Source organism: Mycobacterium sp. IS-3022 (genome assembly GCF_001500065.1).
Taxonomy (GTDB): Bacteria; Actinomycetota; Actinomycetes; order Mycobacteriales; family Mycobacteriaceae; genus Mycobacterium.
Genome location: NZ_LQIN01000034.1, coordinates 222637 through 330692, shown reverse-complemented (window position 1 = coordinate 330692; position 108056 = coordinate 222637). Strand labels below are relative to the sequence as shown.

The window sequence follows — 108056 nt, the reverse complement described above, 5'->3', positions numbered from 1 at the left end:
CTGCTGACTGATGCCGACCGCCAATACCTGTTGTGTGATGCCAGCTGTGAGGTGTGGTTGGAACGCCGCGGGCAGCTGATCGGCGCCGGGCGCACCACGCGCCAGATCAGCCGCCGGCTACGCCGCGCGCTGGAGCACCGCGATTCGACGTGTGTGGTGCCCGGCTGCGAAGCGACCCGCGGTCTGCACGCGCATCACCTTCGGCATTGGGAAGACGGCGGGCCGACCGAGTTGGACAACCTGGTGCTGGTGTGTCCCTATCACCACCGGATGCATCACCGCGGCGAGATCACCATCACCGGACCCGCCCGCCAGCTGACCGTCACCGACAACGCCGGGCGGGAGCTGACCAACGCATCACTGGCCCGGCCCCCGACCCAACCCCCACCCACAGTCCCACCCTGGCGCGGACCCCTCGGCGAACGCGCCGACTGGTGGTGGTACAACCCCTTCGAACCCCAACCCCCACCACCGCCCAACTGAGTCGCCCAACGGCCGACACCGCGTCAACGCCAAACCAGTTGACGGCTTCCTGAACCCCTCGGCCATCACCGGCCGTCATGTCCTTTCTCGACGCGGTCCGCGAAGCTGAATTTTTAGGTGTGGCTATCCTCCGGGCGTTCGCTGGGTGTTATGTTCAGCCTCTCCGAACGCAGAGGTGCACATGAACCGCTATCTCGCCTGGGCAGTTCCGATAACCGCAGCCGGTCTGATCTTGTCCGGATGCGCCGGTGACGACTCCTCTGACAACGGGACGTCCGCCGGTGGAACGGCCACCACGACGACGAGCGCGGCCCCCGCGGTCGATCCGGCCGTGCTGGACAAGGCGGCGGCCGACTACAAGGCCTACGTGCAGAGCAACATCGACGAACTTCAGCGCGTGGTCAAGGTATTCACCGACGCGGTCCGGGCCGGAGACCTCCAGGCCGCCCAGGACGCGTATGCGCCGTCACGTCAACCGTGGGAACGCATCGAGCCGATCGCCGGACTGGTCGAAGAGATCGACCGCAAGATCGATGCTCGGGTGGATGACTTCGCCGGTGTCGACGACCCCCAGTTCACCGGCTGGCACCGCCTCGAGTACCTGCTGTTCGAAAAGAACACCACCGAGGGCGGCGCACCGTTCGCCGATCAACTCGACAAGGACGTCGCCGCACTGAAGGCGCAATTCCCGTCGGTTCAGGTCAAGCCGGTCGACGTCTCCAACGGCGCCGCGGAGCTGATCGAGGAGGTGTCCGAGGGCAAGATCACCGGCGAGGAGGACCGCTACTCCAAGACGGACCTGTGGGACTTCGACGCCAACCTGCAGGGGGCGCGCGACGCCGTCGGCAAGCTCAATCCCGCACTCGTACAAGCCGATCCGGCCTTGCTGGGCAAGATCGATGCCGGAATCAACTCGGTGTTCGAAACCTTGGCGCCACTGCGCCGTGGTGACGGCTGGGTGTTGTTCTGCACCGAGAACGATCCCTACCCGTCACCGCGCTGCCCCGAGGTCACTGTGACACCCGACGTGATCGACAAGCTGAAGGCAGAGCTCGCCGGGCTGTCGGAGAACCTGTCGCAGGTGTCTGGAGTGCTGAAGCTGCAGTGACCGAAGGTCGCTCGGGACTCTCGCGGCGAGGATTCATCTCCGGCGCGTTGGGCACCGGTGCCGTGGTGGGAGCGGGATCGGTCCTCGCCGGGTGTTCCTCGGACCCCGAGACGCCCACCGCGCCCGCAGCGGCCTTCGTCCCGTTCGACGGTCCGCACCAGACCGGTATCACCGCCTTGCCCATCCCGGAGCAGGGGCTGGTCGCATCGTTCAACGTGCAGTCGAAGGACCGCGACAGCCTGAAACGCGCCCTGCAGGACCTCACCGAAGAGATCCGCGCGCTCATGGCGGGCAAGCCGCCGGAGCCCCGCGATCCGGCCTACCCGCCCGTCGACTCCGGCATCCTGGGCGAGCAGCCGCCCGCGGACAACCTGGCGATAGTCGTCGGTGTCGGGGCGTCGCTGTTCGATGAGCGCTTCGGGCTGGCCGACCGCAAGCCCAAGGAATTGGTCACCATGCCGTTCATCGCCAACGACCGGCTGGATCCCAAACTGTCGCACGGTGATCTGTCGATCATCATCGAAGCGGGTCACAGCGACACCGTCATCTTCGCCCTGCGGCAGCTGATGCGTCGCACCCGCAGTGACCTGGTGTTGCGGTGGATGGTCGACGGCTACGCCAGGGGCATCGGCGCCGGCCAGGCATCCGAGGCCGCAACGCCGCGAAACCTTTTGGGTTTCAAGGACGGAACGGCCAACCTCGACGTTCACGACGACGCGATCATGGATCGCCACGTCTGGGTGGGCCCGCAGGACGGCGAACCGGAGTGGGCGGTCGGCGGCTCCTACCAGGCCATCCGCATCATCCGGATGTTCGTCGAATTCTGGGACCGCACGCAACTCGTCGAGCAGGAGGCGCTGATCGGGCGCAGCAAGGTCAGTGGCGCGCCGCTCGGACTGACCGGCGAGTTCACCGACCCTGACTATCCAGAAGATCCCGAAGGCAAGCGAATACCGCTCACCGCTCACATCCGGCTGGCGAACCCGCGCACCCCCGCGACGGACGAAAATCTCATTCTGCGGCGGGGTTTCAATTACTCACGCGGCTTCGACGGCGCCGGCCGACTCGACCAGGGGCTCGCATTCATCGCCTACCAGCGCAGCCTTGAGAAGGGCTTCCTCACGGTTGCCAAGCGGCTCAAGGGCGAACCGCTCGAGGAGTACATCATGCCGGTCGGCGGCGGGTTCTTCTTCATCCTGCCAGGCGTCACCGGCCCCGACCGGTTCCTCGGCGACCAGTTGCTCAGCTGAGCACCGACCACAGGAACTCGTAGATCAACGCCGAGCGAAACGCGGTCTGGGCGTTGTCCGCAGCGCCCGCATGCCCGCCCTCGATGTTCTCGTAGTAGTGGACCGGATGACCGGCATCCTCCAGCGCGGCGGTCATCTTGCGGGCGTGACCGGGGTGCACCCGGTCATCGCGCGTCGAGGTCGTGATCAACACCGGCGGGTACCGCCGGTCCACCGAAATATTCTGGTAGGGCGAGTACTTCGAGATGAACTCCCAGTCGTCGGGATCGTCCGGATCCCCGTACTCGGCCATCCAGGACGCGCCGGCAAGCAGAAGATGGAACCGTCGCATGTCCAGCAGCGGGACGCTGCACACCAGCGCGCCGAACAGCTCCGGGTACCGCGTCAGCATCACGCCCATCAGCAGCCCGCCGTTGCTGCCGCCCTGCGCGCCGAGTTGCTCGACGGTGGTGATGCCGCGCGCAACGAGATCCTCTGCGACAGCGGCGAAGTCCTCATAGACGAGGTGCCGGTTCTCCCGCATGGCCTGGGTGTGCCACGTCGGTCCGTATTCACCGCCGCCGCGGATGTTCGCCAGCACGAAGGTGCCGCCGCGGCTAAGCCACAGCCTGCCGAGTACGCCGCCATAGCTCGGCGTATTGGCCACCTCGAAGCCACCGTACCCGCTCAGCAGGGTCGGTCCAGGCGCCTGATTGTGCCGATGCCCCACAACGAAATAGGGGATCATGGTGCCGTCCGCGGAGGCGACGAAATGCTGGCTGATCTCGAGGTCTGCGGCGTCGAAGAACGACGGGGCGCGCTTGGCCTCGGTGACCGCATCGCCGGCGCGGCCCCACAGCAACCGCGACGGTGTGTCGAAACCGCTGGCGTCGAGGAACATTTCGTCGCCGTACTCGTCCACGTCGACCAGGACGGTGTTGGTGTTCGGCGGAATTCCGGGGATCTCGGCTCGCTCCCAGGTCCCTGGTGTCACGACCGTCACCTGGCTGATCACATCGACGAGCGTGACGAGCACGAGGCGGTCACGGGTCCACGCGTAGTTGTCCAGGCTGGAGTGCTCGTCGGGCTCGAACACCACATGCAGTTCGCCTGCGCCGTCGAGGTATTCGGCGTAGTTCGCGGCCAGTAGGGAACCCGCACGGTACGTCGTCGACCCGACCGTCCAATCGGTGCGGGGCCGAATCAGCAACCACTCGCGGTGCCAGGAAATGCCGGCATCTGTGGGGACGTCGATCTCGATCAGCGTGTCGCCGCGCAACTCGTAGCGGTGCCGGTTGAAGAAGTCGAACGACCGCGTGATCAGCAACCGCTCGAAGCCCGGTGTCGCGTCGTAACCGCATCCGACGCTGACGTCGGTCGCCTCGCCCTCGAACAGTGTCTGCGCGTCGGACAGCGGCTGGCCGCGTCGCCAGCGCTTGACGATCCGCGGATAACCGGAGTCGGTCAACGAGCCGGGCCCGAAGTCCGTTCCGACCAGCACGGTATCGCGGTCCTGCCACGTCACACTCGATTTGGCCTCCGGCAGTTCGAAACCGTCGGTGACGAACTGCCATGTGGTCATGTCGAATTCGCGAACCACGGTGGCGTCGGCGCCGCCGCGGGACAGTTCGACCAGCGCGAGCGAGAAGTCCGGCTCGAGCACTTCCGCGCCGGCCCACACCCAATTCTCGCCGTCCGCGGCCGCGATCTGATCGACGTCGATCAGGACGTCCCACTGCGGCTGCTCGGTGCGGTAGCTCTCCAGCGTCGTGCGCCGCCACAGGCCGCGCGGGTTGTCCGCGTCGCGCCAGAAGTTGTAGAGGTGGTCGCCACGCCTGCGGACGTACGGGATGCGTGCGTCGGTGTCGAGCACCTCCAAAGCCTCGGCGCGCATCTGCTCGAAGCGGTCACCGCCGAAGCGAGCGAGGGTCGGCGCGTTGTGCTTGCGGACCCAGTCGAGCGCTGCGTCGCCGGTGATCTCTTCGAGCCAGAGATACGGGTCGTGCGTCACGCGACGCTCGTGACGACGGCGTGCCAGGACAGCTCCAAACCACCGTCACGCTCGAAACCAGCCAGAGCCGGTCCGACAGCGTCGCGGACGGCGCGGACTTGCTCGTCGGTCAGCGAGCCGACCAACTCCGCGATCGGGCCCGCAAGCGACGTGTTGTAAGCCCAGTAGTCATCGGGGTTTTCGAATCGCATGATCCCGGTGAGCTCATCGACGATCACCTCCGTGAAGCCTCCGGAGGCCGCAAGCGCGGAGGCCGTCTCGGAGGTACTGAGCGAGAACATCCCGCCCGGGGCGAACGCGTCGCTCGGCGGCGCGTGGCCGTTCTGCAGCAGCGCCGTCACGATCAGCATGATCCACGGGTTGCGGTCTAGCGGGCCCCAGGTGGCGAACGCACACCGCCCGCCGGGGCGCAGCACCCGTCGGATCTCACGCATCGCCAGCTCCTGCTGGGGAATCAGCATGAGCCCGAACCGCGACAGGACGCCGTCGACGCTGTCGTCGGGCAGATCGATCTGCGTTGCATCGATGACGCGACAGTCGACGTTGTCCAGACCTCGCCGAGCCGCCCCGCGTTGGGCGGCCTCCACCATTGCGGGCACGAAGTCGCTCGAGATCAGGCGCCCACCAGAACCGAGCCGGGGCGCGGCAAGGAAGCCGGTTTCGCCCGGGCCCGCGGTCAGCTCCAACAGCGTCTGACCGGGCTGCGGGTCGACGTGCTCGATCAGCCAATTCGACACCGGCCGCACGCTTTCGAAGACGCGGTCACGGTATGCGTCCCAAGCTCGCGCCACCGCGCTCCAGTGACGCAGCGCCTCCCGGGCTGGGTCCACCTCAGACATCGTTTCCTCCTCGGGTCGAGGCCGTCCGACGCTGACTGTACGGCGGTAGTGTGAGCTGTATCTCGCCGACTTGGGAGTCACTGATGAGCGATTGCGCGAAGAGGAGAAGATTCTGATGACCGCTTACGCCCGCCCCGGCGCGGCAGATGCCCTGATGTCATACGAGTCTCGGTACGGCAATTTCATCGGCGGTGAATGGGTTCCACCGGCCTCGGGGGAGTACTTCGAGAACCCGACGCCGGTGACGGGACAGCCGTTCTGCGAGGTGCCGCGCTCCACCGAAGCCGACATCGACAAGGCCCTCGACGCCGCGCACGGCGCCGCGACCGCGTGGGGTAAGACGGCCCCCGCCGAGCGCGCCAACATCCTCAACAAGATCGCCGACCGCATCGAGGAGAACCTCGAGTCGCTGGCGCTGGCCGAGTCCTGGGACAACGGCAAGCCGATCCGCGAGACGCTCAATGCCGACATCCCACTGGCCGTCGATCACTTCCGGTATTTCGCCGGGGCCATCCGCGCGCAGGAGGGCTCGCTGAGCCAGATCGACGACGACACCGTCGCCTACCACTTCCACGAACCCCTCGGCGTCGTCGGCCAGATCATTCCGTGGAACTTCCCGATTCTAATGGCGACGTGGAAGCTCGCACCTGCGCTGGCGGCGGGCAACGCGGTCGTCCTCAAGCCCGCCGAGCAGACGCCGGCGTCGATGCTCTATCTGATGTCCTTGATCGGCGACCTGCTGCCCGCGGGTGTGGTCAACATCGTCAACGGCTTCGGGTTCGAGGCGGGCAAGCCGCTGGCGTCGAGCAACCGGATCGCCAAGATCGCGTTCACCGGCGAGACCACCACCGGCCGGCTGATCATGCAGTACGCGTCGCAGAACCTGATACCCGTCACGCTGGAGCTCGGCGGCAAGAGCCCGAACATCTTCTTCTCCGACGTGCTGGCGGCCGCCGACGACTATCAGGACAAGGCGTTGGAGGGTTTCACGATGTTCGCCCTCAACCAGGGCGAGGTGTGCACGTGCCCGTCGCGCAGCCTGATTCAAGCCGACATCTACGACGAGTTCCTCGAGCTCGCCGCGATCCGCACCAAGGCCGTCCGGCAGGGCGATCCGCTGGACACCGAGACGATGATCGGTTCGCAGGCGTCCAACGATCAGCTGGAAAAGGTGTTGTCCTACATCGAGATCGGCAAGTCCGAGGGCGCCACGATCGTCACCGGAGGCGAGCGCGCCGAACTCGGCGGTGATCTCAACGGCGGCTACTACATTCAGCCGACGATCTTCGCGGGCGACAACAAGATGCGGATCTTCCAGGAGGAGATCTTCGGGCCCGTCGTCGCCGTCACGTCGTTCACCGACTACGACGACGCGATCGCCATCGCGAACGACACCCTCTACGGGCTGGGCGCCGGTGTCTGGTCCCGCGACGGCAACACCGCCTACCGGGCCGGTCGCGACATCAAGGCGGGCCGCGTCTGGACGAACTGCTATCACGTGTATCCCGCGCACGCGGCGTTCGGCGGCTACAAGCAGTCCGGCATCGGCCGCGAGAACCACAGGATGATGCTCGACCACTATCAGCAGACGAAGAACCTGCTGGTGTCCTACAGCAACAAGGCGCAGGGCTTCTTCTGATGAACGATTTCGGTGTCGAAACAGTCGGTGAGCGACTGTTCGGACACCTGAATCGCGCGGGGGCACCGCCGCGGGCGCTGATCACCCGGGCCGCCGCCGACCTGCTGCGTCGCCTTCAGGACCGCCACGGCGCGCTGATGTTCCATCAGTCCGGCGGGTGTTGTGACGGCTCGTCGCCGATGTGCTACCCCGACGGCGAGTTCGTCGTCGGCGACCGCGACGTGCTTCTCGCGGTGCTCGACGTGGGCTTGCCCGTCCAACCAGAAGGCGTGCCGGTGTGGATCTCCGGACCGCAGTTCGACGCTTGGAAGCACACCCAGCTGGTGATCGACGTCGTACCCGGAAGGGGCGGCGGCTTCAGCGTCGAGGCGCCGGAGGGCGTGCGGTTCCTGTCCCGCGGCCGGGCGTTCACCGACGCCGAGAACCGATTGCTGGCCGAGCAACAGACGATCACGGGTGCGGCTTTCGCGCGCGGTGAGCGGCCGCCGCCGTCGGACACCCACATCGTGATTGACGTTGACGCAATTGATGCGTGTCCGATACCTGACGCGCCGAGCGGCTGACGGGCCGGCGGGGACTATCCGCGTAACCTCGTGTTCGTGATCCCGCTGCCTCGGGCGTGGTTGCTGACCAGTGCCCTCCTCGTCGGCACAGCGGTGGGGCTGATCCTCGGGATCGCCTCGACGCTGGTGGTCGACGCGGCCATCCGGCCCGACGTCGTCGTTGCGCTCGTCGTCGGCGTGCCAGTTGTGCTCGGCATGCTGGCCATTCTGTTGTCCGGTCGGCGCTGGGTGACGACGGTCGGCGCGTTCGTCCTCGCGATCGCGCCCGGCTGGTTCGGTGTGCTGGTGGCGATCCAGGCGGTGCACGGTGCCTGAACGAACCGACACACTGCCCGGCGATCCGACGCAGCCGTATACGCCGACGTTCCAGACAGACGAGTTCGAAGCGCTGAGCGCCGTCGTCGAACAGGTTCCCTCGGAGCCGTTACCCGTTCCGGCGCATCCGGTCGTGGTCCCGGGCAACTATCAGTACCTCAAGCGGTGGCAGTTCGTGCTCGTCGTGGCGGGCGTCTGGGCGCTCTCCGCAGCGGCCGGCTGGGGCCTCTACCACTGGTGGTACCACTCGATCGACAAGACGGCGCCGGTATTCGTCGTGCTGGTATTCGTCATCACGTCGACGGTGGGTGGCCTGCTCCTCGCCATGGCGCCGAACAGACCGGTTGTGACGGCACTGGCGATTGCGGTCATGTCGGCGCCGTTGGGGGCGGTGGCCGGCGCGGCGGTACTGCACGGTCTCTACTACTGCGAATGGGCCAGCCGCTGTTTCGTGGGGCTGATCCCTTACTGAGCCTCGCCCCGTAGTGCCCTAGCGGCCGGCGGGCTCCCATGTCCGCATCGCCGCGTCGAAGCCTTCGTCGTCCAGCGCCCTCACCGGCAGCGGCTCGTTCTCAGCGTGAGAACGCATGCCGTCCAACAGGATACCGACGTAGCGACGCCACAGATTGGTGTCGACGTGGCCGGCGAACTCACTGACCATTCCGGCCAACAGGCTGATGATCGGCATGTCCGTGGGGGAGATGTCCGAACGGAGGCGGCCGTCGATCTGCGCTCGCTCGACGAGTCTCGTGGCCACCGGGTGAAGGCGATCTTGTGCCGCTATCACTCGGTCGCCGCCATAGGTCTTGCTGAAGGCGATTTCGCGCAGACCTCGATCGGTCGCGGTCATCTCGCACATGTGCTCGACGAACCACACGAAGCCCTCCCACGCGTCCTCATGTCGCAGCCCGGCTTCGGCCAATGCAGTGAGCTGGTCCAAACCGTCGACGAACACCGCCTCGACGAGTTCGTCTTTGGTGGCGAACCGCCGGTACACCGTGCCCACACCCACGCCGGCGTGGTGCGCGACGTCATTGAGATTGGGCTCCAATCCCTTGGCCGCGAACAACTCCCGGGCGGCTTGCAGGACGCGATTGCGGTTGCGTTCGGCGTCCTTACGCAGCGGCCGGGGGCCCGGCCGCGACTCGGTCTCACCCGCGTTCATCCGGCCGAGTGTAATGCGCAGCACAGTAAAGCGGATTGACCTTGTCCGCTTCGTTCGTTAGCTTGTCTGACTAGCACCCCTTCAAGATCGGGGTCGTCACAATGCCGAAAGGCCAGCACTTTGACTGCCGTCGATCGATTCCGCGCCTTGCCCGTGCCGGCTGGTATGAAGCCGGGGGCACGTCGGTGTTGAAGGTGATCATGCGCTTTTGGCTCCCCGTCATGATCGTGGCTGCGGTGTCGGCGGGTTATCTCGCGGTGTCGCAGCTGCGGACGGTGTTCGGTGCCGAGCCCGTCCTGGTGACGCCGATCGGCGCGGACACCGCGGAGAAGTTCATTCCCAAGGTGGTGACCTATGAGGTCTTCGGTTCGGGAACCGCCGTGGTCAACTACCTGGATCTTGACGGCAAGCCGGTGCGCGCCGGAACCGTGAATCTGCCGTGGACCCTGACGTTGGAAACCACGGCGCCATCGGTGGCGCCGAACGTCATCGCCCAAACCGACGGCCAGTCGATTTCCTGCCGGATCACCGTGGACGACGAGGTCAAGGATGAAAAGACGGCTTCGGGCGTGAACGCCCAGACCTTCTGTTTGGTGAAGTCCGCGTGAGCGCCCCAGTCGACGACGCGCCGACGGACGCCAACCCGATCGCCCGGCCGAAGCGGCCATGGCTTCCGCGGTTGATCCGGCTCTTCGCGCTGCCGATCATCGTGGCCTGGGTAGTCATCATCGGCTTCCTCAACACCGCGGTGCCCCAGCTGGAAGTGGTGGGCAAGCAGCGCGCGGTCTCGATGAGTCCCCAGGACGCGCCGTCGATGATCGCGATGAAGCGCGTCGGCACCACGTTCGAGGAGTACGACACCAGCAGCTCGGTGATGGTCGTGCTCGAGGGCGAGGACAAGCTGGGCGCCGAAGCGCTCGAGTTCTACGAACAGATGGTCCGCGATCTGCGCGCTGACACCGACCACGTGCAGTACGTGCAGGACCTCTGGTCTGACTCGTTCACCGCAGCCGGCGCGCAGAGCGTCGACGGAAAGGCCGCCTACACCCAGGTGTACATCGCCGGGGACCAGGGCGAGACCTTGGCCAACGAGTCGGTGCGCGCCGTTCGCGACATCGTCGTGAGACACCCGACGCCGCCGGGTGTCGAGGTGTACGTGACCGGTGCGGCAGCCACGACGACGGATCAGAACGCCGTCGGCGACAAGAGCATGCGGACGATCGAATTGCTCACCTTCGGCGTCATCGTCGTCATGCTGTTGGTGATCTACCGGTCCATCGCCACGACGCTGGTGCTGCTCAGCATGCTCGCAATGGGATTGCTCGGCGCACGCGGGTTGATCTCTTTTTTGGGCTACCACAGCGTCTTCGGCCTGACGACCTTCGCGACCAACCTGGTGGTCACCTTGACCATCGCCACGGCCGTCGACTACGGAATCTTTCTGGTCGGCCGATACCAGGAGGCGCGCCGGTCCGGTGAGGACCGAGAATCGGCGTACTACACGATGTTTCACGGGACCGCCCACGTCGTGGCGGCGTCCGGGTTGACCATCGCGGGAGCTACCTTCTGCTTGAACTTCACCCGGTTGCCGTACTTCGAGAGCATGGGCTCCCCGATGGCCGTGGCGATGGTGTTCGGCATCGTGGTGGCCTTGACGTTCGGTCCGGCGCTGATCTCGGTGGTCAGTCGGTTCGGCAACGTGCTGGAGCCCAGGGCCAAGTCGTCAACCCGGGCGTGGCGTCGGATCGGCACCTCGACCGTTCGCTGGCCGGGTGCGTGCGTGGTGATCGCCCTCGCGGCATGTCTGGTCGGCCTGCTGGCTTTGCCCGGCTACCACACGACCTACAACGACCGGCTGTTTCTGCCCGACGACATCTCGGCCAATGTCGGTTACGCGGCCGCGACCCGGCATTTCTCCGAGGCCAGGATGAACCCCGATGTGCTGATGGTCGAAACCGACCGTGATCTGCGAAATCCCGCGGGGTTCCTGGTGATCGACAAAATCGCGAAGGCCTTGTCGAGGGTCGAGGGAATCGCCCAGGTGCAGGCGATCACTCGGCCCGACGGCAAGCCGATCGAACACACGACGATCCCGTACATGATCGGCCAGCAAGGCGTCGGCCAGCTCATGTCCAACGACTATCAACAGGGCGTCATCGACAACATCATGGCCCAGGCCGACGAGATGCAGCACACCATCGACTCGATGGAGAAGATGAACTCGATCACCCGGGAGTTGTCGGTGGTGTCGCGGAGTATGGCCGACAAGATGGGCGACACTTCCCTGACCCTGCAGGAAGTGCGCGACAACCTGGCCAACTTCGATGACTTCTTCCGGCCCATGCGGAACTACTTCTATTGGGAGCCACACTGTTTCAATATCCCGGTCTGCTGGTCGCTGCGTTCGATCTTCGACACCCTCGACGGCATGTCGACCATGTCCGACGATTTCCAGGACATGGTTCCTGACATCAACCGGATGGCTGATCTGACGCTGGAGATGACCGCGGTGATGCCGGGGATGATCCAGTCGATGAAGAACCAGCGCCAGATGATGCTGAACCAGTATCAGGTTCAGAAGGCGCAGCAGGACCAGACCATGGAACAGCAGGAAGACAGCGCGGCGATGGGCGAGGCGTTCGATGAAGCCCTCAACGATGACTCTTTCTACGTTCCGCCGGAAGCGTTCACCAACGCCGACTTCATCCGCGGCATGGACTTGATGATGTCGCCCGACGGGCATGCCGTCCGGTTCACCATCATTCACCAGGGTGATCCGCTGACCGAGGAGGGCATCTCCCGCATCGAACCACTGAAAAAGGCTGCGGCTGCGGCGATCAAGGGCACACCGCTGGAAGGTTCGTTGGTCTACGTCGGCGGCGCCGCGGCGATGTTCGACGATATGCAGCAGGGTGCCGATTACGACTTGCTCATCGCGGTCACAGCGGCGCTGCTGTTGATCCTCGTCATCATGATGGTCATCACCCGAGCGTTGGTCGCGGCCCTGGTCATCGTCGGAACCGTGGCGTTGAGCCTGGGCACCGCTTTCGGGATGTCGGTGGTGCTCTGGCAACACATCATCGGAATTCCGTTGCACTGGATGGTGCTTCCGATGGGGATCATCGTGCTGGTGGCAGTAGGCGCGGATTACAACCTGCTTCTGGTGTCGAGAATGAAAGAGGAAGTCCGCGCCGGACTGCGCACCGGCACCATCCGGGCCATGGCCGGTAGCGGCCCCGTGGTCACCGCCGCCGGCCTGGTGTTCGCCTTCACCATGGCGACGATGGCAGTCAGCGATCTGATCGTCATCGGGCAGGTAGGCACCACGATCGCGTTGGGCTTGATCTTCGACACCTTCGTGATCAGGGGACTGATGACACCGGCGGTGGCCACCCTGCTCGGACGATGGTTCTGGTGGCCCCTGCAGGTGCGTCAACGCCCGCGCCCGGCGCCGTGGCCCAAGCCGATCCAGCGCGATCCGCAGGACACTGCTGGGCTGATCGTCGACGCCCATTAGTGTGGGGGCGTGACCCACTATGACGTCGTCGTTCTCGGAGCAGGCCCCGGCGGATACGTCGCGGCCATTCGCGCCGCCCAGCTCGGACTGAACACCGCCATCGTCGAACCCAAGTACTGGGGCGGCGTCTGCCTAAACGTCGGCTGCATTCCGTCGAAGGCGCTGCTGCGCAACGCCGAACTCGCGCACATCTTCACCAAGGAGGCCAAGCAGTTCGGCATCAGCGGGGAGGCGACGTTCGACTATGGCGTGGCATTCGATCGCAGCCGCAAGGTCGCCGAGGGCCGGGTCGCAGGTGTGCACTACCTGATGAAGAAGAACAAGATCACCGAGATCCACGGGTACGGCAAGTTCAAGGACGACCACACGCTCGAAGTCGACCTGAACGAGGGCGACACCGAGATCGTCGAGTTCGACAACATCATCATCGCCACCGGCAGCAGCACCCGCCTGGTGCCCGGCACGTCGCTGTCGGAGAACGTGGTCACCTACGAAGAGCTCATCATGACGCGCGAGCTGCCGAAGTCGATCGTCATCGCCGGCGCCGGCGCGATCGGCATGGAGTTCGGCTACGTGCTGAAGAACTACGGCGTCGACGTGACGGTCGTCGAGTTCCTGCCCCGCGCGCTGCCCAACGAGGACGCCGAGGTTTCCAAGGAGATCGAGAAGCAGTTCAAGAAGCTCGGGGTCAAAGTCCTCACCGGCACCAAGGTGGAGTCGATCGACGACAGCGGCGGTGACGTCACCGTCACGGTCAGCAAGGACGGCGACTCGCAAGAGATCAAGGCCGAAAAGGTGCTGCAGGCAATCGGTTTCGCGCCGAACATCGAGGGCTACGGGTTGGACAACACCGGCGTCACCGTGACTGAGCGCAAGGCCATCGGTATCGACGACTACATGCGCACCAACGTGCCGCACATCTACGCGATCGGTGACGTCACCGGCAAACTGCAGCTGGCGCACGTCGCCGAGGCCCAGGGCGTCGTCGCCGCCGAAACCATCGCCGGGGCCGAAACCCTGCCGCTGGGGGACTACCGGATGCTGCCGCGTGCGACGTTCTGTCAACCGCAGGTCGCCAGCTTCGGCCTCACCGAGGAGCAGGCCCGCGACGAGGGATACGACGTCAAGGTCGCGAAGTTCCCGTTCACCGCGAACGCCAAGGCGCACGGCGCCGGCGACCCCAGCGGCTTCGTCAAGCTGATCGCGGACGGCAAGTACGGCGAGTTGATCGGCGGCCATCTGATCGGCCACGACGTCTCCGAACTGCTGCCGGAGCTGACCCTGGCGCAGAAGTGGGACCTGACCGCGACCGAGTTGGCCCGCAACGTGCACACGCACCCGACCATGTCCGAGGCCCTGCAGGAGTGCTTCCACGGGCTGCTCGGCCACATGATCAACTTTTGAGAGCGATTTGGGTCGCCGGCATCGGCGGACTGGTGGTCGGCCACGTCCTGTGGCTGGCCGGTATTTCGCTTGCCACCGCCACGTCGGACGTCAGCACGTGGGTGCTCGTCGTGGCCGCGGTGTCGTTCGTCGGCGGCGCGGTGGCCGCGTGGCTGGGGCGGCGATCCTATGAGCGCAAGAGCGAAGTGTGGGCTGCGTTCCTGTGGGGGCTGCCCGTCTCACCGGTGCTGCTGTCGCTGATCGTGCTCGGCATCACCTACCTCTAGCGGATTTTCCGCACGAGCGTGGATGCAGCGCGGCGGTCAGTCCGGAAAGTCCAGCGGCACTTTCAAAGTGGTGATGGTGGCGGCCAGCCCGTCGTACTGGGCGGCGAGCATGCAGAACTCGATCAGCTGTGCTCTGGTGAGGTGTCTGGCGAGCACCGCCCAAGTCTCTGCCGAGACGCCCCGGGTGACGACGAACTCGTCGGTGGCGGTGATCAACGCACGCTGACGGTCGGTCAGCCCCTCGGCGTCGGGCCCCTCGAAGATCTTCTTCTGCAGGTCCGGGCCGATGCCGCGGGTGCGGGCCAGCCGGCGATGCTGCTGCAGTTCGTATTCGCAGTCGCGCAGATGCCCGACGCGCAGGATCACGGTCTCGGCGTCGCGCACCGGCAGCTTGCTCAACAGGCCCAGCAGCATCCCGCTGTAGGGCAGCCACGCCAGGAACAGAAGCCGGTGCTGGCCAAGCACATTGAACAGGCTGAACCGGGGCGCACGAATGGCGCGCGCGCCGAGCTTGGCGATTGCCCAGTTGAGGGGGCCGAGTTCTTTGATACCACCGGGCGCGATGCGTGCCGACTCGAGTTCGCTCACCACAGCGAGTTTAGGGCTGCTTGACCAGATAGGGCGAGACCGTGCTGCGGTGCTCGTCGATGTCGAGTGCGCGCCCGAGTGCGGGGAAGGCGCGTTGCGGGCAGTTGTCTCGCTCGCAGACCCGGCAGCCCGCGCCGATCGGCGTCGCAACCTCGCCGGAGAGGTCGAGTCCCTCCGAATAGACCAGCCGGTGCGCATGCCGCAGCTCGCAGCCCAGCCCGATCGCGAACGTCTTACTCGGCTGACCGTAGCGCTGCGCGCGGCGTTCGACCGTGCGCGCCACCCACATGTAGTTGCGGCCGTCGGGCATCTGTGCCACCTGCACCAGGATCTTGCCGGGGTAGGCGAACGTCTCGTAGACGTTCCACAGCGGACAGGTGCCACCGCTGGACGAGAAGTGAAAACCGGTGGCGGACTGACGTTTCGACATGTTGCCCGCACGGTCGACGCGGACGAATGACAGCGGCACCCCGCGCATCGAAGGCCGCTGCAGCGTCGAAAGCCGATGCGCGATGGTCTCATAGCTGACCGAGTAGAACGCCGAGAGCCGCTCGACGTCGTAGCGGAAGTTCTCGGCGACGTCGTGAAACTGCGCGTAGGGCAACACCATTGCGGCTGCGAAGTAGTTGGCCAAGCCCAGTCGCGCCAACCGCGTCGACTCCTCGCTGGTGAACTTCCCTTCCTCGACGAGCTTGTCGATGAGGTCGCCGAATTCGAGATACCCCAACTCGGTGGCCATCTTGAACACCGTCTGCCCCGACGACAGGTGGTTGTTGATCTCCAGCGTCTTCGTCGCCGGGTCGTATCGGTGCAGGACCGTCTCGCCGAGGTCGGTGCGGCGCGAGATGCGGACGCCGTGCACCATCGTCAGCCGGTCCGACAGCTGGCGGGCCAGCTCGGAGCGCTGCATCCGCATCCGGATGGTGAGGTCCTCGGCGGCGGTGTCGAGCTCGTGCAGGTAGTTCTGCCGCTCGTAGAAGTAGTCGCGCACTTCCTCATGCGGCATCGTGATCGACCCCGACCCCGAGCTGAAACCGCTGCCGACGGAGAACCGGTCCTCGGTGGCCGCCGCCAACTGCGTGGTCGCCAACTGATAGCGGCGGTGCAGGGCGACGATCGCGCGGGCCACGTTGGGGTGTGCGGCCACCAAATCTGCGATCTCGCCCAGGTCGACGTCGATGTCGAGGTCCCGGTCCAGCGTGACCTCGCGCAACTCCGCGACCAGCCGGGTGTCGTCCTGTGAGGCGAAGAACGTGGCGTCGACGCCGAACACCTCGGTGATGCGCAGCAGCACCGCCACGGTCAGCGGCCGCACGTCGTGCTCGATCTGGTTGAGGTAGCTCGGCGAGATGTCCAGCATCTGCGCCAGGGCGGCCTGACTGAATCCGCGCTCGCTGCGAAGTTGTCGAACGCGGGCGCCGACGAACGTTTTCGCCACGTCAACCAGCGTAGCAACGGTGCAAAGGTGGTCTTCGCATTGTTGGCAGATCGGGTGCTGTGGCAGGATCGGCCTTCGTGAGCACCAAGCTTGGCCCCGGGGTTGGGCAGGGCCTGGCGAAGGCCATGATGCCCGTCCCTGACCCGCACCCCGATGTGTTCGACATCGAATGGCCGCTGCGGGTCGCCGACGTGGATCGGCAGGGCCGGCTCAAGTTCGACGCCGCCACGCGTCACATCCAGGACATCGGTTCGGACCAGTTGCGTGAGATGGGCTTTCAGGAGACCCACCCGTTGTGGATCGTGCGCCGCACGATGATCGACATGATCCGCCCGATCGAGTTCCAAGACATGCTCCGGCTGCGCCGCTGGTGTTCGGGCACGTCGAACCGGTGGTGCGAGATGAGGGTCCGCATCGATGGGCGCAAAGGCGGGCTCATCGAATCCGAGGCGTTCTGGATCAACATCAACCGAGAGACGCAGGGGCCGGCGCGCATCTCCGATGACTTCCTCGAGGGCCTGCGGCGCACGACGGACGTCGACCGGCTGCGGTGGAAGGCGTACCTGTCGGCGGGCAGCCGCGAGGACGCCGACGAGATCAGCGACTACCCGATCCGGGTCAGCGACATCGACATCTTCGACCACATGAACAACTCGGTCTACTGGTCGGTCGTCGAGGACTACCTTCACCATCACCCCGAGCGCACGGGTTATCCGCTGCGGGTGACGATCGAGCACGATGCGGCCGTCGCGCTGGGCGACAAGATGGAGATCCTCAGCCACGTCCACCCACCCGGGTCGACGGATCAATTCGGTCCGGAGCTGGCCGACCGCACTGTTACAACGCTCACATACGCGGTCGGCGAAGAGGCCAAAGCGGTTGCCTGCATCTTCACTCTCTGACAAGCAATGGGTTAACAGTACGGGCGTACTGACCTGCGGAAATCCACTACTCGCCGGTAACTTCTGAACCGGTTAAGGCAACGACTGCCTTTGCAAACTTTGCAAGATTGCGGCAGCCGTTGGCGAAACTTGGCAGGGGAATTGGCTGGACCTGCGCTAACAGCGTGAGGCATCCTCATAACAGCGGAACGGCAAGACCGTTTAGGCGTTAACAAGCCGGGTACTCCGGCGGCGCCGCAGCGAAGTGAACAGATTCGAAGGAGCACCATGTCAAGCGTTGGCAAGCCGAAGAGCGCCGAGGAGATCCAGAAGGATTGGGACACCAACCCGCGCTGGAAGAACGTCACCCGCGAGTACTCCGCTGCGGACGTCGTCGCGCTGCAGGGCAGCGTCGTCGAGGAGGCCACGCTGGCCCGCCGCGGTGCCGAGGTGCTGTGGAACCAGCTGCACGACATGGAGTTCGTCAACGCGCTCGGCGCGCTGACCGGCAACATGGCCGTCCAGCAGGTGCGTGCCGGCCTGAAGGCCATCTACCTGTCGGGTTGGCAGGTCGCCGGAGACGCGAACCTGTCCGGGCACACCTATCCGGACCAGAGCCTCTACCCGGCGAACTCGGTGCCGCAGGTGGTGCGTCGCATCAACAACGCGCTGCTGCGCGCCGACGAGATCGCCAAGGTCGAGGGCGACACCTCGGTCGAGAACTGGCTGGTGCCGATCGTCGCCGACGGCGAGGCCGGCTTCGGTGGTGCGCTCAACGTCTACGAGCTGCAGAAGGCGATGATCGCCGCCGGTGTCGCGGGCTCGCACTGGGAGGACCAGCTTGCGTCGGAGAAGAAGTGCGGTCACCTCGGTGGCAAGGTGCTGATCCCGACCCAGCAGCACATCCGCACCCTGACCTCGGCTCGCCTGGCCGCCGACGTGGCCGACGTGCCGACCGTCGTCATCGCGCGGACCGACGCCGAGGCGGCGACCTTGATCACCTCCGATGTCGACGAGCGCGACCAGCCGTTCATCACCGGTGAGCGCACCAAGGAAGGCTTCTACCGCGTGAAGAACGGCATCGAGCCGTGCATCGCGCGCGCCAAGGCCTACGCGCCGTACGCCGACCTGATCTGGATGGAGACCGGCACCCCGGATCTGGAGCTTGCCAAGAAGTTCGCCGAGGGCGTCCAGGCCGAGTTCCCCGACCAGATGCTGGCCTACAACTGCTCGCCGTCGTTCAACTGGAAGAAGCACCTCGACGACGCGACGATCGCGAAGTTCCAGAAGGAGCTCGGCGCGATGGGCTTCAAGTTCCAGTTCATCACGCTGGCCGGCTTCCACGCCCTGAACTACTCGATGTTCGATCTGGCCTACGGCTACGCCCGCAACCAGATGACCGCGTACGTCGAGCTGCAGGAGCGCGAATTCGCCGCCGAGGAGCGGGGTTACACCGCCACCAAGCACCAGCGTGAGGTCGGTGCCGGCTACTTCGACCGGATCGCCACGACCGTCGACCCGAACTCGTCGACGACCGCGCTGGCGGGTTCGACCGAAGAGGGTCAGTTCCACTAAGCCCATGGTTCGTGCCATCAGGCCCCGTCCTTATATTGGGCGGGGCCTGATGCTGTGAGGAGAAGTTGTGAGCATTGAACGAGTGGGCGTCGTCGGCGCCGGTCAGATGGGCGGCGGCATCGCCGAGGTGTGCGCGAAGGCGGGCGCCGACGTCGTCGTCTATGAGCCTTCCGAGGAACTGGTGGAGGCCGGCCGCAAGCGCATCACCGGATCGCTGGAGCGGGCGGCCAGCAAGGGCAAGCTGTCTGAAAGCGACCGGGACGCGGCGCTGGCGCGGTTGAAGTTCAGCACCTTGCTTGCCGACATGGCGGACCGTCAGCTGGTGATCGAGGCCGTCGTCGAGGACGAGGCGGTCAAGGGCAAGATCTTCGCTCAACTCGACGAGATCGTCACCGATCCGGACGCGGTGCTGGCGTCGAACACGTCGAGCATCCCGATCATGAAAATCGCTGCGGCGACGAAGAATCCGAGCCGCGTGCTGGGGCTGCACTTCTTCAACCCGGTGCCGGTGCTGCCGCTGGTCGAACTGGTCAACACCCTGGTCACCTCGGATGGTGCGCTGCAGCGGACGGCCGCGTTCGCGAGCGAGACGCTGGGCAAAAAGGTCGTGCGGTGTTCTGACCGTTCGGGTTTCGTGGTCAACGCGCTGCTGGTGCCTTACCTGCTGTCGGCGATCCGGATGGTCGAGGCGGGTGTCGCGACGGTCGAGGATGTCGACACCGCGATCGTGGCCGGCCTGTCGCACCCGATGGGCCCGCTGCGGCTGTCGGACCTCATCGGGCTCGACACGATGAAGCTGATCGCCGACTCGATGTACGACGAGTACAAGGATCCGCACTACGCGCCGCCGCCGCTGCTGCTGCGGATGGTCGAGGCGGGCCAACTCGGTAAGAAATCCGGCCGCGGCTTCTACACGTACTGAGCGCCGAGCGCACGGCCCAGGTACGTCTTTTGCGCCTTTCCGTACCTGGAGCGTGCACTAGGCGAGGGTTAGCCACAGCCGGCCCGCTCCCGTGCCCGTTTGACCCGTGCAACGATGCGGTCTTGCTCGTAGCGGAATTGTCGTGAGCTCACCCGCACGATCGACCAGCGCTGGCTCGCCAGGAATTCGAGGCGTCCGATATCGAATGCCCGACGAGTATGGCCCGTCGCCCCGACCAGAGCCACGCTGCGTAGGCCCGATCACGTGGGGTCAGCGTCAGGCCCGTGGGCGCGTACACGTCGCGGTGCAACCTCATGTATCGACGGGCAAGCCCGCGCCGCGTCACCGCACCCGACGCCAGCGCTTCTGAGCCGAGGAAGACGTCGCAGCGCACCTGTCAATCGTCGTGCCTCGCAGAGCGCCTCGAGCGCACCAACTCTCTGTCGCCGAGCGCACTGCCCACGTACGTCTTCGGCGCTTTTCCGTACCTGGGGCGTGCACTCGGCGAGGGCTAAGAGTCGAGCAGCCGCTTACGCTCCGCCCTGATGTCGAAATCCGCAGCCGGATAAGACAAGTCGAGGCCTTCGAGGGCCCGAATCAGCAATTCGGTGACGGCGAGGCGGCTGTACCACCTGCGGTTGCACGGCACGACGTGCCATGGCGCGTAATCCGTCGACGTACGATCGAGCACCGCCTGGTAGGCCTCCTGGTACTGGGGCCACTTGCCGCGCTCGTCGACATCGCCGGGGTTGTACTTCCAGTATTTCGTCGGGTCGTCGAGGCGCTCGAGCAACTGCTTCTTCTGCTCGTCGAGCGAGATGAACATCGCGACCTTCACCAGAGTCGTTCCGCCGTCGACGAGTTCACGCTCGAACGCGTTGATCGCGTCGTAGCGCGCACCCCACACTTCGGGCGGCACAAGATCGTGCACGCGCACGATGAGCACGTCCTCGTAGTGCGACCGGTCGAACACGCCGATGTGGCCGGGTGGCGGCAGCGCACGCCGGATGCGCCACAGGAAGTCATGCTCGAGCTCTTCCGGTGTCGGCTTGCCGAACGCGGTGTAGCGCACACCCATCGGATTCACCGCGCCGACAACGTGTTTGACGATTCCGCCCTTGCCCGCGGCGTCCATGCCCTGTAGCACCAGCAACACCGAGCGGGAGTCGTCGGCGGCCTTCCAGTTCGCGTAGAGCATCTCCTGCAGCTCAGCCAACCGAGCGCTGCGATCGGACTGCATCGCGGCCCCATCGCTTTTCGACCCGCTGAACCCCGGCGTGGCCTCGGGGTCGATGTCGGCCACCTTGTCGCCTGCGCGAAACCTCAGCGCTTCGGCGATCTCGGAAGTGGAGGTCACTGATTGGCCCGCGGGGGCGGCAACACCGGCGACGGGTGTGGCTGCTGGCGGAAGCGCTCCAGCGATCCGCCGACTTCGACGATGCCGCACAACGCATTCCACGACAGCATGGTGAGGTAGTCGATCAGTTCGTCGGAACTCATCCGCGGGTTCGACATCCACGAGTGCGTGGCCAGCTGCACGCCGCCGACCGTGTGGTAGGCCCAGGGCTCGATGCCGCCGGTCTCCATGCCCGCCTCCACCATCCGGCGCCGCAGCATGACCGCCAGCATGCGCGCGATGATGTTCTCGGATGTCGCGACCGCGTGGTTCTTGCTCGCCGAGTTGTTCGCCATCACGAACTGGTAGGGCTCCGGTTCGGCGGCCACCGTCTCGACGTAGACGCGGATGATCTCGCGAGTCAGCGCGAAACCGTCCAGGTTCGACGACAGCGCGGCGGCCATGTTCGGGATCAGCGTGGTCTGCGCGAACCGCATCATCACCGCGGTCGTGAGGTCGTTCTTGTCGACGAAATAGCGGTACAGCACCGTTTTCGAGACGCCGATCTCGGCGGCGATCTCGTCCATGCTGACATTGCTGCCGCGGCGCCGGATAGCCTCCAGCGTGCCATCCACCAGCTCGTTGCGGCGTTCCACTTTGTGCTGGTGCCATCGTCGCTTGCGGCCGTCCGTCTTGACCGCGATCGCTTCGGTCTGCTGTGCCACTTTCCTCGTGATCCGTTCGTCGTCTCTCCGATAGTACGGCCGATCTTGACACCGCGGGTTGTCGGTCCGGAGCCTCACCCGCGTCGTAGCGGATGATGGAGGAGTGGCACACAGACCCAGCGCCGGCGGACGCGCCGTGGCGGCTCCGCCCGCGCCGCGGGCCAGCTTCGCCGAGTCGTTAGCCGGGGCCGACGCCGCCGCAGACGCCGAGCGGCGCCGCGGGCTGCGGCGGATGAAGGTCGTCGCGCTGAGCTTCCTCGTCGGGGCCACCGTCATCTTCCTGCTCTGCACATGGGCGCAGTCGATGGGCGCGCCCGGCTGGGTGGGCTACGTACGCGCCGCCGCCGAGGCCGGCATGGTCGGCGCGCTGGCGGACTGGTTCGCGGTGACCGCACTGTTCAAGCACCCGCTGGGCATCCCGATCCCGCACACGGCGATCATCAAGCGCAAGAAGGACCAGCTCGGCGAGGGCCTGGGCACCTTCGTCCGAGAGAACTTCCTGTCCCCGGAGGTCGTCTCGACGAAACTGCGCGACGCCGAGGTGGCGGGCCGGCTCGGGAAATGGCTCTCCGATCGCGCGCACGCCGAGCGGGTCGCGGCGGAGACCGCCACCGTGCTGCGGGTCCTCGTGGAGATGCTGCGCGACGAGGACGTGCAGCACGTGCTCGACCGGATGATCGTCAAGCGTCTCGCCGAACCGCAGTGGGGTCCGCCCGTCGGACGCGTGCTGGCCACGCTGCTCGAGGAACGTCGTCAGGAAGCCCTGCTGCAGTTGCTCGCCGACCGCGCTTTCCAGTGGTCGCTGAATGCCGGGCCCGTCATCGAGCGGGTGATCGAACGCGATTCGCCGACCTGGTCGCCGCGTTGGGTCGACCACCTCGTCGGCGACCGCATCCACCGCGAGCTGATGGACTTCACCGACAAGGTGCGCCGCAATCCCGACCACGAACTGCGCCGCTCGGCCACCCGGTTCCTGTTCGAGTTCGCCGACGATCTGCAGCACGACGACGCCACGATCCAGCGCGCCGAGAACGTCAAGGAACAGATCATGGGCCGCGACGAGGTCGCCAGGGCCGCCGAGACCGCGTGGACGGCGGCCAAGCGCATCATCCTCGAGTCGGTCGACGACCCGTCGTCGGCGCTGCGCACCCGCATCGCGGACTCCGTCATCCACATCGGGGAGTCGCTGCGCGACGACGCCGATCTGCGCGACAAGGTCGACAACTGGATCATCCGTGCGGCCCAGCACCTGGTCGCCGAGTACGGCGTCGAGATCACCGCGATCATCACCGAGACCATCGAGCGGTGGGACGCCGAGGAGGCCAGCAGGCGCATAGAACTCCACGTCGGCCGTGACTTGCAATTCATCCGGATCAACGGCACCGTGGTGGGCTCATTGGCGGGGCTTGTCATCTATTCGATAGCCCAACTACTATTCTGACCTGCGCTAACTAGTGCTTGCAAAAGTTAGCACCCCGTCGTACGGTAATGGTGTCGCTTTTTGGATACCCGTTGCACGAGGGGGCCACGTATGTCGCAGGATGACAAACTTGCCGTCGTCGTGTCCAACGCTGCGCAGACCGCTGCACAGGACATCGGCACGTTCATCCGCACGCAACGTGAGGCCGCTCAGGTATCCGTACGACAGTTGGCCGAGAAGGCCGGCGTCAGCAATCCCTACCTCAGCCAGATCGAGCGGGGATTGCGCAAACCCTCCGCGGATGTGCTCAATCAGATCGCCAAGGCGCTGCGAGTGTCCGCGGAGGTGCTGTATGTGAGGGCCGGGATTCTCGAGCCCAGCGAGACGAGCGAGGTCCGCGACGCCATCGTCAACGACACCGCGATCACCGAGCGGCAGAAGCAGGTGCTGCTCGACATCTACACATCGTTTCGTCAGCAGAACGAGTCCGAAGTTGCCGCCATCGGCAACGAAACAGAAGAGGAGTCGGCGACTGACTAGAGACTTCTTCGACTGACCACACGACAGACACGATCGACATACCTCGAAAGGAAAAGAGCACCATGGCAAAGAACACCCCGGCCAAGAACCAGCCGACCGTTGAGGACCTGAAGGCCCCGCTGCTTGCGGCGGTCGGCGCGGCCGATCTGGCACTCGAGCGGGTCAACGAGATCGTCGCGACGCTCCGTGAGCGCGCCGACGACGCCCGCTCCGACTCCCGCACCCGCGTGGAGGAGACCCGTGCGCGGATCGACCGGTTGCAGGAGGACCTGCCGACGCAGTTCGGTGAGCTGCGCGAGCGGTTGAGCGCCGAGGAACTGCGCAAGTTCGCCGAGAGCTACGCCGACGCCGCGCAGAGCACGTACAACCGGCTCATCGAGCGTGGCGAGGCCGCCATCGAGCGGCTGCGCAGCCAGCCCGGTTTCAGCGAGGCCGCCGGCCGCGTCGAGGGCTACACCGACCAGGCCGTCGAGCTGACGCAGGAGGCGCTGGGCAACGTGGCCGCGCAGACCCGCGCCGTGGGTGAGCGCGCCGCCAAGCTGGTCGGCGTCGAGCTGCCGAAGAAGGCGGAAAAGGGCGCCGCGCCGGCGAAGAGCGCCGCCAAGAAGGCCCCGGCCAAGAAGGCTCCGGCGAAGAAGGCCCCGGCCAAGAAGGCGCCGGCCAAGAAGGCTGCGGCCAAGAAGGTCACCCAGAAGTAGCACTCGGCAGCGGGTCTGAGGGCCCAAAGTCGACCGAGGGGACGTAACCCGCTTAGTCTTGAGAGCGTGCAGCTCCAAGGCTTGGTGGGTTACGTCCTCTTCATTCTGCAGATCGCCGTGCTCGTGACGACCGTGTACGCGTTCGTCCACGCGGCGCTCCAGCGGCCGGACGCCTACACGGCCGCCGACAAACTGACCAAGCCGGTCTGGCTGGTGATCCTCGGGGTCGCCGGGTTGCTGGCCTTGGTGCTCGGCTCCGTACTGGGCCCCGCCATCGCGGCCGTCGCGGCCGGTGTGTATCTGGTCGACGTGCGGCCCAAACTCCTGGAGATCCAAGGAAAGTCGCGGTAGTGCGCGGCGTCGTCGCGGTCACCTTACGGGCGGCCGCGGTGAGTGCCGGCGTCCTCGCACCCCTACTCACCGCTGCGGTCGTGTCGGCCAACCCCGTTCCCCCCGCGCCCCCGTATGTCGACCATGTCGAATGGGCCAAGTGGGGTGACCTGTCCAGTCTGAGGGTGTATCCGACCCCGGCCGCCCGCCAGGCGTCCGGACTGGCCACGCCGGAGCAGGGCGAAGCGGCGTGGGCCCAGGTGCTGGCCCTTTCCCCCGACGCGGACATCCCCGGGATGAAGCCGCAGTTCATCTGCCACTGGGAATTCGCCGAGCGCTACAGTCCCGGCAAGACCAGTTGGAACCTTGAGCCATGGCGACCCGAGGTCCCCTATGAGGACATGGTGCGGGCCGGCTGCAACCCCGGCGGCACCGAAGAACCGTTCTAGTGGCCGGGAGCTACCGCCGGGACGAGGTCGCCGCGCTCGTCGACCACACGCTGCTCAAACCCGAGGCGACCGAGGCCGACATCCTCGCGCTCGCCGAGGAGGCCGCGGCCCTCGGGACGTACGCGATCTGTGTGTCTCCGTCGATGACTTCGGTCGCCAGCAGGGCTGCATCGTCGGCGCAGGTGGTCTGCGCCGTCGTGGGGTTTCCATCCGGTAAGCATCGATCGGTGATCAAGGCCGACGAGGCGCGGCTCGCCGTCGACGACGGAGCCGGCGAGATCGACATGGTGATCGACGTGGGCGCCGCGTTGCACGGCGACTTCGAGGCGGTGCGCGCCGACGTCGGCGCGGTGCGGTCGGCGATCGGTGACCGCGCGCGGCTGAAGGTGATCGTCGAATCCGCCGCGCTGCTGCTGCTCGGGGATGCGCAGACGTTGCTGACGACGTGCCGGGCCGCGGCGGACGCGGGAGCCGATTTCGTCAAGACCTCCACCGGCTTCCACCCCGCCGGCGGCGCATCGGTGCGGGCCGTCGAACTGATGGCCGGTGTGGGGCCGCAGGTGAAGGCCAGCGGCGGGATCCGGACGGCAGCCGACGCGATCGCGATGCTCGACGCCGGCGCCAGCCGGTTGGGCATCTCCGGCACCAGGGCGGTCCTGGACGGGCTGCCCGGAACTGACCGCGAGAGCTAATTTACGACCGATTGGCTAATTTGCTGTAGTCTGACGGTCGTCTTCGCGCGGGTGTGTTGTCAGTACGCTTGCGCACGTGAACCCCCGGATAGGATCCGATCATGATCGCTCATAACGGTTTGCTTCGTCGAGTTCCGGCCGTGTCGTGTTTGGCCGCGGTCCTCGTGACGGGTGCGTTCACCGCCGGCTGCGCCCAGGAAGAGGAACAGGCGCCGGAGACGACGACCACCACGACGACCACCACGCCAACGACCCCGACGCCGACCACGGCGCCGCCCCCCGCGACGCCGACGGAGAAAGCTCCGCGCATCGATCCGGATCAGCCGAACCCCTTCTCGCCCACGGTCCATGCGCCCCCGGCTCCCGGCCCGACGCCCGGTCGCCATCGCGGTCCACACGGCCAGTAAGCGGCGCGCTTCAGCGCTTCTTGCAGCCGCGCTGCTGATCGCCGCTTCAGCGGCGTGTTCGGCGCACACGCCGGCGCTGATCGCCGGTCCATATGCGGCGCTGCTGGCCAGCTCGACCGACCTGGGTCCCTCGCGCAGCGCTGACGCGCAGCTCACCGTCACGCTGGACGGGACAGACCGTCCCCATGCCCTGATCGACTGGAGCGAGGCGCGGAACCTGTCGGTGCGATGGCGGCCGGGCGACGAATGGGCGATCGTCGAGGGCGCCGCCGCGGATCTCGGGCGGGCGTTCGGAGTGCCGGTGCACGATTACCGCGCCCCGGCGGGAAAGGTGTTCTACGCATCGCCGGCGCAACCCGCGGTGCCGTCGGTGTTGCACGGCGTCGTGACGGCGGTCGGTCGGATCATGAGCTACACCCCGCACCACACCAAGGCCCCCGGCTTCCTTCCATTGGATGTGCCCGCAGGTGGATTGACGCCGGCGGGGCTGCTGTCGGCGTACAACGCGACGCCCCTTGTCGACGCCGGGTTCACCGGTGAAGGCGCGACGATCGTGATCTTCACGTTCGACAGCGCCGCGCAGGACGATCTCGACCGGTTCGCCGACACCTTCGGTCTGCCCCGGTTCACCCCCGAGATCGTCGGAGGGAAGCCCTCCGAGATGCGCGGGGAGACCGCGATGGATTTGCAAGTGGCGCATGCCATTGCGCCCGACGCGCGGTTGGTCGTGGTCAACGCCCTGCCGACGGTGGCGGGCGACGGCGCGTACGAGAAGCTCGGCGAATTGTTCGAGTCGGTGGACCGGGACTATCCCGGCGCGGTGTGGAGCCTGTCGATCGGATGGGGATGCGAGGCGTTCGTCAGCGCAGCCGATCTCGCGCCGGTGGCGGCGGCATTGGCTGCTGCGCAGCGGCGCGGCACCTCGGCGTTCGACGCCAGCGGCGACACGGCGGGGCTGGAATGTAAAGGCGGCGAACGGTGGTCGGCCCCGCCAGGACCGGACGACGTCGGCGTCGACGCGGTCGCCTCCTTGCCGACGATGACGTCGGTCGGTGGCACCACGCTGTCGACGGGCACCGGCGGACAGTGGCTGGGCGAAGATGCGTGGGTGGATTCTCCGCTGTCGCAAGGCAGTAGCGGCGGGGTGTCGAAGTTGTTCGACCGCCCGCAGTGGCAGAACCGGTTGTCGGTGGAGCGCGATACCGAGCGGCGGCGCCTGATGCCCGACGTTTCTGCGGTTGCCGATCCGTTCACCGGCGTGCGGTTCGTCTTCGGTCAGCGCGAGGTGATCGGCGGCGGCACGTCGCAAGCGGCCCCGATCTGGGCGGCGCTGACCGTGCTGATGAATCAGTACGTGGTCGCCAACGGTGGACAGCCGCTGGGCAATCTCAATCCGTTGCTCTACCGGGTGGCCGAGGGCTCGAGTCGGCCCGGCTTCCGCGACGTGCGTCGAGGCGGCAACGCCGTCGACCTGTCCCTGCCGGGCTATGACCTGGTGACCGGTCTGGGTACACCGGACACCTTCAACCTCGCCCGCAACCTTCTGGACCTGCAGAGGACGTCACGGTGACGAAGGCCTCGGCTCGCAGCCGCCGAGGGTGGCGAGATCCGTTGACCGGCACGCTGTTTCCGCACCTGGCTCCGCCCTCGCGGGTGCCGTTGGGAGTGGCGCTGGCGGTGCTGGCGGCGATGCTGGTCGGGTTCGCACTGTTGCGATGGCAGGCGCCGATGATCGCCGTCGCGGCAGTCGGCGGGGCGCTGGTTTTCGCGGTCTACATCCATGAGGCGGGTGTGCACGACGATGTGCCGGTTCGACTGCTGGCGTCAACCGCACTGCTGGCGGCGGTGCTCGGCATCGGCTGGGCATTGGCGACGGGAACGGTGGTCGCCGAATCTCAGGATGTCGCGCTCGCTGCGAGTGGACCGAATTTGGCCAAGGCATTCGTAGGCGTCGGAATACCGCTGGGCAGCGCGGTTCTCATGTTGATCCCGGCGTTGGTCGTGCGGTTCCGGTGTCCGGCGAGGCCACTGGACGGCTACGCCGTCGGCGCGTTGAGCGCTGTCGTGTTCACGTCCGCGGCGACGCTGGTCCGTCTGCTTCCGCAGTTCGCGACCGGCGTGAGGGCCGATGACCGGTCGGCTGGTTCGCTTCTGGTGCAAGCAGGGATCCAAGGCGTCGCACTGCCGGTGACGGCCGCCGCGCTCGGCGGTCTGGTCGGGATCGCGCTGTGGACGGGTCGGGCGCGCGCGGTGATCGCGAGTGTGACTGTGGCGCTTGCTCTTTACGCGATCATTGGGGTGGTGGAATTCGCGCCGGTGCCGAACGGCCTGCACTTGGCCGTGCACGCCGCGATCGCCGTGCTGGCATTGTCTGCGCTTCGCATCGGACAACAGGCCGCTGTGGAGCCGGATCGACCGCCCTGCGACGGCCGGGCGGGCCCGCCGCGGGTGCTGGGCTCACTGGCTGCCGGTGTCGCTGTGGCGATCGTCGCGGGTGTCGTCGCGGCGGTACTGACCACTCCGGCGGTGGCCAAGGTCGTCTGCCCCCCGGACTGTGGGCGGCCACCGATCGGCGAGCCCGTGCAATCGAACCCGCGGTTCTTCGCCGACGGCGAAGCGTTCTCCGTCCAGTATCCCGGCCCCGGTAGCGCATACGAGGTGACGTTCGATTCCGACGGTGTCGTCCTGGAGTTCACCGGCGGCGACACCGGCACACTGGAGTTGTTCGGGCTGCCTGCCGGCAACCGGTCGCCAAAACAAATCGCCGAGGATCTGATTGACAAGTATTACCCGGACGCCACAACGGATTACGAGATCCCGAACGCGATGGTCGGCTACCGGCTGGGCTACGGCGTCGTCGCCGACGACTATTCGCAGGACGCGAACAGTAGCTTCAGCCGGCTTCGGCTGATCGTGATGGTCGCGGTGAAGGACGACTACGCACTGGTGGCGTCCGCGATCGGCCCGTACCGCGAGTTCAGCCCCGACTTCGGCCCCGGCCATCCCTCCGGTGCGAATCTACAGCTGGCGATGGATATGGGCAGATACGTCAACAGTTTCCGGTGGGGCGGAGTCACCGACTGACGGTCACAGCGCCGCGAAACAGGGGTCCTGTTCGTCCTTGGGGATGTCAGCATCCTGCGTCGAGAAGCGGCTCACCACACCGTCTTCGGTGACATCGACCGAGTCGGCCTTGACTCCCAGCGGGTAATTCTGCGTGAGCTCGGAGGTGAAGGCGTCCAGCGCCGGCTGGACGGTTTCACGCGGCAGCGTGAAGCCGAGCCCGGTCAGCTCGAGAACCTGCAACGAGATCCCGCCGTCGGCCACCGTGGGCTTGGTGACGATGTTGCCCAGCGCGCCCTCCAGCTCGATGGTGCCTTCGGACGGGTTGGTCGTGACGCCGGTGACGAAGGAGCCGATCAGGGGGATCGAGTCGGTGATGGTCTGGTGGATGCCCTCCGAAGACCACGTGATGTCTGCGACCAGCGAGCCGACCGATCCACTCGAGGTGGCCGTGTCCTCGAGGCGGACGTCCTGGATCGCCAGCTCGACCTTCATGCCTTTGGCGTCGCGGACCTGGTTGCCGGCGGTCTCGATGTGGATGTTCGTGTAGTGGCCCGACATGTGCTGGACCAGAAAGGGCGGCATGACGCCGAACGACGCGGTGGCATCGTCCTCGACGACGCACGACGTGACGTCGGCGACGACGTTGTCGGCGCGATTGCGGGCGTAGAGCTCACCGGCCAGCAGGCCGGCCAGCGTCAGCCCGATCACGATGACGACGACCAGCACGATCGACAGCGGATCGCGCAACAGGTCCTTGACCTTCGACCCGGACGACGGCCGTTCCTGCGGTTCTGGCTGCCCTTGAGGACCTTGTGGTGGCCCGGGCGGACCTTGTGGCGGCCCCGGCGGTGGCGGCGGCGGTGGCCCGGGCGGACCTTGTGGCGGCCCCGTCGGTGGCGGCGGTGGTTGGTTCGGGCGAGCCCAGGGGTCGGTCACGACCGCGATTCTGCCCTATCGATGCGGGGGAAGTCTGCGCGGTTGCGCATCACCGCGATCGTCTCGCGGACCTTGCGTCCGGCGTCCAGGTCGATGTCGGCCACCAGTAACTGCGGGTCGGCGCCCGCCGCCGACATCACCTCACCGGTCGGGGACGCGATCAGGCTGCCCCCGACGCCGGTGGGGCCCCGAGCCGCGATGTCGGCGTCCGGGTACCCCTGGTCGACCGCCGCGACGTAGCCGGTCGTGTCGATGGCGCGGGCCCGGGCCAGCAGCGTCCATTGCTCGAGCTTTCCCGGCCCGCTGCCCCAGGACGCGTGGACGGTGATCAGTTGCGCACCGCGTCGGGCCAGCTCGACGTACAACTCGGGGAAGCGGACGTCGTAGCACAGCGTCAGGCCGACGCGCACGCCGTCGACGTCGATCACGACCGGTTCGCGCCCCGGCGCGACGGTCTTGGACTCTTGGAAGCCGAACGCGTCGTACAGGTGGATCTTCTCGTAGTGCGCATCGATGGGTCCGTCGGAGCCGGGCCCGGTCGCGATCAACGTGTTGAAGACCCGCCCGTCGCCGGACGGCACGAACATGCCCGCCACGACGACGGTTCCGGCCCGCTCGGCGATCGTTCGCACCTGCGACGCCCACCGTCCGTCCAGCGGCTCGGCGATGGGAGCGAGTGGCACCCCGAACCGGCACATCGTCGCCTCCGGGAACAGCACCATCCGGGCGCCGGCGTCCGCGGCGCGCCGGGTGTACTCCTCGACGAGCGCGAGGTTGTCCGAAGGCTCGGTGCCGCTGAGGATCTGCGCGAGGGCAATCCGCATGTGCCCAGCCTACGGTTTCGGTCGTTGATCCCCGCGTCAGGACGGTTCGTCAGGTCGGTGCCACCGTCGACCATGGCACGGTCAGCACCCCGTCGCGCATCCGGCGACGCGCGGGCGTGACGGGAAAGCCGTTGTCGCGCAACGTCTCCAGCATCGCGCGCCACCGCACCCGCGGGCCGAACACGCCGTGGCCCGCCACGCTGGCCCACGCCCGGTCGGCGGCGGTCAGCAGCGCGTGCACGGGTTGACCGTCGACGTTGTGGTGGATCAGCACTTTGGGCAGCCGCTCGGCGAGGTCAGAGGGGCGCTCGATCGCGAACGGGTCGCAGGCCAGGGTCAGGCTTGTCGGCCCATCGGCGTCGAGCAGCACCCAGCAGCAGCGCCTGCCCAGCTCGTCGCAGGTGCCATCGACGATGAGCCCGCCGGGCGCCAGTTGCCGCTGCATCGTCGACCAGGCCTGCGCGACTGCGTCGACCGGGTACTGTCGCAGCACGTTGAACGCCCGCACCAGGACCGGATGCATGCCCGCCAACTCGAAACCGCCGAGGCCGAATTCGACCGAGTCGGTGACCGCGGTGCGCGCCGTATGCACCCGCTCGGGATCGATCTCCAGGCCGATCACGCGAATGTCGTTGCGCACCAAGCGAAGCCGCGCCGCCAGCTCCAGCGTCGTGACCGGCAGCGCGCCATAGCCGAGATCGACGACGAGCGGATCCTCGGCGGAGAGCAACGTCGCGCGGACCCGCGGCGCGTGGACGAGCCAACGATCGCTGCGACGCAACCGGTTGTAGCCGGTGGTGCCCCGCGTCAGCTGACCGATTGGCCCGCTCATGACCCGATTCTAGGGAGCGACGACGGCGACTCCGCGACCCACGCCGTCTTGACCGTCAGGCGTTCTCGGCGATCCACACCGTCGTGAAGCGCTGCTCGGCGATCAGCAGATCCACCAGTTGACTGCCGATGAAGTTCTCGATCTTGCCGCCGACGAGCGGCACCCGAACCTCCACCTCGACGGTGAACTCCAGCCGTGAACCGGGGCCCGCCGGTGCCAGTGCCGCGGTGCCGGTCAAGCCGGCTGGTGCGCCGGGAATCGACCCCTTGACCGTCGCGCCGGCCTTCCCGTCGCGGACCGGGCTCCAGGTCTCTTCGCGCACGAAGCTCAGGTCGCCGCGATGGAACTGGGTCACCACACCGGGCAACCGGTCCGCCCGCAGCGTTTGGGTCGTGACCACGTCGATGCCGCCGTGCTCGTCGACCACCATGGAGTCCAGCGAGTAGTCGTCGGCGCCGGAATCGGTCAGCCGCGCCAGCCAGTAGCGTTCGTCGCTGAAAGCCCGGTGGACCTGTTCGACGCTGCCCCCGTACTCGGCGGCCATGTCGAATGAACGCGGCATAGCTGGTCAGGCTACCGTTACCGCCCGTGGTGAGTTCGCAACCCGGGGGCGCCTTGGTCGAGGAGGCGGTGCCGCTCGCACCGCTGACCACGCTGCGCGTCGGCCCCGTTGCGCGGCGACTGATCGCGTGCGACACCACCCAGAAAGTGATTGACGTGGTCCGCGATCTCGGCCCGGATGACGACGCGCTGGTGCTGGCGGGCGGCTCGAACGTGGTGATCTGTGACCAGCTGACCGACCTGTCCGTCATCTACCTCGCGAACACCGAGATCACCGTCGATGGCAACCTGGTTCGCGTCGAGGCCGGCGCGGTGTGGGACGACGTCGTGGTGACCTCGCTGGCGCACGGGCTGGGCGGGCTGGAGTGCCTGTCCGGGATCCCGGGATCCGCCGGCGCGACACCGGTGCAGAACGTCGGCGCGTACGGCGCGGAGGTGGCCGACACCATCCGACGGGTGCGGCTACTGGACCGTCGCACCGGGAAAGACCGTTGGGTCACCCCCGACGCGCTGCGGTTCGGCTACCGCACCAGCGTCCTCAAACGCGCGCACGACGCGATCGTGCTCGAAGTGGAGTTCGCCCTGGACCCCGACGGGCACAGCGCGCCGCTGCGCTACCGCGAACTGGCCACCGCGCTGGGCGTCGAGCAGGGATCGCGCGCCGATCCGCTCGCTGTGCGTGAGGCGGTGCTGACCCTGCGCTCGAGCAAGGGCATGGTCATCGACATCGGCTCGGAAAACCCGGATCACGACACCTGGAGCGTCGGGTCGTTCTTCACCAACCCCGTCGTCACGCCCGCCGAGTTCGAGCGGATCCGCGCCCAGCACGACGGGCCGGTGCCGAACTATCCGGCGCCCGACGGTGTCAAGCTCGCCGCGGGTTGGCTCGTCGAGCACGCCGGCTTCGGCAAGGGGTACCCGGGCGAGGGTGCCTCCGTGCGGCTGTCGACCAAGCACGCGCTGGCGCTCACCAATCGCGGCGGCGCCACCACCGCCGAGGTGATCGCGCTGGCCAGGACGGTACGCGACGGTGTTCTAACAAGATTCGGGATCGAACTCACAGCCGAGCCTGATCTGATCGGCTGTTCGCTGTAGGTACGCTGGGTTCACGTGAGTACCGGGGAACCCCTGCCGTCGTTCAACCGACGCCGCGCCCTGACCGCACTGGCGGTCGGTGTCGTCGCGCCCGGGGCCCTGGCCGCCTGCATGGCCAACGGCGACGAACCGTCCGCGCAGGACGCCCCCGCAGCGCCCACGCTGAACTTCAAGCCTGCCGACGGCGCCACCGACATTTCGCCGACCGAGCGCGCCGGCGTCGAGGTCAGCAACGGCTGGTTCCAGCGGATCACCCTGACCAACCCCGACGGCAAGGTCGTCGCCGGCGCGCTCAACCGCGACCGCACCGAGTTCACGATCACCGAACCGCTGGGCTACGGCGCCGAGTACACCTGGACGGGTTCGGTGGTCGGCCGCGACGGCAAGGCGGTGCCGGTCGACGGATCGTTCTCCACGATCGACCCCAGCACCCAGGTAAGCGGTCAGTTCCAGCTCGCCGACGGTCAGGTCGTCGGGGTGGCCGCCCCGGTCATCATCCAGTTCGACGCCTCGATCAGCGACAAGGCGGCGGTGGAGAAGGCGCTCAAGGTGACCACCGAGCCGCCCGTCGAAGGCAGCTGGGCGTGGCTGCCCGACGAGGTCGGCGGGTCCCGTGTGCACTGGCGCACCCGCGAGTACTACCCGGCCGGTACCAAGGTGCACGTCGACGCCAAGCTCTACGGCGTGCCGTTCGGCGACGACGCCTACGGCGCGCAAGACGCGACGCTGACCTTCGAGATCGGCCGTCGCCAGGTCGTCAGGGCCGAGGCGTCGTCGCACCGCATCCAAGTGCTCGACGGCAACGGCGCGGTGATCATGGACTTTCCGTGCAGCTACGGCGAGGGTGACCTGGACCGCAACGTCACCCGCAGCGGCATCCACGTCGTCACGGAGAAGTACGAAGACTTCTGGATGACCAACCCCGCAGCCGGTTACGCCAACATCCACGAGCGATGGGCGGTGCGGATCTCCAACAACGGCGAGTTCATCCACGCCAACCCGGCCAGCCTCGGTTCGCAGGGCAGCAGCAACGTCACCAACGGCTGTATCAACCTCTCGGAGTCCGACGCCGAGCAGTACTTCCACACCGCCGTCTACGGCGATCCCGTCGAGGTCACCGGGACCCGCATCGAGTTGTCGTACTCCGACGGCGACATCTGGGACTGGGTGGTGCCGTGGGACGAGTGGAAGGCGATGTCGGCGCTGTCGGAGCAGAACGGACCGGATATTCCGAGCACCGCGCCCGCGACGCCCTCGGGCGCGCCGCAACCGGTCAACGGCCGCCCCGGCCGCTAGTTCATTGACGCAATGTCGCGCTGAGAACGCCGCCGCGGCTATATATGCGCGGTGTCGCTGTCAGGCTGACATTGCGATCGGCTAGCGCCGGTTGAAGCGGGATCCACTGGCGCCGCTGACCTGATCGCGCGGCCGCACGACGATCAGATCCAGGTCGACGTGCGACGGTCGGCTGGCGACGAACCCGATGATCTCCGCGATGTCTTCGGCCAGCAGCGGGGTGACGCCCTCGTAGACCTTGGCGGCGCGTTCCTGGTCGCCCTCGAACCGGTTCAGCGAGAAGTCGGTCTTCACCATGCCGGGCGCAACTTCGGTGAGCCGCACGGGTTTTCCGAGCAGCTCACTGCGCAACGTCCGATGCAGCACGCCTTGGGCATGCTTGGCGGAGGTGTACCCGCCGCCGTTGTCGTAGATCTCCACCGCGGCGATCGAGGTGACCGTGACGATCAACCCGTCGCCGGAGTCGATCAGCCTCGGCAACAGCGCGCGGGTCACCAGCAGGGTGCCGAGGACGTTGGCCTCCCACATCCAGCGCCAGTGCTCGATGTCGGCCTCGGCCACCGGATCCAGTCCTCGCGCGCCTCCGGCGTTGTTGACCAGCACCGAAACCTGCCCGGGTACCCGGTCCAGCGCCTCAGCCAGCGCCGACACCGCCTCGGTGGACGTGACGTCCGCCACGATCGCGGTGCCGCCGATCTCTTCGGCGAGGGCGTCGATGGGCTGCTGGCGACGGGCTACGCAGACGACGTGAAAACCTTGTGCGGCAAGGGTTCTCGCGGTGGCCGCGCCGATGCCTGCGCTGGCGCCGGTGACCACCGCGACTCGACTGTCGGTCCGGGGTGTCGTCATCTGCCCAACTTTAGTTGGCGTGCTAAGTTCACCGTGTGCTGTCCAGTCAGGCCTGTTCCCGGCGTGCGTGTTGTTGTCGCGCACTTCGCCGCGCCTGACTGACCCCGGACAACCGCTGTCCTGCTGAGTCGCCGGGTGTGGCCCGAGAACCCACCGGCCGACCTCTCCGAAGGACAAGCAGATGCGCACTTCCGTCACCACCACTCTTCCCGCGAAGCCGTCGGTCCGCAGCGCCCAGCACGCCAAGCGCGCGCTGTTGGCCCGTCGGCACGTCGTCGCGCCGGCGCTGAAGGTGGCCGACGCCGCCGCCGCGTCGGTGTTCAGTGCGGCCCGCGTGCGCGGGCCCATCGCCCGTGACGTCATCGCCCAGGTCACCGGCCTGAGCATCGCGACCGTCAACCGCCAGGTCACCGCCCTGCTCGAAGCCGGTGTGCTGCGGGAACGCGCCGACCTCGCGGTTTCCGGCGCGATCGGCAGGCCTCGCGTGCCCGTGGAGGTGAAGCACGAACCGTTCCTCACGCTGGGGATCCACATCGGCGCCCGCAGCACCAGCATCGTGGCCGCCGACCTCCTCGGTCGCACCCTCGACGTCGTCGAAACGCCTACTCCGCGGGCCCCGCAGGCCGCCGCGCTGGCGTCGCTGGCCGACAGCGCCCGCCGTTACCTGGGCCGCTGGCATCGCCGCCGCCCGCTCTGGGTGGGCGTGGCGGCCGGCGGCGTCGTCGACAGCACGACCGGTTACCTCGACCATCCGCGGCTCGGCTGGTCCGACGCGCCGGTCGGGCCTGTACTCGCCGAGACCCTCGGTCTACCGGTGTCGGTCGCCTCGCACGTGGACGCGATGGCCGGGGCCGAACTGCTGCTCGGGGGACGCAGGCAGGCGTCGGACACGTCGACGAGCCTGTACGTCTACGCCCGCGAGACCGTCGGCTACGCGCTGTCGATCGGCGGCCGGGTGCACTCGCCGGCCAGCGGACCCGGCACCATCGCCGCGCTGCCCGCGCACTCCGAATTGCTCGGCGGCACAGGGAAACTGGAGTCCACGGTCAGTGACGAAGAGGTGCTGATCGCCGCTCGCAGGGCGCGCATCATCGCCGCCGATGGGCCTGGCTCGACGATGCAGGTGCTGTTCAAGATCGCTCGCCAAGGAAACCGGCCCGCGCAGGAACTGCTGGCCGAACGCGCGCGGGTGCTGGGGGAGGCCGTCGCGTTGCTGCGCGACATGCTCAACCCCGACGATCTGGTCGTCGGCGGTCAGGCGTTCACCGAATATCCCGAGGGCATGAGCGTCGTGGAGACCGCGTTCGCGCAGCGATCGGTGATGGCTGCCCGCGAGATCCGGCTGACCGTCTTCGGTAACCGCGTTCAAGAGGCCGGCGCGGGTGTGGTGTCGCTCGGCGGCCTGTACGCCGACCCGATCGGCGCCATGCGGCGGGCGCAGCGCCGGGAGGCCACCGAAGCCAGTGCGTGACGGGGCGGCTGCGGGCGCGGTGTAGACATGACTGTGTGCGCCTAGCAACGGAACTGCCCCGACGCGTAGCCGTGCTGTCGGTGCACACGTCGCCGCTGGCCCAGCCCGGCACCGGCGATGCCGGCGGCATGAACGTCTACGTGCTGCAGAGTGCGCTGCAGATGGCTCGCCGCGGTGTCGAGGTCGAGATCTTCACCCGCGCGACGTCGTCGTCTGACCCGCCGACCGTGCGGGTGGCGCCCGGTGTGCTGGTGCGCAATGTGGTCGCCGGGCCGTTCGAGGGGCTGGACAAATACGACCTGCCCACGCAGTTGTGCGCCTTCACCGCGGGGGTGCTGCGCGCCGAGGCGACGCACGAACCCGGCTACTACGACATCGTGCACTCGCACTACTGGCTGTCCGGTCAGGTCGGCTGGCTGGCCCGCGACCGCTGGGCCGTCCCGCTGGTGCACACCGCGCACACCCTGGCCGCGGTCAAGAACGCCGCGCTGGCCGACGGCGACTCGCCCGAACCGCCGCTGCGCGCGGTCGGTGAGCAGCAGGTCGTCGACGAAGCGGACCGGTTGATCGTCAACACCGAACATGAAGCGCAGCAACTGATCTCGATGCACAACGCGGATCCGGCGCGGATCGACGTCGTGCACCCGGGTGTCGACCTGGAGGTGTTCACGCCGGGGGATCGGAAAGCCGCGCGTGCCGCGCTGGGGCTGGCCGCCGACGACCGGATCGTCGCGTTCGTGGGCCGCATCCAGCCGCTGAAGGCGCCCGACGTGGCATTGCGCGCGGCCGCCAAGCTGCCCGGGGTGCGCGTGCTGGTGGCGGGCGGTCCGTCGGGCTCGGGCTTGTCTGCGCGCCCCGGCACGGGCGGCCTCTCGATGCCCGACGGGTTGGTTCGGCTGGCCGACGATCTGGGTATTTCGGACCGGGTGACGTTCCTGCCGCCGCAGTCGCGCGAACAGCTGGTCAACGTGTACCGGGCCGCTGATCTGGTGGCGGTGCCCAGCTATTCGGAGTCCTTCGGCCTGGTCGCCGTCGAAGCGCAGGCGTGCGGCACGCCGGTGGTGGCCGCGGCGGTCGGTGGGTTGCCGGTCGCGGTGCGCGACGGCGTCACCGGGATCCTGGTCGACGGCCACGACGACGGCGACTGGGCGCACGCCATCGGCGATCTGCTGCAGCGTGCCGACGGCATGAGACCCGCCGCGATCGCCCACGCCGCCACGTTCTCGTGGTCCCGCACCGTCGATGCGCTGCTGGCCAGCTACGGCCGTGCGATCGGCGATTACCGGGCACGCCACCGGTCACGCGACGGCGGCGCGCGCCGCACCGGCCGGCGGTTCTCGCGGCGGCGGGGCGTGCGGGCATGAGCACCCACGCCGCGAAGGTCATCGAGGATGCGTGCAAGGAGAACGGCCTGGTCTGCACGCACCACGAGGGCGCGCACGGCGGATTGCCCGGCATCATCGTCGAACTGCCCGGCGAAAGACGGCTGAAGACCAACACGATCCTGTCCATCGGCGAACACTCGGTGCGCATCGAGGCGTTCGTCTGCCGTAAACCCGACGAGAACCACGAGGGTGTGTACCGGTTCCTGCTCAAGCGCAACCGCCGGCTCTACGGGGTGGCCTACACGCTCGACAACGTCGGCGACATCTATCTCGTCGGCCGGATGTCGTTGGAATCGGTCACCTCCGAAGAGGTCGACCGCGTGCTCGGCCAAGTGCTCGAAGCCGTCGACAACGACTTCAACACGTTGCTGGAGTTGGGTTTTCGCTCGTCGATCCAGAAGGAGTGGGAGTGGCGGGTGTCGCGCGGCGAGTCGTTGAAGAACCTGCAGGCGTTCGCCCACCTGATCGACGACGACGACGCGGACTGACCCTTCGCCCAAACCTACGTTTTGGCGGCTTTTCTCGACAGAATCCCGCCATTTCGTCGGTCTCGGTACGGGCAGAAGTCGATCCGTCTGCCGTGAGAAGATTTCGGCATGGGTGACTGCACGCTGATTCTGCTTCGCCACGGCGAGAGCGACTGGAACGAGAAGAACTTGTTCACCGGCTGGGTCGACGTCGACCTCACCGAGAAGGGTCGCGCCGAAGCAGTGCGGGCCGGTGAGCTGATCAAGGAGCTCGACCGGCAACCCGACGTGGTCTACACCTCGTTGCTGCGCCGCGCGATCACCACCGCCAACCTGGCCTTGGACAAGGCCGACCGGCACTGGATCCCCGTGCACCGCGACTGGCGGCTCAATGAGCGGCACTACGGCGCGCTGCAGGGGCTGAACAAGGCCGAGACCAAAGGCAAATACGGCGAAGAGCAGTTCATGGCGTGGCGGCGCAGCTATGACACCCCACCGCCGCCGATCGAGCCCGGCAGCACCTACAGCCAGGACGGCGACCCGCGCTACGCCGACGTGCCCGGCGGCCCGCCGCGTACCGAGTGCCTCAAGGACGTGGTCGAACGGTTCGTGCCGTACTACACCGAGACGATCGAACCGGACCTGCGGGCGGGTAAGACGGTGCTGATCGCCGCGCACGGCAATTCGCTGCGTGCGCTGGTCAAGTACCTCGACGGCATGTCCGACGAGGATGTCGTGGGGCTCAACATCCCGACCGGCATCCCGCTGCGCTACGACCTGGACTCCGATCTCAAGCCGACCGTCATCGGCGGCACCTACCTCGATCCCGAAGCCGCAGCCGCGGGCGCCGCCGCCGTCGCGTCCCAGGGCGCGAAATAGGGCGGATAGGGCGAACAACGGGTTAACAGACGAAGGCCGGGGCCCGAATTTCCTTCTTTCCTTGTGTGACTTGTCCCGATTCGGCCGCACGCTGCTGGGATGACGTTCACCGGGTGCGTACGATTTCCGCGTGAGTGTCGTTTCGGCACTGCTGCTCGCAGCGGTGGTCGCACTGCTCGCTCTGGTGACCGGTGTGGCCCTCGGAGCGGGGCTGGCGCCCCGCCTGAGGGAACGTCGGCAGCGTCGGGCCAGCGCGCAGGCCGGCATCACCGTCTCGCAGATGCTCTCCCACATCGCTTCGCGGTCACCCACGGGAATCGTGGTGGTCGACCACTTCCGTGACGTCGTGTACGCCAACGACCGAGCCCGGGAGCTGGGCCTGGTCCGAGACCGGCTGCTCGACGAGCGGGCCTGGCGCGCGGCTGAACGCACGCTGTCCACCGGCGAGCCCACCGAAGTCGACCTCGCGGGGAACAAGCGGGCCAACCCCGGCCGGTCCGGGCTCTCGGTGCGTGGCCACGTTCGGCTGCTGACCGAACAGGATCGCCGGTTCGCGGTCGTCTACGTCGACGACCAGTCCGAGCACGCCCGGATGGAAGCCACCCGCCGCGACTTCGTGGCCAACGTCAGCCACGAGCTCAAGACCCCGGTCGGCGCGATGGGCGTGCTGGCCGAGGCGCTGCTCGCGTCGGCCGACGACCCCGCGACCGTGCGCCGGTTCGCCGAGAAGATGGTCGCCGAGTCCAACCGGCTGGCCAACATGGTCGGCGAGTTGATCGAGCTGTCCCGTCTGCAGGGTGCCGAGGCCCTGCCGGCCCTGGACGCCGTCGACGTCGACACCGTGGTTGCCGAGGCGTTGTCCCGCCACAAGGTGCCCGCCGACAACGCCGACATCAGGATCACCACCGACGCGCCGACCGGTTTCCGCGCGCTGGGCGACCAGTCGCTGCTGGTGACCGCGATCGCGAACCTGGTGTCCAATGCGATCGCCTACTCGCCGCACGGGTCGTCGGTCTCGATCAGCCGCAGGCGGCGCGGAGACACCATCGAGATCGCGGTCACCGACCGCGGTATCGGCATCGCCCGAGAGGACCAGGAGCGGGTGTTCGAGCGATTCTTCCGCGTCGACAAGGCGCGCTCCCGGGCCACCGGCGGCACCGGGTTGGGGTTGGCGATCGTCAAGCATGTCGCGGCCAACCACAACGGAAGCATCCGGCTGTGGAGTCAGCCGGGTACGGGATCGACGTTCACACTGTCGATTCCGGCCTACCCCGATCATGAATCGGACGAACGAGAGGACCAGCGAGACCAATGACCAGTGTGCTGATCGTGGAGGACGAGGAGTCCTTGGCCGATCCCCTGGCCTTTCTGCTTCGCAAGGAGGGGTTCGAGGCCACCGTCGTCACCGACGGGCCGACCGCCCTCGCCGAGTTCGAACGCGCCGGCGCCGACATCGTGCTGCTCGACTTGATGCTGCCCGGTATGAGCGGGACGGACGTGTGTAAGCAATTACGTTCGCGCTCAAGTGTTCCGGTGATCATGGTGACCGCCCGCGACAGCGAGATAGACAAGGTGGTCGGACTGGAGCTCGGCGCCGACGACTATGTCACCAAGCCCTACTCGGCGCGCGAGCTCATCGCCCGTATCCGTGCGGTGCTGCGGCGCGGCGCCGACAACGACGACATCGGCCTCAGCGACAGCGTCCTAGAGGCCGGGCCCGTCCGGATGGACGTCGAGCGTCACGTGGTGTCGGTGAACGGGGAGCCGATCACGTTGCCGCTCAAGGAGTTCGATCTGCTCGAATATCTGATGCGCAACAGCGGCCGGGTGCTGACCCGCGGCCAGCTCATCGACCGGGTGTGGGGCGCCGACTACGTCGGCGACACCAAAACCCTTGATGTGCATGTCAAGAGGTTGCGGTCGAAGATCGAGGCGGACCCCGCGAACCCGGTGCACCTGGTCACCGTCCGCGGCCTCGGCTACAAGCTCGAGGGCTAGCCGCCCTCGGATTTCGGTGTAGTTGGCAGCGGTGAGCGCGACCAACTACACCGGATCTCGCGTGCGCAAAAGTGGATCTAGACGAGGGGTATCCGGTACCTCAGGTATCTAGTACTATCTGTATGGGTAATGCATGTTGGCCCGCTCGCAGATGGGAAACAGCACGTGACGACGATTCCGCGCAACACCCGGGATGAATCCCTCGGCGCTCGGCTCGGGCGATGGGCCGACGAATGGCGACAGATGGCGGCCGTTTCTTTGTCGTCGTCGGGCGGCCCGAAGGCCGGTCAGATCTACGACATCGTCGGCACTCAGAATCTGTACGGCGAGGAATCGCTGTTCATCAACTTCGGCTATTGGAAGAACGGTCCGGCGACCCTGGACGAAGCGAGTCGCGACTTGGCTCGGTTGCTCGCGCGCGACGCCAACTTCAACCCATCTGACACGATCGTGGACTGCGGCTGCGGTTACGGCGACCAAGACATGTTGTGGATCAACGAGTTCGGCCCCGAACACATCACCGGAGTAAACGTCGCTGCCGAACAGGTCGCAATCGCGACGCGGCGGGTGGCCGAAGCGGGGTTGGCGGACAGGATCGGCTACGTCAACGCCTCCGCGACCGATCTGCCGTTCGAGGACGAATCGAGCACCAAGGTGGTGGCGCTGGAATCCGCCTTCCACTTCCCGTCGCGAGTGGATTTCTTCGCCGAGGCGCTGCGGGTGCTACAGCCCGGCGGCCTTCTGGTGACGGCCGACATCGTGCCCACGCGCACACCACTGACAGCGCCGGCCCGCCGCGAGGTTGCGCGTCGCGGCTGGCGGGGTGCGCCCCGATGGGCGGTCGCGGCGGCGGCCGACCTTGCCGGGTATTGCGATCTCCTGCAGTGCATGGGTTTTGTGGATGTGCAGACACGACCCATCACCGATGACGTCTATGCCCCGCTGGGCAGGTTCCTGACGAAGAGATTGCGCGACGCCGACATGCGGCATGTGAACCCTGTCGTCCGTTATTCGTTCACGCCCTTGGGTTTTCGGCTGAGCGCACACTTCTCGGATTACATTGTGGCCGTGGCGGCCAAGGCATAGGGGATCGCGATGGAATCGGTATCGGATCTTGTGGGCGGTCACGAGAAAGAGGCCTCCGTGGGACCACGGGTCACCTACCGCGTGGTGCGCAACGGCGACATCGACATCGCCGTTTACGAGCAAGGCAATCGGGCCGGCGAGACAGTGCTGTTATTGCACGGATGGCCGGACTCGCACGACATGTGGAACTCCGTCACGCCACATCTGATCGATCGGTTCCACGTGGTGACCGTCGACAACCGCGGACATGGGCAGTCGTCGAACCCGAAGAGCTATCGAGAGTTCAAGCTGGCAGCCCTCGCCAGCGACTACCTCGCCGTCATCGATGCAGTCGGCGACGGCAAACCGGTCCACGTGCTCGCCCACGACTGGGGCAGCGTCGCGATGTGGGAGGCCGTGTGCGATCCGACCGCGCAGCACAAGATCGCCTCTTTCACGTCGGTTGCGGGCCCCAACGCCGCGCACCTGACGATGTGGGCGCGGCACCGACTGTCTCGGCCGACGCCAAAGAATGTCGCACATGTGCTAGCTCAGGTGGCTTCGCTTCTCTACATGGCGTACTTCGCATTGCCGCTCGTCCCGAATGCGTTCTTCCGGATGACAATGACCGCCGAGCGTTGGCGCACAGGGCTTTCCCGCGTCGAGGGGGCCGACGCAAACCAGATCTCGCTAGGCCCCACCTTCGACCGGGACATCGGCAACGGGTTGCGCATTTACCGGGCCAACATCTTGTCCGCCCTCAAACCGCGGGAGCAGTTCACCCAAGTTCCGGTGCAGGTGATCGTCGGGACGAATGATCCCGCAGTCCGCGCGGCCAGTTACTCCGACGAACTCAAGTGGGCTCCCGCGGTTTGGCAGCGGGTGGTGCGCGGCGGGCACTGGTTGCCGTTTTCGCACCCCGAGCTGTTGGCGACCGCGACGACCGAATTGATCGACGCGGTCTCCGGGCTGCCTCCGACGCGGGGGCTGCGCCGAGCCGAGATGGGCAGGAAGCGAAGGCCGTTCGATGACCAACTCGTGGTGATCACCGGTGCAGGCAGTGGCATCGGCCGAGAGACCGCCATTGCCTTCGCCCGCGACGGTGCCGAGGTCGTCGTCTCGGACGTCAACCTGGCATCGGCGAAGGAGACGGCCGCGCTGATCGGCGAGCTCGGCGCTGACGCCCACGCCTATCAACTGGACGTCTCCGACGAGGCGGCGGTCGTCGCTCATGCCGAGCAGGTAGTGGCCGCGCACGGAGTACCCGACGTGCTGGTCAACAACGCCGGCGTGGGCCAGGCCGGTCGGTTCTTGGCGACGACGTCCGACGAGTTCAAGCGCGTGCTCGACGTCAACCTGTATGGCGTTGTCAACGGCTGCCGCGCGTTCGGGCCGAAGATGGTCAGCCGCGGTCTCGGCGGGCACATCGTGAACCTGTCCAGCATGGCCGCCTACACACCGCAGCAGGGCTTCACCGCTTACTCGACCAGTAAGTCCGCGGTATTCATGTTCTCCGACTGCCTACGCGCCGAGTTGGCGTCCGCAGGTATCGGCGTCAGCGCGATTTGCCCAGGCATCGTGCACACCAACATCGTTCGCAGTTCAGTGGTGTCGGGCCTCTCCGAGCCGGAGGCCGAAAAGAAGCTTGCGACGGTCGATCGCGCGTATCGACTCCGCCGCTACGGTCCCGACAAGGTCGCCAAACAGATCGTCGCGGCGGTGCGCAAGAACAAGTCCGTCGTCCCGGTGACGCCCGAAGCGCGGCTACAGTACCTGGCGCACAGGCTGGCCCCGGGTATCGGTCGGATCGCCGCCAGGAAGGTCGCCCTAGGGTAGTGACGTGTGCTACTGCGGGCGCCAAGGGGCGGCCGAAACCCGTTGCGCGTCCGGCCATATCGCCATCGCTGCCGGTGACGCGCAGAAGACGTCCTGGGCTCTCTCGATGTCCATACGGATCATGCCCAGACCCTCTTGTTGGTGCGTACGGCAGCTCACCGTGCGCACCTCCCCGGTGTGGAGGTCGATGTCCTCGGCCTGAAGGGTCAACGTGACCGCGACGGTGAACCCGGCGCCGGTAGGCACGTAGAAGGTGAGATCGCGGCTGGTCAATGCGCCCCAATTGGTGACGACGTAGCCGTCGCCGCTGGGGTAGACGGCTTGCCCCTCCATCTGAGTTCGTTCGAAATACGCCCGGTCCCCCTCTGCGCGCCACACGGAAAACCGGGTGTTCGAGCCACTGTTGTACGACCGGCGAGCGATGGGCACTATAATTTCCTCGCGGCCGTCGCCGTCGAGATCCTCCAGGCCGACCGGCGCCGGGTCGGAGGGCTCGGTGACCTCGTTGATGGTCTGAGTGACGGTGCCGGACCCGTCGGTGACCTCGATCTTCACCGCCAACGGTGGCGCCGAGGGGCCGCCGGTACTCCAGTAGGTCACGTCGAACGCCAAACCCCTCCGATCCGTGGAAATGAGCCGGCAGTCCTCGTGCCCCATCGGTTCGGCGGGGTTGATCATCGTCTTGTGGTGAGCGCAACGAGGCAAGGTGTCGTCCGCGCTAACCGGCGGGCAGCAGACGATCACCGCCGCGGTTACCGCCGTCGTTCCGACCAGCGCGCGAAACATCGTGCTACCGCGGGGGAGTCGGTCGGCCGGGAGTCGGGCCGGGCTCAGCTGGAGGACCCGGTTGACTGGGCAGCACCTGATCGGCGTTGGCGGCCTTGCTCCCGGTCTTGGGGCCGATGTCGGAAACCTGCCACGTGTCACCCGCCTTGTTGACGGTGATCTGCAAGAGAACTATCGACACCCGAGGCTCCGGATTCTGCAAATTCCTGGTGGTCTGGCTGGCCGACACCACCACTTGGTAGACATCCCCGGGCTGTGGGGTCACCTCCGTCGCCAGCACTTCACCGGTCGAGGTGACCTGCGCCTGAAGCATCACGCCCTTCAGCAAGTCTTCGGCATTGATGTACTTGTCCTTCAGCGCGTCGGACACGCCCTCCTCGACCGATCGGAAGAACGCGTCGGGGTCTTTGAACGAATACGTCAACGATTTGAGCGCGTAGTCCTTCGCCAGCTGTGCGGCGGCCGCGCGGTTGGCCTCTTCCTGACGCATCGCCGAGAGCTGGTCCGCGGCGTTCTTGTACTGGAGATAACCGAACACACCGACGCCGATGAGAACGATGAGCAACACAGCGGCAACCCATTGCCAGGGATTCCGGCGGGAGGACGCCGGCTTGTGACCTTCGTCGACGGGCGCGGGCTTCTCGGCGACCTTGTCTACCTTGTCGTGCGTCTCCTTGGCGGTGCTCTCCTCCTCGACCGTGGCGCCTTCGTCGACGTCGTCTTCGGAGCTGTCTGCCATGTCCGCCTCACTCGTTGTTCTGATTGTCATGATGCCCCCTTACGGCTGTGGCCATTCTGGAACGAGAAGTTGAAGACGCATGGCGCCTTCGTCGTTGAACGTGGACTTCCAGAAGTCGAGCCAATGTCCGGCGTCGATTTCGACATCGCGGATGGGTGCCGTCGCCGGTTCGAGAACGGTGGCGAAGGTACTCAAGGGCCCGGCGAGCAGTTCGATGTATTGGCTGATCTTGTCGACGAGGGATTCGATGGCTCCGTCGTCGCCGAACATGTCGGTGCCCAGCTGCGACAGGCTGTCGAATTCGCGGATCAGACGGACGAATTCGGGAACCGCGCTGGGCAGGATATGGCCGGTCTCGGAGAAGACCGCGCCCACCTTCAGGTCGCCCATCCCGGTGGTAAGTGTGGACAGGTTGCCGAAGAGCGTGTTGAGCAGTTGCTTGTTCTCCTGCACCATTCGGGCGTAGAGACCTGCCGTCGTCGCCAACGAATCGAGGGTCTCGTCGTTGCCGGTGATCGCCTCCGCGAGATTGGTCACCACGGTGCGCAAGTCCTCATGATTCAGCGCCGAGAACAACGCGTTACCGCGGGCGAGGATGTCGCTCACCGTGACGGCGCTTGTCACCCGGTCGGCAGGTATCACCGCACCGTCCGACAAGTAGGGCGGCGCAATGACTTCCGGTTTGAAGTCGATGTACTGTTCACCGGCCACGGAGAGGGCTTCGACGCTGATCGGGCTGTCGACGGGGACCGGATGTTCGCTGTCGAGATCAATAGCCACCGCCAAACCGGCAGGGGTGGCCTGGATGCCGGTGACCCGTCCGACCTTGATGCCGCGCATCGTGACATCGGATGTCGAGAGCAGGCCGCCGGAAGCTTCGAGCATCAACTGTATCCGGGTGACCTGCTTCGTCGGACCCATATCGAGCACCCCGAGGGACATGTAGCCGGCGCCGATCAACGTGATGATTGCGAGGATCACCAGCGTCGCTCCTGCGTTGAACTTCATGGCGCGAGTAGCCCCATCGTCTGCATCCTGGTGATCACCTCGTCGGCGCGGGCCGCCGGATCCAGGCCGATCGACCCGTCCGGATTGTGCAGTCCGGTCACGGTGTAACGCGGCCCGCCCTTACGGAAGAAGCCGATGAGCTTGTCGCGGATGAGGTCGACCGTCTTGTCCATGATCGTCGGAATCGTGGTGTCGGCAGTGGCGACCGTGCCGATGAAAGGTGTTGCATGCGAGATCACCTGAAGTATCTCGGCGGTGTTCGGATCGATTGCCGGAGAGATGTTGCGGGCCAGCTTGCCTGCGTCTATCACAAGCTGCACGATGTTCAGCGTGACGCTGCCGAGTCCGATGAGCTTGTCGGGGCCTTCGGTAACGAGTCGGTCGAAGGTGTGGGTATTTTCCACCAAGCTGTTGCTGATGTTCCTGGCGCTTGCCAGGATCTCGTTGATGGTGTCCCGATTTGCCGCGAGGTCGTTCAGCGTTCCCGCAACCTTCTGCTGAACTTCGGTGATCTCGGCGGGGTCGCTCGGGAAGGCGTTGTTGAGCTTGATCACCGTGTCCTGCAAGGTGTTCAGTCCGCCACCGGACGCGAGGTCGGACACGGACCGCAGGACATCCTCGACGTTGTCAGCGGGGGCGGTGTTGCTCAACGGGATCGCGTCGCCATCGTGAAGCGTGGTCGGCGATGGATGGTCCGGTGTCAGCAGCGCGATGTAGATGTCTCCGAGCACCGTCGCTTGGCGCAGTTCAGCGCGGGTGTTCTGAGGCAGCCGGACATCCGATGAGATGTCGACGCTGGCCACCGCGGTGCTGCCGTCAAGCGCCACGTGATCGAGCACGCCGACCTGCACTCCGCCCGAATCCACCTTCGCCTTCGCAGGCAGATTCAGCACGCTGGAGAACTCAATCTTGATCCGGTACGCGTCACCCGGCACGTACGAGCCCGGCACGGGCAGGTCGGTCGGATCGAGTGAGCACGCGGGTGTCAGCGCCAGAGCCAGCGCGGTGATCACCGGGACACAAAGGCGTGCGGCGGTCATCCGAGGGCTCCGCCCAGGATGAGGTTGGTGAGACCGAGAGTGACGGGGTCCGACGCCGTCCCGGGTGCGCATGCGGAATTGGCTCCCGGTGTGTTGCGGGCCCGCAGTTCGGTGCAGATGGCGCTTGCCTGAGTCGGTGAGATCGCGACGCGCGGTGGGTAATACGTGACGTTGTGGGTGCCCCATGTGGGCTCGTAGATGTCGGAAAGCCAATTGGTGAACTGCGGAAGCGAGTTGAGGAACCCGAGTATGTGAGGGGTGTAGGCGTTGAGGAGGTCAGTGACCCAGGGGATTAGCTTGTCTGAGATGTTGTGGTAGACCCGCGGAGCGAACCGGTCGAGGGTGTCCTTCAATATCGGGAGCAGATGCACGAGCCTGCTCAACGCCGTTGCGAAGTGGTCGGAGAGGTTCTCTATCAACAGGGCCGTATCAGGCAGTGTCTTGATCACGACCGCGAATGTGTCCCAGTGCCGCAGCCAACCCGAGGTGAAGATCTCGCTGTTCTCCAGCAACTGCCGGTAGTCGGCGTCGGCCTTGTAGGGATCACCGACCATCGCGACGAGATTCTGCAGCGTCTGCTTGATGGTGACACCTGTGCCGTCCAAGGATCGGCTGGCCGCGGCCAGGCTGTCGTTGATCGCGGCCACGCCAGGCGCGCTGAACGGATCTTGGCCTGCCTCGCGGCCCAGGATGGCATCGGCGAGATCGCCGATCGCTGCGAAGGATTCGCTGATCCCGATCGGGGTCTTCGTGGACTTGATCGCAATACATTGCGGCCCGGTGAACTTGGGTCCACCGGCGTAGGGCTTGGTCAGCTCGACGTGGCGGTCGGTCACGATCGAGTCGCCGTAGGTGACTGCCCCGACGTCGGCGGGCAGGTCGAGATCCTTGCGGACGGTGAAGTCGACCCGGACGTGGTCGGGCTCGTTGGTGATCGCCGTGACCTCGCCGACTTCAATCCCGAGCAATTGCACCTTGTTGCCGGTGTACAGACCCGCCGCGTCGGTGAACTCGGCGCACATCGCACGGACGCCATCGATCTTCGGCAGCAACGTCTTCGCGCCGACGACCGCGGCGGCGACCACCGTCAACACGATCGCGGTGGTCGCAACGCCCACGAACTTGGCACGGAACCTGTCGCGGAGAAAGTGTAGGGGCCTCATCTCAGCACTGCCTGGTGATGTTGGGAATGCACACGTCCTCGCCAGGCATGAGCCGGTCGCTCTCGTCGATCACGACGCCGTTGCCGCTGAGCATCGGAACCACGATCCGCAGAATCTGGCCCAGGCCGTCGGCGGCTTCGCCGATCCGTTCGGGATGGCTGAACAGCGTGTCGAAAATGTCGTCGATGCCGTGGGCCACCGGCGCGACCTCATCGTGGTAGAACACCATCAACCGGTCGACGAGGCGCGCGAGTTCGGATAGCAGGCTGAAGAATTCGACGATCTCTACGGACTTCGTGGTGAGTCGGGCGCCCACGAGCGCGAACTGCTGCGCCATGACGACCAGTTGTTGTCGGCCGGCGACGAAAGCGCTGGAGTACTCGTTGAGGAAGTCGAGTCCGCGGTGGTAATCCGCGGTGACCTGGCTCAGCGACGTCGTCAGGGTGTTCGCGGTCTGGAGGACATCCCGCAACGCGTCGGGGTACTTGTTCGCCGCGTTGGCGACCTCGCTGAACGTGTCGTGGATGACGTCACCGTCGACCTCCTGAATCAGGGGTGTCGCCTCCTGGATGATGTCGTTGATCTCGAACGGGGTCGCCGTCTGTTGCGGAGGAATCACCTTGTCGCCCAACGGATGAATACCCTTGGGGTCGAGCGCCACGTAATGCCCGCCCAGCGGAGTGAGTAGCTTGACCTCCAGCGTGGAGTCCGAGCCGATCACGAGTGACTTCGTCACTTCGAAGGTCATCTTGACCACGGTGCCGTCCAGACCGATTGAGGTGACCTTGCCGACGGGTATTCCCGCGATGCGGATCTCGTCGCCGGGCCGCGCCCCACCCGAGCTTTCAAAGTGCGCGGTATAGCTGCGCTGCCCGAGGGGGTTGACATAGAGCGCACCGGCTGCGACCAGCGACACCGCGATGAGGAGGCTGCCGATGACACCGATCCGACGGCTGCGGGCGCCGGCGGCGTGCTCGTCGAGCAGGGCGGGGCGGTTGCGGCGGAAGAGCCTCATCGGCACACCACCAGGTTTTGTTCGGCGAAGGAGACGATGCCGATGCCTGGCAAGGTCACCTCGCCGTTGGAACACGTGAAACGCGGTACAGCGGGCCTGTCTTCGATGAGTTGGTTGCGCAGGCCCTGAATCAGGGACGGCACCAGCGACAGCCCGGCGATGATGGTCGGCGTCTGGGGGAACATCCGAGCGGTCAGGTCGTAGAACGGGACGGTCATACCGTCGAACGTGCGCTCGGTGTATTGCAGAATCTGGATCACGTTGCGCAGTGTCGGCACCGCTTCGTCGATGCCTTGACGGAATCCCTCGGCCTTGGCCGTCAGTCGGATCAGAACACCGTTGAGCGTCGTGATCAGGTCGAACAGTTGCTTCGATTTGCCGCCGAGGTCGACCGAGATTTCTCCGAGATTGCGGATCAGGGTGATGAAGACCGCTTGGCGATCGGCGGCGAATTTGGAGACCTCATCGAGGTCGCGCAGTACGGGCCCGATACCGGATTCGTCGCCTTGGATGAGCCGCAGCAGGTTCTCACCGAGCTGGTTGAACTCTGCCGGGTCCAAGGTACGGAAGATGGGCCGAAAACCGTTGAACAGCTTGGCCACATCGAACGACGGGATTGTCGAGCCGATCGGGATGGTGGAGCCCGCCGGTAGCAGGGCGCCCGGGGCATCGGGTTGGGCCAGTTCCAGATACCGCTGCCCGACGAGGTTCTGGTAGCGGACGGCAGCTACGGTCTCGCTGTACACGGGTTGACTGGCCACCACAGTGAACTCCACGTCGGCGTTGCGGCCGTTCAGTCGGATGGTCTTGACCTTGCCGACCTGGACGCCGGAGATCCGGACGTCGTCGCCGACGTAGAGGCCGGATACGTCGCTGAATGTCGCGGTGTAGGTGGACTCCGCGCCCTCGACGGGGTTGCGCAGCGCGGTGACGACGATGAGCGCGCACACCAAGGCGATCGCGGCAAACACTGTCAACGCGAGCGCGGATCGTGCGGTCTTGTTCACCGTCAGCCCCCCGGCGCCACAGGTGTCGGTGGTGCTGGCTGCTCGGCGGGCAGGGCAGCGGCCAGGCCGGGCATCGCGTCCAGGAGCACATCGATGCGCAGCCGGACCTTGCCGTCGATGATGGGGAAAGCTGCACTGGTCCGGTCGATCAGCCCCGATAGGCGATCGTAGGCCGGTGCCAGGCTGCCCAGCGCGTAGGTGGTAGGTGCGGCGACGTTGACGATGCCGTTGGCCATCGGTACGACCCAGTGATTGTTCTTGTTGAACAGATCGGCGACGAAGTTCAACAGGCCACTGACCTGAACGAGGATCGTGTTCGTCCGGTCGGTGCCCCCCGGCTGGACAAGGAACGTCAACTCGTCCAGGAGCTGGTTCAGCAGCCCGGCGAGCGGAACCAAGTCGTTGACGCCGTTGACGAACGACGCGATGACCGACAGCGACTGTGAGATCGGTACGGTCTGTGCGTCGACGAGGATCTTGGCGGTGTCGAAAACGGACCGAGCGGAAGGTTCGACGAGGTCGGCGTGCTTGCGCAGCGTCTCGATGATCCGGTCGACCGCGGGTGAATCCAGCACCGATGTGAGCTTGGTCCCCTCGCGCAGCAGCCCGGTGATCGACGAGGACCGCGCGTTGTCGCCGATCATCAAGGTCCGACCGGGTGCGAGCCGACCACCGCGTCCGCTACTCACGAGTTCGACTGCGGCCGTGCCGAATACGTTCGATGAGGTGAATTGGGCTCCGGTATCCGATTTCAACGCGGCGGCCTGTCGTGGGTCGAGCACGAGGGTCAGCTTCTGCCTGTTGTAGCCGATCGCCTCCAGCTTCTTCACCGAACCGATTGTGAGGCCCCGGAATTTCACCTCTGCGCCGGGCGTGAGGCCCTCACCGATCGAGTTGGCGACAACGGTGAGGTTGAACGCGGGCTCGTACTTCCCAGAGGCGAGCTGGACCAGCAGCGTGGTGGCCACGGCCAGGGCGGCGAACACGACCAGGCCCCGCAGCCGCAGTTTCGTTGGGCTGGCTGCTCGTCCGGACTCGTCGTGGAAGATCGGCATGGGCTACCCCGAGATCCGAACGCCAGGGTCGCGCCCCCAGAAGATGAGGGTGAGGATCATGTCGAGAATGACGATGGAGATGAGGCTGGCGCGGATGGCACGGCCCGACGAGGCGCCGACGCCTTCCGGCCCACCGGTGGCGTAGTAGCCCTGATACCCGTGAATGGCGATGATGACGGTGACGAAGATGATGGCCTTGAGGACCGAGAACAAGACGTCCGACGGTTGAATGAATGAGTTGAAGTAGTGGTAATAGGTGCCCGACGACTGGCCGTGCAGGACGTTGACCACCAGTGCGCAGGACAGGTAGCTGAGCAAGAGCGTGACCACGTAAAGCGGAACGATGGTGATGAAGCCCGCAATGACGCGGGTTGTCACCACAAACGGAATCGACCGGATGCCTTGGGCTTCCAACGCATCGATCTCCTCAGAGATCCGCATCGAGCCGATCTCGGCGGTCATCCGGCACCCCGCCTGCGCGGCGAATCCGATCGCGGCGATCATCGGTGCCATTTCGCGGGTGTTGGCGTAGGCGGAGACGAAGCCCGTCAACGGGCCCATGCCGACCATGTCGAGCGCGGCGAACCCTTCGATGCCGACCGAAGCCCCGATCGCGACACCCATGAACACCAGCACACCGATCGTGCCGCCGCCGACGATGATCGAGCCGTTGCCCCACGTCATGTCGACAAGCAGTGCGCCGGTTTGGCGACGATAGTTCTTCAGCGTCCTCGGCACGGCGCCAAGGACGAGGCCGAGGAACGTGGCCTGATGGCCGAGTCGTTCGGCCAGCGACATCGTCCCGCCCCCGATTCGCAGGGGTAGGCGGGCCGCCGCCCCGAAGGGAAGGAATTTCGACGGGGTGGCCATCAGCCCACCCTCGTCGGCAGGATCATGGTCACCAGCTGCGTGATGACCAGGTTCATCACGAAGACGGCGACGACGCCGACGACCACGGCGGCGTTGACCGCATCGGCCACTCCGCGAGCTCCGCCTCTGGTCTCGAGCCCCCGCTGACACGCGACGAGGATCGTCACCGCGCCGAAGATCCAGGTCTTGATCAGCGCGACCACGACATCGGCCACGTTGGCGAATGCGGCGAATGATGCCAGATAGCTTCCGGGCGTTCCTGATTGGAACGCGACGTTGATGAAGTAGCCGGCGCCAAGACCCATGAAGATGATGAAGACACACAGGAACGGCGCCACGAGCAGTATTGCGGCCAACCGCGGCGTGATCAGCCGGCGAACCGGGTCGATACCCATCACCCGCAACGCGTCGACCTCGTCGCGGATGGTGCGCGCGCCGAGGTCGGTGGTCACCGCCGAGCCCGCAGCACCGCCCAGCAGCAGTGCCGCGACGATCGGCGCGCCCTGGCGGATCACGCCCAGACCTCCGGCGGCGCCCGAGATGGCGGTCGCACCGACTTGCTGGATGATGCTCCCGACCTGAACGGCGACGATGACGCCGAACGGGATCGACACCAGGAGTGCGGGTATCGCCGTGACGCTGACAATGAACCAGGCCTGACCGATGGTCTCGCGCCACGGGTGGCGCAATCGGATCAGGTCGGTGATGAGGTAATAGAAGGCCTGCGCGCCGAGTTCGAGAAAGCGCCCCAGAGTCTTGAGCGACTTGTCGATCTGGCTCGTCCCGTAACGCACTGGCGTGGCCAAAGCCGTCGACAGTTGGCGGCCGACCTTAGGGCCGCCGTCCTCGCCACTCGCATCGACGTCGGTTGACTCGGCGGAAGGCGGTGGCGCGACGTCGATCTGCGTCACGTGCTCACCCCCTCGTTCACATGCCCCGTCAACCGGTCCCCGTCGACGACGATGACAGCTGCCACGCTTGCTCGCAGAGTGTCGAAGATGTCTACGTGCCCCTGGCTTTTCCGGATAGCCTCGCTATCTAGAATCCGGCGATCAGTGTGCTCGGTCACAATCGGCTCGGTCAAGGGATTCCGGAGCACTCTCAGGAATTCAGCCGGCGGATCCGCTCCAATCCACCGGTCCTGGGCGCGCCTCCCGCTAGGAAAAGCGCTCGTTTTCCTGGACAGATGCCGGCCTGGCGGGTTGGCGGCGCTGCGCCGTCCGTGGTGCGAGTCTGCACTCCGGTGCGGGTGGGAAATCGGCGGTCGGCAGTCCATGAGATTCTGAATAATACAACTATCCAAATAGCAACGCTACCGAAATTGTCGGAAAGATCCGCGGACATTCATGTTTGCTGTCGGTGACGTCAATAGAGCGCGCGACAGGCTTACTCCTTGCCGGGGCGGTTCTCCCAGTCGGCGATCGCCCGCCCGATGTCGGTCGCCGGCGGGTCGTCGTAGATCCACTCGCGCGCGATGCGATGCCAGTTGTTGGTCGCGACGAGCTGACCGAGGGCGCCGAAGGTGAAGAAGTCGGCTCGTCGCGAGAAGATGTGCTCCGGCGGCAGCAACTGTCGCTTGATGCCGGTGAAGTGGTCGGACCCCCGTGGGTCGATCGCGACTACCAGCGCTCCGGTGGCCAACTCGGGCGTCACCGTGATCTCGTCGTCGACGAGGTGCCACTCACCGGCCGCCCACAGATAGTCGAGGCACTCCTGTGGGGTGATGTCCGCATCGGCGTCGACGATGCCCCGGCCGATCAGCAGGTGATAGATGTCGTTGGCTCGTCCTTCCACCGCGGCGCGCAGGAGTACGCGCTCGAAGTCGACGTTGGTGGGGTCCATCCGATTGAAGAGCCCGAAGTCGATGAACACGACCTTTCCGTCGGCCGTCTGCATGACGTTTCCCGGGTGTGGATCGCCGCAGAACTCGTTGTGCTGGAACAGCGAACCGATGTAGAAGCGGTAAAGCAGCTCGCCCACGTCGTTGCGTTCCTCGGCGGGAAGTTTTCGCAGATCCTCGAACGATGTCCCGTCGACGTACTCGGTGATCAGGACGCGTTCTCTGCTGAATTCGAGAACACTGTCGGGGATATGGATGAGCGGATGGCCGCGATACTTCTGGGCGACGTAGTGCTGGGTGCGGGCCTCTTGGAGGTAATCCAGCTCGTTCACCAGATTTCGCGAGATCTCTTCGAGGAAGCCGTTGGCGCCCAACGTCGGCCACACTGTCTTGCCGATTTTGGCGAACAGCGCGAGGTTTCGCATATCGGCCTTGATGGCCGTGTCAATGCCGGGGTACTGCACTTTGACCGCGACGTCGCGGCCATCGCGCAGCTTGGCACGATAGACCTGTCCGACGGACGCGGCGGCGATGGCCTCGTCGTTGAAATCGGCGAATATCCGCCTCAGCGGGCCGATATCCGTCTCGATGACTTTCCGCATCGATGCGAACGGGACGATCGGCGCGTGATCACGGAGCGCGGCGAGCTTCTCGCGAAACCGCTCGCGATGCGATTCAGGGACCAGATCGAGATCGAGGACTGACAGCATCTGGCCCAGCTTCATCGCTGCGCCCTTCATGCCACCGAGCACGGTGACCAATTGATCCGCCGACTCAATTGTCGCCCGCTCGGCGAGAATGCTCTTGGCTCGTTGGGAGCGGCCGATCATCGACAGCCGCGTGCCCGCGCTTCGCACCGCCTGTTCGGCGGCGAGTCGCCCGAGCTTTCCGCCTCGGGATATTCGGGCCTTGGGGACGGCACCAGTCACGGCACCCGCTTCCGTCGGAGTCGTCGGACGGCCTCTTTGCCGCCTGTGACGATCTTGGGGGGCCGATGACCGTGGTGTCAATCGACGACCTTCACCGGTTCCCGCACAGCTTCGAGGGCGTGTTCGATTCGCTTCCACGTCTTTCGACGATCGGCTGTGTCCGCCGCATCGCTGAAACGCCCTGCGAAGGATTCGTCTTCAAGGATCGGCGCGGACGCGAGGTTGCGCAGCCCGTCATCGGTGAGGACGGCGGCCAGGTCGAGCAGTTCGGCCAGTGCGCCTTCCCCCTCGGCGATGCTGACCAATCGTGACACGGCCTCGATGTCGGGATTGCCAAGGAATTCTTCGACGGCGGGAGAAGCGAGTTCGGGCTGGATGCGGGCCAGCACCGAGAGCATCGTCAGGGCGAACTGCGTCGAACCGGCTCTCGCTGCCTTCGTCATCCGGACGAGTCGGGTGGGACCAGCCACGCGCACAATGGCATTGAGCACATCCGTGTCCCATACCAGCGCGCCCGTCCGGACCAACCCCTCGTCATCGTCGATGGCCTTCTCGAAGTCGACGATGTGCTGTTCGGTGGCATACTCGACGAACCGCGATGCCGTGAGGTACTCGCGACGACGGAGCAACTCCTTCGCGGCGGGAATCAGGAGCCGCGACGGTAACTTGGGCGCGAAGTGGGGGATGATCCGCGGGTCGACGTAGGGGGCGGCGTCGGCCAGGTATGCCGGCTTCATCCCGGACAGCACACCGACAGCCCGGTCTTCGTGTGCCAAACCGAGGGCCCCACCGGCGCGGCCGGCGACTTCCGGAGGTACGGCCTTGTGAGCGACGGCAATGACGACGGCATTTGGAACAAGTGGCGCCAGCTTGCTCACCCGTGCGAAAACTGAAGCCAGCGAGTCGAAAAGCGCATCGGACATCGCACACCTCAAGGCGCGGACGCCGTCGGCTCCGAGGTGCTCCAGGCTGGCCAACGCCGCGGGGTCAGCCTCCAGTAGATCTGCAAGAAGCGCGATTTGTGCTCGAGTCACCAAGTCGGCCACGATGTCTCACTTCCCGAACAGAATCTTGCGGGCTGCGGGGCGGATGAGTCGAGGAAGACCGTTGAGAACATCGTCGAGGGAGCGATCCGAGCTCTTCTGAAGTTTCGCCTTCGCACTTCGCAGCATGCCCAGCAGCAACACTGACTCCTCGGGCGACAGCTTGGACAGCACGTCGTGAGGCTCCTTCAGCTCCGCCAGCAGCGGATTGCGTTCGGGATTCATACTTGCTCCGCCTTCGTGGCGACCACGAACTGCGCCAGCCCTTCGACGTGCTGGTGAATGTCGATCAGACCCGCTCCGCGCAAGAACCCGGTGACCTCGTCGCGACCGAACATCCGCACGCCGCTGGCCCTTTGCATCACCTTGCCTCGTCGCGAGGTGCTGACACCGCCGGGCGCGAGGCTCGTGAGGATCACCATGCGCCCGCCCGGCTTGAGGACCCGGGCCAATTCCCTGATCGCCTGGAACGGCTCATTGATGAGGTATAGGGCCGCCAAGCACGTCGTCGCGTCCGCGACACCGTCGGCAAACGGCAGGTTCTCGGCATCGCCACGCAGGTACGCGACGCCGGGACCGGCGTTGTCGGCCACTGCGCGGCGCAACATCTGGTGTGAGGCGTCCACTCCGACGGCGAGGCCGTCCGGGAACACCTGAGCGCCGAACCAACCCGTGAAGTTCCCCGGCCCACAGCCGATGTCGAGGACAGTGCAGCCCGGACGAAGACGCAGCCAGTCGGCGACCCGGGTGCGGTCCTTGTCCCGGCCGGGCGACTTCAATCCGCCGGCGACTTTCAGGCCGACCGGACGAAGGAGTTGGTAGCCCGCCGAATAGACATTCGTCCGCATCAGTCGCTGGATGAGTCTGTCTGCCGGGGGAGCGGCCTCTCCGAGCACGTCGCAGTAGCCGTCGCCAGTGATCTCGACCCGGCCACATCGATCAGGATCGAGAAGCCCGACGGCGCGGGAGGTTGCGGTGGGACTTGTCGTGAGAGACATCAGCGGTCAACTTCCGTCGTCATCGAACGCGGGCAGGCCTTCTAGATAATAGGACTATGTGGATAGTGAAGCAATATTGCACCATAAACACACAGCTCAGACGGTTCAACCAGCATTGACATAGGGTCAATATCCGAATAAGGTCGATATCTGCCGCAGTCGTCGAGTGAAAGCAGAAAAGTGTCCATGGCTCCAACCGGCATCCTTCATCGTCAGTGGACCGCCGTGCCCGTCGATGATTCGACGTTCGACACCGCGCCACTGGTGTTCTCCACTGAGTTCACGTTCGACGCGCCGCCCAAGGACGTATGGGACGTCCTTGATGGCGATGCAGCCTGGGAATGGCTGCCTTTCCCGGGGACAGGGGTCCGCTACCCGTCACCGGAACGTGGCGTCGGGATCGTTCGCGAGATGGGCAGCGTGTATGACCCGTTTCGAGTGCTGTGGGTAGAGCGCGAGCAGTTCTGGCGCTACGAGCCGCTCAAGAGAATCACTTTCGGTGTGGTGAGCGGGAACTGGATGCAGTTCGCCCTGGTTCGTCAGTACGCCGAGGATGTGACTTTTCACGAGACGGCTGACGGTGGCACCCATGTCGTCTGGACGGTTGCGATCAACCCGCGCGCTCCCTTTCGGTTCGTCAAGTACGTCAAGCCGGTCTGGCGCACTGCATACCGCATCGGGTTCGGACCCGGAATGCGCAAGCGGCTGGCTGCCCGCTCCTCCATCGCTGCCGCCTAATCCGCCGAATCTCCAGGAGAAATCAAGGCATGTCGCAGGCAACAACCGAATCAGCCGCTGTCACCGAAATTTTCGAGCAGCCGCAATATGAGACCGTCGTCATCGGGGCCGGCCTCGGCGGCATCTGTGCGGGAATCAAGCTTCAGGAAATCGGTGTTCAGAACTTCCTGATCGTCGACCGGGTAGGCGGCATGGGCGGAACGTGGTACACACACCACTATCCAGATGCGGGATGTGACATACCGTCGACCACATACCAGTTCTCGTTTGCACGCAAGCCCGACTGGGACCGCTTCTTCGCCAAGAGAGACCAGATACTGGAGTACCTGGAGGATCTGGCCACGGAGCACGGCCTGCCCGCCAAGATGCGATTCAACACCAATGTCGTCAAGGAAATGTGGGACGACGACTGCCACTTGTGGCGTTTGCATGTCGACACAGGCGAGACGATCACCGCGCGCTTCGTCATCAGTGCGGTCGGTGCCTACATCAACCCGAAGACGAGGCCCGACATCGCCGGTCTGGATTCCTTCGAAGGGCAACGGATATATCCCGCCGACTGGAACCACGACTACGATTTCGCCGGCAAACGGGTGGCTATCATCGGTGTCGGCGCGACCACGATGCAGATCGCTCCGCAGCTGGCACCGAAGGCCGCGCAGCTCGACCTCTACCAGCGCACCACGCAGCTCTACATGCCGAAGCCGGACTTTGTGCTTCGGCCGTGGATGCAGCGGTTTCTCGCGATGCCCGGCGGATCGTTCGTCGTGAACCTGTTGGCCCAGGCGATCATCGACGGGTTGCTCCGCATTGCCGTTTATACACCCGCTCCGGTATGGCGAAGGGCTGCGGTTGGCGTCGACTACCTCGGTCACAAGCTCTACCGCGGTTGGCTACGGATCAACGTGAAGGACCCTGAGACGCGCAAGAAGCTGACGCCGAATTTCGGGGTCGTATGCGTGCGCGGCGGTCTGGCCGGCAGCTACCTGACGAACCTCAACCGCGACAACGTCGACCTGATCACCACGCCGATCGAGGAGATCACCCCGGACGGCATCCGCACCGCCGACGGCACGGAGCGCAAGATCGACGCGTTGGTGCTCGCGACAGGCTACGAAGTGTTCTCCGACCCGGAGAGTTATCGTCCCGGAACCGTGATCGGGCGCAACGCATTCGACCTGGGGCACTCATACAACACCGACGGCATGAAGGCGTACTACAGCACCTCGGTATCGGGCGTGCCCAATCGGTTCATCATGGTCGGGCCGTACTCCTGGACGGGCACCGCATTCCACTACTTCGTGGAGAACGCCATGCGGCACATCTCGACCGTGATCGCCGAGACACGGCGGAGGGGCGCGACAGTCGCGGAAGTGCGCCCCGAGGCACAAGACCGTTTCCATGAAGACATGCTCAGAAGCGGGCGGAACCTGAGCTTCTATTTGGGCAACAGATGCGCAGGCTCGAACACGTACTTCGTCAACTCGCAGGGCGAGTCGCCGTACATCCGGCCATGGCCGTTGCTCAAGACATATCGCAAGGCCACCCGATTCGATCGTGACGATTACGAGTACCGGACCGTCGCGTCGTCTGCTGGCAAACGTGCTGTACCGCAGCTGCCGGAAGAGGTGAGTATTCCGTCGTGAGTGAATGCACCAGTGACCGTTTGACCGTCAGCTCGACGGATCGTGGGAATCATGGGACTTCGGCATGACCGCATCGACGACACGACGAGTCGACGTCGGCAGCGGCGCCGTCCGCGTCGAGTTCGGCAGCAAGCCCGGCTTGCGACTGCGCGCGCTCCACGCGCTTTCCCGTGCGACGTTGCGACCGGCGCTCGATGGACTTGCAACTTTGGCTGTGCACGGACCGCTACGCGGGAAACCGGCGTTTCGGATCTCCAATGCCGCAGAACTTGCGACGATTCCGTTGCGTCCATCGCGGGGAACGCGCATGCGACGGGTGTCGTTTCCTGACTTTCGAGCCGAATGGGTATGGCATCGAGACCACCCGTCGCCGGACGATCCCGCCGCGGGTGCGATTCTCTACTTCCACGGCGGGGCGTTCGTTGGCGGCGGATTACACAGCCACCGCCGGCTGGTGGGTCGCATCGCCCGTGACAGCGGTGTGCCGGTGTTCAACGTCGACTACCGACAGTTGCCCAAGGCCGGGATCATCGAAGCGTACGCAGACGGCTTGCAGGCGTACGCGCATCTCCTCGCTCAGGGGCTCGCTGCCGACAAGATCGTCCTGGCCGGCGACTCGGCCGGTGGCGGCATCGCCTTCGCGATCGCCTTGGCGGTCCGCGACGAAGGTCTTCCGATGCCCGGTGGCATCGCGGCGATCTCACCGTGGGCCAACTTGGATCCAGAACCCCACCTTCAACATCCGAACAACCGGCGCGACGCCATGCTCTCCGCCAAGATCCTCGCCATGTCCGCGGTGAGCGGTCTGGCCAACGGCGGAGAGCTCGACCCGGCGTGGTCGCCGGTGAACCACGACTTCACCGGTCTACCACCGGTACTCATCCAGATGGGTTCCGAGGAGGTACTGCTCCCCGACGCTGAACTTCTCGCGCTCAGGTGTTCCGAAGCCGGCGTACCCTACACACTGCAGATCTGGGAAAAGGCCATCCACGTCTTCCATGCGGCGGCCGACATCATCCCCGAAGCGCGCGAGGCCCTTGCGGACGTCGTGCAGTTTGTTTGCGAAGTCGTCTCACCGACCGCCGTTGCTCCGGCACCATTGACAACGATCCGTTCGGCTAGGTAGGGAAACGTCATGTCCGACGCCGCAGTGCATGCTGAACCCCAGTACGAGGTGCTCGTCGTCGGAGCCGGCTTCGGCGGCATCGCAACCGGGGTGGCGCTTCGCCGCGTCGGCGTCGAGAACTTCGTACTCATCGACAAGTGGGACACCGTCGGCGGCACCTGGAACGCCAACACCTATCCCGGCGTTGCGGTGGACGTTCCATCGCCGATCTACAACTTCTCCTTTCAGCAGCGGTCGCGATGGTCGCGGTTCTTCGCACCGGGAGCCGAAATCCAGCGCTACGCCGAGGAAGTCGTCGACAAGCAAGGTCTCCGAGACAAACTGCGGTTGGGCTGCGGCGCGACGGACGCCAGATTCGACGACTCCGCCGACATGTGGCGGGTCACGACTGACGCAGGGGACGTGATCACGGCGCGATACCTGGTGAGCGCGGTAGGAGTCCTGGAGCAGCCTAAGCTGCCGCCAATCGATGGCATCGAGAACTACGCAGGCAAGATGATGCACACCGCGCGGTGGGATCACACCTACGACTTCAGCGGTAAACGAGTTGCCGTGATCGGCACAGGTGCGACTGCCCTGCAGGCGATTCCGGAACTCGCCAAGCACGTCGAGCAACTCACGGTCTACCAGCGCACGGCGATCTGGGTCGCCCCAAAGCCGGACTTCCCGATGGGAACCGGTTGGAACCGGGTGCTTGACGTCCGGCCCGTGCAGAGCGGGGTTCGGTTGATCGGCAATGTGGCCGTCAACGCCTTCCTAGGACTCGCATTTGCGCTTTCGGACTACCCGCGCGTGACATCGGCCGTGCTGGGGCTGGGTGAGAAACTCATCAAGGGCTACCTGTTCACGCAGGTACGTGATCGCGAGCTGCGCCGCAAGCTGATACCGAGCTATCGACTGGGGTGCAAGCGGCCCTCGGTGTCGAACTCGTACTTCAAGACGTTCACCCTGCCGCATGTCGAGTTGGTGACGACTCCCATCGAGAGCTTTACAGAGAACGGCATCGTCACTGCCGACGGTGAACGACGGGAGTTCGACATGGTCGTTGCCGCAACGGGGTTCAAGGTCATGGACAAGGGCGCTACTCCGCCGTACCCGATCTACGGGTCAGGGGGTGAGGAGTTGGGCAAGTTCTGGGACGAGAACCTCTTCCAATCCTACGAAGGTGTCTCCGTTCCGGGGTATCCCAACGTGTTCCACATCTTCGGCCCCTACGGATACGCGCCCGGCTCGGTCATCCCGCTCATCGAAGCCACGTCCACCCACGCCGCGCGCGTGATCGCCGAAGCCCGTCGCCGCGGCGCGACCCGCGCCGAGATCCGCAGAGAACCACACGACGAGTACTTCCAGAAGATGTTCGCCCGCAACAACAACACGTATCTTTTCGATCTGGGGTGCGCGGAATCCAAGACGTACTACATCAACTATCAGGGCCATGCTCCGGCTCTACGTGCGACGACACAGTTCAACATGTACTGGAGCAATCGGCACTTCCCGCTCGATCACTACCGGTACACGGCGTCTCGGTCCGTGGCCGGGGGGATGGCATCCACCGTAGCGGTGCCGCAGCGGGCGGCACGACGGTGATCAACTCGACTCGAAAGGAGCGGCAGTGACCATTTCGCAACAGGTTTCATTCGGCGAGCCACTGCGACCGGGTTTGGTTGGTCTACCGCCGAACGCTCGATTCTCTCTCGGTCCGCAACGGTACCCAAAGGTGCGCGTCGACCGCGGGGTGGGAATCCGGATGTCGGACGGCGTGATTCTTTCTGCTGACATCACGCGTCCTGCCTATCGGCGTGGTGTGGCCGTCGACGAGCCGCTGCCGGTGGTCGTCTCTTTGACCCCCTACAACAAGACGCTGTTGACGCGGTCCGCACCGCTCATCGGTCTGCTCGGGCACTTCGGGCCCGCCGTCTACCGTCTGGTCCCTAGTTCACGACACGGCCGGGCCGGCGGCCGGGAAGTGCTGCGGACGCTCGGCGGCGGAGCGTTGGAAGCAGTCAGCGCCAACCGCACGCTCATCTCCCGCGGCTTTGTTCACGTCGCAGTGGATGTGCGGGGCACCGGGACCTCGACAGGGCGGTTGGAGGCCTTCTCCGAACGCGAACAACAGGACGCTCAGGAAGTGCTTTCCTGGGTTCGAGCACAACCGTGGTGCGACGGCGACCTCGCCATGACGGGCATTTCGTATCTGGCAATCACCGCTTTGCACGCCGCGGGTCGTCGGCCCGAAGGACTCAAGGCCGTCTTCGCGATGATGGGATCTGCCGATCTCACGAAAGATCTGATGCTCACCGGCGGTGTGCAGTCGATGTTCACCATCGGCTGGCTTGCCGCGGTGAATGCAGTGAAGTGGCTGCCATCGGTGCCGGCGCTCGTGCGTACCGGCGCGCTCCGAAGCTATGTGCGCGACCGGATGGCCAGTCCTGGAACCAGATTCGGTGACGTCACTCGGTCGATCCTGTCCGATGATCATGTCGAGCACTGGTACCACGAAGACAGCGTGATGCGCTGTCCACGAATCGAAGACATCACCGCGGCGACGTGGCTTCAGGCGGGCTGGCACGACGTATTCGTCCATTCGGCGACCACGTTGTTCGAACGCATGCAGCTGGCGCCCGGGGCGGGCCAACTCGTCGTCGAGGACACCTATCACATCGCGCCGGGGACGGGTTTCGGCGCTGCCGACTACCCGCAACGGCTCGATGAGCTCCAGTGCGCATTCTTCGAACGTTGGGTGAAGGGGTTCGACAACGGTATTGATGCCTACGGACCGATCACCATCCGTCAGCAGGGGGCGGGCTGGGTCTCTCGCGCCGAGTTCCCAGCACCACGCGCCACCGTGCACTCCTGGTATCTGTCGGCAAAAAATACTGGGAGCGCCGACCATTCGGCCTACGATGGCTCGCTGAGCGCCAGCCCCGACAAGGCGACGACCGAGGTGCGCCTTCCGCGCAGGCGGCCGGGCATCGCGTCCCAAACCACGAGTTGGGGACTGATGGGGTTGACCGCCGTGCTCGGCAGCAAGTGGGCGGTCGACGACCGTGGCCACGAAAAGGGCGCAGTGACCTTCACCAGTGACCCACTCCCCGAAGACATGCTGATCTCAGGTCCGATCAACCTGCATCTTCGGGTCCGTACCCTCGGCATCGACGCGTTCTGGCTCGCCACCGTCTGCGACGTGGCGCCGGACGGTGTGTCGTCGGTGATCGCGCGCGGTGCGTTGCGCTCGAGCCGTCGTGCGATCGACGAGGATTCCAGTCTGCGCGTCGGTGGCGAACTGCTTGCCGCACGTCATCCGCTCACTGCCGAAGCGGTGCTTCCGGTGCAGCCCGGGATACCGCACGAGTTGGACATCGACATCAACCCGACCGAAGCGGTTCTGCGAGCCGGCCACCGCCTACGTGTCGCGGTTGCGCGCACGAGCTGGCCGCGGTTCTACCTCACGCCGCGGGTCGCGTGGAAGATGCGCCGCGCGCAAGAGATAGTGCTCGATCCGGGTCAGCCGAGTCGACTGGTGCTCATGGCGGCGCCGGCGGATTCCAATGCCGCTACTGATCTCTCGGCCTGAATCAGGATCACCGAGATGACGAGCCCGTTCCGCGACCCCGCAATCGCGGATGGAGAGAAGTCGATCTACTCGCTGCGGGTCGATGGCGACTCGACAGTCCGCCAAGTGTCCATTCTTGTAGAGCATGATGGTGACGCCTACCTGTCGTCGTTCGAAGGGGGTTCGGACGACTTGTTCAGGATGAGGGTCGAGCAGCGCATCCGCCGTCAGGACGGCGCCTTGATCGCGGAAAGCTACCGATCAGAAGCACGTTACGAAGGGCGGCTTGTCTCGCGGGAAGAGGGCTACTTCATCGGAACCCGGCATGTCCAGTTCGGTGGCCGAATCGACCCCTTTCCGCAAGGGGTGATGCCCCTGATCGGCGGCCTGACATTGATGCGCGGCATCGACTTCCGCCGCGGCCACAAGTCGAAACACGACCTGTGGCTTGCCTTTTCGCTCCATTGGCCGCTCGAGGTCAAGGTCGAGAAGTGCACGACCGTCGACGTTGCAGCAGGATCGTTCGATGCCTGGCAGGTCCGCATTCGACCTGGTTTCGCTCATATCAACGGATTGCTCGACAAGGTGATAGCGGGATTCCTCCCGCCGTTCACCGCACATTTCGAAGCCAGCGGTGCGCACCGCATGCTGCGATTCAGCTTCCCCACCGGTCCTATGCCGTGGAACCCGCGGGGTGTGCTCGAACTGGCCGCGTAGGTTGGCCCGGGGTTTCGGCTCGGAGGTAATGGTGGTGAGGCGACGAACGCGATGCGAGGGTGGATCAATGCGTCGACCAATGCTCAGGGTGGCACTGTCAATCGCTGCAGTCGCAGTGGGCTTGGGGACTGCGGCAGTGGCCACCGCCAGCGATGGGGAATGCGACATCCTCCTGCGGTCAGCTGATCGGCTGGACAAGACGTTCAACCTGGTTTCGGCGTCCGGAACTCCGCCGTCGGTGGCAGGCCAGATTCGCAGCGCGCTGGCTCCGCTGTTTGGGTTGAGTAGTGCGGCCGCGGTCGACCTCCGGCTGTGGTCCGGCGCGGTGGCTTCGGATATCGACGGCAGCGACCCATATCGATTGACGGCCCCCGGCCAACTCACGAGCGACCTCGGCAGGGCACGGCATCAGTTGACCGTGGCTCGTCAGTACTGCATGGCGTAGGTCCGCCGACTCCCGGAGGTGCGCGCGGACCGGCCGAGCCGCCTGGCACAGCCGACCTACGACTACCGAGATGCGTCGGCGAGGGACGCGGCAGCTTTCGTAATTTACTTTCCCGCACAACGAAGTTCAGCGGCCCGACGGCCAATCCGCGCGCGTGTAAGCGGATGGTGCTGCGGTGTCCGACGACGGTGGCGGCACCACACACAGAAGAGCGCTTCAATCGAGATTGCATTGCTATCTGAATAGTATTATTCTGTCAGTGGGAGTGATCCCGCGCACACGACAAGGAGTCGATGAATGACATTGGCAGTGGTGACGGGCTCGGGGAGCGGGATCGGCAGGGCGACCGCGCAACGATTCGCTCGCAAGGGTGCGACGGTGATCGTCTCCGACATCAACGAAACGACGGGGAACGAAACGGTCGATGCGATCAGGGCCAAGGGCGGCAACGCCGTGTTTCGTCGCCTCGATGTCGCCGACGTCGACGACTGGGAGAACTTCACCGCATGGACTTGCGAAGAGTTCGGCGTGCCCGACGTGGTGGTGAACAACGCCGGCATCCTGATCGGCGGGGGATTTCTCGAGCAATCCGGGGACGACTGGCGACGGATGATCCAGATCAACATGATGAGCCCGCTGATTGGGTCGCGACTTTTCGTCGAGCGAATGGTGGACGCGGGCACGCGCGGCCACATCGTGAATGTTGCGTCCTGTGGTGCGTTCCTTCCGACGGCGCTGGCGCCGTCCTATGTGACCGCGAAAGCCGGCGTCTGGCTCGGAACCCAGGCATTGCGGCAGGAGTTCGGCGGCAAAGGGATTGGTGTCAGCGCGATTTGTCCGGGTCTGATCCGTACCGGGTTGGCGGGCAACGGCACCAGAGCCGGTGTCGGTGCGGACGACAGTGCAGAGTGGGCGGCAAAGCTTGGTGCAGCACATCGGTATATCGGACGCTCACCCGACCGGGTGGCTGCGGCAATCCAGCGTGCCGTGCGGTGGAACATCTCGACTGTTCCGGTCGGCGCTGAGGCGTGGGCCAGTTGGTACCTGTACCGCCTATCGCCGTCATTGGTGCGGGGTCTGAGCGGTTTCGTGCAAATGCCTTTGGCCGACCGGGCGACGGCCTTGGCAGGAAAGATCTTTGGAGGTGCGCGATGAAGACCGTGATCATCACCGGAGCCGCCGCGGGGATCGGCAAGGAGACTGCAAAAGTGTTCGCCCGCAGAGGAGATCGCGTGATCATCGCCGACATCGACGAAGTCGGGGCCGAGGCGACCGCTGGGGAGATCAAGATCGACGGCGGCCAGGCCGTTCCATATCGACTCGACGTGAGTCGCGAGGATCAATGGGAAGATTTCGCCGCCTGGGTGCGGGCCGAGTTCAAGGCCGCAGACGTTCTCGTCAACAACGCGGGCGTGATGGATATCGGCGGCTTTGTCGAAACCACCGTTCCGCAGTGGCAGCGTCTGGTCGATATCGACGTGATGAGCGTCGTGTACGGCTCACGCGTGTTCGCGCAGCAGATGATCGATTCAGGCGTGCGCGGCCACATCGTCAACATCTCGTCGGGGGCGGCGTTCCTGCCGACGCAGTTGGCGCCCGCATACAGTGTCGCGAAAGCCGCTGTGTTGATGGCCTCGCAGTCATTGCGGATTGAACTGCGTCGGCACGGCATTGGCGTCACGGCGATCTGCCCGGGTGTGATCCGGACCGAACTACTGGCGCATGGTGAGCGAAACGGCCTCACCGAGGAACAGCAGTCCGAATGGCGGGCGCAGATGAGGGTGGTCCAGCAGGGAGTCGCGCTGGCCGGGCCGGACCGGGTTGCCCGGGCCATCGAGCGCTCGGTGCGTCGCAACTGGGCCGTGGTTCCGGTCACCCCGGAAGCGTGGTTGGGATACTTCGTGATTCGCCTGTCGCCGAGCCTGATGCGGACGGTCACCTCGGTCGCGTCCTATGACCGGGCCGAACGACTGCTCGGTGTTGCCCAACCACTCCTCAAACGTCTGGCGAATCGAAAGGCGAACGCGTGACGCAGCGCATCGACCACGAGGTCCTGATCGTCGGCGCCGGCTTTGGTGGGATTGGAGCAGCTGTCGAACTGACGAAGGCCGGCGTCGACGACTTTGTCATCGTCGACAAGAACGACGGGATCGGCGGGACCTGGTGGGCGAACACGTATCCGGGTGTGGCGGTCGACATTCCGTCCATCTACTACAGCTTCTCGTATGCGCCACCCAAGAAGTGGACGCGGATGTTCGCACCAGGAGCTGAGGTGCAGCAGTACGCCGAGCAGGTGGTCGATTCGTTCGGCCTACGCTCGCGAATCAGGTTAAGCACAGCCGTCGTCGCTGCCGACTGGGACGAGGAGCAGCACGTCTGGCGGATCCAGCTGCAGTCCGGGGAGACTCTCGTCGCGAGATTCGTCATCGGTGCCGTGGGCGGCCTGGAGGTGCCGAACCTCCCGGACATCGCCGGCATCGACCAGTTTTCGGGCAAGGTGGTTCACACCGCCAACTGGGACCACGACTTCGATTATGCGGGCAAGCGCATCGCGGTTATCGGGACCGGCGCGACGGCGCTGCAGCTGATCCCCGAACTCGCCGATGTGGCAGGTCATCTCAGCGTCTTCCAGCGCACACCGATCTGGGTGGCACCGAAGCCGGACTTTCCGATTCCGACGTTCGTCAGCGCCGCCCTGCTGAGGATGTCGTTGCTGCGGCGCACAATCCGAGCGGCGGTCACCCTGGGAATCGACTTCGGGATCACCGGCATCGGGGTGTTCCACGAGCGCGTGCCGTTTCTCGCGGATTCGCTTCGGCGGGGCGGAGCGGTGGGCTACCGGGCGTGGCTGCGGGGCAACCCCGAGCTGGCCGAGCAACTGACGCCGGCCTACGCGCCTGGCTGCAAGCGGCCGTCGGTGTCCAACCGGTATCTCAAGACGTTCGCAGAACCGCACGTAGACCTTGTCACGGCGCCGATTCGGGAAATCACCGCGACCGATGTGGTCACCGAGGACGGCGTGTCCCACGACGTCGACGTTCTGGTGTGTGCCACCGGGTTCAAGGTGATGGCCAAGGGCTACACACCGCCCTTCCCGCTGCGCGGCGTCGACGGCCTGGATATCGGAGAATTCTTCCACGACAACCGCTTCCAGGCTTACCAGGGTGTTTCGGTGCCGAAGTTCCCGAACAGCTTCCTGATCACCGGCCCTTACGGGTTCGCCGCCGGGTCGTACATCGCCATGATCGAATGCACCAGCCGGCACGCGGCGCGCGCGATCACCGAGGCGCGGCGGCGCGAGGCCACGCGTGTGGAGATCAAGCAGCAACCCCACGATGCCTACTACAACAAGAGTCGGCGGCGCGCCCTGCAGACGTTGTGGCTGTCCCCGGCCTGCGAAGGTTCCAACACGTACTACGTGAACTACCAGGGCGATCCCGCCGCCATCCGCCCGAGCACGCACCTCGAGATGTGGTGGGGAAACAAGCATTTCCCGCTCGATCACTACGCATACTCGCGCCTTCGCCCGGGACGCAGCCGGGACACTGAACTCGAGCCCGTCCCCGCTGGCGCCGTGGGCTGACCTGAGACGATCCCAGGAGAAACTGTGAAGCTCAACCGCCTGCAACCCAAGCTCGTCGTCGTCACCGGCGCCGGCAGCGGCATCGGACGCGCTACGGCGATCAGATTCGCGATGAACGGCGCGCACGTCGTCGTCTCGGACATCGACCTCGACGCCGCCGAGGTGACCACCGAAACGATTCGGGCCAAGGGCCATTCGGCGTCGGCGGCGCGGCTGGACGTGACCGACCCGGATGCGTGGGAGTCGTTCGCCAACGACGTGCGGCAGGAGTTCGGGGTCGCCGACGTCCTGGTCAACAACGCAGGCATCGGCGTCGGCGGCGCCTTCCTGGACCTGACGCCTGAGGCGTGGGACCGTCAGCTTGGTCCCAACCTGATGGGGGTTGTGTACGGCTGCCGCGTGTTAGGTAAGCAGATGGTGGAGCGCGGCCAGGGCGGTCACATCGTCAACATCGCCTCGGCCGCCTCTTACATTCCGCTCGCCGGCGGGTCCGCGTACTGCGTCTCGAAGATCGGGGTCAGGATGCTCACCGAATGCTTGCGAGTTGAACTGGGTCCCAAGGGAATCGGCGTCAGCGCCATCTGCCCGGGTTTGATCAACACCAACATCGGCAACAACGGTGAGACGGTCGGACTGGATACCGAGTTGATCGACCGCGGCAAGGACGTCTTGCAACAGGTCCGTGACTTTGTCGCGAAGCTGCCGGTCCAGCCGCTCAGCCCGGACCTCGTCGCTCGCGCCGCCGTCCGAGCGGTGCGGTTGGACCTGAACGTGGTGCCCGTTCGCACCGAAGCCTGGCTGTTCTACGGGTTGTCCCGGACGGCGCCATCGCTCACCAGGATGATTACCCGTCAGTTCCCGCCGTCCAGACTGCAGGCCTCACTCGCTCGACTGTTGACCTTGATCGACCGCAACGACAGGGAGAACGACGTGACCATCGAAAGCCACTTTCCGACAGCCGAGTCCGTCTCATCCTGACGAAGGGGATCGACCATGGGTATGGCCATGAACATCTTGCAGAAGAACGCCAACCGGGTTCGTAGTGAGCTGAGCTTGGTGCCGCCGAAGGTGCGACGGGTCCGGTTCCCCTTCGGTGAAGAGAAGCCGATGGATCACTTCTTCGCCAACGGCAACATCGCTCTGAGCCACCTAGCCGCAGTGATTTCGGGACTTTTTCCGACGGGAGAGGACTCGCTGATCCGGTCAGCGCGCAGGTTCAGCGGTGAGATCGACGATCCGGTGATGAAGAAGCGGGTTGCGGGCTTCATCGGCCAGGAGTCCACGCACGGCCAAGAGCACAATCGACTGAACCAAACGATCCACGAGATGGGCACCTACCCGATCGCCTCCTGGCTCTTCACCAGGGAAGAATTCCTGGAAAGGACATACACTCGGCTCGAAGAATTCGCGGGCCGGATGTTGCACCTGGGCTTCATGGCGATGCTCGAGCACGGCACCGCCACGGCGACGCGACGCTTGTTGACCAGCGAGGAATTGCAGTCGATGCTAACGGATCCCAACGTGCGAGGGATCCTCAATTGGCATGCTCTGGAAGAGCTGGAACACAAGTCGGTGTTGTTCGACCTGTACCAACACAAGGGTGGATCTGAGTTGGTGCGCGTCGTGGTTGTGGGTCTGCCCACGGTGTTGTTGTTCTACCCGTTCCTGTTCGGTCTCACCCTGGCCTCGGCACTTGGCGATCCCGCCGCGCGGCGGCAACCGATGAAGTTCCTGCGGGATCTGATCAGTGTGCTCCGTGGACCGCTCGGACCGGGGGTGATCCTCGAGCTCGGTGAGTTCCTGAAGCCGGGTTGGCATCCCGACGACATCGACACCGAAGACCTGGTCCAGGAGTGGCAACTGAAGTTGTTCGGCGCCAACGGCGATCTGGTGGATCGCGTCCGATGAGGAGACAACCGTGAAGCTCAACCGCCTGCAACCCAGGCTCGTCGTTGTCACCGGTGCCGGTAGCGGCATCGGCCGCGCGACCGCGATCAGATTCGCCAAGCGCGGCGCCCACGTGGTGGCGTCCGATATCGACCTCGCCGCAGCCGAGGTGACCACAGAAACGATTCGGGCCAATGGCCATTCGGCGTCGGCGGCCCGGCTGGACGTGACCGACCCGGATGCGTGGGAGTCGTTCGCCGATGGCGTGCTCGAGGAATTCGGCGTCTCCGACGTTCTGGTCAACAATGCCGGCATCGTGGTTGCCGGTGACTTCCTCGACATGACGGCTGAGGCGTGGGACCGCCAACTCGGTCCTAACCTGACGGGGGTCGTCCACGGCTGCCGTGTGTTCGGCAGGCAGATGGTCGAGCACGGCGAAGGCGGGCACATCGTCAACATCGCGTCCGCGGCCTCCTACGCGCCCTTGCCCGGAACTTCCGCGTACTGCGTCTCGAAGGCCGGCGTCAGGATGCTCACCGAGTGCCTTCGAGTTGAGCTGGGCCCCAGAGGAATCGGGGTCAGTGCCGTCTGCCCCGGGGTGATCAACACCAACCTGTTCAAGAACGCGGACACGGTCGGAATCGACGCCGACTTGATCGATCAGGGCAAGGACGTCCTGCAGCAGATCCGTGACTACGCTGCGAAACTGCCGGTCCAGCCGCTCAGCCCGGACCTCGTCGCACGCGCTGCGGTCAGGGCGGTGCGCTTTGACCTCAACGTTGTGCCGGTGCGAACCGAAGCCTGGCTGACCTACGGATTGTCGCGGGTGGCGCCGTCGCTCACCAGGGCGATCGTGCGGCAGTTCCCGGTCTCCCGGCTGGAGACCGGCGGAGCGCGGCTCCTGACCCTGCTCAATCGCGACCGCGAGGCAGCCGGAGAACCCATCGAGGTGCGGATCTACGACGCCGACGGCGAGCTTGTCGACACATCGGTGCAACCCAATGAAGGGAAAACGGCATGACGCAGGCAATTAGCCGGCCGCAGTACGAGGTGGCGATCATCGGTGCTGGGCCGGCCGGAATCGCCATCGGCGCAAAGCTGCGCATGGCCGACATCGATGACTTCGTCATCATCGAGCGGGCCGACGACATGGGCGGCAGCTGGCACGAAAACCACTATCCGGGCCTCGGCGTCGACGTTCCGGCGCTGGCCTACCAGTACTCGTTCGCGCGGAACGCGAAGTGGTCCCGGCTCTTTCCGCACGGCGCCGAAGTCAAGCAGTATCACGCCGATGTGGCCGCCCGGTTCGGGCTGTACGAACGAACCCGGTTCAACTGCAACGTCGAGAAGGAGGTGTGGGATGACGAAGGCCGGTTCTGGAAGTTGCACATGCACGACGGCTCGATCGTCACCGCACGCTTCCTGGTCAGCGCCGTCGGTGCTTTCGTACGGCCGAAGGAGGACGTCGGGATCCCCGGGGCGAAGTCGTTCAAGGGCAAGGTGTTACGGCCGAGCTCGTGGGACCACGACTATGACCTGAGCGGTAAGGCCGTGGGCATCATCGGTACCGGTGCCAGCGCGGTGCAGATCATTCCGTCCATCGCACCGGAGGTGAAGAATCTCACGGTGTTTCAGCGCACTCCGGTGTGGTCGGTGCCGAAGCCCGACTTCGCCGTACCTCGGGCCGTGCAGCTCGTGCTGTCGATACCGGGACTGGCGGCGACCATCCACGGCGGCGCACTGGTGGTCATGGATCTATTGCTGCGTTCGCTTACCAAGCCGCCCGCACGGGCCGTTCGGCCAGTGATGGACAAGTTCGACGCGTGGACGATCAACGGCTACCGGCGCTACGTCGGACGCGTGGTCAAGGATCCGGTGACCGCGGACAAGCTCACGCCGAACTTCGGCGTCCTGGCCAAGCGGCCGACCTTGTCGAGCGCGTACTTGAGGGCCTACAACAAAGACAACGTCGCCCTCATCACCGAGCCCATCGAGAAGATCACCGCGACGGGGGTGAAGACCCGCGACGGCGTGCTGCACAAGCTCGACGCTCTGATACTGGCCACTGGATACGAGGTGTTCTCCGACCCGGAGACGTATCGACCTGGAACAGTCGTTGGCCGTGGCGGATTCGACCTCGCCACGTTCTACCGCGACGAGGGATTGCAGGCCTACGAGAGCGTCTCGGTGCCCGGGCTGCCCAATCGGTGGACCCTCGTCGGGCCCTACTCGTGGACGGGATCGGGCTGGCATTCCTTCGTCGAGATGACTGCAGATCACGCGGTGCGGGCGATCACCGAGACACGCAGACGCGGGGCGACGATATGCGAGATACGCAAGGAGGCGGCCGAGCGCTACCACGGTGCTATGTATGAGCGAGGCGAGGCCCTGCGCTACTACTTGGCCGACCTCAACGGCCACGTTCCCACGTACTACCGGAACTCGCAGGGGGACAGTACTTATATCCGGCCGTCGGGCTTCTTCGAGGCCAGCCGCGGCAACCGCAAGTTCCCGCTCGACGACTACCGATACGAGGTGGCCGTCGACGCGGCCTCCCCGTCCGACGTCGCGGCATTCGCGTAGGCGAGAGGAACACCGTGGCAGTCCTGGAATCTCTATTCATACGCAATGCGAGGAGCCATCGGTCACCGTTGAGTTTGGTGCTACCGAAGTTGCGGCGCATGCGCTTTCGCTTCGGCGAACCGGTGCCCATGTCCCCGAAATTGGTGCGCGAACTCGCCAAGTTCACCCGCCCCGGCTTTCACCCGGACGACATCGACACCGAGGACCTCGTTCAGGAGTGGCAGCTCAAGCTGTTCGGCGCCAACGGCGACCTCGTGGACCGCGTCCGGTGAAGAAGTCTTGGGCGTCCCGGCGGGGGAAGCGCGAGTTCGACATCGTTGTTTTCGGCGCTACCGGGGTCGCGGGTGCCGCGACGGCGAGGTATCTGGCTGACCATGCGCCGCAGGGTGTTTCGGTCGCGCTGGCCGGACGCAATCGCGCGAAGTTAGAACAGGTTCGCCGCTCGCTGCCCGACCGGGCGGCCGATTGGACCCTCATCGAGGCCGACGCAGGATCGCCGGCGTCAATGGACGCCATGGCCACGCGGACGCGGGTGGTCATGACGACCGTGGGCCCGTGGCTACGGTATGGCGAGAACCTGGTCGCTTCGGCGGTGAACGCCGGCACCCATTATCTCGACCTGACCGCCGAGACGCCGTTCGTGCGCTGGTCCATCGACAAGTTTCACGATCAGGCGGCGCAGAACGGGACGAGGATCATCCATTCGTGCGGATTCGATTCCGTGCCTTCGGATGTGACGGCGTACCTGTTGCACCGCGCCGCCGCCGACGACGGCGAAGGCACGCTCGGCGACACGACCATGATCCTCCGTCAGATATGGGGTTGGGTGTCGGGCGGATCGGTTGACTCATTCCGAGTTATCGCCGGGCTCGTCGGAAATCGCCCACAGCTGCGTCAGGTGCTGGACCCGGACGCCTTGACGAACAACCCCGGTGAATCACGGCCGCGGCCCAAGCAACCGTTCGACGGCAGGATCATCAACGCGGCCAGGGTCGATCCGTCACTGCGCGGGACGCTCGCGCCTTTCCCGGTGTCGATCTACAACACCAGGATCGTGCGACGCACCAACGCCTTACTCGGCGACGCGTACGGACCCGACTTCCGGTACAGCGAAGGCATCAGGCTGGTTCGGTTGCCCATCGTGTCGACAGTCGTCGCCGGGGCCGTTGTCCTCGGCTGCGCGGTGGCCTTCGCATCGATGGCAACCCCGCCGATCCGCCGAGCGCTCGATATCGTGTTGCCCAAGCCCGGCACGGGCCCGAGCGATAAGACGATGGACAGGGGATACCTCGGGGTCGAGACGTACACGCGGACATCGACAGACGCCCGGTACGTGGCCACGTTCAAGCTCGCGGGCGACCCCGGTTACAAGGGAACCGCAGTGATGTTCGCCGAGTGCGCGCTCGGACTGGTGCTCGATGCTGACCGGCTTCCCGTCAGAGCCGGCGTACTGACACCGGTGGCCGCACTCGGTGACGTCCTCGTCGAACGACTGAGGGCGGCCGGCGTCACGCTGGAATGCGCGAGATCGGACAATGACATGACGACGAGTGGAATGAGGGCATAGTGGCCAACGCAACAGTCACGCGGGTAGTACCCGCACCGCGCGCGATCGTGTACGACGTATTCGCCGACAGGGATGGGTATTCCAGGTTCCTTCCGCTTCAGATGCGCCTGGTACAGGAGGGCGTCGACGAACGCCAGGGGGTGGGTGCGGTGCACCAGCTGGGTCTCGGTCCGATCGGCGTAAAGGAGCGCATCACCGAACTCGTGCCGCTCGAACGGATCTCCTACGAACTGATCGCAGGCGCACCGGTGCGGCGCCACATCGGTGAGATCACCTTCGCCGACGACGGCGACGGGACTCGGGTGACTTACCGGATGGACAGCACGCCATCAATTCCGGTGCCGGGGTCGCTGCTCGCACTCGCGCTGCGTGGCCTGACCTCGGTCATGGTCCGCGGCGCGGCGCGGGAAGCTCGACGGCAGGCTGCTGGCTAGCACGCACTCACTATTCAGATAGCGGTAGTATGTCTCTCATCCTGGACTAGCAAAGCGGAGGGTGAAGTGGCTGCTCGGAAGGTGCTGACTCGCGCTGAGAGTCAGGCCCAGACCCGACAAGCCCTCCTGGATGCCGCCGAGCAGTTGTTCTACACCAACGGGTACCACGCCACATCCATCGCGGCGATCGCCGCTGAAGCCGGTCGGACCATCGGGGCGGTCTACAGCAACTTCGACAGCAAGGAATCGCTCTGCCGCGAGGTGATGCGAATCCGGTTCATGTCGGAGGTCACTGCGCTGATGGAAGGCATTGTCCGCGCGGGTGATTCGATGGATGCGCGATTCGAAGCATTGTCGGCGTGGTGGACCCGGCTGGCAACTGAGACGTCTCTGGTCACCTTCGCGGCCGAGTATCTGACGAGCACCTTCAATGACGCTGACCAGGTCGCAGCCAACCGCGATGTCATCGCACGGATCACGGAATCGGTCCGGGCAGTGCTCGGGGACGCGCTTCCCGAGGGGATCTCCGAGACGGATCCGAGGCTGGACGACGCAATCAATGCCGTCGTGTCCACGGGCACGGGGCTGGCGATCGGCCAGGCCATCGGCCTCTTCGACGGCGAGCAGGGCGCAAGTTTGATGGTCGCCACGCTCCGCATGTGGCTCGAGAAGCTGGAAAGTGGAACCGAGGTCGTCGCCACATAGTTTCCTGTTAGAGCGCAAAGTCGCTGACTGAACCCGAACAACGGCGGCGGCACGAGCACCACGAGCGCGTCTGCTGGGCGGTTCAGCAGAAACCGCCGTAAGGGTTTCGGTCACGAATACAAGTTCATGAGCTGGTCGGCCGGCGGCGCAGGAGCACTTTCTAGGGTTTCGACCCTCCGCAGGCGGATCGCAGGCAGGCCGCGCTCGCGCGCCGCCGACCGGCGAGAGCTGGCTGAATTACGATCGGCGTATGCCGGCAGATGCCACCCGCCTCGCCGCGCGACTGTCGGAGCCGACGGGCGACGCGCGGACCGACCGCTGGCGCGCGCACCGCGCAACGGTACGGACGGAGTTGATCGAGGCGACGCTGCGCGCCATCGACGAGTACGGGCCGGAACTTTCGATCGATGACGTGGTCAAGACGGCCGGCGTGCCACGGCCGAAGCTGTACCGCTTCTTCGCCGACAAGGAGACGCTGTTCACCGCGGTCGGTGAACGGGTGCAGGAGCTGATCATTGAGCGGGTCGTGCCGAGATTCCATCTCGCCGGTACGGCGTTGGAGCTCGTTCGCTCTGCTTTGGTCGGTTACATCGACCTGGTGGACGAGCGGCCCAATCTCTTTCGGTTCCTGGTCGGTTCGCATTTCAGCGACGGCAAGTCAAGTGCCGAGCTGATTGAAAGCGGCCGAGGTCTGTCCGATGCGACCACCGCGATCGTTGCGGCGATGCTGACTGCTCGCGGTGGCAACGGGGACAACCTGCAGTACGTGGTCGACGGCATTCTCGGGGCCGTGGCGCTCGGCGTATTGCGATGGCTCAACGAGCCGACTATCAGCAAGGACGAGCTGATCGATGAGCTGAGCACCCTGCTCTGGGGCGCATTGTCGGCAACGGCTGCTGCGCGCGGCGTGGCCATAGATCCTGACGAGCAGCTGCCGCTGTTCGAAACCGACTGACCCGCGCCGGAAGCGGCTCGTCTCCTCGATCGCGATTCTCGAAGAACGTCATTATTCAAAACCCTTGCGCGTCGCAGCGCCGCGACTTAGGCTGAGATCACCTAGTACTAGCGGTACTAGTTACTGAATGTTCGAGAAAAGGGCGGGCAACCGTGAACGAACGCAGTGGGCAAGGGTCGGCAGTAACGAAAGCGCGAAGCGCGACACTTTCTCAGCCAGAGACCAGGCCTCATCCCAAGACCAGGCGGATCCGCTTCCGTTTCAACGAGGAAGCCACCAAGAAGTACTTCGTCGCCGGCGACATGGTGTACAGCCATTTCGTCGCCGGACTCTCGGCGGGATTCCCTCCGGGTGAAGAGGGGTTCATCCGGTCGGTGCGCCGCTTCGCGGACCTCATCACCGATCCGGACCTCAAGAAGCGGGTGGCCGGCTTCATTGGCCAGGAGTCGATGCACGGCCAGGAGCACCGCCACCTCAACGAGAAGCTGGTCGAGATGGGCTATGCCATCCAGTGGTGGGACTCGAAGCGGTTGAAGGCCGGGCAGATACGTCTCGAGGAGCGGCTGCCCGCGAAGGTGCACCTGGCGATGACCGCCGCCGCGGAGCACTACACCGCCGTGCTGGCCGAGCGGGTGCTCTCCAGCGAGGAAATCCAGTCGATCCCCGCCGAACCGGAGATGTGGCACCTGCTCAACTGGCATGCGCTGGAGGAACTGGAGCACAAGTCCGTGGCGTTCGACGTGTACCGCGCGGTCGGCGGCACCGAGCGCACGCGTATTGCGGTGATGGCCGTTATGTACGCGTTGACCGTTCCGGTGACCCTGGTCTCGCTGGGCGTTTCGATAGGTCGTGACCCGATCGCGCGTCGCCAACCGCGCCGCCTGGCGCGTGAGGCGTACAAGTTGTTCACCGGTCCGGTGTTCAAGGGCCTGCCAAGTGAACTCGCCAAGTACATGCGCCCGGGATTCCATCCTGACGACATCGATACCACTGCGCTGCTCGAGCGGTGGCAGGACGAACTCTTCGGCGCCAGCGGCGTCCTCGTCGACCATCTGAAATAGACAGCCAACCTGAAATAGACAGCCACAAGGAAGGATTCGACCATGACAACGGAGTCACTGGCGACCGGCGACACTTCGACGACCGGCGCGTACCCGACGGTCCGTCGGATGAGGTTCCCATTCGGCGAGCCCGAACCCATCCGGCGCCACTTCGTCGAAGGCGACATCGTGATGAGCCACCTCGTGGCCGTGCTGTCCGGAGCGTTTCCGCCCGGCGAGGAGTCGTTCATTCGGTCGGTGCGCCGCTTCTCCGACCAAATCACCGATCCAGTCTTGAAGAAGCGGGTCGCGGGCTTCATCGGCCAGGAGTCCGTGCACGGCCAGGAGCATCGCAAGCTCAACGCGCACCTGGCCGACCTGGGCTATCCGCTGGTCCGCTTCCTGCTGTTCTCACCGACGAGTGTGCGGCAGAAGCTCATGCTGCGCATCGAGAAACTGTTCCCCGCGAAGGTGCACCTGGCGATGACGGCCGCTGCCGAACACTACACCGCCGTATTGGGAGCGCGGGTGCTGTCCAAGGACGAAATCCAGGCGATCCCTGGTGATCCCGAGGTGTGGCACCTACTGAACTGGCACGCGATGGAAGAACTCGAGCACAAGTCGGTCGCCTTCGATGTCTATCGCGCGGTTGGCGGTTCGGAGCGGATCCGCATCGCGGTGATGTGGTTCATGTACTACCTGACGATCCCGTTCGTCACGGCTGCGGTGTCGGTGTCCATGCTGATGGATCCGACCGCGTGGCGCCCCGTCAAGGTGTTGCGGCAGACCTATCACATCTTCCGCGGTCCGCTTCTGCGCGGATTCATGCCGGAGATCCGAGAGTACCTACGACCCGGCTTTCACCCCGACGATGTCCGGACCGGCGAGCTACTCGAACGCTGGCAACGGGAACTGTTCGGAGCCGACGGCGAACTCGTCGGTTACGTGAAATGACGACGAGCACAGATATCGAGCGTCCGCCGGTCGCGGAGCGCATCGACCCCGACCACGAGGTAGTGGTAGTCGGTGCGGGATTCGGCGGAATCGGCACCGGTATCGCGTTGCAGCGTAAAGGCATTCACGACTTCGTCATTCTCGACAAGTGGGATCACGTCGGAGGCACGTGGCATGCAAACACCTATCCCGGTGTGGCGGTCGACATCCCCTCGGTGATCTACAGCTTCTCCTACGAACAGCGGGGCGACTGGTCACGCGTCTTCGCGCCCGGCGCCGAACTGCGCGACTACGCCGACCGCATGGTGGACAAGTATGGCCTGCGGGACAAGCTGCGACTGAACACCACGGTCATCGGCGCGACCTTCGACGAGCGCAACAGCCTGTGGCGGTTGACCGTCGACGGTGGGGCAGAGATCACCGGCCGGTATGTCGTGATGGCGGTCGGTGGGCTGGAACGGCCCAAGATGCCGGATATTCCAGGTCTGCACGACTTCGGTGGCGTACTGATGCACACCGCACTGTGGGACCACGACGTAGCCCTGGATGGCAAGCGGGTGGCCGTGATCGGGACCGGCGCGACGTCGCTGCAATTGGTTCCGGCGATCGTCGACGAGGTCGAGCATCTCACCGTCTTCCAGCGCACCCCGATCTGGGTGTTCCCCAAGCGGGACGCTGAGATCCGCGGCGTCCTACGTAGAGTGATGGAGCAGCGACAGCTGCGTTCCGCGGTTCGGGGTCTCGGCACGATCGCGACGGAGATCGGGATGAGCGGGATGCTGGCCGGCCCGGGGTGGCTGGTCAACTCGACGCGCAAGCTCGCCGAGGCACCTGTGAGGGCGTGGATGCGCAGCCAGGTCAAGGACCCGGTGACCAGAGAGAAACTGATCCCGCGCTACGGGCTTGGCTGCAAACGGCCGTCGATGTCCAACGACTACCTGACGACATTCAACCGCAGCGACGTCAGCCTGGTCACCGACTCCATCGAGCGGATCACCCCGAACGGGGTGCTGACCGCGGACGGCGTCGAGCACCAGGTCGACGTTCTGATCTGCGCGACCGGATTCAAACTGTGGGAGCGCGATTCGGTTCCACCCTTCCCGGTCGTCGGCCGTGCCGGCGTCGACGCCGGGGAGTTCTGGGCGGTCAACCGGTTCCAGGCGTACCAAGGGGTTTCGGTACCCGGTTTTCCGAACATGTTCATGATCACCGGACCGTACGGCTTCGTACTGGGCTCTTACCTGTGGATGATCGAGGCCACATCGGCGCATCTGAGCCGAGCGATCGCCGAAGCCAAGCGGCGCGATGCCCTGGAGGTGGAGATCCGCCAAGAAGTCCACGACGCGTACTTCCAGAAGTGCCTCCGGCGCCAGGAGCGCAACTTCCTGTTCACGCCGGCGTGCGAGGGCTCCAACACCTACTACATCGACTATCACGGCGACTCGCCGTTCCGACCGACCACGCACGGCGAGATGTACTGGCACAACCGCCATTACGACCTCGACGTCTACCACTACGGTACCGGCACCGGAACCGTCCGCGAACTGGCAGCTACGTCGAAAGAAGCCCTGTGAAGTTCAACAACCTCAAACCGGAAGTCGTCGTTGTCACCGGCGCCGGTAGCGGTATCGGGCGGGCGACCGCGATCCGCTTCGCCAAACTCGGTGCCCACGTGGTGGTTTCGGATATCGACCTCGACTCTGCAGAGGCCACAGCGGCGATGATCAAGGGTGTAGGCAACCGAGCATCGGCAATGCTGCTGGACGTGACCGACCCCGACGCCTGGGAACTGTTCGCTCGCGAGGTGCGTGCCGACTTCGGGGTGCCGGACGTTGTGGTCAACAACGCCGGGATCGTCGTCGGCGGCCCGTTCCTCAAGCTGTCCGCCGAGGATTGGGACAAGCAACTGGGCATCAACCTGATGGGTGTGGTGCACGGCTGTCGGGTGTTCGGCACCATGATGGTCGAGCGGGGCAGAGGCGGGCACATCGTCAACATCGCATCGGCAGCGGCCTTCACGCCCACACCGGTGATGGCGCCGTACTCGGTGTCCAAGGCCGGGGTGAAGATGCTGAGCGAATGCCTACGCCTGGAGCTCGGCCCGCACGGTATCGGTGTCAGCGCGATCTGTCCGGGTGTGATCAGTACCAACATCGGTGACCGGGCGGTGACCGTCGGCGTCGACCCTGAAATCATCGAGCGTGGCAAGCAATTGACCCGGCAGCTGCAGGAGTTCGCCGAGAAGCTTCCGTTCTCGCCGATGAGCCCTGATTTGGTGGCCCGGGCGGCCGTGCGAGCGGTCCGCTACGACCTCGCGGTCGTGCCGGTGCGGACCGAGGCATGGCTGGGGTACTTCATGTTGCGCATCGCGCCGGGCATCAATCGGCGGATGGCACAACCGTTCTCGATCAGCTTCGCCGAGACGGTGGGGGCTCGATTATTGGCGCGGGTCGCACCGAGAACCACCGTCGAGGAGTCAGGGATGGCCGAAGTCCGATGACGCGAACGAGGTTGCAGGTCGACAACTTCCGATCGGCGGACATCCCCGATCAGGCCGGTAAGACCATGGTGATAACCGGTGCGAACAACGGCCTCGGTCTCCAGGCTGCGACTGCGCTCGCGGCTGCCGGCGCGCGAATTATTTTGGCCTGCCGCAACCAGATGACCGGCCTCGAAGCACTCGACCGGGTGCGATTGGCCGGGCCAGGAGCCGAGCACCATCTCGTTCCGCTCGATCTCGCCGATCTGGGTTCGGTGCGGGAGTCCGCCGCCGAAGTCGTGGAGGTAGCGCCGAGCATCGACGTGCTCATCAACAACGCCGGCCTGATGGCCATTCCCTTCGCCCGAACAGCCGATGGCTTCGAGATGCAGATCGGCACGAACCATTTCGGCCACTTCGCATTCACCGACGGGGTGCTGCCCGCGCTACTGGCCACGTCCGAACCCCGGGTCGTCACGCTGTCCAGCATCGCCCACCGTCAGGGGCTCATCGTCCTCGCCGATCTCAACTTCGAGCTGCGCGAATACGGACGCATGTCGGCCTACTCGCAATCCAAATTGGCCAACCTGCTATTCGGGGCGGAACTGGCGCGACGCAGTGACGCCGCCGGGCTCGCGCTGAAGTCGGTGATCGCCCATCCCGGGGTGGCCGCAACCAACTTGTTCGATTCGATGGTTCCGCCGATTCCGGGAGCGGTGCAACTAATGCACGTCGCGCTTCGGTTGTTCACCAACAGCGAGGAAAGCGGTGCGCTGAGCCAGTTGTACGCGGCAACGATGCCCGACGTACGCAACGGCGACTATCTCGGTCCGAACCGATTGTTCGGGGTCCGCGGGCCGGTGAGCCGATCGCCGCGCAGCGCAGCAGCGCGCAATGCACAGTTGGCGGCGGAGCTGTGGGAGAAGTCGGTCGAGCTCACGGGTGCGCGATACGACGCTCTCGAGTCGGTTGACAAACTCGAGAAGTAGCCCGCCGAAACTGGGTTACCTTCACTTGACTTCGAGGCGTGATCGCGTGCCACAACCCGACACTCGCCGCACCTAGCCCGTCGTGCCGCCCATGATCTCGAACACGTCGAAGGTGTTGACACCGGCGGTGACCGACGGGTCGCGCTCGGCGATCGCGAGCACCTCGGCGCGGTCGGTGGCGCGCAGCACGCCCATTCCCCAGACACCTTCCGGATCTGCGACCGGTCCGTAGACGACGACGTGACCGTCGGCGAGCAGTTGCTGCCAGTACTCCTGATGCGCGGCCATGGCCTGCTGCTCGGCGGGCGTCATGGTCTGGGCGAAATCCGCTCGCGGCGGAATTAGCCGGAACAGGAACAGGTTCATCCGGCCAGCCGAGTCGCGGGATGCACGGCGATGAGCCCTAAACCGCTGCGCCGCTTGCACATCGCCGCGAGCTCCGCATACGCCTTCTCGCCGAGCAGTTCGGTCAGCTCGGGCCCGTAGGACTCCCAGACCGGCTTGCTGCCGACGTGCGCGTTCGGATCGCCGGTGCAGTACCAGTGCAGATCCGCGCCGCCTTCACCCCAGCCGCGACGGTCGTACTCGGTGATCCACGTCTTGAGGATTTCGGTCCCGTCGGGCCGCTCCACCCACTCCTGCGTGCGCCGGATCGGCAGCTGCCAGCACACGTCGGGTTTCATCGTCAGCGGTTCGACACCCAGCTTGAGTGCCTTGCTGTGCAGTGCGCAGCCGATGCCACCGGGAAAGCCGGGCCGGTTGAGAAAGATGCAGGCGCCCTTGTGTTTTCGGGTGCGCAGGTTGGGCTTGTCGTCGTAGGAGTCCATCTCGAGGTACCCCTTCTTACCGAGCCCCTTCTCGCGGAACTGCCAGTCCTCGTCGGTCAGCGTCTTGACCGCGTCGTCCAGGCGGGCGATGTCGTCCTTGTCGGACAGGAACGCGCCGTGCGAGCAGCAGCCGTCGTCCGGGCGCCCCTCGACCGTGCCCTGGCAGGCCGGTGTGCCGAACACACACGTCCAGCGGGAGCACAGCCACGTCAAATCGGCTGCGATCAGATGCTCGGGATTGTCCGGGTCGTAGAACTCGACCCACTCACGGGCGAAATCGAGTTCGACCTCGCCGGGATGCGATGCGCTCACGGTAATCAACGGTAGACCGATTAAGTTGAAGGTGTGCGATTAGGCGTGCTCGACGTGGGCAGCAATACCGTTCACCTTCTGGTGGTGGACGCGCGACGGGGCGGGCACCCGACACCGATGAGTTCCACCAAGGCCTCGTTGCGGCTCGCCGAGGCCATCGACGGCTCCGGCAAGCTGACCCGTAAGGGTGCGGACAAACTGATCGGCACCATCGACGAGTTCGCCAAGATCGCCACCAGTTCCGGGTGTTCGGAGCTGATGGCGTTCGCCACCTCGGCGGTGCGTGACGCCAAGAACTCCGAGGAGTTGCTCGCGCGGGTGCTCGCCGAGACGGGGGTCTCGCTGCGCGTACTCGCCGGGGTCGACGAGTCGAGGCTGACGTTCTTGGCCGTGCGGCGCTGGTACGGGTGGAGCGCCGGACGCATCATCAATATCGACATCGGCGGCGGGTCGCTGGAGCTGTCCAACGGTGTCGACGAGGAGCCGGAGGTGGCGCTGTCGCTCCCGCTCGGCGCGGGCCGGCTCACCCGCGAATGGCTGCCCGACGACCCACCGGGCCGTCGGCGGGTCGCGATGCTGCGCGACTGGCTGACCACCGAACTGGCCGACGCCGGGGCCGAGCTGCTCAAAGCCGGCGCCCCGGACCTGGCCGTTGCGACGTCGAAGACGTTCCGCTCGCTGGCCCGGTTGACCGGCGCCGCGCCGTCCGGGGCCGGTCCGCGGGTCAAACGGACGCTCACAGCCACCGGGTTAAGGCAGCTCATAGCATTCATCTCTAGGATGACCGCGGCCGACCGAGCGGAATTGGAAGGAGTGAGTGCCGAACGGGCGCCACAGATCGTGGCCGGAGCGTTGGTCGCCGAGGCGAGCATGAAGGCCCTGGCCGTCGAGAGCGTGGACATTTGCCCCTGGGCGTTGCGGGAAGGGCTGATTCTGCGGAGACTCGACAGCGAAGCCGACGGCAGCGGCTCCGTCGGTGCCGACGATCCGACGACGATCGGCGGCGCTGACAATCCGGCCTCAGTACAGACGTTTTTGCGCAATGCTGGACGATAGGTGACGAGGGCCGAAGGCAATACACCATGACAGGACCAGAAGACGACCACAGCAACACGCGACCCATCTCGGTTGCGGAGTTGCTGGCGCGCAACGGCACGATCGGTGCCCCGCCGATCGGCGGTCGGCGCCGGCGTCGCCGTGGGGACACCGACTCGATCTCCGTCGCCGAACTGACCGGCGAAATCCCGGTCGTCCGCGATCAGGACGACGCACCCGCGACCGGGCCGTCGGCCGCCGCGGTGGTCGATGCCCCGGCCGAGGCCGAATCCGAAACCGTCGAACCCGAACGCCTCGAACCCGTACCCGAAGCGGCCGAACCCGCTGCCACGAACGGCGCCCCTGACCACGTCGAGGAAGTATCGCCCGCCGCCGAGGACACCGGAGTCGAACCCGAGGCCTCCGCAGACGAGCAGGACGAGTACGCCGACGCCGTCGCCGACTACCAGACCCATGTCGAGCATCGCGACTCCGACGAAGACCTGGACTTCTTCGCCCCGCCGCGCCGCTCGCACTTCACCCGGCGCCGGTTCGGTTTCGGCGGGCGCAGTGGGGTGGGAGAGGACACCGGCGGGCGCAGCGGGGTGGGAGAGGACACCGGCGGGCGCAGCGGGGTGGGAGAGGACACCGGCGGGCGAAGCGCGGTGGGCGAGGACACCGACACCGGCGTGGGGGCCGAGCAGATGAGCCCGGACCCGTTCGACTGGTCCGATCCCAAGGCCGACGAGGAGGACGCCGCCGACGCTGCCGTCGATCTCGTCGAACCAGACGACGACGACCGCGAGGACCTGCCGTCATACCTGCGGTCCCCCGACAAGGACAGTGAGCTGTTCGGCGGTCCGGACGTCGCCGACGACGAGGTCCGGCGCGGCCGCGGCCTGGGCCCGGAGGACATCGATCTCGAGGACGACGCCGATGTGGCGCCATCGGGACCGATGTCGGCGTTCCTGCGCGGAGCCTGGGTCGTCGCCCAGTGTGTGATTGCGGTCGCTTTCGGTGCCGGCCTGTTCATCGCGTTCGATCAGCTGTGGAAGTGGAACAGCATCATCGCGCTGGTGCTCGGAGTGTTGGTGATCCTCGGCCTGGTGGTCGGGGTGCGGGTGGTGCGTAAGACCGAGGACATCGGCAGCACGCTGATCGCCGTCGCGGTCGGGGCGATGGTCACGTTCGGGCCGCTGGCACTGATGCAGGCGGGCTGAGGCGCCCAATAACTCGTGCGCCCAGCCATCAAGGTCGGTCTGTCGACGGCGTCGGTCTACCCGCTGAGAACCGAGGCGGCCTTTGAGTACGCGGCCCGCCTGGGCTACGACGGCGTCGAGCTGATGGTGTGGGCCGAGACCGTCAGCCAGGACGTGGAAGCCGTCGCGCGGTTGTCCGAGAAATACCACATGCCGGTGCTTTCGGTGCATGCACCGTGCCTGCTCATCTCGCAGCGCGTGTGGGGCGCCAACCCGATCCCGAAGCTCGAGCGCAGTGTGCGCGCGGCCGAGCAGCTGGGCGCCCAGACCGTCGTCGTGCATCCGCCGTTCCGGTGGCAGCGCCGCTACGCCGAAGGCTTCTCTGAGCAGGTCGCCGAGCTCGAGGCGGCCAGCGACGTGATGGTCGCCGTCGAGAACATGTTCCCGTTTCGGGCCGACCGGTTCTTCGGCGCAGGTCAGACCTCGATCGAGCGGATGCGCAAACGTGGCGGCAGGCCGGGGCCCGGCATCTCGGCGTTCGCGCCGTCCTACGACCCGCTCGACGGCAACCACGCGCACTACACGCTGGACCTGTCGCACACCGCGACCGCGGGCTCCGATGCGATCGAGATGGCCCGTCGGATGGGAGACGGGCTGGTGCACCTGCACCTGTGCGACGGCAGCGGCGCCTCGACCGACGAACATCTGGTGCCGGGCCGGGGCACGCAGCCGACGGTGGAGGTCTGCGAGATGCTGGCCGCGAGCGATTTCACCGGGCATGTGATCCTTGAGGTGACCACGTCGGGCGCCCGCACCGCCGCCGAACGCGAGGCGTTGCTGGTCGAGTCGTTGCAGTTCGCCCGCGCGCACCTGCTGCGCTGACCTCACCTTGCGAAGGAACCACCAGATGACCGGCTCCACCCTGTTCACCGACGCCATGGCGCTCACCGACGCCGGTGACGGCGTGTATCACGGTGAGCTGAACGAACATTGGACAATCGGGCCGAAGGTGCACGGCGGCGCGATGTTGGCGCTGTGCGCAAACGCGGCGCGAACAGAGCACGGCGGCGGGGACGTGCAGCCGATCGCGGTGTCCGGAAACTTCCTGTGGGCACCGGACCCCGGCCCGATGCAGGTGGTCACCACGGTGCGCAAGCGCGGACGTCGCATCAGCCTGATCGACGTCGAACTCAATCAGGGTGAGCGTACGGCCGTGCGGGCCGCGATCACGCTCGGCGACCCGGAGCATCACGTGGCGCCACTGCTGTCGGTCAACCCCGTGATCCCGCTGATGCAACCCGAGCCGCCGCCCGGTCTCGAGCCGATCGGCGAGGGACATCCGATGGCCGATATCGTGCACCTCGCGCACGGCTGCGACATCCGGCCCTCGCTGACCACCATGGCGCCGCGGTCCGACGGTGGACCGCCGGTCATCGAGTACTGGGTGCGCCCGAAAGGCGTTGCGCCCGATGTGTTGTTCGCGCTGCTGTGCGGCGATGTGTCGGCGCCGGTGACGTTGGGCGTGAACCGGTTCGGCTGGGCGCCGACCGTCCAGTTGACTGCGTATCTGCGTACCCTGCCCGCCGACGGGTGGCTGCGGGTGCTCTGCACGACGGTGGAGATCGGCCAGGACTGGTTCGACGAGGATCACATCGTCGTCGACTGTGAGGGCCGCATCGTGGTGCAGAGCCGCCAACTCGCGATGGTGCCGAGCGCGTAGCCGTACCGGCTTTCTGCAATGCTTTCCGGCATGGCCAGAATCGCGATCGTCGGCGGGGGAAGTATCGGTGAGGCACTCCTGTCCGGGCTGCTGCGCGCCGGGCGACAGGTCAAGGACCTGGTGGTGGCCGAGAAGGACCCGGCCCGGGCAAAACACCTCGCCGAGACGTATTCGGTGTTGGTGACGACGGTGTCCAACGCCGTGGACAACGCCGGCTACGTCGTCGTGGCCGTCAAGCCCGCCGACGTGGAGGAGCTCGTCGGGGAGATCGTCGATGCGGCCACCCAAGCCGAAAGCGACGCGGCCGAACAGGTTTTCGTGACGGTCGCCGCCGGTGTCACCACCGCCTACTACGAGAACAAGCTGCCGGCCGGGGCGCCGGTGATCCGTGTCATGCCCAACGCCCCGATCGTCGTCGGCGGGGGAGTCAGCGCGCTGTCCGCCGGCCGGTTCGCCACCGCGGAGCAGATGAAAGAGGTCTCCGCGATCTTCGACGCGGTCGGCGGCGTGCTGACCGTGCCCGAATCCCAACTCGACGCGGTCACCGCGCTCTCGGGTTCCGGGCCGGCCTACTTCTACCTGATGGTCGAGGCGCTCATCGACGCGGGCGTCGCCGCCGGGCTGTCGCGCACGGTGGCCACGGATCTGGTGGCGCAGACGATGGCGGGGTCGGCCGCGATGCTGCTGGACCGGCTCGACCGGGCCGCATCGGCCGGGGGAGCGGCCGGCTCGTCGTCGGGAATCACGATGGACACCACGCCCGCCCAGCTGCGCGCGACCGTTACCTCGCCGGGGGGGACCACAGCGGCTGGTCTGCGGGAACTCGAACGGAGTGGTTTGCGGGCGGCCGTCGCCGAAGCGGTCGAGGCCGCGAAAAGGCGCTCTGAGCAGCTCGGAATTACATCGGAGTAATTCGTTTAATTACCCACACCCGTCGCAGTAACACCATCTGCCACGCTATTCTCCTGGTGTAAGCACGGGTCGGTGCCAGCGGTGGGGAAGCCGCTGGGACTGCCCGTGCCTGAATGATTGGGTTGCGATGACGTCTATGAACGGGCCATCCGGGCGGGATTCGGCCAGTGGAAAGTCGGCTCGGGACGCCGGATCCGACGGTCAACAGCCACGAGCTCAATTTCTCACCGTCGCCGAAGTGGCGAGCCTGATGCGGGTCAGCAAAATGACGGTCTACCGGTTGGTGCACAACGGGGAGCTGCCCGCCGTCCGCGTCGGCCGGTCGTTCCGGGTGCACGCCAAGGCTGTTCACGACATGCTGGAGAGCTCGTACTTCGACGCAGGCTGATCTTCTTCACGCAAGCCCGCACCGGCGATCAGGCGAGTTTCGCGGTTACCTGCGCAGCCCGGTAAAGTGGCCGGGTCAATCAACAATGCTTGTTCGGCAAGTAGTCACAGGTAGCGGAGTTCATGGGTTCAGTCATCAAGAAGCGGCGCAAGCGCATGTCGAAGAAGAAGCACCGCAAGCTGCTTCGTCGCACCCGGGTCCAGCGCAGAAAACTCGGCAAGTAATCTCCGCGCGCGGTCGTTAGGCTGACCGGTCATGGATTCCGAGGGTCGTTCCACTGGGCACGCCAACGGGTCTGACTCGCGCGACGCCGTGCACTATCCCAAAGTCGTCCTGGTCACCGGGGCGTGCCGGTTCCTCGGCGGATACCTGACGGCCCGGCTGGCGCAGAACCCGTTGATCAACCATGTGATCGCCGTCGACGCGATCGCGCCGAGCAAGGACCTGCTGCGCCGGATGGGCCGCGCAGAGTTCGTCCGCGCCGACATCCGGAACCCGTTCATCGCGAAGGTCATTCGCAACGGCGACGTCGACACCGTGGTGCACGCCGCCGCGGCGTCCTACGCGCCCCGCTCCGGTGGGCGCGCGGCGCTGAAGGAGCTCAACGTGATGGGCGCGATCCAGTTGTTCGCGGCCTGCCAGAAGGCACCGTCGGTGCAACGCGTCGTACTCAAGTCCACTTCGGAGGTGTACGGCTCGAGCTCACGCGACCCGGTGCTGTTCACCGAGGACAGCAGCGCTCGACGTCCCCCGGGCGAAGGATTCGCCCGCGACAGCATCGACATCGAGGGTTACGCGCGCGGGCTGGGGCGGCGCCGGCCGGACATCGCGGTCACCATCCTGCGGCTGGCCAACATGATCGGTCCCGCGATGGACACCGCGTTGTCGCGCTACCTCGCCGGTCCGGTGGTGCCGACCGTCGTCGGGCACGACGCCCGGTTACAGCTGCTGCACGAGCAGGACGCGCTCGGGGCGCTCGAGCGCGCGACGATGGCGGGCAAGTCGGGCACCTACAACATCGGGGCGTCCGGCATCATCATGATGAGCCAGGCGATCCGGCGGGCCGGCCGAATCCCGCTTCCCGTGCCTCGATCGGCGCTGTGGGCAGTGGATTCGCTGAGGCGCGCGACTCGCTACACTGAACTCGATCGCGAGCAATTGGACTACCTGAGTTACGGCCGTGTTATGGACACATCGCGAATGCGAAACGAACTCGGCTACAACCCAAAGTGGACCACCGTGGAAGCCTTCGACGATTACGTCCGAGGCCGCGGATTGACTCCGATCGTCGACCCTCGGTGGGTACGCTCAATGGAGAGTCGCGCCGTCGCTGCGGCGCAGCGGTGGGGGCGCTAGGCTCATCAACTGATCGGGTGGGGAGAAGGTAACGACAGTGGCGGGCGAGTCCAAGGCGAAAGTCATTCCGCTGCACGCGAATTCGGGCCGTGCAGCGGCGCAGCGGCGCAACGCCGCGCGCACGCAGGGCTCTCGCCGACATCCCTCGCAGACCTCGGATCCGCTCGGTCGCGCCTCCGCTGAGGACATCGCCGCCGTCGTCCGTGAGATCGACGACCGCAGGGCTGGCGCCGCCGGCGTCCCGACCGTCGACGAGACGCCCACCGAACTCGCCAAGCGAATAGGGGCGGTCGCCGAATTCGTCCGCAAGCGGATGATGGGCGATTACGTCGTCGACGAATTCGGATTCGACGCCCACCTCAACAACGCAATCTTTTTGCCTTTGCTGAGAGTGTTCTTCAAGTCGTGGTTCCGCGTCGAGGTCAGCGGTGTCGAGCATCTGCCCGAGACGGGTGCCGCGCTGGTGGTTGCCAACCACGCCGGGGTGCTGCCGTTCGACGGGTTGATGGCGTCGGTGGCGGTGCACGACCACCACCCGGCACACCGCGACCTGCGCCTGCTTGCCGCCGACATGGTTTTCGACCTGCCGATGGTCGGTCAGGCCGCGCGTAAGGCCGGCCACACCATGGCCTGCACCGCCGATGCGCACCGCCTGCTGGCCGCCGGTGAGCTGACCGCGGTTTTCCCGGAGGGCTACAAGGGCCTGGGCAAGCACTTCAAGGACCGCTACAAGCTGCAGCGCTTCGGTCGCGGCGGCTTCGTCTCGGCCGCGCTGCGCACCAAGGCGCCCATCGTGCCGTGCTCGATCGTCGGCTCCGAGGAGATCTATCCGATGATCGGCGACGTCAAGCTGCTGGCCCGGCTGCTGGGGCTGCCGTACTTCCCGATCACGCCGTTCTTCCCGCTCGCAGGCCCGGCAGGGATGGTCCCGCTGCCGTCGAAGTGGCACATCCAGTTCGGCGAGCCGATCGAGACGGCCGATTACGACGAGTCGGCCGCCGAGGACCCGATGATCACGTTCGAGCTCACCGACCAGGTGCGCGAGACCATCCAGCAGACGCTGTACCAACTGCTCGCGCAGCGCCGCAACACGTTCCTCGGCTGAGTCTCCGGCTGAGCGTTCCTCCGCGAGCAGGCGCAAACTGCCCCCGAACGGGCCTCTTAAGGGGCACTTCGCGACTGCTCGCGCTAGAGGCTAGCTACCCGAACTAGTTTGCTTGGCAATCATTTTCGCGATCGCCTCATCGCGGGCGGCGGCGATGCGCTCGCTCACCTCGTCGGCCTCGGTGTCGGATTGCGCCTCGCCCATCACGGTGACGACGCTCGTCAGGACCGGGTTGCCGTCGGCGTCGGTGACCTCGCCGCGGACCTCGGTGACGACGGCCCCGTGTGATTCGGTCACCGAGTCGAGGTAGGAATCGAAGAACAGTTTGTCGCCGGCCACGATCGGGCGGTGGAAGGTGATCTTCTGGTCACGGTGCAGCACCCGCTCCATGTTGATCGGCACGTCGAACTGGTTGAAGATCTCGAGCTGGACGCGGCGACCGGCGACCGCGAGGAACGTCAACGGCGCTATCAACGAGTCGTAACCGCATTCCTTGGCGGCCTCTTCGCTGAAGTGGGCCGGGTGCTCGTCCTTGACCGCGCGCGCGAACTCCCGGATCTTTTCCCGGTCGACCTCGAAGTAATCGGGGTAGCGGTAATGAGTGCCGATGATGTTCTCTGCGATGGCCATACACGGTCTCTTCTGGTCGGAGTCAGCGGCGCGAGCCTATCAGCGGTTCAGCGGCCGTCCTGGCGACGGGAGACGACGGCGGCCAACGCCCCACCCGCCGCGCCCAGTGCCAGCGCCGACGGCACGCCGATGCGCGCGGCCTTGCGGGCGGTGCGGAAGTCGCGAATCTCCCAGCCCCGCTCCCGGGCGAGGTCGCGCAGGTCCGCGTCGGGATTGATCGCCACCGCGGTGCCGACCAGCGACAGCATCGGCACGTCGTTGAAGCTGTCCGAGTAGGCAGTGCAGCGACGCAGGTTGAGCCCTTCGCGGATGGCCAGTGACCGCACCGCATGGGCTTTGCCCGTCCCGTGCAGGATGTCGCCGACCAGGCGCCCGGTGAACACCCCGTCGACGGACTCCGCGACGGTGCCCAACGCCCCGGTCAGGCCCAGCCGCTTGGCGATCGTCGCGGCAAGTTCGTACGGCGTCGCCGTGACCAGCCACACCTGTTGGCCGGCATCGAGATGCATCTGCGCCAGCGAGCGGGTGCCAGGCCAGATCTTGTCGGCGATGATCTCGTCGTAGATCTCCTCGCCGACGGCCATCAGCTCGGCCGTCGACCGGCCTTCGATGAAAGCCAGCGCCTTACGACGGCCGGCGGCCACGTCGTCGCTGTTCTCCCGTCCGGTCAGCTGGAACTTGGCCTGTGCGTAGAGGAACTTCGCGACGTCGCCGTAGGTGAAGTACTTGCGAGCGGCCAGCCCGCGGGCGAAGTGGATCAGCGACGAGCCCTGCACCAGCGTGTTGTCGACGTCGAAGAACGCTGCCGCGGTCAGGTCGGGCGGCGGTGGCGACGGGGTGGTGGGCTCCTCGAGAACCAGACCGGTGACGGCCTGCTCGGCGCTCGCCTCACCGGCACGCTGCTGATCGGCGGCAGAGGCTGGTCCCGCCAACTGCTCGCCTTCGACGCGACCGGACTCAGACACGTTTCAACCCTAAGTCACGGTGGCGGGATACTTGTCGAGTGGACCGGCAGGTGGAGTTGCTGACGCGCGACGGCTGCACGATCTGCCGACGGGTCGCCGACCAGCTCACCGTGCTGGCGGATGAACTGGGTTTCACGCTGGTCATCACCGATGTCGACGCCGCAGCCGCGGCGGGCGAACCCGCGCGACGGGCGGAGTTCGGCGATCGTTTGCCGGTGGTGCTGCTCGACGGCGCCGAGCACAGTTACTGGGAGGTCGATGAGCCTCGGCTGCGTGCCGACCTGGCGAAGTGACTGCGGCCTCCGGCAGGAATTTGGTCACCTAACTGTTCACCGACTACCGTGGATGACGTGGTGATTAAGCCGTGAGCGTGCTGCTTTTCGGGGTTTCGCACCGCAGCGCGCCGGTGTCGGTGCTCGAACAACTCAGCACCGATGAATCCGATCAGGCAAAGATCGTCGACAAGGTGCTGCAGTCCTCCCTCGTCACCGAGGCGATGGTGCTGTCCACCTGCAACCGGGTCGAGGTCTACGCCGTCGTCGAGGCGTTCCACGGCGGTTTGTCGGTCATCGGCCAGGTGCTCTCCGAGCACTCCGGTATGGGCCTGGGCGACCTCACCAAATACGCCTACGTGCGCTACGCCGAAGCCGCCGTCGAGCACCTGTTCGCCGTCGCCTCCGGGCTGGACTCCGCCGTCATCGGAGAACAGCAGGTGCTCGGCCAGGTGCGCCGCGCCTATGCGGCCGCCGAGGCCAACCACACCGTGGGCCGCACGCTGCACGAGCTGTCGCAGCGGGCGTTGTCGGTCGGCAAGCGGGTGCACACGGAGACCGGGATCGACGCCGCCGGCGCCTCGGTGGTGTCCGTGGCGCTCGGCATGGCCGAAAGCAAGCTCGGTTCGCTCGCCGGCCGCACCGCGGTGGTGATCGGCGCGGGCGCGATGGGCTCGCTGGCCGCCAAGCATCTGACCCGCGCCGGCCTCGATCGCATCCACATCGTGAACCGCAGCCTGCCGCGGGCCAAGCGACTCGCGGCGAAGGTCCGCGAATTGGGCATCGAGGCCCATGCCTTCCCGTTCGACCATCTGCCGCCGCTGCTCACCGACGCCGACGTGGTCGTCAGCTGCACCGGCGCGGTGCGGCCCGTCGTCTCCCTGGCCGACGTGCACCGCGGCCTGGCGCACGGCCAAGAGCCCAAGCAGCTGGTGATCTGCGACCTCGGCATGCCCCGCGACGTCGATCCTGCGGTGGCGGGGCTGCCCGGCGTCTACGTGGTGGACATGGAGCGCATCCAGCGTGAGCCGTCGGCCCGCGCCGCCGCCTCCGACGCCGAAGCCGCGCGCGCGATCGTCGCCGCCGAGGTCGCCAATTATCTGGCCGGTCAGCGAATGGCCGAGGTCACCCCGACCGTCACCGCGTTGCGGCAGCGCGCCGCCGACGTGGTCGAGGCCGAACTGCTCAGGCTGGACAACCGGCTGCCCGGGCTGGACGCGGCTCACCGCGACGAGGTCGCCAAGACCGTGCGCCGGGTGGTCGACAAGCTGCTGCACGCCCCGACCGTGCGGGTCAAACAGCTGGCCAGCGCACCCGGCGGCGACAGCTACGCCGAGGCGCTGCGCGAGTTGTTCGAGCTCGACCAACAGGCCGTCGATGCCGTCGCTGGCCCCGAAATGCCATTGATACCAACTGATTTCGACAAGGCCGAGTAACGCTTGACTGTAATTCGGATAGGCACCCGGGGCAGCCTGCTGGCGACCACCCAGGCCGGTACGGTCCGGGATGCGCTGATTGCCAACGGGCACGCCGCAGAACTCGTCACCATCTCCACCGAGGGCGACCGCAACCAGGGCCCCATCGCCGACATCGGCGTGGGCGTGTTCACCGCCGCTCTGCGGGAGGCCATCGATGACGGCCGGGTGGACGCCGCCGTGCACTCCTTCAAGGATTTGCCGACCGCGGCCGACCCGCGTTTCGTCATCGCTGCAAGCCCCCCGCGCGAAGACCCGCGCGACGCGCTGGTCGCCCGTGACGGACTGGTGCTCGGAGAGTTGCCGGCCGGCTCGCTGATCGGCACGTCGAGCCCGCGGCGGGCCGCACAGCTTAGAGCACTGGGTCTCGGTTTGGAAATCCGCCCCCTAAGAGGCAACCTGGATACCAGGTTGAACAGGGTTAGCAACGGTGATCTCGACGGCATCGTAGTCGCACGGGCGGGACTGGCTCGCATCGGGCGGCTGGCCGATGTCACCGAGACTCTCGAGTCGGTGCAGATGTTGCCAGCGCCGGCTCAAGGTGCGCTCGCGGTCGAGTGCCGCGCGGACGACACCGAGCTCGCCGCGCTGCTGGCGGAGTTGGACGACGCCGACACGCGCGCCGCAGTCACCGCTGAACGGGCCCTGCTCGCCCGACTGGAGGCGGGTTGTTCCGCACCGGTGGGCGCGATCGCTGAGGTGGTCGAGTCCATCGATGAGGACGGCAACGTCTTCGAAGAGGTGTCGCTGCGCGGCTGCGTGGCGGCGCTGAACGGATCCGACGTGATCCGCGCGTCCGGCGTCGGCACTCCCGACCGGGCCCGGGAGCTGGGGCTCTCGGTGGCCGAGGAGTTGTTCGACCTGGGGGCGCGCGAGCTCATGGCGGACGCCGATTGAAGCAGTAGAGCTGCGATGAGCGTTGAGCGAAGAGCAGAGAGATGAGTGACTGAGATGACAGGCCAGACCAGCGGGCGGGGGCGCAAGCCGAAGCCGGGCCGCATCACGTTCGTCGGTTCGGGTCCCGGTGACCCCGGACTGCTGACGACGCGGGCCCGCACCGTGCTCGGCAACGCCGCCCTGGTGTTCACCGATCCCGACGTGCCGGAGGCGGTGCTGGCCCTGGTGGGTAGCGAGCTGCCGCCCCCGTCGGGTCCCGAACCCGCGGCGGCAGCGCCGGCCGACGGCGACGCCGGGGGCGATGAGGCGCCGACGATCCCAGGCGGACCCGACATCCGGTCGGCCGTCGGCGATCCGGCCGAGGTGGCCAAGACGCTGATCGCCGAGGCCCGCACGGGTGTCGACGTGGTGCGGCTGGTCGCCGGGGATCCACTGTCGGTGGACGCGGTGATCAGCGAGGTGTCGGCGCTGGCGAAGTCGCACCTGAACTTCGAGATCGTGCCGGGCCTGCCGGACACCACGGCGGTACCCACGTACGCGGGCCTGCCGCTGGGCTCGGCCCACACCGTGGCCGACGTTCGCGACCCGCACGTCGACTGGGCCGCGCTGGCCGCCGCACCGGGACCGCTGATCCTGCACGCCACGGCGACCCACCTGGCCGATGCGGCGCGCACGCTGATCGAGTACGGGCTCACCGCCACCACGCCCGTGGTGGTGACGGCCAGCGGCACAACATGCCAACAGCGTTCGGTCGAGACGACACTGGACGGGCTGCTCGACAAGGCGGTGCTGGACAAGCCGACGGGCATCGAGCCGGCCGGCCCCTTGGCCGGCCCCCTGGTCGTGACCATCGGCAAGACCGTGGCCAACCGCGCCAAGCTGAACTGGTGGGAAAGCCGTGCGCTGTACGGCTGGACCGTGCTGGTGCCGCGCACCAAGGACCAGGCCGGCGAGATGAGCGACAAGCTGGTGGGTCACGGAGCGCTCCCCATCGAGGTGCCCACCATCGCGGTAGAGCCGCCGCGCAGCCCGGCGCAGATGGAGCGCGCGGTCAAGGGTCTGGTCGACGGCCGGTTCCAGTGGGTGGTGTTCACCTCCACCAATGCGGTACGCGCGGTGTGGGAGAAGTTCAACGAGTTCGGTCTCGACGCGCGGGCCTTCTCCGGGGTGAAGATCGCCTGCGTCGGCCAGGCCACCGCCGACCGGGTGCGGGCGTTCGGCATCAACCCCGAACTGGTGCCGGCCGGCGAACAATCGTCGCTCGGCTTGCTCGATGAGTTCCCGCCGTACGACGACGTTTTCGATCCGGTGAACCGTGTGCTGCTGCCGCGCGCCGACATCGCCACCGAGACGCTGGCCGAGGGGCTGCGCGAACGTGGTTGGGAGATCGAGGATGTCACGGCCTACCGCACGGTGCGCGCCGCGCCGCCGCCCGCGCACACCCGCGAGATGATCAAGACCGGTGGCTTCGACGCGGTCTGCTTCACCTCGAGCTCGACGGTTCGCAACCTGGTCGGCATCGCGGGCAAGCCGCACGCGCGGACCATCGTCGCGTGCATCGGGCCCAAAACCGCCGAGACCGCAGCCGAATTCGGCCTTCGGGTGGATGTGCAGCCCGAAGTCGCGGCCGTCGGGCCGCTGGTGGAGGCGCTCGCCGAACACGCCGCCCGGTTGCGCGCCGAGGGCGCACTGCCGCCGCCGCGTAAGAAGAGCCGGCGTCGCTGACCGCGAGGAGCCGCTAGTGGGCTTTCCCAGGCATCGGCCGCGCAGGCTGCGCGCCACGCCGGCGATGCGGCGACTCGTCGCCGAAACCACTTTGGAGCCACGACAACTGGTGCTGCCGATGTTCGTCGCCGACGGCATCGATGAACCACGCGAAATCGGTTCCATGCCCGGTGTCGTGCAGCACACCCGTGACTCGCTGCGTCGCGCCGCCGCCGACGCCGTGGCCGCGGGCGTGGGCGGCCTGATGCTGTTCGGCGTGCCGCGCGACGAGGACAAGGACCCAACGGGGTCTGCGGGGGTGGCCGAGGACGGCGTTCTCAACGTCGCGCTGCGCGATCTCGCCAAGGACCTCGGCGACGACACGGTGCTGATGGCCGACACCTGCCTCGACGAGTTCACCGACCACGGCCACTGCGGGATTTTGGACGGGACGGGCAGGGTTGATAATGACCTGACCAACCGACGATACGTGGAACTCGCTGTGGCACAAGCCGATTCGGGTGCACACGTGGTCGGGCCGAGCGGCATGATGGACGGCCAGGTCGCAGCGATCCGGGACGGCCTGGACGCCGCGGGGCACACCGACACGGTGATCCTGGCCTACGCCGCGAAGTTCGCCTCCGGTTTCTACGGCCCGTTCCGGGAGGCGGTGGGGTCGAGCCTGCGCGGGGATCGCCGTACGTACCAACAGAATCCGGGCAACGCCCGGGAAGCACTGCACGAGGTCGAACTCGACATCGACGAGGGCGCCGACATCGTGATGGTCAAGCCCGCGATGGGATATCTCGACGTCGTGCGTGCGGCCGCGGACCTCTCGCCCGTGCCGGTGGCCGCCTACCAGGTGTCCGGCGAGTATTCGATGATCAGCGCCGCGGCCGCCAACGGTTGGATCGACCTGCAGACCGTCGCGCTGGAGACCCTCATGGGTATCCGGCGGGCGGGCGCCGACATCGTGTTGACGTACTGGGCGGCCGACGTCGCCGGTTGGTTGGCGTGAGCCCGGAACCGCCCGCCGCGCCCGGTGCCCGACCGGAGGACGTCGACACCGGCTTCTGGCTCTGGGTGGCGGCGCTTGCGCTGATGGTCGTCGGGCATGTCGTCGACCTACTGGTCACCGATCGCGCTCGCGAGCTGCCGGTCCCGGTGCTGGTGGTCTCGGTGACCTTCGTGGTGATCCTTGCGGCCGTCGTACTGACCTTCCAGATCCTGATGCGGCACGGCTACCGGTGGGCCCGCACCGTGCTGACCGGCGCCGGTCTGGCGGTGGTCGTCTATGTGGCGACCAGCCTGTTCAACTCTGACCGTCCGGCCGCCGCCGCGGTCGCCTACGCCGTCACCGCCATCCTCGGGTCGGTGCTGATCCTCGGGGGCGCATATCTCTTGCACCGCAAAGACGCCACAGATTACTTCACGCGGTGACGGGTTAGGCTGACCCGACCATGACCGCTCCCGCGCCGCGAACCCGCGTCGTCACCGCCGCCTTCTGGTGCTGGGTCGTCGCCTCGGTGATGTTGATGGTCGGCGGGTTGATCGCCGCCTCGGTGAACCTGCCGGCCCTGTTCCGCGGCGCGGGCATGCTCACGGTCGCCGCCGGCGCCGGTATGGCATTCCTTGCCGGCCGGATCCGCACCGGTGATGTCCGGTTCCGCAGGGCGGGTGTCGCGCTGTCGTTGACGATCGTCGTGTTCGTCGTGCTGCTCTCGGCGCGGGGCATCGTGCACATCGTGACCCTGATCGCGGTCCTGCCGCTGATCGCCGGGGCGATCCTCGTCACCCGGCCGGGTGCGGCGAAGCAAGAGGAACCGACGTGACCGACAACCAGGTCCGACCCCAAGTGCTGTTCTACGAGCAGGGAGCCAGCTGGTGGTGGGTGGCGGCAGGGCCCGCGGCGGCGATCGCCATGGGGTTGATCCAGGCGTCCGCCGGCTACGGCTTCCAGGTGCTGATGCCCGGCGTGTTCCTCGTGCTCGTCAGCGGCTTCCTCGGGATCCAGGTCAAGGCCGCGCGCATCCACACCTCGGTCGAGCTGACGCCGGAGACCCTGCGGCAGGGCACCGAACGCATCCGCACCGACGAGATCGTCCGCGTCTACCCCGAAGCGACCGGCAGCGAGACGCCGAAGTGGCAGGCGGCACGGGCGCTCGGCGAGCTCACCGGCGTTCCGCGTGGCCGCACCGGCATCGGGCTCAAGCTGACCAACGACCGCACCGCGCAGGCGTGGGCGCGCAAGCACCAGCGGCTGCGGGAGGCGCTGACTCAGCTGATCGAAGAGCGCATCCCACCGGCATGACCGTACGGGCAACGCTGGAGCTGATGCTGGCCCTCGCCGCGGCGGTCGGCAGCGTGCTGAGCTGGCTGGCGGCCACCACCACGGTCATGGTGGCGCCGGTGCTCGAAGGCGAACCCCCGACGACGTCGGTGGAGTACAGCGCGCCCCTGCTGGGGCTGGCGCTGGTGTTGGCGACGGTCGCGGGCGTGCTGGCGGTGCTCGCGGTGGCACGGTTCCGCCGCCGCCGCCCTCCTCCCGCCCGCGGGTGACCGCGTCTGCACGGCGACACGCCCGCTGCACCGCGTAGAAAGAGGCCGCTCGCGGTTGGTGAGAGGTCGCTCACATCCACTTGGTACAAAGTGCAGAATTTGTAACACTGTGCCAATGACCGAGTTGGTGGAAAAAGACGACAGCGTGGACGACGCCCTGCCGCTGGGGCCGCAGTCGCTGGTGTGGCGCTACTTCGGGGACAACCGGATGTACCTGATCGGGCCACGGCCTGCGGTGCTGCAGAACATGCTCGCCGAACTCGGCCAGGGCGTGCTCGACCACTCGGTGTTCTTCGACGACACCGCCGCCCGGGTGAAGCGCTCCCTGCCGCCGATCTTCAACACCGTCTACGGCTCCGACGACGATCATCCCGGCACCCAGGTGCGCGACTTCCACACCGAGATCAAAGGTGAAATGCCGGACGGCAAGCGCTATCACGCGTTAGACCCGGACACCTACTTCTGGGCGCACGCGACGTTCGTCGATCAGGTGCTGTACTTCGCCGACACCTTCGTCAAGCGGTTGAGCCGTGAGGACAAGGAACAGATCTACCTCGAGTCGAAGACGTGGTACCGCCGCTATGGCGTGAGCGACCGGCCGATGCCTGCCACCTACGACGAATTCGAGCGCTACTGGGACCGCATGCTCGACGAGATCGTCGTCGCTCACCGGACCGCACGGTACGGAGTCGGCTACGTGACGAAGGGTTTGCCCTGCCCGAAAGGCGTTCCGCGGTGGGCGTGGCGGCTGATCGCCCCGGTGTTCAACCCGTTGGCGGCGTTCCTGACCACCGGCGGTCTGCCGCCACGCGCCCGCGCGCTGCTCGAGCTGCCGTGGAGTGACCGCCAGGAGCGGCGGTACCAGCGCTTCGCCGCGGTGTGTCGGTCGCGGCCGGTCAACTCGGTGTGGGACCGTCTGCCAATGTCTGTGCGCTACAACGGCTATGCGCAAAAGGGCTATGCCCGGGCGTGAGCCCGCGACGGGCCCTGATTCGTCGCCCGCGACGGGCCCTGATTCGTCGCCCACGACGGGGCCTGATTCGTCGCCCACGACGGGGCCTGATTCGTCGCCCACGACGGAAGCCATCCTCGACGCCGCCGTCATCGAGTTCGAGCGGCACGGCGTGCGCCGGGTCGCACTCGATGATGTCGCCCGTCGCGCCGGGGTCAGCCGCACCACCATCTACCGGCGATTCGCCAACCGCAACGAACTCGTCGCCGCAGTGATCGAGCGCGAGAACATCGCGCTGTTCGCCGACATCGCCGACGAGGTCAAACGAGTTGGGCCGCAGTCGAATCACTACGTCGAGGCATTCACGCTCTCGATCCTGAAGTTCCGCCGCCACCGGGTGCTGTACCGAATGCTGACCGATGAGCCGGCACTGCTGCTCGAGCTCACGCGTACGCATTACGGGGCGGCGATCGCCCGGATGGCCGCGGCGTTGCGGACCATCTTCGGAGCCGGGTTCACCGAGCGGATCGGCGAGCAGGCGATCGAGGAGCTGGCCGACATCACCTTGCGGTACGCGGCGATGGTGCTGCTGCTGCCCAGTACCCAGCCGCTGGAGTCCGCCGACGACATCCGCACCTTCGCCCGCCGGCACTTCCTGCCGAGCCTGCCGCCGGCGCTGCGCACCGCGCCGACTGGTTAGCCCGCCTCTGTTTGGTGGATCACACGTTCGGGCAGATATATGCCATGAGCACCGACGACAAGCAGCAGGATGACGATCGGCTCACCGACGAACAGCGGAAAGCCGAACCGGAAACCGACGAACACCACCAGGTCACCAGCGAGCAGGAGACACCGCCGCCGACCGAGAAGCCCGACGTCACCGACGAGCATCGTGAGAAGGCCAAAGAGATGTACAAGGCCTACGAGGAGGACCGGCCGACCACCAAGATGCCGGGCAGCGGCGGGGCGGTCGCGGGTACCGCCGTCAACGACTGGCTCGACGACGAGGGCAACCCGAAATTCAGCGAGGAATCCGCAGGCGGCCAAGGCGCCGAGAGCACCGGTAACTGACTCTGCGTCGGGACCACCATCTCGTAGAGGTGGAACTCGGTGTCTCGGTCGACCCGTAGCGCTGCCTACGCTAGGCAACCGTGACCACTCTCGAACAGATCGCGCCCGTCTTCGTCGAGATGGCGCATTCGATCGTGTGGGCCTCGGTGGCCACCGTCGACGCCAACGGTCGTCCCCGCACCCGCATCCTGCACCCGATATGGGAGTGGGACGGCACCGACCTGCTCGGCTGGATCGCCACCGTGCCGACCCCCATCAAGAAGGACCATCTCGCCGTGCACCCCGAGGTTTCGGTGAGCTACTGGAGCACCAACCACGACACCTGCAGCGCCGAGTGCCTGGTCGAGTGGTACGTCGACGACGAGACGCGGACCGCGGTGTGGGACAAGTTCGCGAACGGTCCCGAGCCGGTGGGCTACGACCCGAGGATCGTCCCGATGTGGCAGGACGGGCCGACCTCCGACGAGTTCGCGGCGCTGCGGTTGACCCCCTACCGCATCAGGGTGATGCCCGGCACCGTGATGACGAAAGGCGAAGGGGCACCGCTGACCTGGTCCTCGACATGACCAGCACGATCGACGCCCGGGCGTTGCCGCTGGTGCCGAAGAACCCACTGCCGGTCTGGCAGCTGCTGAAACTTGTGCGCAGGCTCGACACCGGACAGGAAGTGATTCGTGCCGCCGGCGGTCCCCTCACGCGCATCCAGTTCGCACCGAGGAAGTTGTATCCGCCGATCGTTGCGGTGATGTCGCCGAACGGGATGCGCGACGTGCTGGGACGCTCCGATGCCTCCTCAGACCGGTGCATCTATCACGACGAGGTCCGCAACATGGCGGGCGACAGCCTGTTCGTGCTGCCCAACGACCTGTGGCGCCCGCGCAAACGTGCGCTGCAGCCGGTGTTCACCAAGCAGAACGTCCGCAACTTCGGTGGCCATATGTCCGGGGCGGCACAGGCTTTCGTCGACCGCTGGCCCGACGGCGGCGACGTGGACCTCGACGTCGAGTGCCGTCGGGTGGCCATGCAGTCGTTGGGCCGGTCGGTGCTGGGCGTAGACCTCAACGAGCGCGCCGACACCATCGCCCGGTGTATGCACGTCGCGTCGTCCTACACCGCGGACCGTGCGCTGCGTCCGGTGCGCGCACCACGTTGGCTGCCGACGCCGGCGCGCCGGCGGACCCGCAGGGCGGTCGCCGAGATGAAGGACATCACCGACGAGATGGTGCGTGCGTGTCGCACCGACCCGACGCGCGACGCCCCGCTCGTGCGGGCGTTGATGGCTGCGAGAGATCCGGAGACCGGCCTGCCGATCTCCGATGACGACATCTCGAACGACCTGCTGATCTTCATGCTCGCCGGACACGACACCACGTCGACCGCGTTGACGTACTCGCTGTGGGTGCTCGGACATCATCCCGACATCCAGGCCCGCGTCGCCGCGGAAGCCGCCGCCATCGGTGATCGGCCGCTGACCCCCGAGGATGTCCCCCGACTCGGCTACACCGTGCAGGTGCTCCACGAAGCGCTGCGGTTGTGCCCCCCGGCCGCGGGCGTGGCCCGGCAGGCGACCCGTGACATCGTGGTCGACGGCTACCGTGTCGAAGCTGGGACGCTGGTGGCCCTGGGACTGTATGGGCTGCACCACGATCCGGCGTTGTGGCCCGATCCGATGACGTTCGACCCCGAGCGGTTCAGTCCCGAGAACGTCAAGAACCGCAACCGCTGGCAGTTTCTGCCGTTCCTCGCCGGCGGCCGTCCCTGCATCGGCGAGCATTTCGCGCGACTGGAGACGACGCTGGCGCTGGCCACGATCGTACGCGCGATGGAGATCCGCTCGGTCGATGGCACTTTCGAGTGCGAGGTGCCGTTCACCACCGTCGCGAAGGGACCGATCCGGGCCCGTGTGCGCCCGCGCGACTGACGTCGCACAGTGCAGTCGAGGCGTGTCGGTCGGCACCGGAGAGGGGGAGGCGCTCTGGCTGTGCGGCGCTACTGAGTTGTTCCCGACGGTGCCAATCGACGGCGGCAGCAGCGGCGAAGGCGACTTCCTCATCGGTGCCGATCTCGGCCAACGCCGTGGCAAGCTCATCGAATCCGTTGATGGAGCTTTCGTAGGCGATTCGGTGCGCCAGGTTCCGAACCCACCGGCGGGCGCGCATCCTCTGGCCGAACGACAACCGACGCACGTCGCAGACCACCAGGACCCGGCGTGCGCCCCGGGTGGCGACCGCCGCGAGCCCCAACTGGCTGCAGTCGCTCTCACACGCCCGCAGACGCCTGCGCGGCGGCCGGGAATGGCCGTCACCGAACAGCGATTCGACGGCGTCCGCATCGAGGATGAGGATCGCTGCCTCGAGCGGCTCGTCGTCGGACCCCGCCGCCGAGGCTGGCCAGGCGACAGTGCCAGTCCAGCGCGAAGCCGTCGGCCGTCCGCACGGTGGGCGGCCGTGGCACACCGCAATTCCGTGACTTCGGTATGCCGCAGCAATCGCTTCCGCAACGCCCGGAAGCCGGCCGTAAATCGTCACCGGCGCATCGCCGGATACCTGAACCGCCAACACAACCTCACTACTCGTGTGAAGCGCTCACCTAGACGCCGCCGGTCTCCTGGTTTATTTCTCGCTCGTACTCGGAAATCAGCCGCAACGCAAGCGAAATGGCGTCCCGACGGCCCGCAGCGTCGTCTTCGGCGCCCGGCACGGCATCCCGTGACAGTCTCGCGGCTATCGTGCCGAGGGCCACGCCGGCGCGTACGCGTTCCCGGTCTCGCCGACGCCCGCGGGTATGCGATGACTTCGCGAAACTCCCTGACGCCAAGGCGATCTCGTCGAGCACACAGATACGTGCGAATCGAATGCCCGCCGTGTAGCCGTTGTGGTATGCGGTGCTTCGATCCGCCGGCGGTGGCGCATCGGCCAAGTCGTCCAGCAGTCGCACCAGCACCCTCGTGCCCGCCGCACCGGAAGGTCTGCCGGTCTTCGTGGACTCCGCCTTCGTCGCCGCCGCGGGCGCGCCCCGACGCCCCGCCCCCGTGTCTGCGTGGTCAACGCTCGTCGCGGTCATCCGCACGCCAATATCTGATCGTCTTCAAAAGACACTGTGTCATCCTTCGAATCCCACACTTCTGAATGGTCGATTTCTCGACCCGTAACGTGCTTTTTCCGTCTTTTCACAATTTCGCGCACGCGCCTTTTCCACTTCAGCAGTTTGTTGGGCAGGTGTCGTGAAAATTGCGGATCGCAAAAAATGCGAATGCCGCGGCCGGATCACAGAAACTGCGATACCGCAGTCGAAGCGGTCCGCTCGGTTTACTAGCGGCTTGCCCGCTTGCGGCGCGCAATCGTCTCCTCGGCGGTCTTTTCCCGCTTGGCCGCGCGGCGTTCCTTGAGAGTCATCGACGGCTTTTTGAGTTCCTTACTTTGAGACTTACCAGCCACAACTTCTCCTTTCGCTGGCACCCCGCATCAATGCGCGACCATACCCGAGAAAAAAATAAAGGCCAGTCGCCGTGCAATTGGGCCAGAAAAGGGACCGGACCGCCGCCCCGGCGGCGGCGACAGCCGCGCGTCTTCTCAGACGTAGCGGTTGCGGCCCGCCACCATCCCGGCACCGATCTGGATCACGTAGACGGCCAGCACCAACGCCCATGGCACGGTCCAACCGCCCGTCGCGTCGTGCAGCAGGCCGAACAGAAAGGGACCGATCCCGGCCAGCAGATACCCGATGCCCTGCGCCATGCCGGACAACCGGGCGGTATCTGCCGAGTTTCGCGCCCGTAGCGCGATGATGGTCAACGCAAGTGAGAAGGCGCCCAACCCAATTCCGAACAGGGCACTCCACAACAGGGGAGCGGCCGCCGGTGCCAGCATCAGGCCCAGCACGCCGGTCAGCCCCGTCACGCCCAGGGCGAGGACCCACGGACCCTGACTCGTCGCGCGGGCCGCCAGCGGCGAGCCGAACAGCGCGATCGGCACGCCGATGAGTGACACCAGCCCGCTGAGCAGGCCGGCCTGCGTCGGCGTCAGGCCACTGTCGATCAGAACTTCGGGCAGCCACCCCATCGCGATGTACGCCAGGCAGGCCTGACAACCGAAGAACAACGTCACCATCCAGGCCAGGCCGCTGCGCATCATCGGGCGGTCTCGTGGTTCGACGGTGGCGCCGAGGTCGGTCCTACCGAGATCCCTGCCGCCGAGCAGCCAGGCGGCCAACGCCAGCGCCGCGAGCAACGCCCAGCCGCCCAGCGCCTGCCGCCACCCGCCGAACACCTGCTCGAGCATCGGCGTGACCGCCGCGCCCAGCGCGCCGCCGCCTTGCAGCGCGGCGGTGTAGATACCGGTCATCACGCCGATCTGGGCCGGGAAGGCGTCCTTGATGACCACCGGGATCAGCACGTTGATGAGCGCGATGCCCGCCGTGGCGACGAGCGTCCCGCCGATCACCACGAACGCCCCGTCGAGCGGGCGAACGACGAGCCCGACAACCAGCGTCGCCATCGCGCCGGCGATTCCGGGCCCCAGACCGAACCGGCGGGCCAGCGCCGGCGCGGCCAGTCCTGCACCCGCGAAGCACAGCCCGGGCAGCGTGGTCAGCACGCCTGCCCAGGTGGCCGAGGCGTCCAGCGAGGTGCGCATCGGTCCCAGCAACGGCCCGATGCTGGTGATCGCCGGCCGCAGGTTGAGT

110 protein-coding genes and 3 pseudogenes (1 of these 113 running past the window's edge) are annotated in these 108056 nt (G+C 66.1%); 79 read left to right on the top strand and 34 right to left on the bottom strand.

The features are described from left to right. The 3 genes from AU188_RS18845 to AU188_RS18835 form a co-directional block, all read left to right on the top strand. The coding region (locus AU188_RS18845; RefSeq protein WP_156426739.1) for an HNH endonuclease signature motif containing protein at positions 1 to 483 on the top strand (483 nt) is incomplete at its 5' end. Between the two features lie 181 nt (positions 484 to 664). Further along, the gene (locus AU188_RS18840; RefSeq protein WP_059164879.1) at positions 665 to 1591 is read left to right on the top strand and encodes an EfeM/EfeO family lipoprotein; all 927 of its coding nucleotides are present in this window, start codon (positions 665 to 667) and stop codon (positions 1589 to 1591) included. Beyond that, a complete protein-coding gene (locus AU188_RS18835) occupies positions 1588 to 2841 on the top strand; it encodes a Dyp-type peroxidase (RefSeq protein WP_059164880.1) in 1254 nt (417 codons plus the stop codon). The genes AU188_RS18840 and AU188_RS18835 overlap by 4 nt, the downstream gene beginning before the upstream one ends. Here AU188_RS18835 and AU188_RS18830 read toward each other — a convergent pair. Together AU188_RS18830 and AU188_RS18825 are read right to left on the bottom strand one after the other, a co-directional pair. Continuing rightward, positions 2834 to 4831, bottom strand: coding sequence for a prolyl oligopeptidase family serine peptidase (locus tag AU188_RS18830; protein WP_172799535.1), 1998 nt, complete (start codon positions 4829 to 4831; stop codon positions 2834 to 2836). The genes AU188_RS18835 and AU188_RS18830 overlap by 8 nt on opposite strands. Further along, a complete protein-coding gene (locus tag AU188_RS18825; RefSeq protein WP_082686672.1) occupies positions 4828 to 5670 on the bottom strand; it encodes a class I SAM-dependent methyltransferase in 843 nt (280 codons plus the stop codon). The genes AU188_RS18830 and AU188_RS18825 overlap by 4 nt, the downstream gene beginning before the upstream one ends. A 115-nt stretch (positions 5671 to 5785) precedes the next feature. Between AU188_RS18825 and adh the strand changes: the two genes are divergently transcribed. The 4 genes from adh to AU188_RS18805 are packed head-to-tail and all read left to right on the top strand — an operon-like array spanning position 5786 to position 8659. Then, positions 5786 to 7309 (top strand): aldehyde dehydrogenase, encoded by a 1524-nt coding sequence (gene adh / locus AU188_RS18820; protein WP_059165017.1) that lies wholly within the window; start codon positions 5786 to 5788, stop codon positions 7307 to 7309. Next, positions 7309 to 7872 carry a DUF779 domain-containing protein gene (locus AU188_RS18815; RefSeq protein ID WP_082686673.1) on the top strand — a complete coding sequence of 188 codons (564 nt, stop codon included), beginning with the start codon at positions 7309 to 7311 and terminating at the stop codon, positions 7870 to 7872. The genes adh and AU188_RS18815 overlap by 1 nt, the downstream gene beginning before the upstream one ends. Before the next feature lie 36 nt (positions 7873 to 7908). Then, the gene (locus tag AU188_RS18810) at positions 7909 to 8187 is read left to right on the top strand and encodes a putative holin (protein ID WP_059165019.1); all 279 of its coding nucleotides are present in this window, start codon (positions 7909 to 7911) and stop codon (positions 8185 to 8187) included. Beyond that, entirely contained in the window at positions 8180 to 8659 is a 480-nt protein-coding gene (locus AU188_RS18805; protein WP_059164883.1) for a hypothetical protein, read from the top strand. The genes AU188_RS18810 and AU188_RS18805 overlap by 8 nt, the downstream gene beginning before the upstream one ends. An 18-nt stretch (positions 8660 to 8677) precedes the next feature. On the opposite strand, the gene AU188_RS18800 is transcribed toward AU188_RS18805, so the two are convergent. After that, positions 8678 to 9352 (bottom strand): TetR/AcrR family transcriptional regulator, encoded by a 675-nt coding sequence (locus AU188_RS18800; protein ID WP_059164884.1) that lies wholly within the window; start codon positions 9350 to 9352, stop codon positions 8678 to 8680. 200 nt (positions 9353 to 9552) lie between these two features. Between AU188_RS18800 and AU188_RS18795 the strand changes: the two genes are divergently transcribed. From AU188_RS18795 to AU188_RS18780, 4 genes are read left to right on the top strand one after another with little or no spacing between them, the layout of a single operon-like run. Then, positions 9553 to 9960 carry an MmpS family transport accessory protein gene (locus AU188_RS18795; RefSeq protein ID WP_502687622.1) on the top strand — a complete coding sequence of 136 codons (408 nt, stop codon included), beginning with the start codon at positions 9553 to 9555 and terminating at the stop codon, positions 9958 to 9960. Continuing rightward, positions 9957 to 12869 (top strand): MMPL/RND family transporter, encoded by a 2913-nt coding sequence (locus AU188_RS18790; RefSeq protein ID WP_059164885.1) that lies wholly within the window; start codon positions 9957 to 9959, stop codon positions 12867 to 12869. Before AU188_RS18795 ends, AU188_RS18790 begins: the two co-directional genes overlap by 4 nt. 9 nt (positions 12870 to 12878) lie before the next feature. After that, complete coding sequence (gene lpdA / locus AU188_RS18785; RefSeq protein ID WP_059164886.1) at positions 12879 to 14273, top strand: dihydrolipoyl dehydrogenase; 1395 nt, start codon at positions 12879 to 12881, stop codon at positions 14271 to 14273. Then, positions 14270 to 14539: a hypothetical protein gene (locus tag AU188_RS18780; protein WP_059164887.1), complete on the top strand. Its 270-nt coding sequence runs from the start codon at positions 14270 to 14272 to the stop codon at positions 14537 to 14539. The genes lpdA and AU188_RS18780 overlap by 4 nt, the downstream gene beginning before the upstream one ends. Before the next feature lie 36 nt (positions 14540 to 14575). On the opposite strand, the gene AU188_RS18775 is transcribed toward AU188_RS18780, so the two are convergent. Further along, complete coding sequence (locus AU188_RS18775) at positions 14576 to 15127, bottom strand: carboxymuconolactone decarboxylase family protein (RefSeq protein WP_059165021.1); 552 nt, start codon at positions 15125 to 15127, stop codon at positions 14576 to 14578. Between the two features lie 10 nt (positions 15128 to 15137). Then, positions 15138 to 16565 (bottom strand): acetate metabolism transcriptional regulator RamB, encoded by a 1428-nt coding sequence (ramB, locus tag AU188_RS18770; RefSeq protein ID WP_059164888.1) that lies wholly within the window; start codon positions 16563 to 16565, stop codon positions 15138 to 15140. Between the two features lie 125 nt (positions 16566 to 16690). On the opposite strand from ramB, the gene AU188_RS18765 reads away from it, so the two are divergent. The 3 genes from AU188_RS18765 to AU188_RS18755 all read left to right on the top strand — a co-directional run bounded on the left by AU188_RS18765 (position 16691) and on the right by AU188_RS18755 (position 19943). Then, a complete protein-coding gene (locus AU188_RS18765; RefSeq protein WP_059165022.1) occupies positions 16691 to 17467 on the top strand; it encodes an acyl-[acyl-carrier-protein] thioesterase in 777 nt (258 codons plus the stop codon). A 267-nt stretch (positions 17468 to 17734) separates the two neighbouring features. Next, positions 17735 to 19021, top strand: a complete 1287-nt coding sequence (gene aceA, locus AU188_RS18760; protein ID WP_059164889.1) for an isocitrate lyase — start codon at positions 17735 to 17737, stop codon at positions 19019 to 19021. A 67-nt stretch (positions 19022 to 19088) separates the two neighbouring features. Next, the gene (locus AU188_RS18755; RefSeq protein ID WP_059164890.1) at positions 19089 to 19943 is read left to right on the top strand and encodes a 3-hydroxybutyryl-CoA dehydrogenase; all 855 of its coding nucleotides are present in this window, start codon (positions 19089 to 19091) and stop codon (positions 19941 to 19943) included. A gap of 511 nt (positions 19944 to 20454) precedes the next feature. On the opposite strand, the gene AU188_RS18750 is transcribed toward AU188_RS18755, so the two are convergent. Further along, positions 20455 to 21300: a polyphosphate kinase 2 family protein gene (locus AU188_RS18750; protein ID WP_059164891.1), complete on the bottom strand. Its 846-nt coding sequence runs from the start codon at positions 21298 to 21300 to the stop codon at positions 20455 to 20457. After that, entirely contained in the window at positions 21297 to 22004 is a 708-nt protein-coding gene (locus tag AU188_RS18745) for a TetR/AcrR family transcriptional regulator (protein WP_059164892.1), read from the bottom strand. Before AU188_RS18745 ends, AU188_RS18750 begins: the two co-directional genes overlap by 4 nt. Before the next feature lie 103 nt (positions 22005 to 22107). Here AU188_RS18745 and AU188_RS18740 point away from each other — a divergent pair, with 103 nt between their 5' ends. The 8 genes and pseudogenes from AU188_RS18740 to AU188_RS18700 all read left to right on the top strand — a co-directional run bounded on the left by AU188_RS18740 (position 22108) and on the right by AU188_RS18700 (position 29624). Then, on the top strand, positions 22108 to 23445 hold the full coding sequence (locus AU188_RS18740) for a DUF445 domain-containing protein (RefSeq protein WP_082686674.1): 1338 nt from the start codon (positions 22108 to 22110) through the stop codon (positions 23443 to 23445). Positions 23446 to 23535: 90 nt separating this feature from the next. Next, positions 23536 to 23964: a helix-turn-helix domain-containing protein gene (locus AU188_RS18735; protein ID WP_059164893.1), complete on the top strand. Its 429-nt coding sequence runs from the start codon at positions 23536 to 23538 to the stop codon at positions 23962 to 23964. Between the two features lie 584 nt (positions 23965 to 24548). After that, positions 24549 to 24635 (top strand): annotated as a pseudogene (locus AU188_RS25995) (heparin-binding hemagglutinin); the annotation flags it as partial. Between the two features lie 93 nt (positions 24636 to 24728). Continuing rightward, positions 24729 to 25013 carry a DUF2516 family protein gene (locus AU188_RS18725; protein WP_059164894.1) on the top strand — a complete coding sequence of 95 codons (285 nt, stop codon included), beginning with the start codon at positions 24729 to 24731 and terminating at the stop codon, positions 25011 to 25013. After that, a complete protein-coding gene (locus AU188_RS18720) occupies positions 25013 to 25441 on the top strand; it encodes a DUF2599 domain-containing protein (protein ID WP_082686675.1) in 429 nt (142 codons plus the stop codon). The genes AU188_RS18725 and AU188_RS18720 overlap by 1 nt, the downstream gene beginning before the upstream one ends. Then, a complete protein-coding gene (deoC, locus tag AU188_RS18715) occupies positions 25441 to 26133 on the top strand; it encodes a deoxyribose-phosphate aldolase (RefSeq protein WP_059164895.1) in 693 nt (230 codons plus the stop codon). Before AU188_RS18720 ends, deoC begins: the two co-directional genes overlap by 1 nt. A gap of 348 nt (positions 26134 to 26481) precedes the next feature. Then, complete coding sequence (locus AU188_RS18705) at positions 26482 to 28110, top strand: S53 family peptidase (protein ID WP_059164897.1); 1629 nt, start codon at positions 26482 to 26484, stop codon at positions 28108 to 28110. Beyond that, the gene (locus AU188_RS18700; protein WP_286137534.1) at positions 28107 to 29624 is read left to right on the top strand and encodes a zinc ribbon domain-containing protein; all 1518 of its coding nucleotides are present in this window, start codon (positions 28107 to 28109) and stop codon (positions 29622 to 29624) included. Before AU188_RS18705 ends, AU188_RS18700 begins: the two co-directional genes overlap by 4 nt. A 3-nt stretch (positions 29625 to 29627) precedes the next feature. Here the strand turns inward: AU188_RS18700 and AU188_RS18695 are convergent, their stop codons facing one another. Genes AU188_RS18695 through AU188_RS18680 form a run of 4 tightly spaced genes read right to left on the bottom strand, consistent with a single transcriptional unit; the run spans position 29628 to position 32760 of the window. Then, positions 29628 to 30542: an LmeA family phospholipid-binding protein gene (locus AU188_RS18695; protein ID WP_059164899.1), complete on the bottom strand. Its 915-nt coding sequence runs from the start codon at positions 30540 to 30542 to the stop codon at positions 29628 to 29630. Next, a complete protein-coding gene (locus AU188_RS18690; protein ID WP_059164900.1) occupies positions 30539 to 31366 on the bottom strand; it encodes a carbon-nitrogen hydrolase family protein in 828 nt (275 codons plus the stop codon). The genes AU188_RS18695 and AU188_RS18690 overlap by 4 nt, the downstream gene beginning before the upstream one ends. Before the next feature lie 49 nt (positions 31367 to 31415). Continuing rightward, positions 31416 to 32198, bottom strand: a complete 783-nt coding sequence (locus AU188_RS18685; protein ID WP_059164901.1) for a class I SAM-dependent methyltransferase — start codon at positions 32196 to 32198, stop codon at positions 31416 to 31418. Positions 32199 to 32253: 55 nt separating this feature from the next. Next, positions 32254 to 32760, bottom strand: coding sequence for a DUF2505 domain-containing protein (locus AU188_RS18680; protein WP_059164902.1), 507 nt, complete (start codon positions 32758 to 32760; stop codon positions 32254 to 32256). A gap of 26 nt (positions 32761 to 32786) precedes the next feature. Between AU188_RS18680 and AU188_RS18675 the strand changes: the two genes are divergently transcribed. Both AU188_RS18675 and AU188_RS18670 read left to right on the top strand, forming a co-directional pair. Next, positions 32787 to 33854, top strand: a complete 1068-nt coding sequence (locus AU188_RS18675; RefSeq protein ID WP_059164903.1) for a UDP-N-acetylmuramate dehydrogenase — start codon at positions 32787 to 32789, stop codon at positions 33852 to 33854. 15 nt (positions 33855 to 33869) lie between these two features. Beyond that, positions 33870 to 35150 carry a L,D-transpeptidase gene (locus AU188_RS18670; RefSeq protein ID WP_059164904.1) on the top strand — a complete coding sequence of 427 codons (1281 nt, stop codon included), beginning with the start codon at positions 33870 to 33872 and terminating at the stop codon, positions 35148 to 35150. Between the two features lie 81 nt (positions 35151 to 35231). Here AU188_RS18670 and AU188_RS18665 read toward each other — a convergent pair whose 3' ends face one another. Then, entirely contained in the window at positions 35232 to 35999 is a 768-nt protein-coding gene (locus AU188_RS18665; protein WP_059164905.1) for an SDR family oxidoreductase, read from the bottom strand. Between the two features lie 181 nt (positions 36000 to 36180). Between AU188_RS18665 and AU188_RS18660 the strand changes: the two genes are divergently transcribed. The 8 genes from AU188_RS18660 (at position 36181) to AU188_RS18625 (ending at position 45100) form a co-directional block, all read left to right on the top strand. Then, entirely contained in the window at positions 36181 to 37470 is a 1290-nt protein-coding gene (locus tag AU188_RS18660) for an ROK family protein (RefSeq protein WP_059164906.1), read from the top strand. Between the two features lie 35 nt (positions 37471 to 37505). Then, positions 37506 to 38834 carry a D-inositol-3-phosphate glycosyltransferase gene (mshA, locus tag AU188_RS18655; RefSeq protein ID WP_059164907.1) on the top strand — a complete coding sequence of 443 codons (1329 nt, stop codon included), beginning with the start codon at positions 37506 to 37508 and terminating at the stop codon, positions 38832 to 38834. Further along, positions 38831 to 39343 carry a type III secretion system chaperone family protein gene (locus AU188_RS18650; protein WP_059164908.1) on the top strand — a complete coding sequence of 171 codons (513 nt, stop codon included), beginning with the start codon at positions 38831 to 38833 and terminating at the stop codon, positions 39341 to 39343. Before mshA ends, AU188_RS18650 begins: the two co-directional genes overlap by 4 nt. Positions 39344 to 39451: 108 nt before the next feature. Further along, positions 39452 to 40201 carry a phosphoglyceromutase gene (locus tag AU188_RS18645; RefSeq protein ID WP_059164909.1) on the top strand — a complete coding sequence of 250 codons (750 nt, stop codon included), beginning with the start codon at positions 39452 to 39454 and terminating at the stop codon, positions 40199 to 40201. A 130-nt stretch (positions 40202 to 40331) separates the two neighbouring features. Further along, the gene (locus tag AU188_RS18640; protein WP_059164910.1) at positions 40332 to 41516 is read left to right on the top strand and encodes a sensor histidine kinase; all 1185 of its coding nucleotides are present in this window, start codon (positions 40332 to 40334) and stop codon (positions 41514 to 41516) included. Further along, a complete protein-coding gene (gene regX / locus AU188_RS18635) occupies positions 41513 to 42199 on the top strand; it encodes a two-component sensory transduction protein RegX (protein ID WP_059099169.1) in 687 nt (228 codons plus the stop codon). The genes AU188_RS18640 and regX overlap by 4 nt, the downstream gene beginning before the upstream one ends. 165 nt (positions 42200 to 42364) lie before the next feature. Then, positions 42365 to 43285 carry an SAM-dependent methyltransferase gene (locus tag AU188_RS18630; protein ID WP_286137547.1) on the top strand — a complete coding sequence of 307 codons (921 nt, stop codon included), beginning with the start codon at positions 42365 to 42367 and terminating at the stop codon, positions 43283 to 43285. A 9-nt stretch (positions 43286 to 43294) separates the two neighbouring features. Beyond that, positions 43295 to 45100: an SDR family oxidoreductase gene (locus tag AU188_RS18625; RefSeq protein ID WP_059164912.1), complete on the top strand. Its 1806-nt coding sequence runs from the start codon at positions 43295 to 43297 to the stop codon at positions 45098 to 45100. 9 nt (positions 45101 to 45109) lie between these two features. Here AU188_RS18625 and AU188_RS18620 read toward each other — a convergent pair whose 3' ends face one another. From AU188_RS18620 to AU188_RS18550, 14 genes are all read right to left on the bottom strand, one after another. Then, positions 45110 to 45886: a hypothetical protein gene (locus AU188_RS18620; RefSeq protein WP_059164913.1), complete on the bottom strand. Its 777-nt coding sequence runs from the start codon at positions 45884 to 45886 to the stop codon at positions 45110 to 45112. A 4-nt stretch (positions 45887 to 45890) separates the two neighbouring features. Then, the gene (locus AU188_RS18615) at positions 45891 to 46625 is read right to left on the bottom strand and encodes a PsbP-related protein (protein ID WP_082686677.1); all 735 of its coding nucleotides are present in this window, start codon (positions 46623 to 46625) and stop codon (positions 45891 to 45893) included. A gap of 39 nt (positions 46626 to 46664) precedes the next feature. Beyond that, positions 46665 to 47633 (bottom strand): MlaD family protein, encoded by a 969-nt coding sequence (locus AU188_RS18610; RefSeq protein ID WP_059164915.1) that lies wholly within the window; start codon positions 47631 to 47633, stop codon positions 46665 to 46667. After that, the gene (locus AU188_RS18605; RefSeq protein ID WP_059164916.1) at positions 47630 to 48673 is read right to left on the bottom strand and encodes an MlaD family protein; all 1044 of its coding nucleotides are present in this window, start codon (positions 48671 to 48673) and stop codon (positions 47630 to 47632) included. The genes AU188_RS18610 and AU188_RS18605 overlap by 4 nt, the downstream gene beginning before the upstream one ends. After that, the gene (locus AU188_RS18600; protein WP_059164917.1) at positions 48670 to 49836 is read right to left on the bottom strand and encodes an MlaD family protein; all 1167 of its coding nucleotides are present in this window, start codon (positions 49834 to 49836) and stop codon (positions 48670 to 48672) included. Before AU188_RS18600 ends, AU188_RS18605 begins: the two co-directional genes overlap by 4 nt. 1 nt (position 49837) lies before the next feature. Next, complete coding sequence (locus tag AU188_RS18595; protein ID WP_059165025.1) at positions 49838 to 50851, bottom strand: MlaD family protein; 1014 nt, start codon at positions 50849 to 50851, stop codon at positions 49838 to 49840. Next, positions 50848 to 51858 (bottom strand): MlaD family protein, encoded by a 1011-nt coding sequence (locus AU188_RS18590; RefSeq protein WP_059099161.1) that lies wholly within the window; start codon positions 51856 to 51858, stop codon positions 50848 to 50850. Before AU188_RS18590 ends, AU188_RS18595 begins: the two co-directional genes overlap by 4 nt. A gap of 2 nt (positions 51859 to 51860) precedes the next feature. Continuing rightward, a complete protein-coding gene (locus AU188_RS18585) occupies positions 51861 to 52913 on the bottom strand; it encodes an MlaD family protein (RefSeq protein ID WP_059164918.1) in 1053 nt (350 codons plus the stop codon). 3 nt (positions 52914 to 52916) lie between these two features. Then, positions 52917 to 53783 (bottom strand): MlaE family ABC transporter permease, encoded by an 867-nt coding sequence (locus tag AU188_RS18580; protein WP_059099159.1) that lies wholly within the window; start codon positions 53781 to 53783, stop codon positions 52917 to 52919. Further along, complete coding sequence (locus AU188_RS18575; protein ID WP_286137550.1) at positions 53783 to 54601, bottom strand: MlaE family ABC transporter permease; 819 nt, start codon at positions 54599 to 54601, stop codon at positions 53783 to 53785. Before AU188_RS18575 ends, AU188_RS18580 begins: the two co-directional genes overlap by 1 nt. Positions 54602 to 55169: 568 nt before the next feature. Further along, a complete protein-coding gene (locus AU188_RS18565; RefSeq protein ID WP_059164920.1) occupies positions 55170 to 56552 on the bottom strand; it encodes an ABC1 kinase family protein in 1383 nt (460 codons plus the stop codon). 77 nt (positions 56553 to 56629) lie between these two features. Further along, on the bottom strand, positions 56630 to 57598 hold the full coding sequence (locus AU188_RS18560) for a hypothetical protein (protein ID WP_156426732.1): 969 nt from the start codon (positions 57596 to 57598) through the stop codon (positions 56630 to 56632). 6 nt (positions 57599 to 57604) lie between these two features. Further along, positions 57605 to 57820 carry a hypothetical protein gene (locus tag AU188_RS18555; protein ID WP_059164922.1) on the bottom strand — a complete coding sequence of 72 codons (216 nt, stop codon included), beginning with the start codon at positions 57818 to 57820 and terminating at the stop codon, positions 57605 to 57607. After that, positions 57817 to 58593: a class I SAM-dependent methyltransferase gene (locus AU188_RS18550; RefSeq protein WP_059164923.1), complete on the bottom strand. Its 777-nt coding sequence runs from the start codon at positions 58591 to 58593 to the stop codon at positions 57817 to 57819. The genes AU188_RS18555 and AU188_RS18550 overlap by 4 nt, the downstream gene beginning before the upstream one ends. A 186-nt stretch (positions 58594 to 58779) precedes the next feature. Here AU188_RS18550 and AU188_RS18545 point away from each other — a divergent pair, with 186 nt between their 5' ends. The 24 genes and pseudogenes from AU188_RS18545 (at position 58780) to AU188_RS18430 (ending at position 83994) form a co-directional block, all read left to right on the top strand. Continuing rightward, positions 58780 to 59331: an SRPBCC family protein gene (locus tag AU188_RS18545; RefSeq protein WP_156426733.1), complete on the top strand. Its 552-nt coding sequence runs from the start codon at positions 58780 to 58782 to the stop codon at positions 59329 to 59331. A gap of 29 nt (positions 59332 to 59360) precedes the next feature. Further along, a complete protein-coding gene (locus tag AU188_RS18540; protein WP_059164925.1) occupies positions 59361 to 60977 on the top strand; it encodes a flavin-containing monooxygenase in 1617 nt (538 codons plus the stop codon). 64 nt (positions 60978 to 61041) lie between these two features. Beyond that, positions 61042 to 62103, top strand: a complete 1062-nt coding sequence (locus AU188_RS18535) for an alpha/beta hydrolase (RefSeq protein ID WP_082686679.1) — start codon at positions 61042 to 61044, stop codon at positions 62101 to 62103. Between the two features lie 9 nt (positions 62104 to 62112). Then, on the top strand, positions 62113 to 63690 hold the full coding sequence (locus AU188_RS18530) for a flavin-containing monooxygenase (RefSeq protein ID WP_059164926.1): 1578 nt from the start codon (positions 62113 to 62115) through the stop codon (positions 63688 to 63690). 130 nt (positions 63691 to 63820) lie between these two features. Continuing rightward, positions 63821 to 65677, top strand: coding sequence for a CocE/NonD family hydrolase (locus AU188_RS18525; protein ID WP_059165016.1), 1857 nt, complete (start codon positions 63821 to 63823; stop codon positions 65675 to 65677). Between the two features lie 15 nt (positions 65678 to 65692). Continuing rightward, positions 65693 to 66373 (top strand): DUF3108 domain-containing protein, encoded by a 681-nt coding sequence (locus AU188_RS18520; protein WP_059164928.1) that lies wholly within the window; start codon positions 65693 to 65695, stop codon positions 66371 to 66373. Positions 66374 to 66509: 136 nt separating this feature from the next. Next, on the top strand, positions 66510 to 66818 hold the full coding sequence (locus AU188_RS18515; protein ID WP_156426734.1) for a hypothetical protein: 309 nt from the start codon (positions 66510 to 66512) through the stop codon (positions 66816 to 66818). Positions 66819 to 67115: 297 nt separating this feature from the next. After that, complete coding sequence (locus AU188_RS18510; protein ID WP_059164930.1) at positions 67116 to 67973, top strand: SDR family NAD(P)-dependent oxidoreductase; 858 nt, start codon at positions 67116 to 67118, stop codon at positions 67971 to 67973. Beyond that, a complete protein-coding gene (locus AU188_RS18505; protein ID WP_059164931.1) occupies positions 67970 to 68848 on the top strand; it encodes an SDR family NAD(P)-dependent oxidoreductase in 879 nt (292 codons plus the stop codon). The genes AU188_RS18510 and AU188_RS18505 overlap by 4 nt, the downstream gene beginning before the upstream one ends. Next, positions 68845 to 70401: a flavin-containing monooxygenase gene (locus AU188_RS18500; RefSeq protein WP_059164932.1), complete on the top strand. Its 1557-nt coding sequence runs from the start codon at positions 68845 to 68847 to the stop codon at positions 70399 to 70401. Before AU188_RS18505 ends, AU188_RS18500 begins: the two co-directional genes overlap by 4 nt. Positions 70402 to 70425: 24 nt before the next feature. Then, positions 70426 to 71444, top strand: a pseudogene (locus AU188_RS18495) (SDR family NAD(P)-dependent oxidoreductase). Next, a complete protein-coding gene (locus tag AU188_RS18490; protein ID WP_059099145.1) occupies positions 71407 to 72309 on the top strand; it encodes a metal-dependent hydrolase in 903 nt (300 codons plus the stop codon). The pseudogene AU188_RS18495 and the gene AU188_RS18490 overlap by 38 nt, the downstream one beginning before the upstream one ends. 10 nt (positions 72310 to 72319) lie before the next feature. Then, positions 72320 to 73309 carry an SDR family NAD(P)-dependent oxidoreductase gene (locus AU188_RS18485; protein WP_082686681.1) on the top strand — a complete coding sequence of 330 codons (990 nt, stop codon included), beginning with the start codon at positions 72320 to 72322 and terminating at the stop codon, positions 73307 to 73309. Continuing rightward, on the top strand, positions 73306 to 74871 hold the full coding sequence (locus AU188_RS18480; RefSeq protein WP_059164933.1) for a flavin-containing monooxygenase: 1566 nt from the start codon (positions 73306 to 73308) through the stop codon (positions 74869 to 74871). The genes AU188_RS18485 and AU188_RS18480 overlap by 4 nt, the downstream gene beginning before the upstream one ends. A 161-nt stretch (positions 74872 to 75032) precedes the next feature. After that, positions 75033 to 75143 (top strand): annotated as a pseudogene (locus tag AU188_RS26070) (metal-dependent hydrolase); the annotation flags it as partial. Next, positions 75140 to 76438, top strand: coding sequence for a saccharopine dehydrogenase family protein (locus AU188_RS18470; protein ID WP_059164934.1), 1299 nt, complete (start codon positions 75140 to 75142; stop codon positions 76436 to 76438). The pseudogene AU188_RS26070 and the gene AU188_RS18470, both read left to right, overlap by 4 nt. Continuing rightward, positions 76438 to 76872 carry an SRPBCC family protein gene (locus tag AU188_RS18465; RefSeq protein ID WP_059099141.1) on the top strand — a complete coding sequence of 145 codons (435 nt, stop codon included), beginning with the start codon at positions 76438 to 76440 and terminating at the stop codon, positions 76870 to 76872. The genes AU188_RS18470 and AU188_RS18465 overlap by 1 nt, the downstream gene beginning before the upstream one ends. A 66-nt stretch (positions 76873 to 76938) precedes the next feature. Continuing rightward, positions 76939 to 77577: a TetR/AcrR family transcriptional regulator gene (locus AU188_RS18460; RefSeq protein WP_286137539.1), complete on the top strand. Its 639-nt coding sequence runs from the start codon at positions 76939 to 76941 to the stop codon at positions 77575 to 77577. Between the two features lie 250 nt (positions 77578 to 77827). Then, the gene (locus AU188_RS18455; RefSeq protein ID WP_059099140.1) at positions 77828 to 78532 is read left to right on the top strand and encodes a TetR/AcrR family transcriptional regulator; all 705 of its coding nucleotides are present in this window, start codon (positions 77828 to 77830) and stop codon (positions 78530 to 78532) included. Between the two features lie 248 nt (positions 78533 to 78780). Beyond that, a complete protein-coding gene (locus AU188_RS18450) occupies positions 78781 to 79593 on the top strand; it encodes a metal-dependent hydrolase (RefSeq protein ID WP_059165028.1) in 813 nt (270 codons plus the stop codon). A 42-nt stretch (positions 79594 to 79635) separates the two neighbouring features. Next, a complete protein-coding gene (locus AU188_RS18445) occupies positions 79636 to 80526 on the top strand; it encodes a metal-dependent hydrolase (protein WP_059164935.1) in 891 nt (296 codons plus the stop codon). Beyond that, positions 80523 to 82100, top strand: coding sequence for a flavin-containing monooxygenase (locus AU188_RS18440; RefSeq protein WP_059164936.1), 1578 nt, complete (start codon positions 80523 to 80525; stop codon positions 82098 to 82100). Before AU188_RS18445 ends, AU188_RS18440 begins: the two co-directional genes overlap by 4 nt. Beyond that, complete coding sequence (locus AU188_RS18435) at positions 82097 to 83026, top strand: SDR family NAD(P)-dependent oxidoreductase (protein WP_059164937.1); 930 nt, start codon at positions 82097 to 82099, stop codon at positions 83024 to 83026. Before AU188_RS18440 ends, AU188_RS18435 begins: the two co-directional genes overlap by 4 nt. After that, positions 83023 to 83994: an oxidoreductase gene (locus AU188_RS18430; RefSeq protein ID WP_059164938.1), complete on the top strand. Its 972-nt coding sequence runs from the start codon at positions 83023 to 83025 to the stop codon at positions 83992 to 83994. The genes AU188_RS18435 and AU188_RS18430 overlap by 4 nt, the downstream gene beginning before the upstream one ends. A gap of 72 nt (positions 83995 to 84066) precedes the next feature. Here AU188_RS18430 and AU188_RS18425 read toward each other — a convergent pair whose 3' ends face one another. Together AU188_RS18425 and AU188_RS18420 are read right to left on the bottom strand one after the other, a co-directional pair. Beyond that, complete coding sequence (locus tag AU188_RS18425) at positions 84067 to 84360, bottom strand: YciI family protein (RefSeq protein WP_172799536.1); 294 nt, start codon at positions 84358 to 84360, stop codon at positions 84067 to 84069. Beyond that, on the bottom strand, positions 84357 to 85133 hold the full coding sequence (locus AU188_RS18420) for a DUF3109 family protein (RefSeq protein ID WP_059099135.1): 777 nt from the start codon (positions 85131 to 85133) through the stop codon (positions 84357 to 84359). The genes AU188_RS18425 and AU188_RS18420 overlap by 4 nt, the downstream gene beginning before the upstream one ends. A 33-nt stretch (positions 85134 to 85166) precedes the next feature. Here AU188_RS18420 and AU188_RS18415 point away from each other — a divergent pair, with 33 nt between their 5' ends. From AU188_RS18415 to AU188_RS18380, 9 genes are all read left to right on the top strand, one after another. After that, a complete protein-coding gene (locus AU188_RS18415; protein ID WP_059164939.1) occupies positions 85167 to 86189 on the top strand; it encodes a Ppx/GppA family phosphatase in 1023 nt (340 codons plus the stop codon). A gap of 26 nt (positions 86190 to 86215) precedes the next feature. Beyond that, on the top strand, positions 86216 to 87388 hold the full coding sequence (locus AU188_RS18410; RefSeq protein WP_059164940.1) for an Rv0497 family membrane protein: 1173 nt from the start codon (positions 86216 to 86218) through the stop codon (positions 87386 to 87388). Positions 87389 to 87403: 15 nt separating this feature from the next. Continuing rightward, positions 87404 to 88249, top strand: a complete 846-nt coding sequence (locus tag AU188_RS18405; RefSeq protein ID WP_059164941.1) for a sugar phosphate isomerase/epimerase family protein — start codon at positions 87404 to 87406, stop codon at positions 88247 to 88249. 25 nt (positions 88250 to 88274) lie between these two features. Further along, the gene (locus AU188_RS18400) at positions 88275 to 89087 is read left to right on the top strand and encodes a thioesterase family protein (protein WP_059164942.1); all 813 of its coding nucleotides are present in this window, start codon (positions 88275 to 88277) and stop codon (positions 89085 to 89087) included. Between the two features lie 30 nt (positions 89088 to 89117). Then, positions 89118 to 89999, top strand: coding sequence for a pyrroline-5-carboxylate reductase (gene proC / locus AU188_RS18395; protein WP_156426736.1), 882 nt, complete (start codon positions 89118 to 89120; stop codon positions 89997 to 89999). A 127-nt stretch (positions 90000 to 90126) separates the two neighbouring features. Further along, positions 90127 to 90387: a helix-turn-helix domain-containing protein gene (locus AU188_RS18390; protein ID WP_059099129.1), complete on the top strand. Its 261-nt coding sequence runs from the start codon at positions 90127 to 90129 to the stop codon at positions 90385 to 90387. 122 nt (positions 90388 to 90509) lie between these two features. Then, positions 90510 to 90611, top strand: coding sequence for a 30S ribosomal protein bS22 (locus tag AU188_RS25040; RefSeq protein ID WP_003402602.1), 102 nt, complete (start codon positions 90510 to 90512; stop codon positions 90609 to 90611). Between the two features lie 31 nt (positions 90612 to 90642). After that, the gene (locus AU188_RS18385) at positions 90643 to 91743 is read left to right on the top strand and encodes an SDR family oxidoreductase (protein WP_059164944.1); all 1101 of its coding nucleotides are present in this window, start codon (positions 90643 to 90645) and stop codon (positions 91741 to 91743) included. Between the two features lie 37 nt (positions 91744 to 91780). After that, entirely contained in the window at positions 91781 to 92848 is a 1068-nt protein-coding gene (locus tag AU188_RS18380) for a lysophospholipid acyltransferase family protein (RefSeq protein ID WP_059164945.1), read from the top strand. Positions 92849 to 92938: 90 nt separating this feature from the next. On the opposite strand, the gene AU188_RS18375 is transcribed toward AU188_RS18380, so the two are convergent. Both AU188_RS18375 and AU188_RS18370 read right to left on the bottom strand, forming a co-directional pair. Then, entirely contained in the window at positions 92939 to 93478 is a 540-nt protein-coding gene (locus tag AU188_RS18375; RefSeq protein WP_059164946.1) for an FAS1-like dehydratase domain-containing protein, read from the bottom strand. Positions 93479 to 93525: 47 nt separating this feature from the next. Continuing rightward, positions 93526 to 94443, bottom strand: coding sequence for an HAD family hydrolase (locus tag AU188_RS18370; RefSeq protein ID WP_059164947.1), 918 nt, complete (start codon positions 94441 to 94443; stop codon positions 93526 to 93528). A 38-nt stretch (positions 94444 to 94481) separates the two neighbouring features. Here AU188_RS18370 and AU188_RS18365 point away from each other — a divergent pair, with 38 nt between their 5' ends. The 14 genes from AU188_RS18365 (at position 94482) to AU188_RS18300 (ending at position 105294) form a co-directional block, all read left to right on the top strand. Next, positions 94482 to 94736 (top strand): glutaredoxin family protein, encoded by a 255-nt coding sequence (locus AU188_RS18365; RefSeq protein WP_059164948.1) that lies wholly within the window; start codon positions 94482 to 94484, stop codon positions 94734 to 94736. A 71-nt stretch (positions 94737 to 94807) separates the two neighbouring features. Beyond that, positions 94808 to 96151 (top strand): glutamyl-tRNA reductase, encoded by a 1344-nt coding sequence (locus AU188_RS18360; protein ID WP_059164949.1) that lies wholly within the window; start codon positions 94808 to 94810, stop codon positions 96149 to 96151. 3 nt (positions 96152 to 96154) lie between these two features. Then, positions 96155 to 97087, top strand: coding sequence for a hydroxymethylbilane synthase (hemC, locus tag AU188_RS18355; protein WP_059164950.1), 933 nt, complete (start codon positions 96155 to 96157; stop codon positions 97085 to 97087). Positions 97088 to 97141: 54 nt separating this feature from the next. After that, entirely contained in the window at positions 97142 to 98812 is a 1671-nt protein-coding gene (locus AU188_RS18350) for a bifunctional uroporphyrinogen-III C-methyltransferase/uroporphyrinogen-III synthase (RefSeq protein ID WP_059164951.1), read from the top strand. 16 nt (positions 98813 to 98828) lie between these two features. Further along, a complete protein-coding gene (gene hemB, locus AU188_RS18345) occupies positions 98829 to 99809 on the top strand; it encodes a porphobilinogen synthase (protein ID WP_082686683.1) in 981 nt (326 codons plus the stop codon). Further along, a complete protein-coding gene (locus AU188_RS18340) occupies positions 99806 to 100231 on the top strand; it encodes a hypothetical protein (RefSeq protein ID WP_059164953.1) in 426 nt (141 codons plus the stop codon). Before hemB ends, AU188_RS18340 begins: the two co-directional genes overlap by 4 nt. Before the next feature lie 20 nt (positions 100232 to 100251). Next, positions 100252 to 100623, top strand: a complete 372-nt coding sequence (locus AU188_RS18335; RefSeq protein WP_059164954.1) for a hypothetical protein — start codon at positions 100252 to 100254, stop codon at positions 100621 to 100623. Further along, complete coding sequence (mce1N, locus tag AU188_RS18330; RefSeq protein ID WP_059164955.1) at positions 100620 to 101102, top strand: transport-regulating membrane protein Mce1N; 483 nt, start codon at positions 100620 to 100622, stop codon at positions 101100 to 101102. The genes AU188_RS18335 and mce1N overlap by 4 nt, the downstream gene beginning before the upstream one ends. Further along, positions 101099 to 101350, top strand: a complete 252-nt coding sequence (locus AU188_RS18325) for a hypothetical protein (RefSeq protein WP_059164956.1) — start codon at positions 101099 to 101101, stop codon at positions 101348 to 101350. Before mce1N ends, AU188_RS18325 begins: the two co-directional genes overlap by 4 nt. Before the next feature lie 115 nt (positions 101351 to 101465). Continuing rightward, positions 101466 to 102323 (top strand): oxygenase MpaB family protein, encoded by an 858-nt coding sequence (locus AU188_RS18320; protein WP_059164957.1) that lies wholly within the window; start codon positions 101466 to 101468, stop codon positions 102321 to 102323. Then, positions 102310 to 103002, top strand: coding sequence for a TetR/AcrR family transcriptional regulator (locus AU188_RS18315; protein ID WP_082686684.1), 693 nt, complete (start codon positions 102310 to 102312; stop codon positions 103000 to 103002). The genes AU188_RS18320 and AU188_RS18315 overlap by 14 nt, the downstream gene beginning before the upstream one ends. A 44-nt stretch (positions 103003 to 103046) precedes the next feature. Next, positions 103047 to 103373 carry a hypothetical protein gene (locus AU188_RS18310; RefSeq protein ID WP_059165031.1) on the top strand — a complete coding sequence of 109 codons (327 nt, stop codon included), beginning with the start codon at positions 103047 to 103049 and terminating at the stop codon, positions 103371 to 103373. A gap of 80 nt (positions 103374 to 103453) precedes the next feature. After that, positions 103454 to 103939: a pyridoxamine 5'-phosphate oxidase family protein gene (locus AU188_RS18305; protein WP_059164958.1), complete on the top strand. Its 486-nt coding sequence runs from the start codon at positions 103454 to 103456 to the stop codon at positions 103937 to 103939. Then, positions 103936 to 105294, top strand: coding sequence for a cytochrome P450 (locus AU188_RS18300; protein ID WP_059164959.1), 1359 nt, complete (start codon positions 103936 to 103938; stop codon positions 105292 to 105294). Before AU188_RS18305 ends, AU188_RS18300 begins: the two co-directional genes overlap by 4 nt. Here the strand turns inward: AU188_RS18300 and AU188_RS18295 are convergent. The 4 genes from AU188_RS18295 to AU188_RS18285 form a co-directional block, all read right to left on the bottom strand. After that, entirely contained in the window at positions 105242 to 105901 is a 660-nt protein-coding gene (locus AU188_RS18295) for a hypothetical protein (RefSeq protein WP_156426737.1), read from the bottom strand. The genes AU188_RS18300 and AU188_RS18295 overlap by 53 nt on opposite strands. Before the next feature lie 61 nt (positions 105902 to 105962). Beyond that, a complete protein-coding gene (locus AU188_RS18290) occupies positions 105963 to 106436 on the bottom strand; it encodes a hypothetical protein (RefSeq protein ID WP_059164961.1) in 474 nt (157 codons plus the stop codon). A gap of 248 nt (positions 106437 to 106684) precedes the next feature. After that, positions 106685 to 106810 (bottom strand): hypothetical protein, encoded by a 126-nt coding sequence (locus AU188_RS25840; protein ID WP_286137541.1) that lies wholly within the window; start codon positions 106808 to 106810, stop codon positions 106685 to 106687. Positions 106811 to 106945: 135 nt separating this feature from the next. Continuing rightward, positions 106946 to 108056: the 3' portion of a CynX/NimT family MFS transporter gene (locus tag AU188_RS18285; RefSeq protein WP_502687623.1), read on the bottom strand. It continues 98 nt past the right edge of the window; only the last 1111 of its 1209 coding nucleotides appear in the window; its start codon lies beyond the right edge, outside the window; the stop codon is at positions 106946 to 106948.

Coding starts and splice junctions, on each gene's coding strand:
- AU188_RS18840 (WP_059164879.1), top strand. CDS start 665: ATGAACCGCTATCTCGCCTGGGCAGTTCCGATAACCGCAGCCGGTCTG.
- AU188_RS18825 (WP_082686672.1), bottom strand. CDS start 5,670: ATGTCTGAGGTGGACCCAGCCCGGGAGGCGCTGCGTCACTGGAGCGCG.
- adh (WP_059165017.1), top strand. CDS start 5,786: ATGACCGCTTACGCCCGCCCCGGCGCGGCAGATGCCCTGATGTCATAC.
- AU188_RS18815 (WP_082686673.1), top strand. CDS start 7,309: ATGAACGATTTCGGTGTCGAAACAGTCGGTGAGCGACTGTTCGGACAC.
- AU188_RS18800 (WP_059164884.1), bottom strand. CDS start 9,352: ATGAACGCGGGTGAGACCGAGTCGCGGCCGGGCCCCCGGCCGCTGCGT.
- AU188_RS18795 (WP_502687622.1), top strand. CDS start 9,553: ATGCGCTTTTGGCTCCCCGTCATGATCGTGGCTGCGGTGTCGGCGGGT.
- AU188_RS18765 (WP_059165022.1), top strand. CDS start 16,691: ATGATGCCCGTCCCTGACCCGCACCCCGATGTGTTCGACATCGAATGG.
- aceA (WP_059164889.1), top strand. CDS start 17,735: ATGTCAAGCGTTGGCAAGCCGAAGAGCGCCGAGGAGATCCAGAAGGAT.
- AU188_RS18735 (WP_059164893.1), top strand. CDS start 23,536: ATGTCGCAGGATGACAAACTTGCCGTCGTCGTGTCCAACGCTGCGCAG.
- AU188_RS18705 (WP_059164897.1), top strand. CDS start 26,482: ATGCGCCCCCGGCTCCCGGCCCGACGCCCGGTCGCCATCGCGGTCCAC.
- AU188_RS18690 (WP_059164900.1), bottom strand. CDS start 31,366: ATGCGGATTGCCCTCGCGCAGATCCTCAGCGGCACCGAGCCTTCGGAC.
- AU188_RS18685 (WP_059164901.1), bottom strand. CDS start 32,198: ATGAGCGGGCCAATCGGTCAGCTGACGCGGGGCACCACCGGCTACAAC.
- AU188_RS18680 (WP_059164902.1), bottom strand. CDS start 32,760: ATGCCGCGTTCATTCGACATGGCCGCCGAGTACGGGGGCAGCGTCGAA.
- AU188_RS18665 (WP_059164905.1), bottom strand. CDS start 35,999: ATGACGACACCCCGGACCGACAGTCGAGTCGCGGTGGTCACCGGCGCC.
- AU188_RS18660 (WP_059164906.1), top strand. CDS start 36,181: ATGCGCACTTCCGTCACCACCACTCTTCCCGCGAAGCCGTCGGTCCGC.
- AU188_RS18650 (WP_059164908.1), top strand. CDS start 38,831: ATGAGCACCCACGCCGCGAAGGTCATCGAGGATGCGTGCAAGGAGAAC.
- AU188_RS18645 (WP_059164909.1), top strand. CDS start 39,452: ATGGGTGACTGCACGCTGATTCTGCTTCGCCACGGCGAGAGCGACTGG.
- regX (WP_059099169.1), top strand. CDS start 41,513: ATGACCAGTGTGCTGATCGTGGAGGACGAGGAGTCCTTGGCCGATCCC.
- AU188_RS18625 (WP_059164912.1), top strand. CDS start 43,295: ATGGAATCGGTATCGGATCTTGTGGGCGGTCACGAGAAAGAGGCCTCC.
- AU188_RS18620 (WP_059164913.1), bottom strand. CDS start 45,886: ATGTTTCGCGCGCTGGTCGGAACGACGGCGGTAACCGCGGCGGTGATC.
- AU188_RS18615 (WP_082686677.1), bottom strand. CDS start 46,625: ATGGCAGACAGCTCCGAAGACGACGTCGACGAAGGCGCCACGGTCGAG.
- AU188_RS18610 (WP_059164915.1), bottom strand. CDS start 47,633: ATGAAGTTCAACGCAGGAGCGACGCTGGTGATCCTCGCAATCATCACG.
- AU188_RS18605 (WP_059164916.1), bottom strand. CDS start 48,673: ATGACCGCCGCACGCCTTTGTGTCCCGGTGATCACCGCGCTGGCTCTG.
- AU188_RS18600 (WP_059164917.1), bottom strand. CDS start 49,836: ATGAGGCCCCTACACTTTCTCCGCGACAGGTTCCGTGCCAAGTTCGTG.
- AU188_RS18595 (WP_059165025.1), bottom strand. CDS start 50,851: ATGAGGCTCTTCCGCCGCAACCGCCCCGCCCTGCTCGACGAGCACGCC.
- AU188_RS18585 (WP_059164918.1), bottom strand. CDS start 52,913: ATGCCGATCTTCCACGACGAGTCCGGACGAGCAGCCAGCCCAACGAAA.
- AU188_RS18580 (WP_059099159.1), bottom strand. CDS start 53,783: ATGGCCACCCCGTCGAAATTCCTTCCCTTCGGGGCGGCGGCCCGCCTA.
- AU188_RS18555 (WP_059164922.1), bottom strand. CDS start 57,820: ATGAATCCCGAACGCAATCCGCTGCTGGCGGAGCTGAAGGAGCCTCAC.
- AU188_RS18550 (WP_059164923.1), bottom strand. CDS start 58,593: ATGTCTCTCACGACAAGTCCCACCGCAACCTCCCGCGCCGTCGGGCTT.
- AU188_RS18545 (WP_156426733.1), top strand. CDS start 58,780: ATGGCTCCAACCGGCATCCTTCATCGTCAGTGGACCGCCGTGCCCGTC.
- AU188_RS18540 (WP_059164925.1), top strand. CDS start 59,361: ATGTCGCAGGCAACAACCGAATCAGCCGCTGTCACCGAAATTTTCGAG.
- AU188_RS18535 (WP_082686679.1), top strand. CDS start 61,042: ATGACCGCATCGACGACACGACGAGTCGACGTCGGCAGCGGCGCCGTC.
- AU188_RS18530 (WP_059164926.1), top strand. CDS start 62,113: ATGTCCGACGCCGCAGTGCATGCTGAACCCCAGTACGAGGTGCTCGTC.
- AU188_RS18520 (WP_059164928.1), top strand. CDS start 65,693: ATGACGAGCCCGTTCCGCGACCCCGCAATCGCGGATGGAGAGAAGTCG.
- AU188_RS18510 (WP_059164930.1), top strand. CDS start 67,116: ATGACATTGGCAGTGGTGACGGGCTCGGGGAGCGGGATCGGCAGGGCG.
- AU188_RS18505 (WP_059164931.1), top strand. CDS start 67,970: ATGAAGACCGTGATCATCACCGGAGCCGCCGCGGGGATCGGCAAGGAG.
- AU188_RS18490 (WP_059099145.1), top strand. CDS start 71,407: ATGAACATCTTGCAGAAGAACGCCAACCGGGTTCGTAGTGAGCTGAGC.
- AU188_RS18480 (WP_059164933.1), top strand. CDS start 73,306: ATGACGCAGGCAATTAGCCGGCCGCAGTACGAGGTGGCGATCATCGGT.
- AU188_RS18455 (WP_059099140.1), top strand. CDS start 77,828: ATGCCGGCAGATGCCACCCGCCTCGCCGCGCGACTGTCGGAGCCGACG.
- AU188_RS18445 (WP_059164935.1), top strand. CDS start 79,636: ATGACAACGGAGTCACTGGCGACCGGCGACACTTCGACGACCGGCGCG.
- AU188_RS18440 (WP_059164936.1), top strand. CDS start 80,523: ATGACGACGAGCACAGATATCGAGCGTCCGCCGGTCGCGGAGCGCATC.
- AU188_RS18430 (WP_059164938.1), top strand. CDS start 83,023: ATGACGCGAACGAGGTTGCAGGTCGACAACTTCCGATCGGCGGACATC.
- AU188_RS18425 (WP_172799536.1), bottom strand. CDS start 84,360: ATGAACCTGTTCCTGTTCCGGCTAATTCCGCCGCGAGCGGATTTCGCC.
- AU188_RS18410 (WP_059164940.1), top strand. CDS start 86,216: ATGACAGGACCAGAAGACGACCACAGCAACACGCGACCCATCTCGGTT.
- AU188_RS18400 (WP_059164942.1), top strand. CDS start 88,275: ATGACCGGCTCCACCCTGTTCACCGACGCCATGGCGCTCACCGACGCC.
- proC (WP_156426736.1), top strand. CDS start 89,118: ATGGCCAGAATCGCGATCGTCGGCGGGGGAAGTATCGGTGAGGCACTC.
- AU188_RS18390 (WP_059099129.1), top strand. CDS start 90,127: ATGACGTCTATGAACGGGCCATCCGGGCGGGATTCGGCCAGTGGAAAG.
- AU188_RS25040 (WP_003402602.1), top strand. CDS start 90,510: ATGGGTTCAGTCATCAAGAAGCGGCGCAAGCGCATGTCGAAGAAGAAG.
- AU188_RS18385 (WP_059164944.1), top strand. CDS start 90,643: ATGGATTCCGAGGGTCGTTCCACTGGGCACGCCAACGGGTCTGACTCG.
- AU188_RS18375 (WP_059164946.1), bottom strand. CDS start 93,478: ATGGCCATCGCAGAGAACATCATCGGCACTCATTACCGCTACCCCGAT.
- AU188_RS18350 (WP_059164951.1), top strand. CDS start 97,142: ATGACAGGCCAGACCAGCGGGCGGGGGCGCAAGCCGAAGCCGGGCCGC.
- AU188_RS18335 (WP_059164954.1), top strand. CDS start 100,252: ATGACCGCTCCCGCGCCGCGAACCCGCGTCGTCACCGCCGCCTTCTGG.
- AU188_RS18325 (WP_059164956.1), top strand. CDS start 101,099: ATGACCGTACGGGCAACGCTGGAGCTGATGCTGGCCCTCGCCGCGGCG.
- AU188_RS18320 (WP_059164957.1), top strand. CDS start 101,466: ATGACCGAGTTGGTGGAAAAAGACGACAGCGTGGACGACGCCCTGCCG.
- AU188_RS18315 (WP_082686684.1), top strand. CDS start 102,310: ATGCCCGGGCGTGAGCCCGCGACGGGCCCTGATTCGTCGCCCGCGACG.
- AU188_RS18310 (WP_059165031.1), top strand. CDS start 103,047: ATGAGCACCGACGACAAGCAGCAGGATGACGATCGGCTCACCGACGAA.
- AU188_RS18300 (WP_059164959.1), top strand. CDS start 103,936: ATGACCAGCACGATCGACGCCCGGGCGTTGCCGCTGGTGCCGAAGAAC.
- AU188_RS18290 (WP_059164961.1), bottom strand. CDS start 106,436: ATGACCGCGACGAGCGTTGACCACGCAGACACGGGGGCGGGGCGTCGG.